Consider the following 115,343-nt stretch of genomic DNA (forward strand, 5'->3'; position numbering starts at 1 on the left):
AGCACGCTCAGCGACAACGCCAACAGTGAGCCGGTAAAAGGCACGGCAAAAAGGGTCACGGCCATCAGCAGCATCAGCGCATAATTGAGAAGCGCCAGCAGCAGATAGGGCAGCTGTTTGCCCAATAAAAACTCCAGCCGGCTGACCGGTGTCACATACAAATTAATAATGGAGCCCAGCTCTTTTTCCCGCACTACCGACAGCGCTGTTAACAGCGCAGGGATCATCAGCAGCAACATCGGGATCAGCGCCGGCACCATGGCCACTAAACTGCGGATATCCGGGTTATATCGAAACCTGGTTTGCACCACAGCCTGCTGGCTCAGGGTGCTGCTCCCGCCATGCAGCCTGGCTTGCTGCGCCAGCCAATGCAGATGCATGCCCAGCACATAACCTTTGGTGGTTTCGGCCCGGGTAGGCATGGCACCATCTATCCAGGCACCAATTTCAACCGGCTCGCCCCGGCTTAAACGCCGGCCAAAACCAGGCGGAATTTCCAGTGCCAGCGCCAGTTCACCACTGCGCATTCGGGCATCCAGTTGCGCCTGGCTGGTTAAATCCGGTTTTTGAATAAAATAACGGGAGCCAGCCAGGTTCTGCACATAATTTTGACTTAATAACGACTGATCCTGATCCAGCACGGCAAAAGTTAAATCATCCACATCCATGGTGATGCCGTAGCCAAAAAACAGCAGCAATACCAGACTGCCAAAGAGCGCCAGCGCACCACGGATAGGATCACCTTTAAGCTCCAGCGCTTCGCGGCGGGAATAACTGAATAACCGCCGCCAGCTAAAAAGCCGGTTGCGACTGGCGGGCTTTTTAGCTGGCACGGCTGTTTGATGCAGGGTTGCAGGCTCCGACACAGCAGCAGTAGGCGCACCAGCTCCGGCCTGCTGCAAATGCCAGATAAAAGCCTGCTCCAGCGAATCCTGATGATCAGCCGCTAAATTGGCCGGTGTGTCGCTGACCAACACCTTGCCGGCGTGCATCAAGGAGATGCGGTCACAGCGCTCTGCTTCATTCATAAAATGGGTGGAGATAAAAATAGTGACTTTGTCATTGCGGGCTAAATCCAGCATCAGCTGCCAGAACTGGTCGCGTGCTATCGGATCCACACCAGAGGTGGGCTCATCCAGGATCAGCAGCTCCGGCTGATGCACCATGGCAACCGCCAGCGACAAACGCTGGCGCATCCCCAGCGGCAACTGATCAGGCAGGCTGTGTTGCTGCGCTTTAAGCGAAAAACGACTGAGCATCAGCTCAATACGTCCGGCAATTTGCTCTTCCGGCAGGTGAAACAACCTGGCATGCAGCTGCAGGTTTTGCCTGACCGTCAGCTGGTTATACAAAGAAAAGGATTGCGACATATAACCCACCCTGTTGCGGATGGATAAATCATGGCTGGTCAGCTCCTGACCAAAAAGCCAGGCCTTGCCGCTACTGGCCGGCAATAAACCGGTCAGCATTTTCATGGTGGTGGTTTTGCCACAACCGTTTGAGCCTAAAAAACCAAAAATTTCGCCCTGCCGGATTTGAAAACTCACGGCGTCAACAGCGACAAAATCATCAAACTTCATCGTAAGCTGCTCGGCCGCTATGGCTATCACAGGCTCGGCTTGTGCCGCCAGCGGGCTCACCAGCACCGGCTGATGTAAAGCGCGAAGCTCAGGCGGCAACAACTGAATAAAAGCCGCTTCCAATGTGCTACATCCGGTTTGCTGATACAACTGAGCCGGGCTGCCTTGCGCCAGCAAGGTGCCGGCATTCATCACCAGCAAATGGTCAAAATGGCTGGCTTCGTCCATATAAGCTGTGGCCACCAGCACACTGAGATCAGGTTTTTGTGCTCTGATATGGCCAATCAGCTGCCAGAACTGGCTGCGGGATAAAGGGTCGACCCCTGTGGTGGGTTCATCCAGGATCAATAACTCAGGGTCGTGGATCAGGGCACAACACAAACCTAGCTTCTGTTTCATCCCGCCCGACAGTTGACCGGCCGGCCGGTTTAAAAAGCCGGCAAGACCTGTGGCCGCTGTTAGTTCATCAATACGGCGGCGGCGCTCGGCGGCATTATGGCCAAACAATCTGGCAAAAAACTGCAGATTTTCTTCCACCGACAAACTCAGATACAGATTTTTGCCAAGGCCCTGCGGCATATAGGCTATTGCCGGGCAAACCCGCTGACGGTGACCGCCTTTACTGATATCGCCGCCCAACACTTCAATCCGGCCTTGCTGGATTTGCCGCGCGCCGGCAAGGAGCGCCAATAAACTGGATTTGCCCACCCCATCAGGCCCGAGCAATCCAACCATCTGACCGGCCGGGATTTGCAAAGTCAGATCCACAAGCGCCACAGTGTTGCCGTAACTTAAGGACACCGACTGCACTTTTACGACAGGCGCAACCACGGGCGCAGCAACTTTGCTGAAATCAGCCAGACTCGACCCGGCCTCAGACTCTGCGCTGGTCACTGCGCCAGCTCCGGCAGCGTGTCAGGCCAGGGCTGGCTGTCATCGAGGCGAAGATAAGCCACTCCGGGCAAACCGGTTTTTACTTTCTGAATATGCTTTTGCAGCAGTGCCGGGCTGATTTTGGCTTTTACCCTGAACATCAGTTTTTCCCGTTCACTGGCGGTTTCTACAGTTTTGGGGGTGAACTGCGCCACATCAGCCACATAAGACACTTTGGCCGGGATAGACCTTTGTGGCACTGCATCCAGCACCAGCCGCACTTCACTGCCAAGGGCAATCTGGCCGGCACTGGCGGACGGCAGAAAAAACGTCATATACACGTCCGTTAAATCAATCAGACTCAGCACCTTGCCACCAGCCGCCACCACTTCGCCACTTTGGGCAATACGGTATTGAATCCGACCGGCGCGGGGCGCCGTTAACTGAGTGTCCCTAAGCTCCACTTCCACTCTGTGTACTGTGGCCACAGCGGCCTCCACTGCCGACTGCGCCGATAAAATCTGCGCTTTGGCTGAGGTCATGGCCGCTTCTGCTGCAGTAATTTGCGCCAAGCCAGCACTGAGCGCAGCTTTGGCACTGGCCACCTGAGTGTCATTGTCATCGGCCTGCTGTCTGGACACTGAACCACTTTGTGCCAGCGCCTCAGTGCGGCTGGCTCTGGCAAGGGCCGCTTGCAACTCAGCTTCACGTTGTTTCAGCACGGCCTTTAACGCATTTTTTTCACTTTCTCTTTGTTGTACCTGGCTTTGTGCCGTTAACAACATACTTTCGCTTTGTTTTAACTGCGCCTGCGCCTGAGCCAACTGCGCCTGCAAAGCGTCGGACTCCACCTCTGCCAGCAACTGGCCTGCACTGACAAAATCCCCTTCGTCCACCAAAATGGTTTTAATACGGCCCGGGCTTTTGCTGGCGATGGCAATTTCGGTCGCTTCAATACGGCCATTGGCGCGCAGCACGTTGTTGTTGCCATTTTGCTTAGCATAATGCTGAACCCAAAAACCGGCCGCTACGATAAGCAGCAGGCCCAATAGCCCCAATAACAGCAGATTGCTGCGCCCTTGTGGTACATACCCCGATTTCTGTTGTTGCATCTCTAAGTCCCTGAAAACGGCCAATTTTGACGGTGCTTCTGACGGCTTATTGCGTGCGTTTTTCACGGCGCTTTTTACGGCGCACCGCCTGGGCCTGGGCCTGGGCCTGGGCCTGGGCCTGGGCCTGGCAAAATTGTGGCGGCTTGGCTTTGTTATTTCACTTTATGGCATATCAAAGGCAATTTGTGCAAAAACTCAACTGTGCTTGCGCTAAAACAATAAAATTGTGGCCAGACCAGGTAAAGCATGCAGCAATATTGCGGTTCTAGTCAGGTAAAATTCATTTTTGTCCTTTACACTCACCTGCACTTTTCCCGTGAAGCCCACAGCACCCGCTGTTGGTGGTCGAATCCGGCAGTTGTTTAAACACAGCAATTGCCTCTGGTATCAAGGAAGCTGATATGAAAAAAAATATCCTGATGATGATGGCAGCAGCGCTGCTGAGCACGCCCATCCTGGCCGGTGAATTTATCCCTGCTGCAGGTTTTGGCCCGCAATATGGTGACTTAGGCGCCAAAATCAGCTATCGCGAGAACAATCTGGCGTTTTATGCCGGTGTGGGTATTCATGGTGCGGCGCTGGGTGTACAAATGGCGCCTGCGGCAAGCAGCCCTCATGCTTTTGGTGTGATGTACGGCACCGAATCCGACATCTTCAACGCTGAAGAGCTGGTGTTAGTTACTTATGACTATCACTTAACCAGTTTTAGTGGCCGCGGTTGGGTGCTGGGCGCAGGTTTAGGCCAGGGCGATCGCACCGACAAAGGTCGGTACGGCGACAGCAAAACTATTGCTGTGCTGAATATTGGTTATAAATTCTGATCCTCAAAGCAGCAGGGCCAATGACTGGCCCTGCTGCTTTTTTGCTCCCGCCCTGTTAGCGCTCTCTTTTCTGAGCTGCTTCAAACAACAACCTGAGCATAAGCTCTGCAGCAAAATCTTTACTCTTCGTGAATTAATACCAACAACATCAATAGCTTCTTGCATCATTGTTTCGCCTGAAAAGCTGTACCAGCAGTTTAGAAAACTCTTATACTCAGCCTATCGTCCATCGGAGATCGCTGATGAAACTTCTGTTTGCCGTCTTATCGTTGTTCAGCATGCCGCTTTGGGCCGCTCCGCTGCAGATTTGTTATGAAGACAACGAACATTCACCGGCTTTACCCAAACAAATGGTGCAGGGTGTTGCAGCTTATGGCGCCCATAGCCAAACCGCCACTTTGGCTTTTAGTCTGGCTGGTGTACCTATTGAGCTACATCGTATTCCGTGGAAACGCTGTTTGCATGAAGCCGCTATTGGCAAAATGGATGGCGTCATTGGGATTGGCTGGACAGCGCAGCGCCAGCAACAACTGGCTTTTCCGCTGGATGCACAGCAACAGCCTGATGCCAGCCTGAGCCTGATGCAGGTCGATTATCATATTTATACTCATCAGCACCAGCCTTTGTCCTGGGATGGCAGCAGACTGTCAGGGGTTAAATTTGGTTTATCAGCACCGCAGGGTTTTGTGGTGGAACAAAAACTAAAACAGCTGAATGCCCTGAGCACCCTGCCCTCCGGCCTGAATGCCGGGCTGGAGCTGGTGCTCAATCGCCGGTTGGACGGTTATGTGCTGGCCGAATTTGTCGCAGACGCCCAGCTCAAACAGCATCCCAAAGCGGCACTGATTAAAAAGCTGCAACCGCCTTTTTATCAGCAGCCGCTGTTTCTGGCATTTAGTCTACAACTGGCCCAACTGCAGCCTGATGTTATCAAGCAAGTCTGGTTACAAATTCCCAAAGCGCGCGACACTATCGCCAAAGAAGTCGAGCCACTGAGCAAGCCGCCGGCACAGCTGCCAGAACACCAGCCGAGTGTCAACTGCTGTCGCTAGTCCGGAGCCGGAGGCCAGAAGCGGCTGCGAAGTTATTCCGCCTGTGGCAACAACTGTTGTAATAACTGACAATCCTGCACTTGCTGCAACGCATAACGGCGGCAGACAACGGCAAGCTCCGCCTGATGCTGCTGTAGCGCGGCCGCCATTCGTACCTCAAATCGGCAACTTCGCCTGTCACTGCGGCTATGCGCCAGCGCCAGTGCCACAGCACAAGCCTGGGCATACTGACGCATCGACAGCGCCGGGTTTGTGCCATGCAGGCAGATATCTTCCGGATCCAGATCCACATTAGCGTGGTGTAACGAACGCATCAGATAATGTGCACCGTCAAACTGATGTTCATCCAGCACTAAATCCGGCCGGCGTTGCATCAGGCGCTGACAATCGACGGTCAGGTGAGCATCATTAAGCTGATTCACCGGACTTAACTCGGCAAAAAATGCCAGCGGCGCCGAGCGGCGTTGTTGTTTAGCTTCCACCACATGATAAAGCGCCAGATCTTCGTTGCTGTGCCACTGTTTGGGCCCCACCAGCAAATAATAACGCTGCAGATTCAGCGAACCGGTGCCTGCGCCCTGACGCGCCACCAAATCCACAATGTCATCGTCCACATAAGGGCGGAAACTGGTCAGCACCCGCTGATAGTCCTGCTCGCTTAACCTGGTAAATTTGCCAGCATCGGCTTTAAACCTCAGTGGTTTTTGCGTGAAGTCGACAGTTTTAGCCAGGGTACTTTTGGTTAAAAATTGCTCACCTGCAGCCGATCTTTTAATGGCTTTTTTCAGATAAGGTTTTAATAAATGTTCTTTGGGAAAATCGTCCTGCGCGTAAAACCTGCGCTCCGGGTCGTCGCTGATGCGCAGCAGCTCCTGCTGATACTCACGGAAAAACACCAGCATGGCTTTGTCGGCATCTTGCTCGGTCGCCGCTTTTAACTGACTAAAATCAACACTGTCGTCGGCCTGATAACGGCCATCGGCCAAACCACGGCAATAGTCAGCCGCCAATAATAAACTGACGGCAAAACGGCTTAAATCCCAAACAGCTTGACCAACACAGGCATCGTCAAAATCGTTGGGGCCAAAAATCACCCTGTCGCCACTGCTGCCTTCTTCAGTAAAAAAACCAAAGTTTGCCAGATGACAATCGCCCATCACCCTTACCAACGGCACTTCACACAGTGCTTTGGGCAATGCCAGTAACTGGCGATGGATATCGGCGTAAAACAAACCTGAGCTGCCGCGCAAAAACCGGAACGGGCTTTGGGTCATTTTTCGGTGTTTCACTAAAGGCGCTGTGGCGGGATCTGTGCCGTCAGTGCGGATAAATTCTTGTTGTAACTGGGAGATGCGAAGACTTGCTTCAACATAAGTACTCATCTGGGTAGTCCTTCACTGAATCTGGAACCGGGGCAGTTCCTGCGGTGGCCTTGTCTGTCGCCGTCATAAGAAGGCTGCCACCTTACAACTGCAAATGTGATAAGCCGGATGCTAGCGCAACAGCAGAAAAAACTCAGCAGCTGGCGTTTAATTTAAGTCAAAATAATGTAAGTAATTGTGCTTTATCGCAAAAGTGCCGGCAGCTTACAGACACAATCTGTAACCCACCCCGGCTTCGGTAGTTAAATAACGCGGTGCTGCCGGATTGTCTTCCAGCTTCTGCCGCAGCTGTGCCATATGCACCCGCACATATTCAGGCCGGCCCTGATATGCCTCGCCCCACACCTGTTGCAAAATCTGATTATGGGTTTGCACCACTCCGGCATGGCGCAGCAGGCATAACAACAGTTCATATTCGGTTTTGGTCAGATGTACCCGCTCGCCGGCTTTAGTCACAGTATGTTGCACCGGATCCAGCTCTACAGTGCCAAATTGCCATTGCCGCACTGTGCCCTGACGCGGCCTGAGCGCACTGCGCATCCGCGCCAGCAGCTCACCGGCACTAAAAGGTTTGGTGACATAATCATTGGCCCCCAAATCCAGTGCCTGCACCTTATCCTGCTCTTTACCACGGGCCGAAATAATAATGACCGGAATAGCCGACCATAACCGCAACTGCGTTAACAACTGCAGGCCGTCCAGATCCGGTAATCCCAGATCCAGCAGCAACAGGGCATAATCCTGCTGTGCCAACAATTGCAGTCCTTGTTGGCCTGAGGCACAGATGTCTGGCAAATACCCCTGACTGGCCAATAAAGTCGCTAAAAAACTCTGCATGCCGGCGTCATCTTCCAGCAGCAACACCCGGATTTTCTGGCTCATAACGGCCACTCCAGCACAGCAACGGCCTTAGTCGGTTCAAGCGAAAAACTAAAACGGCCCTGATGCAAAGCGGCCACAGTTTCACAAATCCGAATGCCAAGGCCATGACCGGCGTCAGCAGCATTCACGCTGGCTGTGCCAGGTGGCGGCAGCTGGTTGTGAAGCTCCAGCCTTTGCCACTGCGCCTGCTCCAGCAAAGTGGTGTCACAACAAAGTTCAATAATGCCAGCGCCATATCTCAGGGCATTTTCCAATAAATTGGCCAGGGCAATTTCCAGTAAATCTGCATCGCCACAAAGTTCAAGCGCCGGTGGGCACTGTAATCTGGCGGCTATCTCTGCGGCAAATTCACTGCGTCTGGCCAAAGCGCCGGCAATTAAATCGTCGGAACTAAAATGACTGTATTGCAATTGCACATCGGCCAGCTGTGCTTTGGACAGCTCCAGCACTTTTTCAAAATGTTGTTGCAGCAGTTTGCTATGGCGGTAAATATTCAGTGCTTGTTGCTGGCGCTGCACGTCCGATAAGGTCAGGCTGGTGTCGGCTAGCATGCTCGAAGCGCCCATAATAATGGCCAGCGGCGTGCGTAAATCGTGGGATAACGACCTTAATAACATGGCGCGTTGTTGCTCCGACTCAACCCTGAGCAGATTTTTATTGGCTTCATACTGCAGCTCCAGTGCAGCATGGCTCTGGCTTAACAATGACTGCGCCGCATGCAGCAGATTATGGTTCGGCAACAACAGCGCTTGTGGCAACACCAGCCAGCCGGCAGGCTGCGGTTTGCCCAGTGGCAGCTGGCAAAAACCGGCTTGTGCTGCAGGAGCCACAGCGCTGGCATAGAGCCTGACCGGCGCGCGCAGGCGACGTGACAATAATTTTTGCGCAAACGCACATTGGCCTGGCCAGTCACTGCGACCGGTTAAACCTTTCGCCAGCATATACATGCCCCGTAGCTGCGACATCAGATTGCGGGTCTTTTGCAGTTGCCGGTTAATACGATCAGACAAATAACTGATAAAAATACCCAGACTTGCCATCACCACAAAACTAATCAGATTGCGGGTGTCGTGGACATGCAAAGTGTAATAAGGCGGCACAAAACACCAGTTCAGCGCCAGCACCGACACTAAAGTGCTGGTGATAGCCAGAGTTTTGCCATAACGCTGCGCCATCCAGCTGATCCAGACCAGTTGCAGCATGGCCACATCGGTTGGGCTGATATGCTGGCGTAGTGGGATCAACAACACAGTAAAGAGCACAGGCCAGACAATGGCATGAAACCAGCCCCAGAGTTTTTTGTCAGGCCGCATCCGGTACAGCCGCATCTTAATAACGCCAGTAAGAAGGGGTAAATAATATCAGCAAAGTTAAAATCTCCAGCCGTCCCATCAGCATGCCTAAACTTAACCACCATTTGGCCCCGTCCGGCAAGCTGGAAAAATTACCGGCAGGCCCAATAATATTGCCAAGGCCTGGGCCAACATTGGCAACTGCAGTGGCGGCACCTGTCACGGCTGTCACTAAATCCAGCTGATAAAACGACAAGGCCATGGCAATAAAAGCAATAGTGGCAAAATAAATAAAACAAAAAGCCAGCACAGTACCCAACAGCTGGTCGTCAACTTTTTTGCCGCCATAACGCTGATCCCAGACTGCTCTTGGATGAATGAGCAACTTCATTTGTTTCACCAGCAACATAGCCGCCAGCTGTATCCGGAATATTTTTAAGCCACCCGAAGTAGAACCAGAGCAGGCACCGGCAAAGGTCAGATAAAAAAACAGCATCACCGCCAGATTGCCCCACAGCGTATAGTCTTCTGAGGCATAACCACAAGTAGTGATAATAGACACAACATTAAACAAACTATGGGTAAGCGCATCAAACCAGGGCCGGTTTTGTTGTTGTACCTGATAAAAAGTCAGCGTCAGTGCCGCCACCAGCACTATGGCCATAAAAGCCCGCACCTGAGGGTCACGCCACAACGCCAGCCGGTTGCCTTTGACCACACTGACAAAAAGTACAAAAGGCATAGCCGCCGCCATCATAAAAAAGCTGCTGAGCCAGAAAATCAGCGGTGTGTCTTTAAATTGGCCAAAAGAAGCGTCGTAATTGGCAAAACCACCTGTTGCTACTGTGGTCATGCCATGGCTAATGGCATCAAAACCTGTCATACCGGCCAGATAATAACTGAGCATGGTCAGTGCACTCAGCACCAGATACACCATGCCAATAGCGGCCGACATCGACGAGCTGCGCGGCAGAATTTTTTCTGAAGTGTCTGAGCTTTCAGTTTTAAATAACCGCATACCACCGATTTTTAATGCAGGTAAAATGGCAATGGCCATCACAATAATACCAATGCCGCCTATCCAGTTCAGCAAAGCGCGCCAGAACAACAAGCCTTTGGGCATCTGATCCAGACCGGATAACACAGTAGAGCCTGTGGTCGTTACCGCAGAAACGGCTTCAAACCAGGCGTCGGTAAAACTGCAATCCGGTACTATCCACCAGATGGGCAGAGCAGCAAAAAAACACATCATCAGCCAGCTTAAGGTGGTCAGTAAAAACAGCTGCCGGCTTTTTAAATCACTGGCCCCCCGGCCAAGATAAATCAGCGTATAACCCACCACTGCGCCCAGCACTGCACAGGTTAAAAACACCCAGAAGATACTCTCGTGGTAATAAATCGCCACCAGCATGCCAAGCAGCTGCACCAGCGACAGCAGCAACAATAAATAACCCAGCACCCGGTACATTAAATACCGGCCAGGCACCAACAACACACGGGACATCACAGCAGTCGTCATCACAACACACCAGAACAGCAGATAACTGCGATTTTATAAGTTGTGGCAAAGCCGCATTATAAAGATTGTATAAAGATTAAAGTTCAGGCTGATTGCTCCTCATTCGCCCGCTACAGCTCAGTCTGTTAGAATGCCGGCTTTTTTTCTCCCGGTTTGGCTTTAGACCCACTGCAGTTTTAGGCTGCGACAACTTTAAAAACGGCAAACTTATGTTTAAAAAGGAAAATTCATGTTTCAACAACTGAAGCAACAGTGGTTCAGCAATACCCGTGCTGATATTTTATGCGGCATTCTGGTGGCGCTGGCGCTGATCCCGGAAGCCATCGCGTTTTCAATTATTGCCGGTGTTGACCCCAAAGTGGGTTTATACGCTTCTTTTGCCATTGCGGTGATTTGTGCTTTTGCCGGTGGCCGGCCGGCGATGATTTCCGCTGCAACCGGTGCTATGGCGCTGTTGATGGTGACCTTAGTCAAGGAACATGGCCTGCAATATTTATTGGCTGCTACCCTGCTGTGCGGCGTTATTCAGATCATTTTTGGTTTATGTAAACTCGGTGAGCTGATGCGTTTTGTGTCGCGCTCAGTGGTGACAGGTTTTGTGAATGCGCTGGCGATCCTGATTTTTATGGCACAGTTGCCAGAGTTGATAGGCCATGGTTGGCAGGTCTATGCCATGACCGCAGCTGGCCTTGGCATTATTTATTTGTTTCCTTATCTGAATAAGAGTATTCCATCTCCTCTGGTCGCCATTCTGCTGTTAACGGCCATCACTTTGTATTTCCAGATTGATGTGCGAAACGTTGCCGATATGGGTGCCTTGCCTGACAGCCTGCCGGTATTCTTATGGCCCGAGGTGCCACTGAACTGGCAGACTTTGGACATAATCTTTCCTTATTCATTAGGCCTGGCCGTGGTGGGTTTATTAGAGTCGCTGATGACGGCCACTATTGTGGATGACATGACCGAAACCGACAGCAATAAAAACCGCGAATGTGTGGGTCAGGGTATTGCCAATATTGGCTCTGGCCTGATTGGTGGTATGGCAGGTTGCGCCATGATTGGCCAGTCGGTGATCAACGTGCGATCCGGTGGCCGTACCCGTTTATCAACTTTGGTTGCCGGTATTCTTATTCTGATTTTTGCCGTCTATTTGGGCCCCTGGGTTGGCCTTATTCCAATGGCCGCTTTGGTGGCAGTAATGATTATGGTGTCTATCGGTACCTTTAACTGGCAGTCGCTGCGCGACTTAAACCATAACCCAACCAGCTCCAGCGTGGTGATGCTGGCCACTGTGGCTGTAGTGGTATATAGCCATAATCTGGCTTATGGTGTTCTGGTGGGGGTGCTGCTGAGTACCTTATTTTTTGCCAATAAAATTGGCCAGTTACTGGCGGTGCAATCCTCACGCTCAGCAGATGGTAACTGCAGGATTTATCAGGTCACAGGCCAGCTGTTTTTTACCTCGGCAGAGCAATTTGTTGCCAGTTTTGATTACAAAGAACGGCTCAGCAAAGTACAGATTGATCTGACACATGCTCACTTCTGGGATATCACGGCAGTCAGCTCACTGGATAAAGTGGTGCTGAAGTTTCGCAGAAACAATATCGAAGCTGAGGTGATAGGCTTAAATCAGGCCAGCGCTACTTTGGTGGATAAATTTGCCATACATAATAAACCTGAAGCGATAGAGCCTTTGTTGCACTAGCAGGTATTTTTAACGGCAGTCTGATGCCCGGCTCAACATCATTTTTCAGGCGCTGCCAACAAGCAAAAAGGCCAGTTGTGTTTTAACAACCGGCCTTTGTTGTTTTTCGTAAATTGTTGCCTGCTACCCTTATTGCACTAAACGCCAGGTCAGCGGAAAACGATACACCTGGCCTTCACTGGCAGTTTTGGCGGCAATAATATAAAGCACCACAGTTGCCAGCCATAATACCGGCATCAGCGCCACCCCTATCACCGAAATACCCAACAGGATATAAACCAGCAGCACTGTGATGGCAAAATTCAGCCCTTCTTTGGCGGTAGCTTTCACAAATTCATCATCGGATTTAATCAGATACACCAACAAAGGTGCCAAAAAAGCAAAAAAGATCGAGGCCACATGGGTTATCGCCGCCAGGTTTTTACTGTCTTGTCCCGGTTCCTGCACATAAGTTGACATAAAGGTTCCTTGTTTTCTGCCAAGCCTGAACGCTTGATATGAATGCCATCAGCTGGTGTTTGCAGTCATAAGCAAAAGCACCCGCTCAAGGCTACCAACTAAAACATAAGCCAAATCAAACAGCTTTCGCAAGTTGCTTTTAAACAGCAACACCAATGCAACATCAGGCCCTTGCTGCGGTGCCACGCACCAATGAAACAAAGACTACCGTCCCGGCACAGACTCTGGCATATTGCGCACAAATCATCCGGAGTTTGTCAGATGCGGTTGCCTTTGCCTGTATTTTGTTTATTGTTCTGTTGTTTATTCAGTGTGCAAAATCTGCTGGCGTCCCCTCAACAACTGAGTCTGACCTTATATACCGAAGAGTTTCCGCCATACAGTTTTTTACACCAGGGCAAAATTCGCGGCATTAACGCTGACATACTGCAGGAAGCCTGCACTCTGGCACAGTTAAAATGTGACATGGTCAGCCTGCCCTGGCTGCGTGCATTTGAACGCGCCCAACAAGACAGCCAAAGTGGTTTGTTTCCAACAGTCAGAACGCCCAAACGCAGTGCGCTGTTTCAGTGGGTTGGCCCTATCGCCTCCGCCAAAGCTTATTTATACCGGCTAAAAAGCCGGCCACAGATTTCCCCCCAAAATCTTAATGAGGCAAAAAACTTTGGCATCGCAGTGGCCAGGGGGGATGTTTATGAAGAGTATCTGACGGAACAAGGTTTTAAACGTGGTGTGAACCTTTTGGACTTTGCCACCAAATCAGAACCTATTCCGCTGTTTTTACAGGGAAAAGTAGACCTGATTATCGGCTCGGAGCTGGTATTGCCAGACTGGCTGGCCAAATATGGCAAAGATCTGCGTCTGGTGGAGCCGGTACTGGACATTTCAGCTATAGGCAATAACTTCCTGGCGCTGAATAAAGCGGTATCACCGGGGCTTGCCCACCGTCTGCAGCAAGCCATTAATGAGCTCAAACACAATGGCCGTTTTGATGCAATTATCCGCCAGTACAATCAACACCCGGGCCAGTTTCAGCACTAAATCCATCACAGGAAAATACCCGCATCAGGCTGTGGCTGTTATTTTTTCTGCATCAGATACACAGAAACCGCAATAAAAATGCCGCTGGGCAACACAGCGCCAAGCACAGGCGGTAACTGATACACCAGCGCTATAGGGCCAAACACTTCATTGGCCATATGAAAAGCAAAACCGGTCAGAATACCCATCAGCACCCTTGCTGCCATAGTCACGCTGCGCAGCGGGCCAAAAATAAACGACAACGCCATCAGCATCATTGCCACTATGGTTAAAGGCTGGGTGGCTTTACGCCAGTACGCCAGCTGATAACGGCTGCTGTCCTGCTGATTCGCATCCAGATAATCCAGGTAACTGCTTAAGCCCTGCAAACTCAGAAGTTCAGGTTTAACACTGACCACACCAAGTTTGTCCGGTGTTAAACCCGAGCGCCAGCGCTGCTGCGCCCATTGATGCTGCTCTACTTTGTCATCCCGAAAATTCAACCGGCTGACTTGTTCTAATTGCCAGACACCGGCGACAAACACCGCCGACTTGGCATTAATAATGCCCTGCAGCACTAACTCCGGCGAAAACTGATAAATGGTGACATTTTTCAGACTGCCATCATCAGACACCTGGCGGATATTGACAAAATCGTCACCATCTTTGGCCCAGACCCCTTGCTGCGCTGCAAATAAATTACCGCCGGAAATGGCTTTGGTTTTCAGCTCTCTGGCAAACTTTTCCGAAGCAGGCGCCAGCCACTCCCCTACCGCCATCACCAGCACCATCATCAATAACGCGGTTTTCATCACAGAGCCGATAATATTCAGCCTGGACATGCCGGAGGCCTGCATCACCACCAGCTCGCTGTTGCTGGCCAGCATACCCAGGCCAATCAAAGCGCCAATTAATGCCGCCATCGGGAAAAACAACACCATATCCCCTGGCACACTAAATAAACTAAATATCGCAGCAGTCAGCGCTGTGTAATCACCGCGATCCACTTTAAGCTGATCGATAAAACGGAACATGCCGGATAAAATCAGCAACACAGACAAAGACAAAGCCGAAGTGGTCAGAATACTGCGACCAATGTAAATATCGACAATCTTAAGCATGTTCACCCCGGCCAAAAATTCTGGCTTTGAGCCGCTGCGCCCCGGCCCGGTTTTGCAGCAACAACAGCACCACCAACGTCAGCATCAGGCCATGGATCCACCAAAGGCCCGCCAGCTGAGGTAACTTTTCTTTTTGCAGCAAATTGGTACTGACAATCAGCAGCATGTAATACAGCAAAAACAACGACAAAGCCGGCAACAAACGGCCAAACTTGCCCTGACGTGGGTTCACTTTACTGAGCGGCACCGCCAGCAACATTAAAATGGGAATAGACAGCGGAATGGCCAGCCGCCAGTGCAGCTCAGCCACAGCCTCGGGGTTATCGCGCTGCTGATATAAATCCATGGTGGGTAAACTTTTTAATTTACGCCGGCGCTGCTCGACCTGCTGCTCGCGGATTTGCAAATCATAACGGCCAAACTCCAGCACATCATATTGTGGTGCATCCACGGCGCCGGCATACCTGCGGCCATTGCTCAGCACCAGTCGCTGCGCCCCGGTATTATCCTCCAGCACTGTGCCGGTCTGGGCATAGACCACCGAATGCTGACCACCGTCTTCAGTGGCTTGTTGCGCCAGAAACACTTTGGACAGGCTGTGGCCGTCACGGCTGATATCCTGGACAAACACCACGGCTTTTTCATTGGACGTTTGCTGAAAACGCCCGGGGATCAGCGTGGATAAACCGGGATCGGACGACACTTTCTCCAGCAGCTGATATTCACGCTCCGCCGCCCAGGGACTTAAATACAAAGTTAAACCTCCGGCCAGCAAGGCAATGAATAAAGACAACACCAGTGTCATACGCCCCACCAGCCATTCGCTGACCCCGGTGGCATGTAACACTGTCATTTCACTTTCTGCGTAAATCCGGCCGTAAGCGATTAAAACTCCCAAAAATGCCGCCAAAGGTAAAATAAGAATGGCCATCTGCGGCAGTTTTAATGCCACCAAAGTGAGCACCAGTGAAGCAGGCAGCTCGCCCTCTGAGGCGTCTGCTAAGGTTTTGACAAAGCGCTGGCTTAAGATAATAGTGATTAAAATCAGAAACACAGCCAGCTGAGATTTAAATACTTCGCCAATCAAATAACGAAAAACAATCAAAATGCCCCCCAAAAACCAGTCTTTTTGCTGGCACCCTGGCAATTTTTAAGTAAACTGGATATTTATAGCAATTATTATCGACTAAAGTCCGGTGAAATCCGAGCTTTTTTATCAGCGCCAGCACCTCTTTTACTGGCCTAAAGCGCGGTGTTACCCCAGCATAGTCCATCAGAATCAGGAGTTGACATGGAGTTCAGCGTTAAAAGCGGAAGTCCGGAGAAACAACGCAGTGCTTGTATTGTTGTCGGCGTGTATGAACCACGCCGGTTGTCTGCGGTGGCCGAACAATTAGATAAAATCAGCGAAGGTTATATCAGTAACCTGCTGCGCCGGGGTGATCTGGAAGGCAAACCAGGCCAGATGTTGCTGTTGCATCATGTGCCTAACGTACTGAGCGAAAGGGTGTTATTGGTCGGTTGTGGCAAAGAACGCGAGCTGGATGAACGCCAGTACCGCCAGATCATTGCCAAAACCATCAGTACTCTGAATGAAACCGGCTCGATGGAAGCTGTGTGCTTTTTATCCGAGTTGCATGTCAAAGGCCGCGATACCTACTGGAAAGTACGCCACGCTGTGGAAACCACCCAGGATTGCCTGTACACCTTTGATAAACTCAAAAGCAAAAAAGACGAAACCCGTCGTCCGCTGCGCAAAATTGTGTTTAACGTGCCAACCCGCCGTGACCTCACCATAGGTGAAAAAGCCGTTGAACATGGCCTGGCCATTGCGGCCGGCATTAAACAATGTAAAGACGTTGGCAATATGCCACCGAATATCTGTACTCCGGCCTGGCTGGCTGAACAGGCGCAGGGTCTGGCCACTATCAGCGACAAACTCAGCATTGAAGTGCTGGGCGTGCCGGAAATGACAGCGCTGGGGATGCATTCTTATTTAGCTGTAGCCCGCGGTTCTGACAACGAAGCGAAAATGGCGGTGATTAAATATCAGGGTGCCATGGACAACAGCGCCCCTGTGGTGCTGGTGGGCAAAGGTTTAACTTTTGATACCGGTGGTATCAGCATTAAACCCAGTGACGCCATGGACGAAATGAAATACGACATGTGTGGCGCCGCTTCTGTGCTGGGTACCATGAACGCCGTGGCATCTTTGGGTTTACCGCTGAATGTGATTGGTGTATTGGCCGCAGCTGAGAACATGCCTGATGGCAAAGCTTATCGCCCCGGTGATGTATTAACCACTATGTCAGGCCAAACGGTGGAAGTGTTAAACACAGATGCCGAAGGCCGTTTAGTGCTTTGTGATGCGCTCACTTATGTGGAGCGTTTTGACCCGGATGTGGTGATAGACGTGGCCACTTTAACCGGTGCCTGTGTGATTGCGCTGGGTAAACATGCCACTGGCCTTTTGAGTAACCACAATCCGCTGGCGCATGAAATTCTCAATGCATCAGAGCAAAGTGGCGACCGCGCCTGGCGTTTACCATTGTGGGATGATTACCACGACCAGTTAGAAAGTCCTTTTGCCGACTTTAGTAACTTAGGTGGCCGCGCCGCCGGTACTATTACCGCCGCTTGTTTTTTGTCAAAATTCACCCGCAAATATAACTGGGCGCATTTAGACATTGCCGGCACTGCCTGGCGCAGCGGCGGCAAAGACAAAGGTGCCACAGGTCGCCCTGTGGCCATGTTGATGCAGTTTTTAATTAACCGTGCCGGCCATCATCCGGAAAGTTAAGCGAACTTCTCTGCAGTTATTTTGCGCAGCAACTGGCCCGGGAACCCTGGCCAGTTTTGTTTTTAGCCCCTGCAGCCTTTGGGCTGCCACAGCACAACAGAAGGCCACTGATGCAAGTTCAGTTTTATTTGCCCAAAGCAGCTGACCCCAGCGAAGCGTCGGCTGATCGCAGCGAAGCGCAGGGTGATAGCAGCGAAGCAAAGGGGAATAATCAGCTGCTGCTGGCCTGCCAGCTCTGTGCTGCTATGTACCGGCAAAATCTGAAAGTCTTTGTGTACTGCGCAAATCAGCAAGACGCTGAACAGGTCGATGAGGTATTATGGCAGTTTGATGCGCACAGTTTTGTACCGCATAACCTGGTGGGCGAAGGCCCTGCCCGCGGCGCGCCGGTTGAAATCAGCTGGCTGCCCCCCAAAAATAACCGTCAGGTATTAATTAATTTAACCGCTGCTGTACCGGCATTTGCCAACAGGTTCAGTCAGATCATCGAATTTGTGCCAACGGCTGAGTCTGACAAAGACATAGCCCGGCAAAAGTATAAACATTATCGCCAGCTTGGTGTGACACCCCAAACCGTGCAGGCCAGCTGAAACAGGTAGAAACATGGAAACGAAATTTAACCCAAGTCAAATCGAACAGGCGATGTATCAAGCCTGGGAAACCAAAGGCTACTTTAAACCTTCAGGTGACAATTCCAACGGCGCTTATTGCATTATGATCCCGCCGCCAAATGTCACGGGTAGCCTGCACATGGGTCACGCTTTCCAGCAAACCATTATGGATGCGCTTACCCGTTATCAGCGTATGCAAGGTAAAAACACTTTATGGCAAGTGGGCACAGACCACGCCGGTATCGCCACTCAGATGGTGGTGGAGCGTAAACTGGCCGCCGAAGGCAAACCAGACCGCCATGCGATGGGCCGTGACGCTTTTATCGAAAAAGTCTGGGAATGGAAAGCCGAATCCGGTGGCACCATTACTGAACAAATGCGTCGCCTCGGCAACTCGGTAGACTGGGACAAAGAACGTTTTACCATGGACGATGGCCTGTCTAACGCAGTGCAGGAAGTTTTTGTACGTTTGTATCAGGACGACCTAATTTACCGTGGCAAACGCCTGGTGAACTGGGATCCAAAACTGCACACTGCTATTTCTGATTTAGAAGTAGAAAACAAAGAACAAAAAGGCCATTTCTGGCATTTACGTTACCCGCTGGCCGATGGTGTAGTCACTGCCGATGGCAAAAACTATCTGGTCGTTGCCACCACCCGTCCTGAAACCATGCTGGGTGATACCGCAGTAGCGGTGAATCCGGACGACGAGCGCTACCAGTCGCTCATTGGCAAAGAAATTCTGCTGCCTCTTGTCAATCGCCGTATTCCTATTATTGCCGACGAGCATGCTGACAAAGAAAAAGGCTCAGGCTGTGTCAAAATCACCCCTGCGCATGACTTTAACGACTACGAAGTGGGTAAACGCCATCAGTTGCCGATGCTCAACGTGATGACCAAAGACGCCACTATCCGTTCTGCGGGCGAATGTTTTAGCAGCAATGGCGAAGAAAACCCGAATATGGCAGCGCCAATTCCGGCAGAGCTGGCCGGTTTAGACCGTTATGCCGCCCGTAAAGCTATAGTGGCCGCTTTTGATGCCGCTGGTTTACTGGATAAAATTGAAGATTTAACCAACACTCTGCCGTACGGCGACCGCTCTGGTGTGGTGATTGAGCCTATGCTGACCGACCAGTGGTATGTGCGTGTTGCGCCACTTGCCAAAACGGCGATTGAAGCTGTGGAAAACGGCGATATTCAGTTTGTGCCAAAACAATACGAAAACATGTACTACAGCTGGATGCGCGATATTCAGGACTGGTGTATTTCACGCCAATTGTGGTGGGGTCACCGTATTCCGGCCTGGTACGACATTGACGGCAAAGTGTATGTTGGCCGTGATGAAGCCGAAGTGCGTGCCAAACACGGTTTAACACCTGATGTGGCACTGCGTCAGGACAACGACGTGTTGGACACCTGGTTTAGCTCAGCGCTCTGGACTTTCTCAACCCTGGGCTGGCCGGAACAAACTGAAGAGTTAAAAACCTTCCACCCAACAGATGTGCTGGTGACAGGTTTTGACATTATTTTCTTCTGGGTTGCCCGGATGATTATGATGACGATGCATTTTGTTAAAGATGAAAACGGCAAACCTCAGGTGCCCTTTAAGACGGTTTACGTGACAGGCCTTATCCGTGATGAAAACGGCGACAAAATGTCAAAATCCAAAGGCAACGTGATTGACCCGCTGGATATGATTGACGGTATCAGCCTGGAAGACTTACTGGCAAAACGCACCAGCAATATGATGCAGCCGCAGCTGGCGGAAAAAATTGCCAACCAGACGAAAAAACAATTCCCTGAAGGGATTGATGCCTGTGGTACCGACGCTTTACGTTTTACCTTAGCGGCACTGGCCTCTACCGGTCGTGATATCAACTGGGATATGAAACGCCTTGACGGGTACCGCAACTTCTGTAACAAGCTGTGGAACGCCAGCCGTTATGTCACCATGATGACGGAAGGCAAAGATGTAGGTCTGCAAGGCGGCGAGCTAAAACTGTCGTTAGCCGACCAGTGGATCTTAAGCCAGTACCAACAAACCGTCGCGCAGTTCCGTCAGTATCTGGACAGCTATCGTTTTGATATGGCCGCCAATACGCTGTATGAATTTACCTGGAACCAGTTCTGTGACTGGTATTTAGAGCTGACCAAACCTGTCCTCTTTAAAGGTGACGAAGCGCAGCAACGTGGCACCCGCCATACCCTGCTGACAGTGCTGGAGTCGTTATTGCGTTTAATGCACCCTATTATGCCTTTTATCACTGAAGAGATTTGGCAGCGGGTTGCTCCGATGATCCGCACCGATCTGAAGGCAGGCGACAGCATTATGCTGCAGGCTTATCCAGAAGTGGACCAGACGCTTGTTAATGACAACGCAGCAGCCGATATTGAATGGGTGAAAAACTTTATTGTGGCCATCCGTAATATCCGCGGTGAAATGGACATTCCGCCAACCAAACCATTGCCGGTGCTGCTGCGCAACTTATCCGTTGACGACAGCCGTCGTCTTGAGCACAACCAGGCACTGCTGTTAAATCTGGCCAAGCTCGACAGCATCACAGTGCTGACTGCCAATGACACTGCCCCTGCTTCTGCCGCGCAGCTTCTGGGCGCCATGGATATTCTGATCCCTATGGCCGGTCTGATTGACAAAGCAGCAGAACTGGCCCGTATTGCTAAACAGCTGGAAAAAATGCAGCAGGAAGCAGCCCGGGTTGCCGGCAAACTGGCCAACGAAGGTTTTGTCGCCAAAGCGCCGGAAGCAGTGCTGGCCAAAGAACGCGAAAAACTGGCGGAAGCGCAAGCGGCTATTACGAAATTACAGGCACAACAAGCGGAAATTGCTGCGCTGTAATTTAGCAGAAAAGGCCAGACATACAAAAGGCGACCTTCCGGTCGCCTTTGTTTTTTTAAGCTACATGCCGCATCAGCCTTGGCCGGCAGCTCAGGTGTCAGGCTCTGACTCAGCAGCGCCTGACACAGCACTTTGTTCACCCTGAAATGATGCAGCGGCTTTTAACCGGCCTGATTGTAATAACGCCTGATGCAGCAAATATTCAATCTGGCCGTTCACACTGCGAAATTCGGCATCAGCCCAGCTTTGCAGCTGCGCCAGCACCTGCTCGTCAATGCGAAGCGCAAAGGCTTTTTTTGCCATCAGACAACCTCATTACACAAAACGCGTGCCGGATAGCGGCAACGCGTTTTATCTTGTTGTATTTAATATAAAGTTCCGGTGTTTACCACAGGGGTTACACTGTGATCACCACAAAGCACCACCAGCAAATTGCTGACCATGGCCGCTTTGCGCTCTTCATCCAGTGTCACCACATCTTTTTCCGCCAGCCGGTTCAGCGCCATTTCCACCATACCCACTGCCCCTTCAACAATTTGCTGGCGCGCCATCACCACAGCACGGGCTTGCTGGCGCTGCAACATGGCACTGGCAATTTCCTGGGCATAGGCCAGATGGCTGATGCGGGCTTCAATCACTGTGACACCAGCTTTTTGCAGCCTGTTCTGAATTTCAGTGCGTAATAAGTCGGTAATTTCATCACCACTGCTGCGCAGGCTGATATCGCTGGCCTGCTCAGCTTCATAAGGATAACTGGACGCCAGATACCGGATAGCCGCTTCACTCTGAATAGTGACAAAGTTTTCGTAATCTTCCACTTCAAACACAGCCTCTGCGCTGTCGACCACTTTCCATACCACAACTGCAGCAATATCCACCGGATTACCGGCATGGTCGTTCACTTTTAATTTGCTGCTTTCAAAGTTACGCACCCGTAAGCTGACTTTTTGTTTGCTGAAAAACGGGTTGGCCCAGCGCAAACCATTGGTAAAGTCAGTGCCAACATAACGACCAAACAGCTGCAGTACAGCCGACTGATTCGGCTGCACCATATAAAAACCAAACCAACAAATGGCAGTAGCCAGCACCCAAAGCAAGGCGATGATTTTCATCGCGCCGGGCAACACCACTAAAGCAGCCACAGACGCAATTTGTGACAACAACAACAGCGCTAACATGGTAAAACCCGACGAACTACGGGCAGGCATTTCTTTATGCATAATTCACCTCAATGTGATATTAAATTGATATCACATTAGATCGAACCTGGTTAAAATGCAAGCAAGCTGTTTATTTTTCCCACATCTTAAAAACAAAAAACCGCCAACAGGCGGTTTTTTACAGCAGCAGCGGATGATACCGGCGTGACTTTAAACAAGTCTCACTTTAGGCCATTGTCATTTTAAACCAGCGTCACTTTGGCAAACTTACGTTTACCCACCTGGAAAATGGTGCTGGAGCCTTTGGCAAATTCCAGTTTGGCATCTTCCACTTTAGTGTCGCCGTTCAGTTTGACTGCTCCCTGTTTAATCATCCGCATTGCTTCTGAGGTGCTTTCGACTAAACCGGCTTCTTTTAATAACTGCGGAATCGCAATCACAGCAGTTTCAAGAGTTAAGGTCAGCTCAGGAATATCATCCGGCAAAGCGTTTTTGGAAAAACGCTGGGTAAAGTCGGCGTGCGCCGCTTCGGCTGCTGCTTCGTCGTGGAAACGGGCGATAATTTCTTTCGCCAGCTCAATTTTAATATCCCGTGGGTTGCGGCCTTCGGCTGCTTGTTGTTTCAGCGCGGCAATATCTTCCAGTGGGCGGAAACTCAGCAGATCGTAATAACGCCACATCAGATCGTCGGTGATGGACATCATTTTGCCAAACATTTCAGTAGGGCTGTCGGTAATGCCGATATAATTGCCCAGTGATTTTGACATTTTCTGCACACCGTCCAGACCTTCCAGCAAAGGCACCATAATGACGGTTTGTGGACGTTGACCTTCATCTTTTTGCAGTTCACGACCCATCAGCAGGTTAAAACGCTGATCGGTGCCGCCCATTTCAATATCAGCTTCAAGCGCGACTGAATCCCAGCCCTGTACCAGTGGGTATAAAAATTCGTGAATGGCAATAGACTGGTTATTGGCATAACGTTTTTTAAAGTCGTCACGTTCCAGCATCCGGGCTACTGTCTGGCGGGCTGCCAGTTTGATCATGCCAGCGGCACCCAGTTTTTCCATCCATTCGGAGTTAAAAGCAATTCGGGTTTTTGCCGGATCCAGGATCTTAAATACCTGATCCTGGTACGTTTTGGCGTTGGCCAACACGTCTTCGCGCGTCAGCGGTTTACGGGTGACGTTTTTGCCGGTTGGGTCACCAATCATGCCGGTAAAATCACCAATCAGGAAAATAACTTCATGACCCAGCTGCTGGAAAGTGCGTAATTTGTTGATTAAAACTGTGTGCCCAAGGTGTAAATCCGGTGCCGTTGGATCAAAACCAGCCTTTACTTTTAACGGTTTACCTTCCTTTAATTTAGCAATCAGTTCTTCTTCTAATAACACCTCTTCACAACCACGCGTGATCTCGGCGAGGGCTTGTTGCCACTGCGTCATGCGGTACTCCTTCGGATAATTTTTCGCCTGAATTTATAGAACCGCATTCTACTGCAACATTCCCTGCGATTAAACGCACAAAAGTCTTGGATCTTGCAAAAAATCGTTATATGCTCATTTTTTACGTGGTTCTTGTCATAATAATAAGAGATGCGCCTTTCATGTTTTCATCTTTGCCCACAAAACATCGGTTTATTATCGCTGGCTTAGCGACCTTTTTGTCTGTACTGCTGCTGATCCCTTCAGATCCTGCAGAAGCGTCAAAAGACTCAGATAAGAGCAGTCTGGAAATTGGCAAACGTTATAGTTTAGCCGTACCTGTTGTGACAGATTCATTACCTCAGACACAAGCCAACACCCTGCCGCAGGAAGACAACTCGTTGGAGTGGGTTTCTGTGGAAGTGAAAAAGGGCGATGTGTTAGGCGCTGTGTTCCGTAAAGCCAATATTGACGCTGCCACTATGCAGGCCATTCTGGATACCGGCAAAGACGCCAAAACCCTGACCCGTTTATTCCCTGGTGAACAATTAGAATTTGGTTTGGCAAGCGACGGCAGCCTGCAGGAATTACGTTACACCATCAGCAATTTAAAAACTTTGGTGGTGCAACGTACTGCTGAAGGCACTTTTACCGCTAAACAACTGCAAAAAGAAATTGAAGTGCGCACCGAAGTGGTGGCTGGTGTGATCAGCGGCAGCTTCTGGGGCTCGGCGATGAAAGCTGGTTTAACCGAAGCGCAAATTCTTGATTTAGCAAACGTTTTTGGTTACGACATCGACTTCGCCTTAGATATTCATTCAGGTGACACTTTCAGCGTGATGTTTGAACGCAACTATGCTGAAGGCCAATATATTGGTAATGGCGCTATTCTGGCGGCTCAATTCACGAACCAGGGCCAGGTGTATCAGGCAGTGCGCCACACCGACGGTAACTACTACAAAGCAGACGGCGGCGGCATGCGACAGGCGTTTTTACGCGCCCCAGTCAACTTCCGTTATGTCAGCTCTAACTTTAATCCCCGCCGTTTACATCCAGTGTTAGGTAAAATCAAAGCGCACAATGGTGTTGATTATGTCGCGCCAATGGGCACGCCCATTATGGCGGCCGGTGATGGCAAAGTCATTGAATCTGCAATGAAAGGCGCAAACGGTAATTATGTAGTGATCCAGCACGCCAACAATATTCAGACCAAATACCTGCATTTGTCTAAACGTGATGTAAAACGTGGCGAAAAAGTAAAACAAGGCGACATTATCGGTCGTTTAGGTGCTACTGGCCGTGTCACTGGCGCACACTTACATTATGAATTTGTGGTCGGTGGTGTTCACCGTAACCCTCGCACCGTCAAACTGCCGCAGGCCGAACCGCTGCAGGGTGTGGCGCGCGTGAACTTTGCCAACAACGCCAAACAATTGATCGCCCAGTTAAAATCACATGAAAGTGTGGTACTGGCCGCCAATAACTAAGTTTCTTCAACACTTCGCATGAACGGCGACCAGCTTTATATCGGCATCATGTCAGGCACCAGCCTGGATGGTGTTGATGTGGTGCTGGTTGATTTTGCCGGCGACCAGCCAAAACTACGCGCCACTGCACTGCTGCCCTACCCTGCCGCGCTTCGCGCCGAACTTGCCGCCATCAGCCAGCCCGGTGACAATGAAATAGAACGCCTTGGTTTATTAGAAGCCGATCTTGCTGATGTTTATGCCACGGCAGTGGAAACTTTATTAAAAAACAGCGGCCATCAACCAGAGCAGATCCAGGCTATTGGTTGTCATGGACAGACCATCAGACACAGGCCCAATGGCCGCCAGCCTTTTAGTTATCAGATTGGTGATATGCACCGGCTGGCAATGCTGACCGGCATCCGGGTTATTGGCGATTTTCGCCGTAAAGACATTGCCTTTGGTGGTCAGGGCGCCCCTCTGGTGCCGGCTTTTCATCAAGCCATTTTTGCCACAAGTGACAAAGGCCGCTGCATTCTCAATATTGGCGGTATTGCCAATATTACGCTGCTGCTGCCGCATCAACAGCTGCTGGGCTTTGACACAGGCCCTGGTAACTGTTTGATGGATAACTGGGTTGAGCTGCAGCAGGGCAAAACTTATGACGCTGACGGCGCATTTGCGGCCAGTGGTAACTTACAACCTGAGCTTTTGGCGCAGTTGTTTTCTGATCCTTATTTTGGCCAGACCGGACCCAAAAGCACAGGACGGGAATATTTTCAGCTGAACTGGCTGCAAACACATTTGTCAGGCCGCAACTATCAACCCGCTGATGTGCAGCGCACCCTGTGTCAGTTTAGTGCCGGCACTATGGCCCTTGCCATCAGCAAATACGCAGTTTCGGAAGTGTTTGTGTGTGGGGGCGGCGCCAAAAACCGGCAGTTGCTGGCCGATCTACGGCAGTTGTTACCACAATGCCGGATCAGCACCACGGATGAGCTGGGGGTCGACGCCGATTATGTCGAAGCTATGGCTTTTGCCTGGCTGGCGATGGCTTATGATTTGCGTATTCCTGGTAATGTGCCTGCAGTGACAGGCGCACGTCAGGCCTTGGTTTTAGGGCAGGAATTTTTGCCTTATTAGCTTTTTAACATCATCCTAATTCACAATAAAAAAGCCAGTGTGGTACACACTGGCTTTTTGGTAACTATCCATCCTGTATTAACGCTTATTCAGCCGCTTTAATTTTAGCGGTATCAGCTTTAAGCAACTGCGCTATATCTTTGCCCTGACGCTGCCATAATTCGCCAAGTGCCGCCACTAACGCCGGATAACCGTCATCGGCTTGTGGTATCTGCAACTGGAATTGTTGCTGGATAATGCCACTCTGGCCGCCCACCAGTGTTGTGCCCTGTGCCGGCATCAGGCTAAAACGACCACTAAGCAGCACAGTGCCTTCCAAAGTGCCGTGAAACTGCTCCACCTGCACCAATAACCTTTGTGCGCCGGCCACAGGGCGCTCTGTCACCCGGTAAGCTGGCAATTCTGCCGCTAAAGTGCGCTGCAAAATACGACTCAGCTGCTGATCTAAAGCTTCAGCCCATTGTTGCTGCTGTGTTTTCACCAGCTGTACTTCTGAGGTTTGTAAAATCAGCGCATTGCTATTAAGGTAACTGGCCACCATCACAGGCTCTACCACCAGCACGGGCGCATCGACAGCAGGGCTACTGGTGCTGATGGCAGGTTGTGGCAACTGAAAATAGTTGATAGTGACAGCTGAGCTGCATCCTGCTAATAAAGCGGGCAGCATCAGCAATGCGACCTGTTTAGGCTGAAGTTTAATCATGGCTGAACTCCCCGCTCCGGCTCAGGATCCGACACCGGATCTGCGCTAATTACCAGTGCATTACTTTGTTGATTCATCGTTTGTACCACGGGCTGTAAATCACGCAGCACTTTATCCATGGCCTGCAAATTGCTGTTCAGCCGCTCATACACAGGTGAACCAGGGCTTACCCCTTGCAAAGTTTGTTGCAATTGCTCGAGCGTACTTTTTAGCTCAGCCGGCAGTTGTTGTGTGCTGTCTTTGCCAATCAGAGCGTCCAGGCTTTGCACCAGCTGTTGACTTTGCTGCATCAGTGCCCGGGTTTCATTGAGGGTGGCGGAGCTGTCAGCAAGCACCTGCTCCACAGGTAAGTTGTTGATTTTATCCAGTGCCTGCAGCACTTTTTGTTCAATATGGCCAAGACCACTGCGGGCCGTTGGCATTAAACGGTAACCGGCAAATTCATCCAGTACAGGCGCAGGCATGGCTGCTGCTACAACGCCGCTGTGGGTGTTGCTGCCAGCGTCGGCATCAGTGCCTGCCAGTTCATGTACTTTGCCAGTTGCAGGCTGAGCAGTGTTCTGAGTGGCGGCCGTATTGTCGGCGGCACCTTCGACAATATTTAAATCCACATACAAACCGCCGGTTAACAGGTTGCCGGTTTTTAATACGGCTCTCAGTCCCTTTTGCACAGCACTGTCGAGTTCCTGCTGTAATTCCGGCAAGGTTAAATTGTCATATAAACGTCCCGACTCCACCCGGATCAGCACCGGGATGCCGCGGTTAAATGCGATTTGCAGCGGTTTTTTCATATTAAAAAAGTACGGCACTGTCATCACAGTACCAATACGTACACCACGGTACTCGACCGGTGCGCCTGAGGTTAAGCCCCGCACTGATTCGTCAAAAAACAGCAGGTATTCCAGATATTCGTTATATAAACCGTCCTGAATGCTCTTTTTATTCTGAAACAGCTGAAACTCACTGTTATTGGCCGCCTGCTGCCCTTTGGGCCAGCCGTCCAGCACATCAAAAGTCACACCACCACTTAACAAAGTCGCGACTGAGCCCATTTCTATCCGAACCCCTTCGGCCGACATATCCAGTGCCATACCGCTGGCCTGCCAGAAACGCACGTTTTCAGTGACCAGCGCATCATAAGGGGCACGGATAAACAGCTGATACCGCATAGAACGTGCTTTGGCGTCAAATTCACCCAGCTCCACTGTGCCCACGTCATAACCTCGGTACAACACAGGATCGCCGACCGACAACGAAGTGGCATCTCCACTGGTGAGAAACACCCGCACCCCTGGTGCATCAGGCGGCGCTATCGGCGGGCTTTCCAGCAACTCAAAGTTAAACTTATTGCTGGCACCTTTGCCTGGCTGTAGCTCAATATAAGCGCCTGATAACAAAGTGTTTAAACCGGTAATACCACCGCGGCCAACACTGGGTTTCACCACCCAGAGCTGGGATTCGTCGTTGAGCAGCACGTCTGTGCCCGGATTCATCCGCGCTTTAATCACCACTTGTTTTAAATCCTGCGACAGCTCTACCGACACCACCTTGCCTACATCCACACTGCGGCTTTTAATGGCGGTTTTACCTGGCACCAAACCTTCGGCATTGCTGGCAAGCAAAGTTAAAGTGGCCCCCTGATTTTTGTAGGTGTGATACAGCATCCAACCCCCAATCAGCACCGCCACTACCGGTACTATCCAGATCGGCGACCACTGGGTGATTTTACGCACCCTGGCCTGCACTGAAGCATGAGCCGGGCCGCTTTTACCGGCAGCTTGTGGGTGATCTTTTGCTCCATGGCCTCTGTCTTTCGAAGAATGCCCTTGCTGTTCAGTCACGCTCTGTCTCCATTTGTTCGGACGGACTCGGGTCCCATAATAATCTTGGATCAAAACTCATCGCCGCCAGCATGGTAATAATCACCACACAGGCAAATACAAAGGTGCCCATGCCAGGGTAAACCCCAACCAGGGCATCAAACCGCACCAGCGCCGCCAGAATGGCCACCACCAGCACATCAACCATTGACCAGCGGCCAATCCAGTCGACTACCGGATAAATCCAGGTGCCGTGCTGGCTACGTTCACTCAGCGGCAAAGTTGTCAGATAACACAACCAGAACATCACGGCGATTTTTAAAATCGGGATCACCACACTGGCCAGCAATACCACAATAGCCACAGGATAAGCTTCGTCCTGCCACATCAGAATAATGCCGCTGATAATGGTGGAATGAATACTCTCACCAAGCGACACAGTTTCCATCATCGGCAACAAGTTGGCCGGTATATACAAAATACTGGCGGTGATCAAAAGCGCCATAGTGCGCTGAATACTATCGGGAATACGCTGACGCACCTTGGTGCCGCAACGCGAGCAGTGTACTTCGTTCAACGGTACTAATGCAGTGCAGCAACCACAGACTTTCAGTTGCTGGCTTAAACCGGTTTGCCCGGCCACTTTGCCGGCCACAGGCTGAGGTGCAGGTGCAATCCGCGACCAGAGCTCGTGACGGTCCACCACCTGAAAAGTGCGTAAATGTAATAAACAAAATAAACAAAAAGCCCAGAAACTCATGCCCAGCGAAATATCAAAGTGACTCAACAACTTCACAAAGCTGACAATAAGCCCCATCAGGAAAATATCCACCATACTCCAGGGTTTGAGCATGTATAAAAGCCGCGCCATTTGCACCAATGCCGGCAAGCGGATATACATGCCCAGTTTCAGGTAAATAATGGCCAGCATACAAAAACAGGGAATAGCCTGAATAAATAACCACACCAGCACCGCCAGCCAGGGATGGTCTTCGTCCAGCAACACGGCTGAAGTATCAAGAAAGTTCATATCTCTGTGGCTGCCGGCCGCGTCCATACCGACAAAAGGAAACAGATTGGTCAGCAGCAACATAAAAAGTGCGCTGAGGGCATACAGAATAGGGCGTAGCGCCGACTCGCGTTGTCTGGCATCCAGTTCGTGGCCGCAGCGCTGGCAGTTGGCTGCTTCGCCATCCTGTAACGCCGGAAGTTGTTGTAATAAATCACAATAACGACAAAGCACCAGCTCAGAGTCCGGTGCTTTGTGGGGTTCAGGCACAAAAGCCTGAGAGGCCGAGATGGTCTCTGACACCAGATTAAATCGCTTCTTCGTCTTCTTCGCCGGTGCGGATCCGAATGACCCGCTCTACGTCAAACACAAAAATTTTACCATCACCAATACGACCGGTCTGGGCTGTTTTCATAATGGCTTCAACACAACGGTCAACCTGATCGTCGGCCACCACAATGTCCAGTTTCACTTTTGGCAGAAAATCGACCATATATTCAGCGCCACGATACAGCTCTGTATGACCTTTTTGCCGGCCAAAACCTTTGACTTCGGTCACTGTCATACCGGTGACATTAATGTCGGCCAGCGCTTCACGTACATCATCGAGCTTAAAAGGTTTGATAATAGCTTCAATCTTTTTCATATACTGATTCTACCGCTGTTTGCGCATGGCCGAAGTGATCGGATAGCGTCTGTCTTTACCAAAGTTCCGGCTGGTGATTTTAGGGCCCACCGCCGACTGACGTCTTTTATATTCATTTAAATCAATCAGGTTCATCACACGTTTCACTGTTGCTTCAGCATAGCCCATCGCCGTTATCTCCAACAGCGATTTATCCTGCTCCAGATAAGCATCAATAATGGCGTCCAGCTCATCATAAGGTGGCAGATTGTCCTGATCGGTCTGACCCGGTGCCAGCTCAGCTGAAGGGGGTCTGTCGATAACCCGTTGTGGGATCACAGCTGAAATGCTGTTGCGATATTGTGCCAAACGAAACACCAGGGTTTTTGGCACGTCTTTAATCACGGCAAAACCACCACACATATCCCCATACAAGGTACAATATCCCACAGCCACTTCACTTTTATTGCCTGTGGTTAACAGCATTTTGCCGGTTTTATTCGACATGGCCATCAAGAGCACACCGCGCAAACGGGCTTGCAGGTTTTCTTCGGTGGTATCCACAGCTTTGCCGGCAAAAAGCGGCGTCAGCTGCTGCATATAACTGTCGTACATAGGCTCAATCGACACTATGTCAAACTTTACGCCCATGGTGTTGGCCTGGGCTGTAGCATCTTCCACACTCATCGACGAGGTATAACGGAACGGCAACATCAGCGCCTGAACTTTGTCGGCACCAATAGCATCCACGGCAATAGCCAGGGTTAAAGCCGAATCGATGCCGCCGGACAGGCCAAGCACTGCACCCGGAAAACCGTTTTGCTGAATATAATCGCGGGTGGCCATCACTAAGGCCTGATACACCTCGGCCTCAAAAGATAAAGGCTCAGACAGCACCAACTGATGACTGGCAACAGCATGGGCAGAATTTTTATGAAGCTCTGCCCGGTAAATATCCCGTGCAAAGGCAGGTGCCTGTAGCACCAGCTTGCCATCCGGATTGACCAGCATAGAGCTGCCGTCAAACACCAGTTCATCCTGGCCCTGCGCCTGATTCACATACACAAAACCCAGATTTAAACGTTCTGCCAGCGTGGTGAGCAGATGCTGGCGCTGGGCGATTTTACCGGTTTCATAAGGGGACGCATTTAACACCAAAGCCCAATCCGCGCCTGCGGCTTTGGCTGCAGCTGCCGGATGACCATGCCAGACGTCTTCACAAATCAGCACCGCAAATGTTTGATTTTTAATGGTAAAAGTGCAGACATCTTCGGCATTGCCAGGTGTAAAATAACGTTTTTCGTCAAACACACCGTAGTTAGGCAGTTCCTGCTTAAAATAACGGCCAATCAGCTTGCCGTTTTGGATAACGGAAGCGGCATTGTATAACAGGCCATCCTGACGCCATGGATGCCCCACCACCAGTACACCAGGGTAGGCTGCTGCCTGAATGTCCTGTAACCCGGTTTCCACCAGACTTAATAAATCATCACGGAATAACAAATCTTCCGGCGGATAACCGGTGAGTGTCAGTTCAGGAAAGATCACCAGATCTGTGCCTGCGGTGTTGGCCAGTTCAATCACCTGCAACACGTTTTGCCTTACTGCACCTATGGGAAACTGCTGTTGCACCAGACTGATGGAAAGAGACTGCGACATAAGGCCTAACCTGTTCAGAAAAATTCCGCGCTATGGTAGCGATTTTTCAGTGGATTCTCAAACCCGATATCAGCCCGGCAGCACTACAAATCCTCGTCAAGTAAGGCATCTGGCAAATTTGCCGCAACTAAAAACTGCGCTATGGTTATCTGTAACAGCTCCACAAAAAGGATTTTGTGATGCCCGCTTTCACTCCCCCAAATAACGCCACCTCAGGTCAGCGGCAACAGCAAGGTTTTAGCCTGCTGGAACTGATGATAGTGCTGAATCTGATGCTGCTGTTACTGATGCTGGGTTTACCGTCGCTACAGGAAATGGTGGCCAGGCAACAGGCAGAAAGTTATGTCAGGCAATTAAAACAACAGCTGCAATATGCCAGGGTGGAGGCTATTAGTTCCGGCAGCACTGTCACTTTTTGTCCGCTTAAGGGCAATCAATGTGTGAATCAATGGTGGCAGGTGCCTATTCAGATCCTGCGTCAGACACCCGGTTCAGGCGCACTGGCAATGCTGCAGCAACTGGACAAACCCATCAATTCACATTGGTTGTATTACAACAGAGAGCAACTGCAGTTTCGCCGCGACGGCAGTTTAAATGTGCTGCAAAACGGCACCTTTATATACTGTGCTAAACAATATCACTGGCATTACAAACTGAGTATCAGTCAGGCCGGCCGCAGCCAGCTGCATTATGTCGATACCCCCTGCCCGCAATAAAGTCTGTATTGTTGCCGGTTCAAACAACAAAAATCCTCCGCCCTGAGTATCAAAGCGGAGGATTTTTTGATTCTGCCCTGGCCTACACCAAGACAGCGGTTGTTATGGTAACCAACAGTCGGCGGCCGGTTGACTGCTTTTCACGCCATACTGATCCAACTGGAATAACTGGCAATCGCTGTCTTGTTGCTGAGCCCCTGTGGCCACGGCCTTGAGCTGATAACCCTGGCTGGTTAATACCGCAGAGATCCAAAAACGCCCTGATTCGGTCAGATAACTGCTCTGGGCGAAACCAAACTCAGTCAGATCTGCACTGTATCTGTACTGCTCAGCCAATAATAACTGCTGCATATTGGCCACTTTTAACAGCTCAGCACAGGCTTCGCGCCGATAACTGCCCAATACATGCTGCTGATAACCGGGCAAAGCCACTGATAAAATAATGCCAATCAGCGCCACCACCACCATAATTTCAATCAGCACAAAACCAGGGGCTGTGGTTTTCACGGCGGCCATCAGTACACCTCTTCCTGACGGTAGATGGCAAGCTGCCGCCATTGTGATAACTGCGCCACATTGAGTTTTTCAGTGCAGCCGGCACAGCTCTCGCTTACGCCTTGCAGCCGCTCCAGTACCACCACATTGTTACCACTTTGCTGTAACTGCAAACTGCCATCCGCTGCCAGCGACAGCCGAAGCGGCAGCTGCATCTTTTTATCAAGCACTGCTTCGCTGTAAACCGCGCTGGCCTGATACAAATGAAGCGCCAGCAGCGCGTCAGCCTCACGTGCATCGGCACACACTAAGCTGCCTGATACCGCACTTTGCAGTGGCAGGTACAACACGCCGGCTATCAGTTGTGGCAGCCATACCGGCTGACCAGATAACGGCAAAAACCAACCAAAAGCGCCCTGCTTTAGTTGCATCAACTGAGTTGGCTGAGCTGCTGGCGCTGTTTGTGGCTGTGTTTGTGCTGCCGCCCCTGCTTGCTGTAAATCACTGAATAACACAGGGGAACTGATGTTATCGGCTAAAAATAACACCAGCAGCTGATACTGACTCTGACTTTTTGCCAGCAGTACCAACACATCCACCGCCTGACGGCTGGACACTGCAGGCAAGTTGCCTGGCAGCATAGCCCGTACCGCCAGCAAAGGCGTTGCAAATACAGCATTGTTCCCGGACAAATCAGCGACCAGTGCACTTCGGTAACTCAAATCAGTGCTGACATCAAGCCGCAGCAATTGTCCTTGTTCATCAATCTGATAAACACGGTCAAAAGCGCCGTCCCCGTCCAGATCCAGCGCTGCCGGTGCTGCTTTTAATGCAGCAAGCCCGGCTGCAGGCTGGAACCCCTTCTGGTACTGCTGTTGCAGATCAAATTCCGCCAGCAGTTTTCCGCTCTCTGCCTGCAGTAGCCACAGCGCCGGTGTGCTTGCTGTGCCCGAATTAATCAACAGCACTTGTTGCTTATCCAGCCGCTGCAGCACCGGCGTTTGTAACCAGGGGCTTTGCTGAGCCAAAGGCGCTGACCAGCGCCACTTTAAACGTGGTGCCTGCAAATCGGTTAAATCTGCCCTTTGGTACTGATTGGCCGCCAGATCATGCCAAATCACATCAGGTGAATGCACAAGGCCGCTGTTGAGACCACTTGTTACGGCATCTGTCAGCAATAACGGCGAAGTGATGGCTTCAGCCGGTTCGGGCAAAACCGAAGTGGCTGCGGTAGGCACACTGGACACTAATACACCCTGCTCTGTGTCGCCAAACCAGCGTAGCTGGCCGTTCTCATTGCTCAGCTGCAACCACAGCGGTTTACCGCTACTGTCGTGATAACGCACTGGCGCAGTGTCGGGACGTGGCATGGGACAAAGATTGGTTGCCAAAGCCTGGGGCAGCTGCTGATAAGTTAAATCGGCTTGCAACTGATACCAGCGCTGTGTTGTTGCAACAGAAGCTCCTGCTCCCGATGCGCTAGCGCCAGCTGCCCTTGTCTCAGCGGCCATCATCTGCAGCAATAAACCCAGCATCACTGCGGGGATGTGAATGCTGCGCAACAAAAACCTGCTTTTCATCATACACCTCCTGCCACAACAGCGGTGAGATCCGGCCGCCATAACAAAGTGCCCCAGGGCTCAGCGTCATCAGGCGCAGTGGCGCTACTTTGCAGCTGCAGCAACTGGCACTGCAACTGCGGTTCACTCCAGACCGCCAGTTGCGCCGGACAGCGGATCTGGTCGGTACCGCTTTGAGGTGTTGCAGCCAGTTGTTGTAACTGCTGCAAGTGTTTGAACTTCATGCTCAGGTAGCGCTGCGTTTGCAGCTGACCTGCCATACCTATCCGTTGGCTGAGTTGACTGATGGTCAGGGCGCTGAATGCCATGGCACTAACCATCACGATAAAACACAAACAGACAACAAGCACAAATCCTTTGGCCTGCATCTTGATTGCTCCTTCAGTTAGTAGTTGTGAAAGGTGACTGCGCTGGACACCAATAAACGGCGGTAATGGTCGCCTGGTGCCTGGAACAGCCGTTTTCCCAAGGTGTACTGCTGCACATTGGTATAGGTGTTGTCTGGCATCACACTGCGTACCAGCACATAAAAACGCAGTTGTAATACCTGACCACTGCGTTGTTGCCAGACATCGGCTGAGACTTGTGCAACATCACTGAGATAATCCACCTGGCCGTCAAAATTACTGTCGATGCCGGCTTCAAAATGCATCATCTCTACGCCATCCAGCACTGAATCTGTGTCCATTGTCAGCTGACCGCTGGCCTGACGCACCAGACGTTTACGCATCAGTACCGGCACCTGTTGCCGACCCTGACTTTGCAGTGCCACATAAAACAGCTGATGCAAATAAGGCCAGTATGTGGCAGCAGCTGAAGAAGCTTGACTGACAAAACGATAAGAGCGTCCCTGTTGCTGCAGATAGACTCTGTTATTTTTGGCCGCTGCCGCCGTCAGCGGGGCTCCGGCCAGACGTTTGAGCTGTAAAAATGCCGAGCCTTTGTGGGCTGACGTCAGACAATCCGGGGTATGGGCAGCACCAACAATACCCGATAGCACAGGCACAAATACCATAGCGTTTTTTGGAAAACTGCCGCTGTCGAGCGCACTGCGGCAATCTCCCTGCACGTGAAGACCCGCAGGGTGCAATAACCTGGGATCTGCACCGGCCCAGAAATTCTGGTTTAACAGCTCCTGCTGAAAAAAACCAAGCACAAACTGACCCGACTGCTGCATTTCCGCCAGCTGACTGGTTTGTTTAAAAGCCTGATAATTCACTTGCCAGCTATTCACCAGCAGAAGGGTCAGCAATAAACTGAGTGCCATGGCTATCAGCATCTCAATGAAAGTCCAGCCGCGCTCGTGACAGAAATTCATCTCAAAGCCCCCTGCCTGACATCAGTTCCAATTGAAAATGACCATTTTTGATTGGGCACAGGCTGGACTTGCTTTGAAAAGGTGCATTTTGAACCGGCTGCCAGCTCAAACTGATTGCCGGACCAGCCGCGCCGCTGCGGATACAAAGTTGGGCCTGAGGTAAGATGGCCGAAGGCTGAAACACCTGGCCAAGACTGGCGGCCAGTTGCGCCCGCAGCAGCTGCTGACCATCACAAAGACCGGGCTGATCACAAGGAGCTATGGCAGTTTTTTGTTGTATATCGGCCTGAAAACCACGTGAACTGGCCGACACCGACTGCAAAGAAGACATAACGTCGGTCGCCACAGCCGATGCAGCTAACCGTTGCTGCGCCAGCAACACCTGCTGCCTGGCATAAATCTGACAACTCAGAGCGCCAAGCATGCCGAGGCTGAATAACAAACAGCAGATCAACAACTCAAATAAGGTGAATCCTTTCATAAACGGTGCATCCTTACACCGATTTGATTACCTTAAACTTACAACTTAAAAACAAAAAATCAAATTTATGCAAATTTTTATCCCCAGCATTTTCGTACTATGGCTGCGGTGTTGGCACCTGCAGCGGTACGAATACCAGCCTGATTTAAAGTTAAAGTGGCACAACTGGTATCTTTCTGCTGGGGGCCTTTTGGCGCTGCCGTCAGCAGAAAAGTCTGGGCGGCAGCATTGAGGCTAAAAGTATAAAAGTCAGCCAAATCAACACGACAACTGGTTTCTGGTAGCACTGTAGGCACCCCGTTGGACTGGCTGTAGTTCATTGAGCCGGTATAAACCCGCTCCATAAACTGCGCCAGTTCATTCATACAGGCGGTGGCTGATGTTCTGCGGGTTTCCAGCACATATTTGCTGTAAGCCGGCATCGCCACAGCAGCAACGATACCAACAATAGCCACCACCACCATCATTTCCATCAAACTGAATCCACGCGACTTATGCATTGTTACCCCTTGATCTAATTACTGATTTCATGCCAGGACAACATCTGCCTCGCCACGGAAGCATTGACCGCTGTGCCACACATATTGACGCCGTCACAGTTCGCCAGTGCCAGCACATTGCTGCCATTTTTGGCAAATGTCACCACACTGTTCAAACTGCCAACCCGGATCCCGCTGACATCAGTCGCTGTGCCTGAAATCTGTACCTTGTCGCTTGAATCAAAGTTTTTGTCGCCTGAACTGTCAAAGAAGATCTTCTTCAACCGGCTACCGCTATAGGCAGACACCGCCATAATGTAACCAGAACCACTCGGGTTACAGACATTGGTATCAGGAATTGTGGTATTTAGCACCAAATCACCGCCCAGCATGGAAGGCATATCCACAATCCGCTCATGTTTGTCGACTAAATCCATATACCAGCCTTTTTTACCTGCGCTCAGCTGAGCTGCATAACTGACAACCCGCTTGTCGCCAACTGTGGTAATGGTGCGTGCATCCAGCTCGGCTCTGGAGCTGACAGTGGCACCATCAATAATGCCGTACATGGTTTGTTGTTCGGTATTGGACGGGTCGTCCTGATTTAAATAACGGCCAGTGCCAAAAAACACCCAGGCTTTGCCGGTTTTAGGGTCTATATTGGCCAGCACACCACCGGTAATAGCTTGTCTTTTGCTCTGGGCATTCACAGCTGAAAACAACGGCTGACCATTGTTGGCAATGGCCCAACCTGATTCACTGGCTGCCGACAAATCAAATTTCCAGACATGACCGTGCAAGTCACCGCCGTACACCCAGTCGATGTTGCCATCGTTATTAATATCCAGGGTACTGATTTCTGACATGCCGTTGGAGTCGCTGGCACTGCCTTTGCCGGTGGGCAATTTCTTAATAATATTGCCGGTCAACACATCAATTAACAAAATGCCAGACTGATCAGTGCTGTTGTTATAACCATAACCGGCCACTAAGGCCCAGTGCCCACTGTTCAGGCGGAACACCTGAGGCTCACCAAGATACAACCCAAGCTCGGCAAAAGTTTTATCCCACAGCACGTTATTGCCACCAAATCGTTCAGGATTGGTGACATCCAGCGCAAACAATGCATTACCGCCACGGCCCTGTCCCCCCAGCAAAATACTTCTCCAGTTGTTGCCGTCAAACACGTCCACTACTGTCGGCGAGCCGTCTACAGAAAACAGATGCTGATAATTCTGCTCTGAATATTTTTTCAGCACATTGACCGTTTGACCGCCAATAGGAGCAACCACTGCTGCAGGAATAAAGGCTAATAACTCGCGGCCGGTATCTGCATGAAAGCCATGCAACATACCGTCATTGCCACCAACATAAATCACCGGTGGCCGGGTTTTGGCACTACCTTCCAGAAAACTGCGATAAGATGCAGCACCAGACCAGTTATACCTGTGATAACTCATATCCACAGGCGCAGAAACCAGCTCAGGTGACGAGTTCACCAGATCGCCGAGCAGGCTGGTTCTATCACGATACAGGCCGCCGTTTTTCTTTTCTTTACTGCGATCGCCGCGGATGTAATCCACCACGGCCGCATCGTTGTTAAAGGCTTTTTGTTCAGCGGCACTCATTTCACTCCAGACAAAAGCCTTGGCATTGCCCATACTGCCGCTACTGCCAAACCAGATATTCCGTGCAGCAGGTGCCGGCAGTTGTTCACTGGCTTTCCATACCGGGGTACTGACATCATCTACTTTGTAGGACCATAAATCACCGGCCCATTCACCGGCAATAAAACGCGCCTGATATACATTGGATTCCGTCTGTAACGAGTTAATGGCTGTTGCCGCAATATTCGAAGCTGAACCGGCACGGGCTGAAATATTGGCTAAGGTATTGGCTAAACCCGAGGCAAAGGTACTGGGTTTGTTGGCACTAAAAAAGCCTCCACGACCATTGACACTGGCGTGCAATAAATCATTGATTTTGTTTTGCTTCTCAGTTCCGCCCCACCAATTTACTGCACTTTTGCTGCTGATTGCATCAAAACCCTGTTGTGCTGTGACCGAACCTGTCACGCCCAGGCCTACGCCAAAAGTCACCATATGTTGCCAGAATGCCGGGTTCAGATTCGGCAGCGATACCGGTACTGTATTGGCTAAATCAGTGCGCAAATCAGTTTTCCAGTATTTCATCGCCACATCGGCCAGAGTGTTACTCTCACCATCACGAAACGGATCGCTGGCTTTGTAGGTATAATCCGGGTTATTCGGTCCAGTAATGGTTGTGCCGTCACTGCCATCCTGATTGCCACCAACGTCGACAGTGCCATCGTAATAACCGTCTGTCATCAGAATGGTAAAACTCTGCCGGCACTCCAGTTTGGCTGAGCTCGGATCTGAAGGCACTGTCAGCCAGGGTTTGTCACTTTGGTAATATTGACCTGCAGTGTCCAAAGCCTTCAGCAATGGCGTCCCCCCCGTCGCTTTTTTACCGTGTAACCAGGTGAAAAAGCCGGAACGGTTGCCGCCACCAAAGGGCGCAACGTCTGCGGTGATCACCCCACTGTTAATTGCACCATAACCTACCCGCATCGACTGCAGCTGACTCTGGAAAGCACCGGACACACCAGCTTTGGCCAGCATCAACCTGGTGCGGTAAAACGAAAACCAGTTGGCAAATTTTTGTTTTTCCGCTGCGCCCAGATTTGCAACATTAACATAGTCATAACAGCTATCACTGCGTTCGTGCTGAGTACAACCTGTTTTATATTTAAAATAAAAAGCCGGACTCGGATTGCGATCAGAAGTACTGTCACTGACGGCAAAACCATAAGAACCATTAGCATTGGGATAAAAATAATCAGCAATCAGCGCATAATACTGGCTGCTCAAATCGACTGTTGAAGCGCCTGAGTCGTAACCATTGTGGGGCGCACTGGTAAAAGAAGGTGTGGGATAAGGAGTGACACCATCCGGTTTCAAGGGTACCGGATAGTTTTCTGCCGGGTCAAAATACACTGTGTTCAAATGACTGGACGCAAGATATTTGCGGCCACTGGCACTGCAAGCCAGCGCTTTGGCACCGGCATAATCCATGGTTGAACTACTACAGTCATGCCCGAGGTTAAAACTGGTGTCCAATTCATCCGGCATAAAACCCCAGCGCATTGAGCCTGAATCGTCCAGCACAAATAAAATATTTGGATCAACCGCCGTACCCGTTTCCAGCGGTGCCTGCGCAATATTGATAGCAGCTTGTGCTGTGCTGGCCGCAAACAAAGCACTGAACAACAGCCAGCTGCTGCGAACAGCAATAGGTGTTTTTGCAAATGACATCATGGTTCTCCCGCCATCATACTGCTTAAATCCGCCAGATAGCCTGAATGGTTACACTGGCCCGCCCTGCCTGAGGCGCCGTTCTTGCCGTCACCCTGTAGGTTTGTTTTTCACACAAAGGATCTGTCACTTTACAGGTTGGATTTTGTGGATCCGGCCACATGCCGAGGTTCTCCACCATAAATTCGCCGGTATAATTAATGCCATTCACCGCCACTGCAATCTGGCCACGGTTAGCCCAGGCCACAGGGTCTTGCCATAAATCCGGCGCACCAGCGACTGGCGCTGGCAATGTGGCTCTGTACCAACCAGCGCCGGGAGCCGGTGGTAATAAATTGGTCCCAACCTGCCGCACTGTGGCCTCCGCCACCTGCTTGGCAATTTCCCTGTCGTTAAAATTGGCCGCCATTTTTTCCTGCAAAGTGGTGCTTCGCATGGCACTCACCGCCAATAAGGTCATGGCCACCAGCAACAACAAACTCACTACCAGCGCCATACCCCGACTCTGAGATAACGCATGTTTCATCTTACTGATCCCTTCTGTTGCGTAAGTTCACTACCTGACTGATTTCCCGCAATGCCAGGGCAACAGGAGCATTTGGATTATCCGCAAGCGTTAATACTGCACGCACCGACACCACAGTTTCCCAGTCCACCACCGCAGATGCATCGACATAGTTGGGTGTGCCCCGTTGCAAGTACTGCAACTGCAGATTGCTGACATTGGGGATAATTTCTTCCACCCGAAGCTGCCCTGCCACCACCACCACCCGGTATAACGAAGTAAGATTATTGCGGGTACCGACAAACCAGGCCGCTGACTCTATCGGCATGACAAAACCTGCATCACTACTGATATTGCGCTGATAAGTCATCCCATTGGGCGCAACACCAAACTGCAGGGTGCGGTTCCCCGGCGCACCGGCGCCTACCCCATGGCTCAGGCTATTGCCGGCTACCGCCGTCACCTGAAAAATCAATCCCCATTTGGAATCGCAGGACATCACAATATCGTTGGCCACTATGCCGGCAAGGTTCTGATTAATGACCATGGCAGGGTTACCGGTAGCATTGTGGGAAACCACAGAAGCACTGACACCTCGGCCATACATCACCTGCAGCGCGTCAGTATTAGGCAGGGGCACCACAGCACCACTACTGAAATCCGGAAAAGCACCAAACTCAAAACCCTGTAAACCACCGATCCAGCTATTCCACCAGGCCAGCGGTGGGTTCAGCGCATTAAACACATGCGCCGCCATCACATTGCCACAACCGGCGTAACCTGCATGCTGCACATCCTGGCTCAATAGCTGAAAACTGACCTGACTTGCTTGTTGTAACTGGCTGATCTGCTGATTCACCCTGTTGGTGCTGACGTTCGACAAATAAACACCAATGACACCAGCCACTAAAAAAGAGCCCAGTAGCAAGGCCACCATCAGTTCGGTCAGTGAAAAACCCCGCGCTGTTTTTTTACTGCACAACCTCATCATTAAATCCTTGCCACATGGGTAATAGTCATAGTGGTACTGCCACCCAAAGCTCTGGAGTCGTCCCACTGCACAGTCACAATGTAAGTGCGGGTGGCGGCGTTATAAGTCACGCCGCCACAGCTGGTGCCTGAGTTGCCAAAAGCCGTCATAATTTCCGTCAGCCAGCTGGCGTGCTCCACACTCTGAATAGAAGCGCCAGCCGACATAGCGCTGCAACGCAGGGGTAAGGCAAAACTACCATTGACCGCTGCTGTGGCGTTGGCGCGAATGCGTTCAGCCATACTGCTTGCCAATAACACCGCCATAGTGCGCTGATGGGCACTTTGGGTATTACGGATATTGGCGGTTTGCAAACCGGCGACACCCAATAAACCGAGCGACAATACCAATACCGCAATCAGCACTTCCAGCAAGGACACACCACGTTGCAGTTTCAGCCTGGGGTGATGCCCCCTTTTTGGCTGGCGGCAAGCGAATTTCATCAACTATTCCTCCATCATCAATGTTGCGCTTAAGCGCATACACCCGAAGCATCGGATGAACGAAGCACAATGCGGCCACCGGAATCAAACTGCAGATCTCGGATATTTGGTTTGGTTTGAGCCTGTGCGACACAAAAGCGGATTTGTGCCGATAATGGCGTATTACTGGCCGGCATTCTGGCCAGCCCCTGCGGGGTAAAACGAATAATGTGGCCGGCTGCCGTCAGGTTGATATCTGAAGTCACTTTCATCGGAGCTGGCGGGAAAAAACCGGCACGTAATGCAGGTACTGCCGGAGCAGCCAGCGCCACTGTTGCAGTTTGTACTATCCAACCTTCCCAGCCATTGGCGCCAGGCACAGTGCAGGTCATATTGTTATTGGAGTGGCAAAACACCACAGCCTGATTCAGCCGGATAGCTTCACTACGGGCATACACCAGCGCAGTGCGGATCTCGTCAGATTGGCCAACAAGTTTATTGTTGCCGATTAAAGCGCCAAATGAAGGCAGCATGATGCTGAGACTAATAGCCAGAATGGTCATAGCGACCAGTAATTCAATCAGGGTCACACCAAACTGAGATTGATATTTTTGCACCGGCATTGTTGCCTCCCACCCGCCACAAGATAACGACAAGCAACAAATTTGTTGCGAAATCGTAATCTAATGGAAGTAACTGGCAAAATTACAGCCTTTTCGGACCAAAGGTCAGAACAGCCGATAAACGGTCAATTGGTGTAATTGGCAATGCGGTGGCGACTGAGCAAAACAAAACTGAGGTGATAATAACTGCAGCGCAACCTGGGTTAACCGGCACAAAGCAACTGGCGGATTTTTGGCAGCTCCCGCCGGCTCACTTCAAGTCGCTGAGCGCACTGCCAAAGCTCCAGCAGATGTTTACCTTCTTGCTGATGCAGCGCTTTGATGCGGCGTTTGAGCACCAATGTATTTCGGTGAATACGGATTAAATCCTGTGGAAACTGTTCTTCCAGCTGTTTCAGGCTCAGATCGCTCAAGGCCTCACCACCGGCAAACACAAAACGCACATATTTGTCTTCGGCCTGCAGATAAAACATCTGCTGCAGTTCAACCCGCTGCAAAGTGTTGCCACTTTTATAACTCAGCCACTGCTGCGCCTGTTGTTTTTGCAGATGAGCTTTGGTCGTCAGGCCAATACGCTGCAAAGTGGCGGCCAGTTGTTCAGCACTAACGGGTTTGAGCAGATAACCGGCCGGCGCTACCTGATAAGCTTCCAGTGCATGTTGTGGGTGGGCGGTTAAAAATACCACTGCTGGTGGCAACGGCAGATGTAATAACTCGGCTGCGACACTTAAACCATCACGACCCGGCATTTGAATGTCCAGAAATACTAAGTCAGGCTGCAAATTGCTGGCCAGCGCCAGTGCAGTGTCACCGTCACTGGCCTCCCCTACCACCTGATGTTCAGCAAATGCCTGTAATAATCGTTTTAACCTGGCACGAGCCAAAGGCTCGTCATCAATCAGCAAAATGTTCATCGGAAACTCCCGCTAAGACCTGCCAGTGGGATCACCAGCTTCACCCGAAACTCAGCCGGCTCATCACCACTTGGCGCACGGCTATGGGTACTGAGTCTGGCGGCATCACCAAACTGCAGCTCCAGCCGGCGCCTGATATTCTCAAGCGCCATACCGTTTCCGCCTTGCGCCGGTGTTGCCGGCATCGGATTGCTAATCACCAGGGTGATAGAAGTGGCAGAAACCTGCAGTTCAACGCGGATCAGCCCCCCTTGCGGGCAGGGCTCCACCCCGTGATGCACGGCATTTTCCAGCAGAGGTTGTAATGTCAGACAAGGCAGCTGCGCCTTAGGTAGATCGGCCGGCAATTGCCATTGCAACCTGAGCCTGTCACCCAGGCGCCACTGCTCCAGCGCCAGATATCTTTTGGCAAGGTCCAGCTCTTGCGCAAGTTCAGCCACAGCACCAGCATTCAGTGCTGCCCGGAATAAACTGGCTAAATCCAGCAAAGCGGTTTCAGCAGCTGCCGCATCCTGCTGAGTCAGCTCGGCGACAGTGTTCAGGCTGTTAAATAAAAAATGGGGTCTGATCCTGGCTTGCAGTGCATCCAGTTCAGAACGTGACTGCGCCTGCAAACGCCAACTGTGTTCAATATAAAGGGCGAATAACTGAATGCCCATGCCACCGACCAACAGCGCGATCAGCATGGTTTGTAATAAAAAGGCAAAATAATCGGCGCGGCTTTGCCAGCCATGATGGCTCAGCAAAGCAAAAGCCGCAGTACTGACCAGCCAGGTGATCAACAGCAGCAGGAGCAGCGCCACACTGCTGAGCTGGCGCGGTTTCAGATGCAACAAAGGTTTTTTTAACTGGCATAACAGCGCCACTGTTAACAACGCAACCCAGTGCACAAACAGCGACATCAGACCCAGCCGTGCCCAGAAGTCCTGATCCAGCGTCGGTGCCAGCGCCAGCAAAATTGCCAGCGCCTGGGCCAGCACCAACACCCGGATCACAATACGGCCCTGACAAAAAGCCGGCAATAATTGCTCAAACTGCAAACTGGATGCCGGTTGAGCTGCCATCAGGGAGCCTTAACGCAGTTCTGCCGGCACGGCAAACACCACGTTTTCTTCACGGCCTGGATGTTCAATCACCTGTTTGCCGCCCCAGGCTGTTAACTGTTGCACAACTTGTTGCACCAGAACCTCAGGTGCTGAAGCACCAGCGGTAACACCCACAGCGGTCACGTCTGCCAACCAGCTTTGCTGAATATCTGCAGCGGTATCAATTAAATAAGCGATGCAGCCCATTTTTTCAGCCAGTTCACGCAAGCGGTTGGAGTTACTGCTGTTTTTGGCACCAACCACCAATAACAACTGCACCTTGGCCGCCAGCTCGCGCACTGCATCCTGTCGGTTTTGCGTGGCATAACAAATATCGTCTTTACGCGGCCCTTCAATATCAGGGAATTTTTTGCGTAGTGCATCTATCACATCAGCGGTATCATCCACCGACAAAGTGGTTTGACTGGAGAAACACAGCTCATCCGGATTTTTCACCACCAACCGCTCAACATCTTCCACCGACTCCACCAGATAAATGCCGCCCGCCGGATTGTCGTACTGCCCCATGGTGCCTTCCACTTCAGGATGGCCGGCGTGACCAATCAAAATACACTCCACCCCTTTGCGACTGGCGCGGGTGACTTCCATATGCACTTTGGTCACCAGCGGGCAGGTGGCGTCAAATACTTTTAAACCACGTTGCTTAGCATTTTCCCGCACCGCCTGAGAGACACCATGCGCTGAGAAAATCACGATATTGCCATCCGGCACTTCGTCCAGCTCATCTACAAATACAGCACCACTGCGGCGCAGGCCGTCCACCACAAATTTGTTATGCACCACTTCGTGGCGCACATAAATCGGCGGCTCGTACAGTTCTAAAGCACGGGACACAATGCTGATGGCGCGGTCAACACCGGCACAAAAACCACGGGGGTTGGCGAGAAAAATATCCATCTTTAGTTGGTTACCTGCACAATTTCTACATTAAAGGTCAGCGTCTGACCGGCCAGTGGGTGATTAAAATCGACAGTCACTGAATCGCCAACCACTTCGCGGATAAGGCCTGGCAATTCAGAACCATCCGGCATGGCAAAACCAACAATCATGCCCACCTGCGCTGGTGCTTCCAGCGAAAACTTACTGCGGTCAACATAATAGATATTGTCGGGGTTTGGCATACCATAAGCATCTTCAGGTGCCAGCGTAAAAGTTTTTTTATCACCGGCCTGCATGCCGGTTAATTGGGCTTCAAAAGCCGGTGACAAAGAACCATCACCCATTTGCAGCCGCGCCGGTTTGTTATGCACCCTTGTACTTTCTGCGGCACTGCCATCCGCCAGTTTAATATCAAAGTGAAAAATGACAGTACTGCCAGCTCCAATCAACATAACTCAACCACTCTTATTTTGTTTTATCCACCACATCGGGTGAAAAGCTGTCCCAAATTAACAAGGCTGCACCAATGGTAATGGCACAGTCGGCAATATTAAACACAGGGTAATGCCATTCCTGATAATAAACGTGCAAAAAATCAACAACATAACCATAAAGGCTGCGGTCAATCAAATTGCCAATGGCACCTGCAACAATCAGCACCAGCGCCAGCGACAATTTCCATTCGGCACGTTGTAATCTCGATAACCAGACACTGAGTACGACAGACACCACTACGGCGATCAGCGTAAACAACCAGCGCTGCCAGCCCCCGGCATCCCCTAAAAACGAAAAGGCAGCGCCATAGTTCCGGGCATAGGTAAAGTTAAACACCGGCAACAACTGAATAGATTCACCCAGTTCAAAACGCTGCAACACCCAGATTTTGGTCAGCTGGTCTACCACTAACACTAACAGGGCCAGCCACCAGAAGCGCCAGCCCGACTCTTTAAACAACGTCATTATGCAAAAATCCTTGTTTCACCGGCGCCTTCGACGTTGTCAACACAACGCAGACAAATCAGCGGATGAGCCGCGTTGGCACCAACATCGTGGCGATGATGCCAGCAACGATCACACTTGGCCGCAGTGGAGGTCTGTACCTGCACCTGTAAACCGGCAATAGCAGTGGCAATAGCATCCGCTGGTGCTGCACCTTCAGCCACTGTGGCTGTTGAAGTGATCAGCACAAAACGCAGCTCATCACCCAGCTGACGCAATGCCTGCGCCAGAGGTGCATCAGCATATAAGGTTACTTCGGCCTGTAATGAAGCGCCGATACGGCCTTCTTTACGCACAGTTTCAATAACGCGATTCACTTCGTCCCGCACCTGAAGCAGCTGCTGCCAGAATGCATGGTCAACCTTGCCCTCTGGCACCTTGGCAAAACCTTGATACCAGACACCGGTAAACACAAATGGCTCGCTGCGCTCCGGCAGACTTTCCCAGATTTCCTGCGCAGTAAAGCTCATTACAGGCGCCATCCAGCGCACCATGGCTTCAATAATATGATAAAGCGCAGTCTGACAAGAACGACGGGCATGCCCTTCGGTTTTTGCTGTGTACTGGCGGTCTTTAATCACATCCAGATAAAAACTGCCAAGCTCAACAGTACAGAAATTCATCAGTTTCTGACTCACCTGATGGAACTGGTAATCGTCATAATCGGCAATAATTTCCTGCTGCAATGCAGCTGCACGTTGCACCATCCATAAATCCAGCTCCACCAGTTCGTTCAGCGGCACTAAGTCGGTTGCCGGGTTAAAACCGTTGAGGTTAGCCAGAATAAAACGGGCGGTGTTGCGGATACGGCGGTATTTATCAGCGGCGCGGTTCAGAATTTCATCCGACACTGTCATTTCCGAGGTGTAGTCTGTGGTGGCCACCCATAACCGCAGAATATCGGCACCCAGTTTGTTCATCACATCCTGCGGCGACACTACGTTGCCCAAAGACTTCGACATCTTGCGGCCTTCACCGTCAACAGTAAAACCGTGGGTTAACACTTGTTTATAAGGTGCGTGGTTTTTAATAGACACGCCGGTCATTAACGAGGACATAAACCAGCCACGGTGCTGATCCGAACCTTCCAAATACAAGTCGGCCTGAGTAGCGCCGCCAAATTCAGGACGCGGGTCAATGACACAAGCGTGAGTCACCCCAGAGTCAAACCACACATCCAGCGTATCTGTAACTTTGACGTACTGCGCAGCTTCGGCGCCTAACAAAGTGGCGGCATCTAAATCAAACCAGGCCTGAATGCCCTGTTGTTCAACCAGTTTTGCCACCTGCTCCATCAGATCTTTGCTGTTTGGATGCAAAGCACCTGTGTCTTTGTCGACAAAAAGCGCAATAGGCACACCCCAGGTACGCTGACGAGAAATACACCAGTCCGGACGACCTGCCACCATTTTTTCAATACGCTGCTGACCCCAATCCGGGATCCAGCGGGTATTTTCAATTTCGCTCAAGGACTTAGCCCGTAAACCAGCCTGTTCCATGCTGACAAACCACTGAGGGGTGGCACGGAAAATAATCGGCGTTTTATGGCGCCAGCAATGCGGGTAACTGTGGTTATAAGCTTTATGCACCAACAGCGCACCGGCCGCTTTTAACGCTTCCACGACAGAGTCATTGGCTTTAAATACATGCTGACCGGCAAAAAGCGGCGTGTCCGGCAGATACACACCATTGGCACCCACAGGGTTCGCCACTTCCAGACCATATTGCTGACCCACCACAAAGTCTTCCTGACCATGACCAGGTGCAGTGTGCACAGCGCCGGTACCAGAATCCGTAGTGACATGGCTGCCCAGCACCACAGGGACGTGAAAGTCATACAGCGGGTGTTTTAACTGTGAAAGCTCCAGCGCTGCGCCTTTGCAAAAACCAAGCGCATGGTATTTTTCAATGCCGGCACGGGCCATCACGTCTTTGACTAAATCTGTGGCCAGCACCAGACGCTCGGCGCCATTCGGGCCTTCTTCGACCTGCACCAGGCTGTAATTTAACTCGGCATTCAGTGCAACAGCGCGGTTGGCCGGAATAGTCCAGGGGGTGGTCGTCCAGATCACCACTGACACCGGGCCCTGACCACTATGACCTTGTGGATGATCAAACTTATCAACCACAGCTTCATCCACAAAACGGAAGCGTACATCAATGGCCGGAGAGACTTTGTCCTGATATTCCACTTCAGCTTCAGCTAAAGCAGAACCACAGTCGGTACACCAATGCACCGGCTTAAAGCCTTGTTGTAAATGGCCATTTTCAATAATACGTGACAAAGAGCGGATGATATTGGCTTCAAAAGCAAAATCCATAGTGCGGTATGGATTGTTCCAGTCACCCAGTACACCTAAGCGGATAAAATCAGTTTTTTGCGCTTCAATTTGCGTTAACGCGTATTCACGGCATTTTTCACGAAATTCTGCCGCCGATAACTTCACACCGGGCTTGCCGTATTTTTTCTCAACCACCAGCTCAATCGGTAAACCGTGACAGTCCCAGCCCGGCACATAAGGCGCGTCAAAATCGTCCAGTGTTTTGGCTTTAACAATAATGTCTTTCAGAATTTTGTTCACGGCATGGCCAATGTGAATATTGCCGTTTGCATACGGAGGACCATCATGCAGAATAAAGGTTTTTTTGCCTTTTTTAGCAGCACGGATCTGGCCGTATAAGTCAGCCTTGGTCCAGTTTGCCAGCATTTGCGGTTCACGTTGCGCCAGGTTGGCGCGCATGGCAAAAGCCGTATCCGGCAAATTCAGCGTTGCTTTATAGTCTGTCATCCGATTATTTCCGTGTTAGTTCTGTGTTGACCCGCTTTGGCGTGCCTGCAAATTTTAATTGTTATGGCTGAAAAACTGCCGCGCCGCAGCAGCATCCAGCTGAATTTGTTGTTGTAACTCAGCAAGCGAGGCAAATTTACGCTCGGCTCTGAGCTTGTGGCGCAGCAGCACTTCAATCTGCTGGCCGTATAAATCACCCTGGAAATCAAAAAAATGCGCTTCCAGCTGTTCCTGTTTGCCTTTGAGCGTTGGCCTGGCGCCAATATTGGCCACACCATGAAAGTGGCCGTGGGCGGTAAAAGCCTCAATAGCGTACACACCCCGTACCGGCAATTTATTGCGGTATAACCAGACATTGGCTGTAGGGAACCCCAGCTGACGCCCGACTTTTTCGCCATGGCGCACCCGCCCCATCAGCGAAAAGGGCCGCCCTAACATTTGCTCTGCCTGTGTCAGGTCATTCTGCTCCAGCGCTTGCCTGATCAAAGTGCTGGATACCCGCTGGTCATCCTGTTTTAAACTGGCGGTGCTGGTCAGGCCAAAACCATACCTGGCGGCGGCTTGTTGCAACAATGCAAAGTTACCGGCGCGGTTTTTACCAAAACAAAAATCATCACCGACAATCAGGTGACGCACACCGAGTTTGCCAAGCAATAACTGCTCAATAAATGCCTGTGGCTCCTGGCCGGCAAAATCAGCGTTAAAATTCACACAAAGTAGCCGGTCTAAACCTAATCTGGCCAGCCAGTGGTATTTTTCCCGAAAACGGGTTAACCGCGCCGGCGCGGCATCGGGTTTAAATAATTCCAGCGGCTGCGGCTCAAACACCATCACCACCGCAGGCAAACCCAACGCAGCTGCAATCTGTTTCACCTGAGCAAGCACTGCCTGATGCCCCAGATGCACACCGTCAAAATTACCTATGGTCAGCACACAATCACGGTGACCAGGTTTGATATTATGCAGGCCGCGAATAAGCTCCATGCCGGATTAACTACTCTGTGTTGCTGTCTAAACGGCCGATTATAACTGCATCAGCTTTTAGTTTCAGCAATTGTCTGTCTTTTCAGCTGACTGATACGCACGCCAAAGAGCCAAAGCAGGCCAAAATAGACCGGCACGGCCATAGCTACCAGCCACAACAAGGTCCAGGCTTTAGCCGCAAAAGCCATGTCAAGCCAGCCTGCAAGGTCGGGCGAACACCAGTACATCAGAGCAGCCATCAAAGCCGCCGCCAGCACGGCTTTGCCAAGCAACCACAAAGTGGTGCTGTTTAGCCGGTAAATATCCCGTTTCACCAGGCCATGGTATAACAACCAGGCATTGAGCGAGCCCGACAAGGCTGTTGCCAGCGCCAGCCCAACATAACTGATAAAAGGCGCCAGCATCAGGTTAAACGCCATATTGGCCACCATCGCAATAATACCAATACGCACCGGGGTCTTAATGTCCTGTCTGGCATAAAAAGCCGGTGCCAGTACCTTAATCAGCATTAATGGCACCAGACCTGAGGCATAAGCAATCAAGCTTAAACTGGCCTGGCTGGCATCAAAAGCGGTAAATTTACCGTGCGCAAACACCGTCAGCAAAATAGGCTCGGCCAGCACTATTAAACCGGCCATCGAAGGCAGGCCAAGCAAACAAATCAAGCTAAAAGACCAGTCCAGCGTGCGTTTAAATTCATGTTGATCATCGGTGGCAAATTGCCGCGACAAATTCGGCAAAATAACAGTGGCAATAGCAATACCAAAGATACCAAGCGGAAACTCCAGTAAACGGTCAGAGTAATACAACCAGGCAACAGAGCCCGTCATTAAAAAAGACGCGATAACAGCATCCAGCAATAAATTAATCTGACTGACAGACACACCAAACAAAGCCGGGATCATCAGAGTGCGGATCCGGGTGACATGCTCGTCTTTCCAGGCCCAGCGAGGTCTGACTAACAAACCGGCTTTTGCCAGAAACGGCAGCTGAAACACAAACTGCAACAAACCGCCTAAAAAAACGCCCCAGGCCAGTGCAGTGGAAGCATCATCCAGATAAGGCGTTAATAACAAAGCCGCTGCTATCATGGCGATATTCAGAAACACCGGGCTAAAAGCGGCAACAGCAAACTTGTTATAAGTGTTCAGAATGGCGCCGGATAAGGCGACAAAAGTAATAAACCATAAATAGGGAAATGTGATTTTTAATAAAAAACTGGCATGGCTATATTTTTCGCCCCCGGCATTGCCCTGCAGATAGTCCTGGAACCAGCCCATACCAAATAACGCCATCAGCACAGGCGAACCAATCATGCCCAATAAAGTCACGACTGTCACAATCAAACCCAAGGTACCGGCGGCCTTGGCCATCAGCTCCCGCACAGCGTCATCACCATGTTTGGCTTTTACTTCGGACAACACAGGCACAAATGCCTGAGAAAACGCACCTTCGGCAAATAAACGTCGTAAAAAGTTAGGAATACGATTGACCATCAGGAACACGTCAGCCATAGCGCCGGCGCCCAACACATTGGCAGTCACCACATCACGCACCAGACCAAGCACCCGCGAAATGAGCGTCATTACACTGACAATCATGCCTGATTTTAATAACTTAGCTGACACAAAACTCTCCTTTTTCCTGTTGCGCGCTATTGTCGCCTGAGCCTTGTGTGAATACCAGTACAACAAGGATTTAATTCTGCTTTAGGCTGGTAAAATCATTTGACAAGGGCCTACAAAATAGGCATATTATGCGGCCTTTAAAGAGTCCCGGTTTAGTTTTTAGGAGTGTTACCTTGGCTAACATTAAGTCTGCTAAGAAACGCGCTATTCAATCAGAAAAGCGTCGTCAGCAAAACGCAAGTCAGCGCTCAATGATGCGTACTTTCATCAAGAAAACCTACGCAGCAGTGTTAACTTCTGATGCAGTAGCTGCGCAAGAAGCGTTCAAGAAAATGGTTCCAGTGATTGACCGTATGGCAGACAAAGGTCTGATCCATAAGAACAAAGCTGCACGTCATAAGTCACGTTTAAATGCCCACGTTAAGGCATTGGTAACAGCTGCTTAATTGACACCAACAAAAAAACGCCGAAAGGCGTTTTTTTGTATCTGCAGTTTATGGCAGCCACTCAGACTGATAAGTCCTGCTATTGATGTGCGTTTGGTCGCCGATAAATAAATACTAAAAAGCCAGCAATAGCTGGCTTTTTTTATGGGTTGTACTCAGGGTTACAGTGCCGGCTACACAACTACACCGGCATTTTGGCACAATAAAGATGGTGCATTAAACCGATCACAGCTTCTGCTTCTTTGCTATTCATACTGTAGAACACCGTTTGTGCTTCTTTACGGGTTTTTACCAGCTTATTACGACGTAACAACGCTAAATGCTGTGATAAAGCCGACTGACTGAGCCCGAGCTTATCATTCATTTCCCCAACAGATAACTCACCTGCCAACAAATGACAAAGGATCAGCAGTCGACGTTCGTTAGAAACAGCTTTCAGCAGCTTTACTGCCTTGGCTGAATTATTCAACATATCTTGTAAGTTCATTTCAGTTACACCGTGCATGTCTAGACGTCTCATTATCTACTAGCAGCAATTAAAAAAACAACACATTAACTCAAACAAAATAATAAATTAACAATAAAAACTGAGATACTGATACTGTTATTTGAGTCTGATAAAAATGCGTTTTTGCTGGCCTTCCATAGCCTTCAGCCTGATATTGCCTGAGGACGGGCTGAAGATTTTCGCATTATACTCCGCTAATACAGCAAAAACACACCTACGTTTTGTTAACTTTTGTTTCTGTTCTTTTTAAATGCCAGCCGCCCTTGTCAAAAACACTGCCATAAATGAGTTCAGAACCATAAATACACCGACAGGTTTACTGTCGGCAAATCCGTTCCTCATGGTAAAGTCGACGATGACTTAACATAAGAAAAACAGGTTCTTGGAATGAAGCAGCACACCTTATTATTCACTGCGGCCGCCCTCTGGCTCACTTCGTTACCCTCCATCGCAGCAACAGACAATCAGCTGGCGTATCAACTGGTTGAAGAGCTTACTGTGGAAATTGGTCCCCGGCTGGCAGGCAGCCCGGCAGATGCCAAAGCTGTGGCATGGGCCAGCAACAAGTTTAAATTACTGGGCTACGACAAAGTTTGGACAGAGGAGTTCAAAACCCCGTTCTGGCAAAGGGGCCAGGCCAGGCTGGAAGTCACCTCACCTTTTCCGCAGTCACTGGTGTTAACGGCACTTGGCGGCTCAGTTGGCACTGATGCCAATGGTATTGATGCCAGTGTTGTGATGTTTAACAGTCTTGATGAACTGATGCTGGCCAAACCTGAGCAGGTGCGCGGAAAAATTGTCTTTATTAATAAAGCAATGCAAAAAGACAAATTGGGTTCACAATATGGCACTGTGGTCGGCGCCCGCTCTAAAGGTGCCGTTGAAGCGGCGCGGCTTGGCGCTAAAGCTCTGCTGATCCGCTCTATCGGCACCAGCAGCAACAGATTTGCTCACACCGGCAAAATGAGTTACGAGGACGGAGTCGCCAAAATCCCTGCAGCAGCTATTTCAGTACCGGACGCGATACAGCTCAGTAAAATTCTTGCGCGGGCACCAGAAGCTAAACTCAGGCTGACGATGCAAACAGAAAGTCAGGATGCCATCAGTCATAATGTGATTGCAGAAATTACCGGTTCAGAGCGACCTGACGAAATTGTGTTGATTAGCGCCCATTTAGACTCCTGGGATCAGGGCACTGGCGCTCTGGATGACGGTGCTGGTGTAGGTTTAGTGATGGCTACCGGCGCTTTACTAAAACAACAAGGCCGGCCAAAACGTACGGTTCGGGTTGTGCTTTTTGGCAATGAAGAAGGCGGTTTGGTTGGTGCCCGTGCTTATGCTGCTAAACATGCAGCAGAGCTGAAAAACCACGTGCTGGCAAGTGAATCTGATTTTGGCGCCGGCAAAATCTGGCAGTTTGAAACCAAGTTTGGCCCTGAATCTTTAGCAACTGCGGCCAAAATCCAGCAACAGCTGGCACCTTTGGGTATAGCTTTGGGCGGTAATAAAGCTTATGGCGGTCCTGATGTGTCGGTATTAGCAGCTTTAGGCGTGCCAGTCGTTTCGCTGGAACAGGACGGTACCGATTATTTTGATTACCACCATACACCCAACGACACCCTGGATAAAATTAATCCGGCAGATCTGGAACAGAATTTACAAGCCTGGTTACTGATGACCAGAGCAGTAGCAGATTCAGCCACTGATTATCGCAAGTAGCTACAATACAAAAGGCCCGAACAAATCGGGCCTTTTGTTAATTTGAACTGTGGAACTACAAATGCGACATACGCTGGGCCTGAGGAAGCTGATGTTTACGCTGGCTCGAGCGCATCACAAAAACCTGAGCGCCCACCACAATAAAAATAAGGGCAAATGGATACACAAACTGGTTGTTACTAAGTTGCCAGCATAACAAGCCGGCAATCACATATGCAAAGGGTTGTATTTCGTAGACCCAGAACGGCAGTACACCAGATTTGAGCTGTAGTTTATGTCGGTCACCCCGACGATGTTCAGAACGAAGGATCCAGACTAAAGCGCCGGCCAGGATCAACAAGGCCCCTGACAAAGCTGCAACATAACCCGGAGTGAAGACTACAGCGGCTGCGCCTGCTGTCATATAGCCATAAGGCAGGGTTTCATACAAATAATTTGGTAACATCGGAAACTCCTGATTCAGCAGTCGTACAAATTTCAGTGTAGAGCAAGAAATAACCAATGCCAGTACCCCATTCATTTAAGTTCAAAGTGAACTTAGGTGTTTTTGGCGGCAAAGCCGCAAAACCAACTGGCTATGTTTGTCGAGCAGCTGACGTTATAATTTAAACCTGACAAAGATTTGGAATAACAATGTATGGCCAATGATGATCTTGAGTTGTTTTTACAGGAAATGGCCGACGTAAAACCTCTCAAAGCTGATGTCTTGAGTGATATCAATGGTGAACATGCGCCCACTATGGCCCAGCTTGCCAGGCGCAAAGCGGCTGAACTTGAACCTGAATATGACGCCAACTATCTCAGCATGGAATATGTCGACTTAGTGGCACCGGATGAGGTGCTGGCGTATAAAAAAGATGGGGTACAGGAAGGCGTTTACAAAAATTTACGGCTGGGTAAATATCAGGTTGATGCTACCCTGATGCTGCTTGGTAAAAATCTGACAGATGCCCGCCGCTCTTTATTTGAGTTTGTCGCCGACTGCCATCAGCGCGGCATCCGCACCCTGCTGATCCATCATGGGATGGGCAGAGACAGCAAACCACATCCGGCCATCCTGAAAAGTTATTGTTTTAAATGGCTGCAGCAAATTCCGGAAGTCTTGGCCTGTCACAGCGCACAAAAAATTCATGGCAGCAGCGCTGCAACTTATGTGCTATTGCAAAAAAATGCCGAACAAAAACGGGAAAACCGCGAACGTCATCAAAAACGCTGACCTGTACTTATTACCCGCACCATAAAAAATACCCTCAGCTGAGGGTATTTTTTATCCGCGAAGTACAAAAGTACCGCATCAAAACAGGCTGCAAGCCTCGGCAGTGGTCAATACTGCCGATAACGCCATCAAAATCACCAGGATAGCGATTGCGGTAAAGCCAAAACCCCGACTGGACGCTTTACTCATAAAATAAACCTCTGCATTTTTATTTTTTATGTTCTTTTTGGTTAGCAGCTAAACCAAGTCAGCACTAACGTCAAGCAGTGTAGACAGTTTTTTCGATGTATACAACTAAGAAACACGACTAAGTGCTTCATCTGCTGAGTTTTTTAGACATTGCTTATTGAGGCTGAAAATAATTCAGCCGCGACCAGACAAAAGGCCGGGCCAATGCAGCTTCGGCGTAATCATCGGGCATCTGCTCCTGCTGCACCTCGGTATTCACCACAGTAAAACCAGCTTGTTGATAGGTTTTCAGGGCCGAGGGGTGATCTTCAGAGCAGGTATGCACCCAAACCCGACTGGCCTGCCACTGCTGCGCCAGCGCTATAGCAGCCTGTGCCAGCATTTTACCCAGCCCCTGGCCGATAAAAGCGGGCAACAAACCAAAAAACTTCAGCTCCACAGAGAAATCGTCATGCTGACGCAATTCGACAAAACCAGCCGGAGTGCCTTTTTTATACAACACAAAGGTACGCACTTTGCCGGAAGATAAATAATCCAGCCACTGCTGATAGTCCCAGCTCAGACGGCTGAACCAGCGCCAGTGATGACCAACAGCACAAAATAAAAACTGACTGAACTCAGGGCTTGGCAGGCAAGCCTCAATCAGCTCCACCTGTTGTGGCCACTGCGGTAATTGCAGCTGCGGCCCCAGATAATCCAGATACCAGGTCGTCACTTCAACACTTGCCATAAAACTCAGAACTTCCTTTTGATTTTTTCAATCAGAGCAGCAATATGCTGCTGTGCTTCCGGTTGCTGCAAACTATGAAATTGTTGCCGGAACTCAAAGGCAACAGCGTCATCCTGCCGGCTACAGTGGCGCATCGCCAGCATGGTATTTTTAGTTTGACGTACTAATTCGGTGGGCAGAGATTTTAACCCGGTGGTCAGTTGTTTCGCACGGGTTAATAGTTGTTCTTCCGGCCATAACTCTTTTACAAAACCTGTTTGCAGCGCTTGTTGCGCCGATAAACGTTCACCACAAAACACCATAGCAGCCGCCTGCTGCCAACCAACCAATTGCGGCAATAACCAGGTGTGACCGCCGCCCGGATGAATGGCAAGCTGGAAAAACCGGCTTTCAAACCAGGCTTGTTCGCTGGCAAGGCGAATATCACAAGCCATCGCCAGATTCATTCCGGCGCCAAGGGCCGGGCCATTTAATAAAGCAATGGTGAGTAAAGGACTATGTGCCACAGAGGTAAAAGCAGCATAAATTTGTTGTAGCTCTTCACCATCCCCAAAGGCTGCCTGCTGTAAAGCGGCTAAATCTGCACCTGAACAAAAAGAGTCATTGCGGCCTGTAACAGCCAGCGCTTTAATGGCTGGATCATCCGGTAATGCATTCACCGCCTCTGCAATCGCCAGCGCACTTTGGGGTGTCAGCAAATTGCGTTTTTCCGCGCTGTTTAACGTTAACACCGCCAGATGATCGTATTTTTCCAGTTGAAACGCCGCCATTAATAACCTCGTTGTTTATCGACCAGATTGAACATGGGCAAAGCAGCCTGCACTCTGCGGTAATTTTCTGCAATTTGTAACACTGCAGTATCGGCATTGGTGACCGCTGAAATGTGGGGGGTCAGCAGCACTGCACTGTGCTGCCAGAACGGATGTTCTGCCGGTAAAGGTTCAGTACGGAACACGTCCAGACAAGCGGCAGCCAGCTGACCACTGTCAAGATTTTGTAATAATGCCAGGTCATCTACTATAGCGCCTCTGGCCACATTCACCAGAATAGCGCCGGGTTTAAACTGCGATAACCTTTGATCATTCAGCAAATTTTCGGTTTGAGCCGTCAGGGGTAATAAACAAATCACCACATCAGCTTCTGCAACGGCTTTAGCAAATTCGTTTAAACCGGCATAACAGGCAACACCGGCAATTTGTTTAGGGCTGGCCGACCAGCCACTAAGCTGATAACCCAAAGCCTGAAAATACAAGGCAGCTGCTTTGCCAAGCTCACCTAACCCAAGCACACACAGCTGCTGAATTTTTCTCGGGCTGCGCGCTTTCCACTGCTGCTTTTGCTGCTGCATGGCAAACTGATCAAAACGCAGCTGATAATGCAGCAGTACGCCGTGCAGATAATTCAGCATAGCGCGGGTTAAATCGGGGTCGACAATGCGGGCCAGCGGCACATCGGGTAATCCGGGATCTGACAGAATACTGTCCACCCCGGCACCAAAAGACTGCAGCGCTTTTAACTTTGGAAAAGCCGTCAGGCTATTGGCTGGCTGGCGCCATACCACCGCAAAATCAACAGCCTCTGGTTTGCTGATCTCCGGCCAGATTTCAATCGTCACTCCGGGCAATTGTTGTTGTAATTTTTGTTGTAACTGATCGAGCTTGCGATCGGGGATCAGCAGGGCAATAGACATAAATACTCCTTCGGCCAATACCGCATTCTAACAAAGCAACTTTGTGCGTCCAGCCTGTTATCACCCAGCCATCCCGCACAAGTCCAAAGCGAACGCAGGGCTTAATCGAGTGCAAGGCAAAATATTCAGCAAATTGCCATAAATTTGTGACCTGAATGTCATACCCGATGCTTAGCCTGAAGCAAATACAAGCCAAGCGGAGTGGGTATGATTAACGTTGATCAGGTGGTGGCACAACATCTGCCACAGTTACAGCAAAAACCCTGGCTGGAAAAACCGGTGAAAGGGGCACTCAAACATCTGTTACATGAGCAGGAGTTCAGCGCTTTTGCCGAGCGTTATCCACACCTGCAGGGCATCGAATTTATTGAGCAGGTGCTGCAGTATTTCCACTTTAGTTATGCCGTACGCGACAACGAACTGGAACGTATTCCCCCCCAGGGCCGGCTGGTAATTATTGCCAATCACCCTATTGGCTCGCTCGATGGCCTGGCGCTGGTGAAATTAGTCCACGAAGTACGCCCTGATGTAAAAGTGGTTGCCAACCAGTTGCTGAGTGCGGTCACCCCCCTGCATCAGCTGCTGTTGCCAGTGAATAATATGCAAGGTGGCACCGAAAGACGTTGCCTGGATCGGATCAGTCAACATCTGGCCGGCGAAGGGGCTGTTATTGTCTTTCCAGCCGGTGAAGTGTCCCGCCTGAAACCTAACGGCATCCGCGACGGCAAATGGCATGCCGGTTTTTTACGTTTTGCCAAAGCAGCCAAAGCGCCGGTGCTGCCGGTGTATATCGATGCCCGCAACTCGGCGCTGTTTTACGGCGCTTCGATGTTGTACAAACCATTGGCAACTATGTTGCTGGTGCAGGAGATGTTTAAACAAAAACATAAAAGCATAGGCATCCGGATTGGTGAGCTGATCCCTTATGACAGTTTTGCCCAGCTGCCGCTGGAAACCCAGGCCTGTGTCAAACTGTTTAAAAAACACTTATACCGGCTTGGCAAAAACAAAGCGCCGCTGTTTAAAACCCAAACCGCCATTGCCCACCCCGAAGACCGGCAAGAACTGAAAAAAGCCATTGCAGCCTGCGAGTTATTGGGTGAAACCGCAGATGGCAAACAAATTTATCTGTATCAGTCGGCTTTAAGCTCGCCGATATTGCGTGAAATTGGCCGGCTTAGGGAAATATCTTTTCGTGCCGTAGGCGAAGGCAGTGGCCTGCGCCGCGACATCGACCGTTTTGACAGTTATTACGAGCAGCTTATTTTATGGGACAACGATGAGCTGGAAATTGTGGGTGCTTATCGTTTTGCCAATACCCAACAGGTGATGGCAGCACATGGCATTGAAGGTTTGTATACCGCTTCTTTGTTTCGTTTTAGTGAGCAGATGACGCCTTATCTGGCGCAGGGGCTGGAACTTGGCCGCAGTTTTGTGCAGCCCAAATACTGGGGCAAACGCAGCCTCGACTATTTGTGGTATGGCATTGGTGCTTATTTAAAACGTCAGCCCCAGCTGCGGTATTTGTTTGGTGGGGTCAGTTTGTCCAATGCCTACCCCAAAGCCGCACGCGACTTGCTGGTGTATTTTTACACTTTGTATTTTTCGGAAGAAAATGACAGTGCTGTACCTAATCTGCCTTATCAGCTGCCTTTTGCCACTCTGGAGCAGCTGCAACAACATTTTAGCGGCAATAACTATCAGGCCGACTTTACCCAGCTCAAACACCTGCTGGCACATATGGGCCTCAGTGTGCCTACCTTGTATAAACAGTACAGCGAAATTGCCGAACCTGGAGGTGTGAAGTTTCTGGCTTTTGGTGTGGATCCGGACTTTGCCGATTGTGTGGATGGTTTGGTGCTGGTGGATTTAACTATGCTGAAAAGTGCGAAAAAACAACGTTATCTTGGCGAATCCCAACACGAGCAGGAAGCTGCAACTGCCGATATCTGATGGCAAAACACAGTAGCACAAGCGACGGCAACCCATAAAAAAACCGCCAGCCGGCGGTTTTTTATTGTCAGGTCACAACCTTATTGTTTTGGCACAGACCCTTTTAAACCGTAAAAACAGATATAAGCGTAACAAAGCACCGGCAGAATAAAGGACAGCTGCAAACCAATGGTATCAGCCAGCACGCCCTGCAGCAGCGGTACTATAGCGCCGCCGACAATAGCCAGGCAGAGTACTCCACTACCCTGACTGGTGTATTTACCTAAACCTGTCACCGCCAGACTGAATATGGTTGGGAACATAATAGAGTTAAATAAACCCACCGCCAGAATGGCCCACATAGCGAGGGCACCAGAGCCGGTGATAGCAAGCAATACCAAGACCGCAGCGGCCACCGCATTAAAGGCCAGTACTTTACCTGCCGCAATTTTTTGCATCACTAAAGCGCCAATCACACGGCCAACCAGAGCTCCGCCCCAATAATAACTGATGTACTTGGCGGCATCGGCTTCGGCTAAACCGGCAATGTCCGGCTCACCAAGGAAGTTCACCAAAAAGCTGCCGATGGCGACTTCACCTCCCACATACACAAAAATACCCAGAGCACCCAACATCAGATGGCTATATTGCCAGGCCGACCCCGGGTTGGCATCAGCGACTTCAGTTTGGTGATGTTCTGTCACTTTTGGCAGTTTCAGCAACGCAAAAATAACCGCCAGCACCAATAAGGCTGTGGCCAGCATCAGATAAGGCACCTGCACAGCGGCAGCTTCCTGCGCTTTAAATTCAGCAGTGCCCGCTTCGGCAGTTGCAGCAGCCAGGATCAACAAACCGCCAAACCAGGGAGCAATAGTAGTGCCCAATGAATTAAACGCCTGGGTCATGGTTAAGCGGCTGGACGCCGTTTCTGCTTTGCCAAGGGCTGTCACATAGGGGTTGGCTGCCACCTGTAAAATCGTGATACCGGATGCCAGCACAAAAAGTGCACCCAGAAATAACGGATATTGCTGCAACGAAGCGGCCGGATAAAACAATAAACAACCGATGGCGGCAATAATCAGCCCTATCACAATACCGCGCTGGTAACCGGCTTTTTTCACCAGGAAACCGGCCGGAATGGATACCAGAAAATAAGCACCAAAAAAACAGAACTGGATCAACATGGCCTGGGTGTAGTTCAGGTCAAACACGTTTTTCAGATGCGGGATTAAAATATCGTTTAAACAGGTAATAAAACCCCAGATAAAAAACAAAAAAGTCAGGCTGGTCAGAGCAAAATGATAATTTTGCCCGGCTTCGCCCTGCGCTGCGCTTGCGCTGGTCGGTGTGGTTACTGACATACAATTTCTCTTGTTATGGTCTGTCTATCCTGTGATGTACCCGATGTGCGCTTTTGCAGTTCTCTCCCCCGCCAGGCTTGACTGCCAAGGCCTGCACGCATATCAGACTGTTTGTACTATACGCGCAGGCAGCCCGAATGCAAAGCACCACCCCTTGCATACGTATGTAATTTTTCAACAAAGTGAGTCTGGTCGGCACCATAGCAAACTTTGTTTTACATCAAATTCTGCACGGAAAATCAGGGTTACCTCCATTGTTCTTTGATCCAGCCCAAAGTTTTTCATCCGGCAAAGCGCACAATGCCTGCAGTTGCAAAAACGCACAAATCCTAAGGAAAACAAAGATGAAAACAGCTATCAGCGCTCTGGTTCTGGCTATTGGAACTCTGTCTGCCCCGGCTTTTGCCGGTTTATCGGTGAATGTGGGCGCTATTACCGTAGCGCCAAACGACAGCAGCAGCTCGCTGAATGTGGTGGAACAAGTGGCTGGGTTACCGGCAGGCTCTACCGCGGTCTCCGTGAATAACAATACGCAGCTGGGTTTAACGCTGGATTATGCCATCAACAAAAACTGGACTGTCGAGCTGATTGCTGCCACGCCGTTCAGCCATGATGTGGAAGTGAAAGGTTCAGCCATTGACGGTCTGGATATCGGCAATACCAAACATTTACCACCAACCTTAGTGGCGCAATATCATTTTGACTTGGGCGACAGCAAGTTTGACCCTTTTGTTGGTGTTGGCCTGAACTACACCAAATTTTTTGATTCATCCGCATCTGGTACGTTAAAAAGCACACTTCAGGCACTGAAAGTCACCACCAGCGCGGATGACGTGGATTTAAAACTGGATGACAGCTTTGGTTTAGCCTTGCAGGCTGGTGTTAATTATCAGATCAATAGCAACTGGGGTGCCCACCTGATGGTCAGCAAAATGGACATCGACACTACAGGTGAAGTCAAAGTAAACGGCAACACTATTCAAAAAGTTGAGGTACAGATTGACCCGCTGGTGGTGATGGTTGGCGTACGCTGGACAATGTAAAGCGCATTAAACAACCACACAAAAAAACAGCGGCTAATGCCGCTGTTTTTTTATCTGCTACCACACCTGAAACCTACCGCAATAAAAAACCAGCCGCAGCTGGTTTTTTACAAACACAGATTGGCGCTATTGCCGCAGCAAATCACGCCAGGCTGACATTACCCCAGCCAAACCCGCGCGTTACGGAACATCCGCATCCACGGGCTGTCTTCCTGCCATTCATCCGGATGCCAGCTGTTGCTGACGGCGCGGAATACCCGCTCAGGGTGTGGCATCATAATAGTGGCACGGCCATCTGTGGTAGTCAGAGCGGTAATACCATTTGGCGAACCGTTCGGGTTGTTCGGGTACTGCTGCGTCACCTGACCATAGTTGTCAACAAAACGCAGCGCCACTATACCTTGTTGCTCCGCGGCGGCCAAAGCAGCAGCGCTTGCAAACTCGGCATGACCTTCACCATGCGACACCGCAATTGGCATCTGTGAACCGGCCATACCCGCCATTAATACAGATTGGCTTTGCTGCACTTGCACCAGGCTAAAACGCGCTTCAAAACGGTCTGACTTATTGCGCACAAAACGTGGCCATAACTCAGCACCAGGGATCAGCGTTTTCAGGTTAGAGACCATCTGACAACCGTTACACACGCCCAGCGTAAAGGTGCTGTCACGTTCAAAGAAACGGGCAAATTCGCTGCGGGCTTTGTCGTTAAACAGAATAGACTTGGCCCAGCCTTCACCGGCGCCTAAAACGTCACCGTATGAGAAACCACCACAAGCCACTAAACCGTTAAATTCTGCTAAACCACGACGACCAGACAAAATATCCGACATATGCACGTCAACCGCAGTAAAACCAGCGCGGTTAAAGGCTGCGGCCATTTCCACATGAGAGTTCACACCCTGCTCACGCAGCACAGCAATGCGTGGTTTTGCCCCTTTGAGGATATAAGGCGCTGCCACATCTTCATTTAAATCAAAGCTTAACTTCACGTTCAGGCCAGGATCGTTTTTATCTGACTTCGCCACAAACTCTTGTTTGGCACAATCTGGGTTATCACGCAGTGCCTGCATCTGATAGGTGGTTTCTGCCCAGATAGAACGTAAACGGGTGCGTAAATCGCTGAAAATAACCTTGCCATCACGTTGTACCACCAGCTCATCGCTGTTGTTGACAGCGCCTAACAGATGGCTGTTGGCCTGCAGGTTAAAGCTCGCCAGCACTTGTTGTACATAAGCAAGATCACTGTCAGCCACCTGAATAACAGCACCTAACTCTTCGCTAAACAACAGCGCTAAGTCGCTTTGGCTGTTTTGGCCTAAAGCCGCAACATCAACTGTCCAGCCCGCTTTACCGGCAAAAGCCATTTCTGCCAGCGTTAACAGCACACCACCGTCTGAACGGTCATGGTACGCCAGCAGTTTCTGCTCTGTGGTCAGCTTCTGAATGGCATTAAAGAAATTGATTAACAAATCTGGTGTGGCTAAATCCGGTGTCGTCTCGCCCAGCTGTTTGTATACCTGAGCTAAACAAGAAGCACCTAACCGGTTTTCGCCCAAACCTAAATCAATCAGCAATAACGACGACGCGCCTTTGTCAGTGCGCAGTTGTGGCGTCACTGTTTTACGCACATCTTCAACCCGGGCAAAAGCGGTAATCACCAGGGATAATGGTGACGTGACAGCTTTGTCTTCGCCGTTTTGTTGCCATTTGGTTTTCATCGACATCGAGTCTTTACCGACCGGAATCGTCACTTCCAGCGCTGGACATAATTCTTCGCCAATAGCTTTAACTGCGGCATATAAACCAGCGTCCTCACCCGGGTGACCGGCAGCAGACATCCAGTTGGCAGAGAGTTTAATGCGTTTGAGCTCGCCAATATCAGTGGCTGCAATATTGGTAATAGCTTCTGCCACTGCCAGACGTGCAGAAGCGGCAAAGTCTAACAGCGCCACAGGTGTACGTTCACCCATCGACATGGCTTCACCATGATAGGTGTCCAGTGCCGCTGTGGTGACAGCGCAGTTAGCCACAGGCACCTGCCATGGGCCGACCATCTGGTCGCGCGCCACCATACCAGTCACTGAACGGTCGCCAATGCTGATTAAGAAAGTTTTTTCAGCGATGGTTGGTAAACGCAATAAACGCTCAGTGGCATCTTTGATACTGACACCGGCAAAATCCAGCTTTTTACCCGCACCTTTGGCACTTGTCACGTCACGGTGCATTTTTGGAGCTTTGCCCAGTAATACTGACAACGGTAAATCAATAGGCATATTGCCAAAGTGTTTATCTGACAGTGTTAAATGCTGCTCAGCTGTGGCTTCACCCACCACCGCATAAGGCGCACGTTCACGTTTACAGATTTGCTCAAACACCGGCATTTTGTCGGCCGGAATGGCCATCACATAACGCTCTTGTGATTCGTTACACCAGATCTCCAGCGGCGACATGCCTGGTTCATCATTGGGTACGTTGCGCAGCTCAAATTTACCGCCAACACCACCGTCGTTGACCAGTTCAGGGAAAGCGTTGGATAAACCACCGGCACCCACGTCGTGGATAAATACAATAGGGTTGTCTGCGCCCAGCTGCCAGCAGCGGTCAATCACTTCCTGACACCGGCGTTCAATTTCCGGGTTTTCCCGTTGTACTGACGCAAAATCTAAATCTTCCGCCGACTGACCTGAAGCCATCGACGAAGCGGCGCCACCACCCAAACCGATATTCATCGCCGGGCCACCTAACACCACCAGCTTGGCACCAACAGGTAACTCACCTTTTTGCACATGTTCAGCACGGATATTGCCTAAACCACCGGCCAGCATAATTGGCTTGTGGTAACCACGCACTTCTTCACCATTGTGGCTTGGCACTTTTTCTTCGTAAGTACGGAAATAACCTAAAATATTCGGCCGGCCAAATTCGTTGTTAAAAGCAGCGCCACCCAGTGGGCCTTCAATCATGATATCAAGCGCGTTGACAATACGGTCTGGTTTGCCAAAGTCGCTTTCCCACGGCTGTTCAAAACCCGGGATACGTAAGTTAGACACCGAAAAACCAACCAGACCGGCTTTTGGCTTAGAGCCAACCCCTGTTGCACCTTCGTCACGGATTTCACCACCAGAACCAGTGGCCGCACCAGGGAATGGTGAAATAGCGGTTGGGTGGTTGTGGGTTTCAACTTTCATCAGCACATGAATGTCTTCATGGTGATATTGGTATTCCTGTGCATCAGGCGTGGGGAAAAAACGGCCTGCTTTGGAACCAACCATCACAGCGGCGTTATCTTTATAGGCCGACAACACATAATCCGGCGTTTTTTCGAAAGTGTTTTTAATCATTTTAAACAGCGACTTGGGCTGTTTTTCACCGTCTATAGTCCAGTCGGCGTTAAAAATTTTGTGACGGCAGTGCTCAGAGTTGGCCTGCGCGAACATATAAAGTTCGATGTCATTTGGATTGCGGCCCAGCGCGTTAAAGTTGCTGACCAGATAATCAATTTCATCTTCAGCCAGTGCTAAACCCATGCGGATATTGGCTTCAACCAGTGCTTCACGGCCACCGGCTAAAATATCAACTGAAGCTAAAGGTGCAGGTTCAGCTTTGCGGAACAGCGCCTGTGCCTGATCAAGTTCGGTAAACACCGACTCCATCATGCGGTCATGTAATAAAGCGGCCAGTTGTTTGTGCTCTTCGGCCGTTAAAGTACGGCTGGTGGCGACATAATAAGCCAGACCACGTTCTAAGCGTTTGATTTGATTTAAACCACAGTTGTGTGCAATGTCAGTGGCTTTGGACGACCAGGGCGAAATAGTGCCGGGTCTTGGTGTCACCAACAATAAAAATCCTGTTGGTTGATGGCTGGTGATGGTTGGTCCGTAGGTCAATAATTTGTCTAGTACATGCTGCTGTTCGGCAGTTAATTCGCCGGTGACATCGGCAAAATGGACAAACTCGGCATAAATTTCGGTGACAGGTAACGCCGCTTTGGCGCATTGATCGATGAACTTTTGAATTCTGAACTCGGACAGTGCTGGTGCACCACGCAGGATCAACATAGGCTTTTTTCCCGTGGGTTGAACGTCGATGGAACCTCAAATCAGGCGCTGCATTATATAGAAGAACCAGCATAAAGGGTATGAGTAAAAACTGACGACAAGGCGGAATTTTGATATAACTGGCGGCTCAATTTTGTAAAAGGCCTGAAAGAATGCGTTGGAAAGTGCTGTTGCTAGTACTGATGATCATGCTGATGCTGAGCCTGGCTGCTTGTACGCCAGCGCCTGAGCCTATGCATTTACATCAGATTTATCAACGCGATAGCATCAGAGTCGGCATTTTAAACGGCCCTACCAGTTATTATGTAACCGCCGATGGCGCCACAGGTTATGAATATGAACTGGCGGTGGCACTCGCGGAAAAACTGGGTGTGAAATTAGAGCTGGTCCCCAGCTTTCATTTAGAAGAACTACTGGAAAAACTGCGCACCGGCCAGGTGGATGTGATTGCGTCGGGTTCCACAGTTTCTGAAAGTTTGCGCGCCCAATACCGGCTGGCGCCGGCCTACCAGTGGAGCGACGAAGTACTGGTATTTCGTCAAACTGAAAAAAAGCCCAAGTCGCTGGCCGAACTCAGCGCTCCGGTGGTGGTATTAAAAGGCTCCAGTCAGGCAGAAACCATGCTGAAAAAGCAGGCAGAATTGCCTGAGCTGGCGCTTAGCCTGAACGAAACAGACGATGCCACTGAATTATTGCAACAAGTGGCCGATGGCAAAATTCAGTACACTGTGGCCGACTCCCACTTGTTGGCGATCAATCAGCGTTTTTATCCCAATCTTGGTGTCGCCATGGTGCTGAAAAGCCAGCAGCCGGTGGCCTGGTTATTGGCAAAAAATAATGACGACTCACTGATGAGCGTGCTGGTGGAATTTTTTGGCCGCAGTTACGAAGGTGCTGAATTATTAAGTCTGGAAGATAAATATTTTGGCCATGTCCGGCGTTTTAACTATGCCGACACCCTGGATTATATTGAAGCCATAGATAAAGTGTTACCGCGTTACCGCGCGCTGTTCGAGCAACATTCCGGCAATTTAGACTGGCGTTTGCTGGCCGCTATTGCCTACCAGGAATCGCGCTGGGACCCTAAAGCCCGCAGCCCACAAGGGGTGGTGGGTATGATGATGCTCACCGTGAACACCGCAAACTCGATGAAAGTCACCAGCCGGGTAGATGCAGCACAAAGCATCAGAGGTGGCAGTAAATATCTGCAAAAACTCATTGATCGGATGCCGGAGCGGGTAAAAATGCCGGACCGGCTCTGGTTTGCGCTGGCCGGCTACAACATTGGTTATAACCATGTGGAAAGTGCCCGGATGCTGACGGAAAAAGACGGTGCTGATCCGGATAAATGGGCTGAAGTTAAACAACGTTTATCATTATTGCGCCAGCGGAAATATTACAGCCAGACCCGCACCGGTTACGCCCGGGGCGACCATGCGGTTTATTACGTGGAAAATATCCGCCGTTATTTTGATACCCTGCTTTGGGTTGATGAGAAAAAACAAGCCGAATTAAAAATTCAGCAACAAAAACAAAAACTGGCGGAAGAATACGGCGAACAACTCGAAGCCGCTGCAAATAAACCGGCCAGCAAAAACACTAAAAAACAACCTGACAACAAAGGTAAAACTGGCTCAGAACGCAAAAACTAACCACAGCAACACCAGATCCGGGCTGTTAGCCGTCAAGCCAGCTTGAGATCAACACTGGTGCTGTTTATAGTTGCGCTTCGTTTTACCCTCAGCTGGAGTGCTGCATGCTTAAACGCAAAAGACCTAAAATGTTAAAAAAGCGCCGCATTATGGATGTTGGTGCTGTTCGTCGTCGTATTAAACGTAATGTGGCCGTGCTCAAACTGCATCGCCGGCAACGTAACTTCCAGACCATACTGCAATCTGAACAACAAAACGAAGCCGTTAGCTAACTTTCACTGTTCCCCTGATTTTCCGGATCCTGTGCCTGTCGTAAAGCTTTGGCCGCTTTATGTTCCTGCCGGCGACGCCGGAAAAAACTGGACAGTTTGTCGGCGCATTGCTCAGCCAGCACCCCGGAAGTCACTTCCAGCTGATGATTCAGCACCGGATGGCGCACTAAGTCTGTGACTGAACCAGCGGCTCCGGTTTTAGTGTCAAAAGCGCCAAACACCAGTCTTTTCACCCTGCTGTGCACCAGCAAGCCGGCGCACATAGCACAGGGCTCCAGTGTCACATATAAAGTGGTGTCCAATAACCGGTAGTTCTGCACCCGCACAGCCGCCTCACGGATAGCCAGCATTTCGGCATGGGCCGATGGGTCATGCCGGCAGATCGACATATTCCAGCCTTCGCCAATCACCTGATTGTCTTTGACCAGCACAGCCCCGACCGGAATTTCGCCGGCTTGTTCGGCTTTGTCGGCAAGCGCCAACGCATAGTGCATCCAGCGTTCATCAGTTTGCTGCTCAGTGACAACTTGTGGTATTTCGGACATCACACTACTTATCAAAATCCCGGGGATGAAAAATTTTACCACCAGCCACTGACAAATTTGACTATTTTCTGGTGAAGTTGCTAAATCCGTGAAAAGATGTTTTTACAACTTATTGTTTTTATTAAGTTATAACTTTGGTATAACAATTGCCTTTCCTCCTATCATTTCAACAATAAGGGAAACATCATGGGTATATTTGATATTGGTTTTGTTGCTGTGGTTTTGGCTTTTGCTTACGCTTTTTATGAGCAGCGCAATAAAACAAAAGTGAAGTTACAAAATGCCGGCGCCGGCAGCGAAGCCTTACAACAAGAAATTGCAGATTTAAAACAAAGAGTGGCGACACTGGAAGCCATAGTGACCGACAAATCTTATCACCTGAAACAACAAATTAATCAGCTGTAATACAAAGCTGAACAACAAAAGAAAGTGCAAGCACTGCGGATAAAAAAAGGAGCCATTTGGCTCCTTTTGTATTTGCTCAGGCCGTCAAAACGCGCCTGCGCTCGACTTATTCCCACTCAATAGTGGCTGGTGGTTTACCAGACACGTCATACACCACGCGGGAAATGCCGTTTACTTCATTAATAATACGGTTCGACACATGACCCAGCAGCTCGTACGGCAGATGCGCCCAGTGCGCTGTCATAAAATCAACGGTTTGTACCGCGCGCAGCGACACTACCCAGTCGTATTTACGGCCATCGCCCATCACACCTACTGATTTTACCGGCAGGAATACAGTGAAGGCCTGGCTGACTTGCTCGTACCAACCGGACTTATGCAACTCTTCAATAAAAATTGCATCGGCTTTGCGCAGTAAATCACAATATTCTTTTTTCACTTCACCCAATACCCGCACCCCTAAACCTGGGCCTGGGAACGGATGACGGTACAGCATGTCGTAAGGCAGACCAAGCGCCAGACCTACTTTGCGCACTTCGTCTTTAAAAAGTTCACGCAAAGGCTCAACCAGGCCCATCTTCATTTCGGCCGGCAAACCACCCACGTTATGGTGCGACTTAATCACATGGGCTTTACCGGTTTTTGAGGCGGCAGACTCAATCACGTCAGGATAAATAGTGCCCTGTGCTAACCATTTGGCGTTGGTTAATTTTTTTGCTTCTTCGTCAAAAACTTCCACAAAAACACGGCCGATAATTTTGCGTTTGGCTTCTGGTTCATCCACACCTTTCAGTGCGTCGAGGAAACGATCTTCGGCTTTCACATGGATAATGTTCAGACCAAAGTGGTCACCAAACATATCCATCACCTGCTGGCCTTCGTTCAAACGTAACAGGCCGTTATCGACAAAAACACAGGTCAGGTTTTTGCCAATGGCACGGTGCAGCAACATGGCAACCACGGATGAATCCACGCCGCCGGACAAACCTAAAATCACCTGATCGTCGCCCACTTGTTGTTTGATGTTCACAATGGCGTCATCAATGATAGTGGCCGGCGTCCAGAGTTTTTCACAACCGCAGATATCAACAATAAACTGTTCCAGCATCCGCAGGCCCTGACGGGTATGTGTGACTTCAGGGTGGAACTGTACACCGTAAAACTGTTTGGCTTCGTTGGCCATGGCGGCATGCGGGCAAGTTGGCGTTTGGGCTGTGGTGACAAAACCTGCTGGAATTTCAACAACTTTGTCGCCATGACTCATCCACACATCTAATAAACCGTGGCCTTTGTCATTAACGTGATCTTCAATACCGGCAAACATCGGGTTCGAAGCAATCACTTCCACCTGGGCATAACCAAATTCACGTTTATCTGAACTGGCCACTTTACCACCCAGCTGCTCTGCCATGGTTTGCATGCCATAACAAACACCAAGCACTGGCACATTGGCTTCAAACACATACTGCGGTGCCCGCGGTGAACCTGCTTCGGTCACACTTTCAGGGCCGCCGGATAAAATAATACCGGTTGGGTTAAATTCAGCGATTTGCTCTGCAGTGACATCCCAGGCCCACAGCTCACAATACACGCCAATTTCGCGGACACGACGCGCGATCAACTGGGTATATTGCGAACCAAAATCGAGGATCAGGATACGATGGAAATGGATATTTTTGCTCATATCAACCTTGTGTTGGTAGCTGGCCGGAGTGCTCCGGCTGGAAAACTACGCCGGCATGCACCAGCGATAAAAACAACGCCGGCATGGCTGCCGGCGTTTTTAACTTAGCCAATACGGTAGTTTGGCGCTTCTTTGGTAATTTGCACATCATGCACGTGTGACTCGCCCATACCAGCAGAGGTCACTTTGACAAACACTGGTTTGGTACGCAGCACAGCAATGGTTTCACAACCGGTCAGACCCATAGATGAACGTAACCCGCCCATCTGCTGGTGAATGATGTTTTCGATTGGACCTTTGTAAGCAACACGGCCTTCAATACCTTCAGGTACCAGTTTTTCCGCATTGTTGCTGCCCTGGAAATAACGGTCTGAAGAACCATTACGCTGTGCCATGGCGCCCAACGAGCCCATACCACGGTAAGATTTGTAATAACGGCCCTGATACAACTCTACTTCGCCCGGCGCTTCTTCAGTACCGGCAAACATAGAACCGACCATCACACAATGAGCGCCGGCTACTAAAGCTTTGGAAATATCACCGGAGAAGCGGATACCACCATCGGCAATAATACAAACATCAGTGCCTTTTACCCCTTCCACTGCATCGGCAATAGCAGTGATTTGTGGTACACCACAACCAGTGACAATGCGGGTGGTACAGATAGAACCCGGGCCGATACCAACTTTGACTGCGTTAGCACCGGCGTCGGCCAGTGCTTTGGCGCCTTCAGCTGTGGCCACGTTACCGGCCACAATTTGTAAGTCAGGGTACAAAGCGCGGGTTTGTTTTACCCTGTCAATCACCCCTTGCGAGTGACCGTGGGACGTATCAATCAGCAGAATATCGACACCGGCTTCCACCAGCGCAGCAATACGCTCGTCAGTACCTGGGCCCACCCCCACAGCTGCACCAACCCGTAAACGGCCAAACTCGTCTTTACAGGCATTTGGTTTACTGGCGGCTTTGTAATAATCACGAACGGTAATTAAACCTTTAAGTTTGAAGGCATTATCAACCACCAACACTTTTTCGATGCGGTGTTTGTGCATTAAGGTCAGGGCGTTTTCGCGTGGTGAATCTTCATGCACTGTCACCAGACGCTCGCGTGGTGTCATCACAGAAGCAATAGGCGCCTGCGGGTTTGATTCCACATTTAAATCACGGCCAGTGACAATACCCACCAGATTATGATCAGCATCCACCACTGGGAAACCGGAAAAACCGTGTTGTTGTGACAGCTGCTGTACGTCACGCACTGTTTGTTCAGGACGTACTGTCACAGGGTCAGATACCACACCACTTTCGTATTTTTTCACTTTACGAACGTTGGCCGCCTGCTCTTCAATCGTCATGTTTTTATGGATAAAACCAAGACCACCTTCCTGTGCTAACGCAATAGCAAGGCGTGCTTCGGTCACTGTATCCATCGAGGCAGACACCATCGGGATATTCAGAGTGATTTTGCTGGTCAGTTGAGTTCGCAGATCTGCGGTATGGGGTAACACTGTGGAGTGCGCCGGCACAAGTAACACGTCGTCAAATGTGAGGGCTTCTTTCACGATCCTGAGCATTGCAACAATCTCGCTGTGTGAGTTAAATATCGGGGAATGTTGCGGCGCTATTTTAGTCGCTTTCGCGCACAGTCACAACGCATTTTTTACTTTTGTGGTAGATTAGCCAAAGTTTTCGCTACAGCGCTTTGTCAGAACCCAAGCTATGCAACAAGCCGATATCTACACAGTTTCCCGGTTAAACTCCGAAGTTCGCCTCACCTTAGAGCTGCAATTCCGTCAGTTATGGCTGGTGGGTGAGGTGTCAAATTTTGTCGCGGCAAGTTCAGGGCATTGGTATTTTTCGCTGAAAGATCAAGCGGCTCAGGTGAAAGTGGCGATGTTTAAAACCAGCAACCGCAACGCCGTTTTTACTCCACGCAATGGTCAGCAGGTGATGGTGCGGGCCCGTATCAGTGTCTATGAACCCAGGGGTGAATATCAGCTGCTGGCCGATTTTATCGAACCGGCCGGTGATGGTTTATTAAGACAACAATACGAGCAGCTTAAAGCCAAACTGGCCGCTGAAGGCTTATTTGCGCCGGAACGGAAAAAAGCCCTGCCGCTGCAGGTGAAAAAAGTAGGTGTGATCACCTCCCCTACGGGCGCTGCTATTCGCGACATTTTAACTGTGCTACAACGCCGTGCCCCGGCGCTTGAAGTGATTATTTACCCTTCTTTGGTGCAAGGCGCCCAGGCCGCTGGCGATTTAACAGCGGCACTGCAGCATGCCATTCGCCGCAACGAATGTGATGTTCTGATCATCGGCCGGGGCGGTGGTTCAATAGAAGACATGTGGTGTTTTAACGACGAAACCCTGGCCCGCACTATAGCAAACTGCCCTATTCCTATTGTCAGTGCTGTTGGCCATGAAATTGATTTTTCCATCAGTGATTTTGTTGCTGATGTTCGTGCCGCCACGCCTTCAGCAGCCGCTGAACTGGTGTCACCGGATCAGCAGCATCAGTTGCAGGTCTTGCTGCAATTAAAACAACGTCTGACGCAGAGCATACGCCAGCGCTTGGGGCAAAAAGCCCAGCTGTTTTTACATCAGCACAGTAAACTGCAGCTGTTACACCCGGCCAGAAGATTACAACAGCAGCAACAGCGGCTCGATGAATTGCAGATCCGTCTGCAACAGGCGATGCAACACAAACTGCAACAGCACCACCAGCAGTTACAACTGCAGCACAAAGCGCTGTGGTTGTTATCACCAGAGCAACAGCTCAAACGTCAGCAACTGAAACTGCAACAGCTGCAACAAAGGCTGACACTCAACCTGAACCAGCAGCTGCAGAAAAAGCAGCAACAATGGCAGGCCCTCAGCCGTGAATTGCACACCGTCAGCCCGCTGGCAACGTTACAGCGCGGTTACAGCATAGTGTTTGATGCCAAGAGCACTGTGGTGAAGTCGGCATCACAACTGCAGTCTGGTGATAAAGTCCGGCTCAAACTGGCTGACGGTGATATTGCCGCCGAAGTCACAGAGGTCAGCATACCGCCATCTCAGTGATAACCCGGTACCACTAAGGGTAGAATCAACGGCTGTGGTGGTGGCCAGGCTTTAACACTGCGCTAAAAAACGCTGTAACAACTGCACCCGCTCAGGGCGCTGAAACAGCTGATAAAGTTCAAGCCAGTCGTCCGCCAACATCCAGGGCAACTGATGCCTCCACTCAAGGCGTTCTGGCTTAAATTGCCAGCAGTGCAGTTGCTGAGCCTGCTGCACCCTGATCCCGGCCATTACATCCACTTCAACCCCTTCGGTACTCACAAAACGGGCAAAAGCTTCACTCTGATACTGCGGATGTGGGGGGACCTCGACCGGAGTCAGGCTTGCAGCAAGCGCGGCCTTCAGCCGCGGAAAGTCAGCCAGACTGCAGACCAGATCAAGATCACGTGCTGTGTTGAGTAAGCCTAACTCCAGCAATAATAAACTGCCGCCAATACCAAAAGTGATGCCTTCAAGACTGGGTTGTAATTGCTGTGCCAACTGAAAAGGGGCACTTTGCTGCAAGAGCTGCAAAGTTGCTGGCACTAGGTCAGTTTGAACCGTCGCGGTATCAGGGGTTCTGCTCATTAAGATTGCTCCGGCAAAAGCCGTTTTATCATGTTTGGGCTGCAGTTGCAGACTTGTCATCATAAATACCGGGCATCAATTCACAACAAAAAACCGCCAACAGGCGGTTTTTTATCAGAACAGCGGCCATTATCAGCCTGACTGGCCTGGTTTCTTTTTATTCGCCAGATTCGCCCGCGCTTTTAAAATACGCTCACGTTTATATTGCTGATTTGGTGTTAAGGTGTTGCGACGCTCCGCAAATGGGTTGTCACCACCACGGAACTCCACCCGCACCGGTGTACCCATCATTTGCAGCGATTTTCGGAAATAATTCATCAGATAACGTTTGTACGAATCCGGTAAATCTTCCACCTGGTTACCGTGAATAACAATCAGTGGTGGGTTGTAACCACCGGCGTGAGCGTATTTCAGCTTGACCCGGCGGCCTTTCACCAATGGCGGCTGGTGATCTTCCTGCGCCATCATCATAATTTTGGTCAGGAGCGCTGTGCTGACCCGGCGGGTGGCAGAATCAAAAGCTTCTTCCACAGATTCAAATAAGTTACCAACACCTGAGCCGTGCAGTGCTGAGATAAAATGCAAACGGGCAAAATCGATAAAACCTAAACGACGATCCAGTTCACGTTTCACTTCATCTTTAATGCCATCGTCCAGGCCATCCCATTTATTGACGGCGATCACCAGAGAACGGCCGGCATTGAGTACAAAACCTAAAATACTTAAGTCCTGATCTGAAATACCCTGGCGGGCGTCCAGCACTAAAATCACCACGTTGGCATCTTCAATAGCCTGAAGTGTTTTGACCACCGAAAACTTTTCCACCATGTCGTCAATTTTGCCACGACGACGCACACCAGCGGTGTCAATCAGGGTGTACTTGCGATCGCCTCTTTCCATAGGAATATAAATGGCGTCCCGGGTGGTGCCTGGCATATCAAACACAATCACCCGCTCTTCACCCAGAATACGATTGGTTAAGGTGGACTTACCCACATTAGGCCGGCCGACAATAGCCAGTTTAATATGCTGATCCCTCTCGGCTTTTTCAGCATCTTCGTCAACAACAGGTTCTTCCCCTGCTTCATAAGCCGCTAAACGGGCCGCCTGTTGTTCAGTTAATAACGGCACCAGCGCCTGTTGCAGCAGGTTGGTGACACCCCGACCATGGGCAGCAGCAATAGGATACACTTCACCAATACCTAAGCTGTAGAAGTCGGCAATAGCGCTGTCGGCATCCAGACCATCGGTTTTGTTGGCCACTAAAAACACAGTTTTATTAATACGGCGAATATGGTTGGCAATGGCGATGTCAGCCACTGTGGCACCGGCACGGGCGTCCACCATAAAAAGAACCACGTCGGCTTCGTCAATGGCGCGCAGCGACTGCTCGGCCATTTCCAGTTCAATACCTTCTTCACTGCCGTCGATACCACCGGTATCCACCACAATAAACTCCAGGCCTTCGTAATCGACTGAGCCGTATTTACGATCCCGCGTCAACCCCGGAAAATCCGCCACTAAAGCATCGCGGGTGCGGGTGAGACGGTTAAATAATGTAGATTTGCCGACATTAGGACGGCCAACCAGGGCGACTACCGGTAACATGTAAATTCCTCAATACTAAGGGCTACCTGTTTCAGGTAGCTGGATTTTTACCCTCAGGGGTAAAGTGCAGCAGCATGCTGCCTGATACAGCTTCAACGCTGCTATCAGTAAAAAATGACGGTCTTTTACAACAAAAAAACAGGCCTGCAAGCAGGCCTGTTTCTGCAAATGTACTTTTTGCGTTTATTCAGGCACGTTCAGTAAGGTGATTTCACCGTTACGGCTTTGCAATAATAAATGCTCGCTGGTGGTAACAGCTTCAGCATAAAAGCCTGAACTGTCAAACTCATGCCGCGCCAGATATTCACCGCTGGTTTTGTCAAACCAATGCAGATTGCCTTCGTTATCACCCACTACTACATACTTTTTGTACACTGCAGGCGCTGTGACAAAATGTTTATGCAATGTCAGCTGAGCCCAGGTTTCCAGACCGGTACGGGCATCAACGGCGTACAACTTACCAACAGAATCAACCAGATAAAGAACGTTATTCTCTAACACCATATCGCGGAAACTGGCATATTCACGTTTCCACATTACACGGCCACTGCGTAATTCCATCGCGACCAGCTGGCCGTTGTAGGCAATGGCGTAAATTGTACCATTGTCCACTATAGGTGTCGCGTCTACGTCGATGATCCGGGCTAAATCAGTAGCACCTTTGGCGACAGTAATGGCTTCTTCCCAGGCAGGAACCCCTTTATCAGCGATTAAAGCGCCCACTTTGCCATTGCCGGTACCATAAATCACACCGCCACTTTGCGCCGACACCTGACTGATGCCACGCAAAGTTAAAATAGCGTTTTCGGTTTCGTGCATCCAGCGCTGCTCGCCTGTGTCTGGTTGCAGCGCAAAAATACGGCCACCACCGGTATTGACCAGCACTAAACCTTCAGCGGCAACAGGGGCTGCCAACACTTCACCTTTAACATTGACCGACCAGAGTTTTTCGCCGTTTTGTGGGTTCAGAGCAATCACCTGGCCGTCTTCGGTGCCCACAAAAACTTTGTCGAACCCTACTGAAACGCCGCCGCCAATTTTGGCAGAACGGTTATTCCACCAGTGGCTGATGCCACCAAACAAAGGCGCATCATCACCATCGCGTAAATCAACAGACCAAAGGTTGTCGCCGGATGCTAGGTCAAAAGCAGATACCTTGCCATCACGGCTTGCAGCAAAGACTTTGTTATCAAAAATGGCGGGTTTAAGTCTGGAGTCGTAATGCGCAATGCCATTGCCGACCGAACTGCTCCACACTTCGTTTGGCTCGACCTTGTTGCTGATCTCCGGCAGTACCAGCTCTTCTTCATCATTCGACGAACAAGCTGTTAACGCCAGCACCAGCATCAGCGGGGCCCAGGTTTTTACCGATAACTTCACAGCAACCTCTTAACCGGCGACGTGGGCCAGCTCGTTTAATTTAACTTGTAACAGCGGATTTTTACCCGCTTCAGACGCCGTTAACGCCGCCTGATATGCGGCTTTGGCTTTGCTTTCGTCTCCGGCTCTTAATAACACATCGCCTTTAAGCTCTTGCTGCTGAGCAACAAAACTTGCAGGTACTGTGGTCTCCAGTGTTTTTAACGCCGCTTCATAATTAGCTTGCTCCAGCTGCAAACGGGCCTGACGCAAAGTTGCCAGTGCAATCACTTCAGGCGCTTTACTGGTGGCAATCACAAAAGCCAGTTGTTTTTCAGCTGCGGCATAATCCTTCAAAAAGGCCGCTTCTTTTGCTGCAAGCAAGGCTGCAAGCACGCTGTAGCTGCTGCCTTTGTTGGCATCAATAAACTTTTGCGTTTCAACCAGCCAGGTAGCTTTATCAGCACCTTCAGCACTGGCCTGCTCAATTAACGCAGCATACTGACCAGATTGAGCCTCCAGAGCGCCCAGTTGTTGCGCCTGGTAATAGCGAAAACCATAAAGGCCGGCCAAACCAATAGCGATACCCGCCAGAATTGAAGTACCGTTGTTTTTCCAGAAACGTTTAATCGCTTCAACCTGTTGTTCTTCGGTGTTGTAAATTTCCATCCATCACTCCGTTACGACTGCATTGAGCACTGTGGCCAGCTCAGTTATTGCGACTGTTTGTTGTGGTTTGTCAGCTCTGAGCCATTTTAAGGTCACCTGACCGCTGGCCAGTTCGTCGTCACCCAATAATAAACCTACAGCTGCGCCAGACTTATCAGCCCGTTTTAATTGTTTTTTCAGGTTACCGCCACCGCAGTGCATCACAATGCGCTTACCCGGTAAGGCGTTGCGAAGCTGTTCGGCAACCGAAACTGCGGCAAGTTCCGCCGCTTCACCCAGTGGCATTAAATAAAGGTCTGCATTGTTACTGACCGCCGGCACTAAGTCCAGACTTTGCAGCAATAACACCAGCCGTTCCATGCCCATGGCAAAACCAACGGCCGGTGTGGCTTTTCCGCCAAGTTGTTCCACCAGACCATCATAACGACCGCCGGCGCAGACTGTGCCTTGTGAACCCAGGTTGGTGGTGACCCACTCAAATACGGTTCTGTTGTAATAATCCAGCCCGCGCACCAGACGCGGGTTGATCTCAAAGCTAATGCCAGCCGCGGTCAAACGCTGTTTTAAACCTTCGAGGTGAGAAGCAGATTCTTCATCCAGATGATCCAGCAACTGCGGCGCTTTTGACAACATCTCGGCCATAGCCGGATTTTTGCTGTCCAGTACCCGCAGTGGATTGCTGTGCAAGCGGCGCTGGCTGTCTTCATCCAGCAGTTCCTGATGCTGTTCCAGATAAGCCACCAGCTTGTCGCGGTAAGCGGCACGGGCAGCATTAGAGCCCAGTGAGTTCAGCTCCAGCTTGACATAAGGCGCCAGCCCCAACTGCTGCCATAACCGGGCCGTTAAAATAATCACTTCAGCGTCAATATCCGGGCCCTGCATACCAAAAGCTTCCAGACCAAACTGATGGAACTGACGATAACGGCCTTTTTGTGGCCTTTCATGGCGGAACATCGGCCCCATGTACCACAAACGCTGTTCCTGATTGTACAGCAGACCATGCTGATTACCGGCGCGCACACAACAGGCGGTACCTTCAGGGCGCAGGGTCAGGCTGTCGCCATTGCGGTCTTCGAAGGTGTACATTTCTTTTTCAACGATATCAGTCACTTCACCGATAGAACGTTTAAAAAGTTCGGTCATTTCCACAATAGGAAAACGGATTTCGTCATAACCGTAGCTGCTGACGGTACTTCTAATCATTTGTTCCAGATACTGCCACACCGGCGTATCCTGCGGCAGACAATCATTCATGCCACGAATTGCTTGGATATCTTTAGACACTTTTAATCCTGACTATAAATGGCCGGCCCGCAGATGCAGGCTGCCTTCAATTCAAATTCGGAAACTTGTTAATCCACAGCTTTGATATCAATCAGCTGTTTTTGCTGCGCCAGATAAGCACGGATCTGTTGTTCCAGCTGCTCGGCCACGCTGTCATTGTCGATGCGTAATTTTTGCCTTTCACCTTTAAGGTAAAAACCACTTTTGCGGTTGGCACCGGCCACGCCTAAATCGGAAATCAGCGCTTCACCCGGGCCGTTGACCACGCACCCTATCACAGAGACAGTTAAAGGGTCGACCACATCTTCGAGCCGTTGCTCCAGCTCATTCATGGTTTTAATCACGTCAAATTCCTGCCGTGAACAACTGGGGCAAGCAATAAAATTAATGCCGCGGGAGCGGATGCGCAGTGACTTTAAAATATCAAAAGCCACTTTTACTTCTTCAACCGGATCTGCTGCCAGAGAAATCCGTAAAGTATCGCCAATACCTTCGGCCAATAACATACCTAAGCCGATGGCCGATTTAACAGCACCGGCACGGGCGCCACCGGCTTCGGTAATCCCCAGATGCAACGGCTGTTCAATCTGTTTGGCCAGCAGTCGATACGCCCCCACAGCTAAAAACACATCGGACGCTTTGACACTGACTTTAAAATTATCAAAATTCAGCCGGTCTAAAATCTCGACATGGCGCATGGCCGATTCCACCAGCGCTTCAGGTGTTGGCTCGCCATATTTTTCCTGAATATCCGCTTCCAGTGAACCACCATTGACGCCAATACGGATTGGAATATTGTGGTCGCGCGCCGACTCCACCACAGCCCGGATGCGGTCTTCCCGGCCGATATTGCCAGGGTTAATTCGCAGGCAGTCCACCCCATACTCCGCCACCTTGAGCGCAATACGGTAGTCAAAGTGAATATCAGCCACCAGCGGAATAGGCGACTGCTGTTTAATCAGTTTAAAAGCTTCAGCCGCTTCCATAGTGGGCACAGACACCCGTACTAAATCAGCACCCGCTTTGGCAATGGCCTGAATTTGTGCCACAGTAGCGTCTACATCTGTGGTTCTGGTGTTGGTCATCGACTGCACTGCAATAGGTGCGTCACCGCCGATCAGCACATTGCCAACACGGATTTGTTTTGATTTGCGGCGGATAATAGGACTTTCTGCAAACATATTAAGGCTGTCCACCTAAGGTTAAACGTGCGACCCGTCCGGCGGCATAACCAGACAAATCAACAGCGACATCATTGAATTGCACTTTGGCTGCTGCCGCATTGCCAAGCAGTACTTTAAAAGGCGCAGTACCGGTTAAAACGTCATTTTGACCGGCCTGACGGGTGCCATAAGCCAGTCTTTTGCCGGTGGCATCTGTCACTTCCAGCCAACATTCGGCGCTAAACTGCAGGTTTAAGCGGGCAGAGCCTGCACCTGCTGCACTGTGGTTCTGTGCTGCATTGGCTGCTGGGGTTTCAGTTGCAACAACCTCGTTTTGTGCAGGCTGAGCTGGCGAACTTGCGACAAGCTCCGGCTGATTTTGCGTTGGCGTCGCACCGATCTGCGGTGATGTATTGGCAGCTGTTGCTGCAGTGCCGGTGTCAGTGCCAGCATCAGTGACTTGCTGTGTCTCAGTATCGCTGACAGCATCTGCAGGAGTAGCGGTATTTTGCGCTGCAGTTGCAGGCACAGAAGTATTTTGTGTTGAGTTCAAATCGGCCTGTGCAACATTGGCATCAGGTTCAGCTGGCGTTGCAGCTATAGTGCTTGCCAATTCAGCAGGTGTCAGTTCAGGCAAAACGGTCACAGGTTTGGAATCGAGCAGATGGGTTTGCCAGAACCAGACCAGAAACAACCCTATCAATAGTACCACCAGCAAATAACTGGCAAGCATAAATCTGTTATCCACAGCATCCAGACTGGCTTTATTGGAAAAGCTGTGCATTGGTTTGGCCTGGTTGCGTAAATAAGCCGCCTGTAATTCAAAGTTGGCCAGAATTTCTTTTTCCGGCAATTTCATTAATCTGGCATAAGCCCGCAGATAACCCCGGATGAAAGTGGCTGAGACTGCAGGATCCCACTGTTCTGCTTCGATCTGTTCAATCTGGCTGACTTTCAGCCGCAATTGACTGGCAACTTCAGCTGTGGTCAGGCCGCGCTGTTCGCGGCTTTGTTTTAGTAGGGCGCCAACTCCGCCCTGTTGTGATTGCGCTTGAGTACTCATAATGACGAAGTGGCAGGATCCCGAAGATAAATCGTTTGACCAATCGACAGTGGCTGGTCCACCGTCATGTTGTTCCATTTTAATAAGGTATCAAGTTTGATGTTGTATTTATAAGAGATGCTGAACATCGACTCACCGTCTTTCACCTGATAGGTGGCAGGGATATCCTCACTCGCTTTTTCCATCGCAGGCCTTGTTGCTGCAGAAGTTTCCCCTGTAGTTGCGGTTAACTTCAACACCTGCCCTGTTTTAATCAGCGCTGCATTATTCAGATTATTCATCGCCTGCAACTCAGACACCGATAAACGATATCTGCTGGCGATACTGTACAGGGTTTCACCGGCAGCAACTTTGTGGGTCCGTGGCGCAGTTTCTGCCGTGGCTGCTGAAGATATGTTCTGATCTGGTACAGCTTGTACAAGCTGCGCGGCTTGCTGCTGTTGCGGAACAATTAACACCGTACTTTCTGTGTTTACTGCAGCATTTGGTTCTGCCGATACAACCGCAGGAACCTGAGCTGTCATCGTTTCTGCAGGCATAGGCTCGGGAGCAGCCAGTGCCGCCAACTCTTCAGCATCTGAGTTGCCGCTCTTTGATGGAATAATGCTGCTATCCGCAGCGAGCTGATCTGCCCCTGTGACTGGTTCAGATGCGGCAGGTTCAGGATTTCCTGCTACAGCGGCAGTGTCCGTGCTGGCCAATACTTCGGTGGGCGGTGTTTCAGCAGGCAACTGAGTGTCAGGTAACGCTTCAGCTACTGCGGGTACAGCAACAGTTTGGGCGGCAGCTGCAGACTTCCGTTTGACAATTTTCATTTTAGGTTTGTCGCTGCTGGACACTTTTGCAGAAGCTTCAGCATCCTGCATCAATGAACTTTTATAAGCCTTACGCATTTGCTCCGGTTTGCTCTGGCTAAAATCACTGGCCAGCAACATAGCGGCTTCGCTGCTACTGGGGTAGACAGACAACAGGAATTTTTCCGCCGTTTGTTGTTCAGTCACATCACCGCTGTAATAAGCCACTATATAACGTAATAAAGTGGCTTCCGGTGATACCTGTCCCAGCTGATGTAAACGACCTTGCCATCTTTTTGCTTCCGCCAGATTACCCATGGCATATTCCATCACCGCCATATTGTACAAAGCAGAGCTGCGGTTACTGTTGTGTTGCAACGACTGCTTCAGATACTGGTGATACTGAATATAGTTTTTTTGCTCCAGCGCACACAAAGCCAGGTTTTCATAACTGTCGGCTACCCGGATATAACCCGGTCTTTTAATGGCGGCTAATAATAATTCTTCAGCTTGCTGGTATTTTTGGTGCTGACATAAAAAAGCACCAAAGTTGTTATAGGTGTCGGCGTTATTACTGTCTTTGCGTAAGGCACTGCGGTAGGAATCTTCGGCTTGTTTCAGCTCGCCTACCTGCTCGTAATAGTAGGCCAGCGCGTTGTCAATTTCGGCCAGATCCGGTGCCAGCTGTTTGGCTTTTTCCAGATTATATTTCGCCTGAGTATTATCACCACGCTGCAAATAGTTTAAACCAAGCGACATCCGGGTGCGGGCGGCTTCCTTCATGTCCGTACGAGGTTGTCCCGGCCTGTCATTGCCCACAATGGTAGATTCAGACACACAGCCGCTTAACAGCAGCAGGAAAACACAACCAGCAACCGAAATTTTTCGCATCTTGGTGCACTAATCCTTGTAGTTATCACACTATTTTTACGGAAATCGCCTCACCTTTCATCTGTTTTTTCGCCAGACGTTTAGTGCGGTCAATCACATCACCCACCAGCTGACCACAAGCAGCATCTATGTCGTCGCCTCTTGTTTTGCGGACCATCACAGTAAAACCGTGTTCCTGCAGCACTTTATTAAAACGGTCAATGCGTGAATTGCTTGATCTTTTATAAGGCGATCCCGGATAAGGGTTAAATGGAATCAGGTTAATTTTTGACGGCGTGTCTTTTAACGCTTTTGCCAGCTCGTGCGCCTGTTCCATACTGTCATTGATGCCCTCAAGCATCACATATTCGACAGTCACTTTATCATTGGCTCTCGAATCTTGCACATATCGTTTTGCCGATGCCAGAAATTCTTCCATCGGATATTTTTTGTTGACTGGCACCAGCTGGTCACGCAACTCGTTATTGGGTGCATGCAGTGAAATGGCCAAAGCCACATCAATTTTATCTTTTAATAAGTCTAAAGCCGGCACCACACCAGAGGTGCTTAAGGTGACACGGCGTTTAGACAAGCCAAAACCGTAATCTTCCAGCATCAACTCCATCGCCGGCACCACGTTGTTCAGGTTCAGCAATGGCTCGCCCATCCCCATCATCACCACATTGGTGACAGGTTTAACGTCGGTATCACCGTAAGAACCAATGATTTGGCTGACACGCCACACCTGACCAATAATTTCCGACACACTCAGGTTACGGTTAAAACCTTGTTGTGCTGTAGAGCAAAACGAACAGTCCAGCGCACAACCGACCTGAGATGACACACACAAAGTACGGCGATCTTTTTCCGGGATCCAGACAGTTTCCACTTCCTGACCGCCTTTGAGTCCCATCACAAACTTGATAGTGCCGTCGGCACTGTCCTGACGTGTTACCACCACAGGAGCCTCAATCACACAACTGCGTTTCAGTTTCTCACGCAAGTCTTTGTTGATGTTGGTCATTTTGTCAAAATCATCAATGCAGAAATGGTAAATCCATTTCATCAGCTGATCGGCGCGGAATGGTTTTTCGCCCAGAGACACCAGAAACTCTTTCATCTGCTCGCGGGTTAAATCTAACAGATTGACTTTGTTTTCAACTGCGCTCATGTGGGGTTACTCCTGGTCTGACTTAGGGGTCTGGCGGTTGGATTTTGTCTGTGTCATCAACAGGTTGAGACAGATAAAATACAACCGGGTTCACTTCTTTAAAAACAGTACAACAGATAGACAGAAAGGGGGCCATGCCCCCTTTCTGTTATTCAACCCAATCCTGGGCTGAATTCACCTTAACTTAGCGAGTGCGGGCACACAGCTCAGCGTCAGTGAAGAAAAACGCGATTTCACGGGCAGCTGAAGCAGCAGCATCAGAACCGTGAACTGCGTTTTCGTCGATGCTGGCAGCATAGTCAGCACGCAGAGTGCCGGCAGCAGCGTCTTTCGGGTTAGTAGCACCCATGATTTCGCGGTTTTTACGCACAGCGTCTTCACCTTCTAACACCTGAACCATTACCGGGCCAGAAGTCATGAAAGATACTAAAGCGTTGAAAAATGGACGCTCTTTGTGCTCAGCGTAGAAACCTTCAGCCTGTTCGCGGCTCAGGTGTAACATTTTAGCGGCAACAATACGTAAACCGGCAGTTTCAAAACGGTGGTAGATAGCACCGATGTGGTTTTTAGCTACTGCATCTGGTTTTACGATTGAAAAAGTACGTTCTAAGGCCATCGAAGACTCCCTGAATATCTGATTAAATAACTGGTTAAAAATTAGCGGCCGCGAATTATACGCTATTGCTTATCAAATGCCTATTTGTGCATTAAAAAAATGCCGCTCCCGGCAAAACCCAATAAAAAAACCCGGCACTGGCCGGGTTTTTGGTTGAGTAGCAGGAAAAGGTTAAAACTTCGCCACAACTTTGACCGTTGCATCCACTGTTGCAGCGTCAATATAACCAATGGCATTGGCATCAGCGGCCACTGCCGCTTTCATCTCAGCGTCAGAATTTAACTCTTTTGGTGGCGTGCCTTTCCCGGTGAACACCAGTTTTGACCAATAAGCCTTCATCTGGCTGGACGATTTACCCAATACCTTGCTGTCAAAATCAGCACGGGCTGGGGCAGATTCAGACAAATTCAGTGGTGTGGCTTTATTGCCGTTATTAAAAGTGGCGCCGCGGCCGGTAAACAAACGGGTAATTTCAGCCTGATCAAGAGCAGCAGCATTTGACGGATGTACAATTACTGCTACTTCGGCAAATGCAGTGTTGGCAGCCAGCGCCGCAGTCAGCGTTATCACTTTGAACCAGTTCATGGTTTTCTCCAATACTAAAAAACTAAATCAACGCCCATGGTGATAGCTTTGCTGTCACCTGCCACTTGATTATTTCCAATGCCTTTATCATTCACGTCATCAAACTGAAATTTAAAGGCTGCTGAATTATGAAAATCCCAGCGCACGCCCACACTGGTGGTGTTGTGTTTTTCGCCTTCAGAATCAAAATCAGCATAAGAAACATAAGGGGTAAATTGTTGGATACGATAACCGGCTGACAACAAATAAGTGTCAAAGTCACTGCCATCCAGCGCCAGTCGGTTCACTTCGGACAATAACAACCAGTTGTTGTAGTCGATATTCATGGACAGGCCAGCAAAATTGCCTCTGCGGGTGTCTTCGCCATCCCAAAACACTCTTTGTCCGCCACTGTACCTTTCGTTCTGATAGGTCATATAGGTCAGGCGCAAATCAAACCAATCCCGGTTCAAACTGAGCACACCACCGACAATATCTTTCCAGATCTCGCGCACTGGTTCAGAGCCAAAAAACTCCGACAATAGTTTATTTTCGGTGTCGTCCTCACGACCTGTGTAGATATTGCCGGACACAGACCAATCACTGAGCTGATAGTTAAACTGGGCATTGACGCCGGTATAGTTAAAAATCTGCCAGGTGTAGTTGTCTGCCGGTGGCCGGATCCAAAGGTAGGCGTAACTGACATCAAAAAAGTCGGAATAATAATACAAAGGCAAACGTTTTTTGCCGGCCTGCAATGTCCAGTGCTCGTTCAACGTATAAGACAAATAAGCCCATTCAAAACCGGCATCAAAATCATCTGCGCCCCGCCCGACTAGCTGTGCCGTTGCTGTTAAACCTTCGGTTAATTCGGCGGTCATCTGCAAACCAAATTTAGAATCAGGTTTAAAGGTCCAGTCTTCCTCATAAACCCCAACGGTTGGATAATTGGCCAAAAACGTAGGTTCAAGACCAAACAGCGCCACGCCAGTGCCACTGGTTAGCTTACCTCCCATCACAGAAGCAAAACCAGAAATATCAACTTCAGCCTGAACCGGATAACTGCAGATAGCCGCCACCGCTGTCGTAAGTAAGAGCTTTTTCATGCTTACTCCTCATTGATTAATGTGATGCAGGTGCGAGCCCGCTTCATCAAAATACCAGGTCCACACCCACAGCCATCAAGCTGTTTTTATCATCGGTCAATTTGTCTTTGGCTGAACTGAACTGCAGTTTTAATGCAGCCGACGGGTGAAAGTCATAACGAAGCCCCAGGTTCCAGGTGGTATTGTCAAACCACTGGCTGTTGACAATAGTGGCGATGGTTGGCCGTAACGGGAAATTAGCCGGTAAGTTGGCATAAATCTCAGGCTTGGCATCATCTTCGTCTTTTTCATAAGAAACATAAGGGGTAAAAGCGCCAAATCTGTGTCCTAAAGACAGATAATAAGAGTCCTGATTGGCGTAAAAACTGTCTTCAACTTTCACATGGGTATATTCAGCCACCATCAGCCAGTCATTACGGTCATAGTTCAGGCCAACACCAAAAAAACTACCGTCATCTTCATTAAAATCAATCTGTTGTGCCACTGTTCTCAAACCAACATTGGTCAGCGCCTGCAATAAGGGATTCAGAGAACTGGCGTTAATGCTGACGTCACCCATCAGATAAGCCATGCGCAGGGATAACCATTCCTGACTCAACTCCCAGGTAGCGCCCACGATATTGTTGATTTGCGCCGGAGCTTTAGTGCCGACCACAGTAACTTCGCCATCATAAGCGCCAAACACCAACTGCAGATTAGACTGCATGTCACTTAAACTGGTGCTGTGGTACAAGGACACGCCTTCAATAGTATCAAAACCCAGGTCGTAAACACTTTGTGGTGTGCGAAGCCAATCATAGGCGTAACCTACATCACGGAAATCTGAATATTTATAAAAAGGTGTACGCAGGCGACCGGCATTTAACCGCCACTCCTCCGTCAGCTGATAAGTTAAAAAAGCCCATTCAAATTCAGCATCAAAGTCATTGGCACCACGCGCCATAATTTGGGCTGTCACCGACAATTTTTCGCCCAGATCAGACTGCACCTGCAGCGCAAACAAACTTTCATTTTTAAAGTCAATCTCGTCGGTATAGCCGTATAAAGTGTCGCCACTGCTGGCTTTACCCGCTTTAATTGAAGCAAAACCATTCATCTTCACTTCCGCTGTGGCTGTTGTGGCACAACAAGCCATTGCGACACATGCCGCAACCCAAGTTTTCTTCATATACAGATCTCCAAGCAGAATGCTTACAACTATGTCTAGCGTAGACAACGAAGCTAAAAAAACCAGAAAATTCAGAACTATAAATTTTAGTTCCCGACGGATAAAAATAAAATCGGCGGGAATTTATACGAATTTTCAATTATTTACAAGAAAATGCCAAATTTCGGCCAGAAAAAAGCCAGCATCAACGCTGGCTTAAAAATATGAATAAAAACAGGAGGATATTATTTAGTGCCACAATGGTATTAATGGCCTTCACTGACCATATTAATGGTGTATTTTGGAATTTCCACCACTAAGTCATCATCAGCAATACGGGCCTGGCACCCCAGACGCGACTCAGGCTCTAAACCCCAGGCTTTATCCAGCATATCTTCTTCCAGCTCGTCACTTTCGTTCAGGCTGTAAAAACCTTCCCGAACTATTACATGACAAGTGGTACAGGCACAGGATTTTTCGCAGGCATGTTCAATGGCAATACCGTTACGCAGAGCCACATCCAGCACCGTCTCGCCTTTCTCCGCTGTTAATGCGGCACCTTCAGGACAGAGTTCGGCATGGGGTAAAAAGATAATCTGTGGCACGTTACACCTCGTCTACTTTGTGACCCTGCAGGGCCTGCCGGATTGAATTGTCCATCCGACGGGCGGCAAAATCATCGGTGATATGATTGGTTTTATCGATAGCGGCTTTAATAGCAGCAGTATCGTCGCTTTGACTGAGTTGTTTTAACTCAGACAAGGCCTGTTCAATTTCTAATAGTTCAGCCGCGCCAAGCAAATGCGCGTCAGCCGCCAGAGCAGCACTGACCGCTTCCCAGACTCTGCTGGCTTCTACCTGCTGTTCACGGAGCAAGCGTAACTGCATATCATGTTTGGCGTATTGCATCGAACTTTGGATCATGGTGGCCACCTGATCGTCGGTTAAGCCGTACGAAGGTTTCACCTGAATACTGGCGCTGACGCCACTGGATTTTTCCTGGGCTGTGACACTCAATAAACCATCGGCGTCCACCTGGAAAGTGACGCGGATATGCGCACCACCGGCTGCCATCGGCGGTATATTGGTCAGGTTAAACTTAGCCAAAGAGCGACAATCAGCCACCAGTTCACGCTCGCCCTGCAGTACATGCAACGACATTGCGGTCTGACCATCTTTAAAAGTGGTAAATTCCTGGGCACGGGCCACCGGAATGATAGTGTTACGAGGAATGATTTTTTCCACTAAACCGCCCATGGTTTCTAAACCAAGCGAAAGTGGGATCACGTCCAATAATAAAGTGTCGGCATCTGATTTATTGCCAACCAGCACATTGGCTTGAATTGCAGCGCCAATAGCCACCACTTTATCCGGGTCAATTGAAGTTAAAGGTTCGGCCTGAAAAAACTCGGCAACCAGGCTTCGCACCAGCGGCACCCGGGTCGAACCACCAACCATCACCACTTGTGCCACTTCATCGGTGTCAACACCGGCATCACGCAGAGTTTGTTTACAGGCGCGGATAGTGCGGCGTACCAGAGGTAAAATCTGGCTGTCGAGTTCTTCACGACTTAAGCTCAAACTCAGCTCGCCTTTGGCTGTTGGCAGCACAAAACTATAACTTGCCAGTGAACTTAACTGCTCTTTAACCTCACGGGCCAGTTGCAGATATTGACGCAGTGCCTGATGCGACAATGCAGTTTCGCCACTTTGTTGTTGCAGCCAGTCAACAATCACATGGTCAAAATCGTCACCACCCAGGGCAGAATCACCGCCTGTTGCCAGCACTTCAAATACACCCCGCTTTAAGCGCAGAATGGAAATGTCGAAGGTGCCACCGCCTAAATCATAAACAGCGATCACCCCTTCCTGACCTGAATCCAGGCCATAAGCCAGTGCCGCTGCGGTAGGCTCGTTTAATAAACGCAGCACTGTTAAGCCCGCCAGCTTAGCGGCATCTTTGGTGGCCTGACGCTGAGCGTCATCAAAATAAGCCGGCACTGTGATCACCACGCCCGTCAGCTCACCGCCTAAGGTTTGACTGGCGGTATCGGCCAGCGTCGCCAGAATTTCAGCCGACACTTCGACCGGGTTTTTAATGCCCTGAGCTGTTTCTATCGCAACTAAACCTTGCTGATCCACCAGCTGATAAGGCAGCTTATGATCCTGCGCCATGATTTCGGCAAAACCACGCCCCATCAGACGTTTCACTGAGCTGATGGTATTGTGCGGGTCGCTGACTGCTGCCTGCTGCGCTGCTTTGCCCACCTGCACTGCGTCAGCGGTATAACGCACCACCGAAGGCACCATATCGTCGCCGGCACTGTTTTTCAGTGTTTTGGCTTCACCGCTGCGCACTGTGGCCACCAGTGAATTGGTGGTGCCAAGGTCAATACCTGCCGCCAGCTTATGTTGATGAGGTGCGGCGCTCTGGCCGGGTTCAGCGATTTGTAATAAAGCCATAATAGGATTTAGTCTTGTAGTTGCTGTTCGATTAACTCCAGCTCATGCTGCAGTTTAAAGAAAAATTTGAGTTTGCGGATTATATCAGCCGCCAGCAGATCCTGCTCGGGCTGATTGGCATCAAGTGCATTGGCTAACTGCTTGAGTAATAACTTTTTCTGCTGCTGGATTTGTTGTTCAGCTTCGTCTATCAGTGCATAGGGGTCTGTTGAATGCAGAATATCAGCCAGCAGCTCCCGCAACTCCATCTGCTGCATTAAAAACGCGGTGTCGGTAAAACTGCGTTGTTCATGACTGATTTTTACCCCACGCAGCGCCAGCAAATGTTCGGCTCTGAGCAGTGGTTGTTTCAGACTGTGATAAGCATCATTGATATTGGCGGCTTGTTGCACTGCTAACAACCTGTCACGTTCAGAGGCAGCGGCAAAATTATCCGGATGAAAATTCCGTTGCAGTTCTAAATAGCGGGTACCGAGCTCAGTTAAATCAAGATCAAACTGAGCAGGCACGTGAAACAGCTGGAAATAATTCATCAGACCGCCAGCTTATACTGTGAAACTTTCGCCACAACCACATTCGCCGTTGACGTTCGGGTTATTAAACTGAAACCCTTCGTTCAGGCCTTCTTTGACAAAATCAAGCTGAGTGCCGTCGATATAGACCAGGCTTTTGCCATCAACAATCAACTTCAGATCGTCCTGCTCAAACACCTGATCGTCGTCATTCAGCTCGTCAACAAATTCCAGCACATAAGCAAGACCAGAGCAGCCGGTAGTTTTTACACCAACCCGCAAACCCAGACCTTTGCCGCGGTTCGCTAAAAAACTGCGAACCCTCTCTGCTGCTGCTGCCGTCATTGAAATTGCCATAACAACTTAGCTCCCGTGCCGGGTTTTATAATCAGCAATGGCTGCTTTAATGGCATCTTCGGCCAGAATAGAGCAGTGAATTTTTACCGGCGGTAACGCCAGCTCCTGCGCTATGTCAGTGTTTTTGATTTGTGCCGCTTCGTCCAGGCTTTTGCCTTTGACCCACTCGGTCACCAGCGAACTGGATGCGATGGCGCTGCCACAACCATAGGTTTTGAACTTGGCATCTTCAATAATGCCCTGCTCGTTAACTTTGATTTGCAGTTTCATCACGTCACCACAAGCAGGCGCGCCAACCATACCAGTGGCCACTGTCGGGTCGTCTTTGGCAAAGGCGCCAACGTTACGTGGATTTTCGTAGTGATCTATGACTTTTTCGCTGTATGCCATGGTACTTTACCTCATTAATCCGGATAACCCGCAATTGCTTGCGGGTGGACGCAGCTGTTGTCGCTGCGGATCAGTGTGCCACCCAGGCCACTGTGTTTAAATCAATGCCGTCTTTGTACATATCCCACAGCGGCGACATGGCACGGAGTTTTTCAATGGCTTCGTGCACAATTTTAATGGTGTGATCAATCTGTTCTTCAGTGGTAAAACGACCAATGCTAAAACGGATTGAACTGTGTGCCAGTTCATCGCTTAAACCTAAAGCGCGCAGCACATAAGAAGGTTCTAAACTGGCTGAAGTACAGGCTGAACCAGAAGACACCGCAATGTCTTTCAGCGCCATAATCAGCGACTCACCTTCGACATAGTTAAAGCTGATATTGGTAATGCCGGGTACTCTGTGTGTGGCATCGCCATTTAAAAACACTTGTTCAATGTCCTGAATACCGTCCCACAAGCGCTGACGCAGCTTGGCAAAACGCTCGTTTTCAGCGGCCATTTCAACTTTGGCAATACGGAAAGCTTCACCCATACCAACGATCTGGTGGGTTGGTAAAGTGCCTGAACGCATACCACGTTCATGGCCGCCACCATGCGTCTGGGCTTCTAACCGAATACGCGGTTTACGGCGCACATATAAAGCACCAATGCCTTTAGGACCATAAATTTTGTGAGCAGAAAACGACATTAAATCAATTTTTAATGTTTGCAGGTCAATAGCAACTTTACCTGCTGCCTGGGCCGCATCCACATGGAAAATAATGCCTTTGGCACGGCATAACTCACCGATAGCGGCCACGTCCTGCACCACGCCGGTTTCGTTGTTCACCATCATAATGCTGACCACAGTGGTGTCTGGGCGCATCGCGGCTTCTAACTGGCCAAGGTCAACCAGACCATTGTGTTGTACATCTAAATAGGTCACTTCATAACCTTCACGCTCTAAAGCACGCATGGTATCCAGTACGGCTTTATGCTCGGTCTTGCAGGTGATCAGATGTTTACCTTTTTTATGGTAAAACTGCGCTGCACCTTTAATGGCCAGGTTGTTGGACTCTGTTGCGCCTGAAGTAAACACAATTTCACGTGGATCGGCGTTTACCAGATCAGCAATATGGCTACGGGCGATCTCTACCGCTTCTTCCGCCTGCCAGCCAAATCGGTGTGAACGTGAGGCCGGATTACCAAAGTCGCCGTCCATCGTCAGGTACTGCATCATTTTTTCTGCAACACGAGGATCAACCGGGGTTGTTGCGGCGTAATCTAAATAAATAGGTAACTTCATCTTGGGCTCCGTCTGCTGTTACAACTGGCAGCTGACTTCAATTTCAGTTTCAGGGTTCTTTAACAGGCGGCTGTCCTGCCGCTTGGCCACGCTCTGAATTTCATTCTGGCTGACCAATTCACCCAAAGTTATTTGGGTCAGAAAATCTTCAATCCGGTGACTTAAGTCACTCCACAAGGTATGGGTCAGGCATTTGGCGCCGCCCTGACAGTCAGATTTGCCCTGACAACGGGTTGCGTCTACCGACTCATCTACGGCGCTGATCACTTCAGACACTGAAATTTCAGCGGCCGGTTTGCCCAGCTGATAACCACCACCCGGGCCACGCACACTGCTGACTAAACCCTGTTTACGCAACCGGGCGAACAATTGTTCAAGATAAGACAACGAAATTTCCTGCCGGGCAGAAATATCTGCCAGCGGCACCGGACCTGAACTGGTGTGTAGCGCCACATCCAGCATTGCAGTCACGGCATAACGCCCTTTCGATGTTAACCTCATCCTGACCCCATTAGCTTCGACCTGAGAATGGCGCAAATTGTACATTCCTGACTGATTTAGTCAAGTATAAAACCTACTAAAACAGTCAACTATTATGGTCATGGCACCGGATATAAATCTCAGCTCATGCTAAATCGTCGGATCAAACTCTTCATGCGCCTTTTTGCGTTGCTCGGCCGCTTCACGTTCAGCCGCTAAAAAAGCTTCATCACCAATATCCATGCTGGGCACAGCGTCACAAACGTTGCCACCTAAGTCATTGACACTCTTACAAAGTTCGGCCACTTTGTTGTCGAGGCAATGAATATGATCCAGCATGCGGCCTATGGCATTGGCAACAGGATCCGGATTGTCACTGGCCACAGCATAAGCGTCAAAACCAAATTTTTTCGCCAGATTCTGCCGCTGCTCAGATACTGCTGAATCCTGTTTGGCGACAATACGGCCCGGGATCCCCACCACAGTGGCACCGGCTGGCACGTCTTTGACCACCACAGCATTGGAACCAATACGGGCGTTCTCGCCGACATACAAGGGACCTAACACCTTTGCGCCAGCGCCTATCACCACGTTGTTACCTAAAGTGGGGTGGCGTTTACCCGGATTCCAGCTGGTGCCACCTAAAGTCACACCATGGTACAAAGTCACGTCATCACCAATTTCGGCAGTTTCACCTATCACCACACCCATGCCATGGTCGATAAAAAAACGCCGGCCAATTTTCGCGCCTGGGTGAATTTCCACCCCTGTGAACCAGCGGGCTATAGTGCTTAAAAACCGCGCCAGCCATTTCCAGCCGGCCAACCAGAGTTTGTGGTTCATCCGGTGCCACCAGATGGCGTGCAAACCGGGGTAATTGGTCAGCACTTCAAAAAAACTGCGCGCCGCCGGATCCCGGTCAAACACACTTTTAATATCTTCTTTGATACCTGCAAACATGGAATTGTCCTTTGCCGCTGTGGCTTATTCGCTTTGGCTCTGTTGTTTTTGCTTACGCTGCACTGAAGTTAAAATGCCACGCAGAATATTCAGCTCTGCTTCTTCCGGCCTGGCTCTGGTAAATAAACGTTTCAGTTTGGTCATTACCACACCCGGGTGTTGTTTGATAATAAAACCGGTGTCGTTCAGCGTTTCTTCCAGATGGACAAAAAACCTTTCCATCTGCAAAGACGTCGGATACTGGGTTTCATCAGCTTCAACAGCTACAGGTTTGGCGGCAAGCGCCGCTACCCGCACTTCATAAGTCACGATTTGCACGGCCATCGCGAGGTTCAGCGAACTGTATTCAGGGTTAGCCGGAATACAGACGTGGAAATTGCACAGCTGCAACTCTTCGTTGGTCAGGCCGTTATTCTCGCGGCCAAACACCAGTGCCACCGGCTTTTGTGTTGCCTCCTGCACTGCTTTTTCACCACATTCACGCGGCTCCAGCATAGGCCAGGACAAAGTACGGGAACGGGCGCTGGCGCCAACAATCAGACCACAATCGCCGATGGCCTCTTCCAGCGTATCGACTACTTTGGCATTGGCCAGCACTTCGCTGGCACCGGCCGACAAGGCATAGGCCTGACCATCGGGCAATTCTTTGGGGGATACCAGCCATAACTGACTTAAGCCCATGGTTTTCATCGCCCGGGCGACAGAGCCGATATTGCCGGTGTGTGAGGTTCCAACCAGAACAATGCGGATTTGATCGAGCATAAAATGAAAATTCCCGGAAAAAGCATAGCGCCTGAAAAAAGAGCGGCATTTTAGCATAAGGATTTTACGACTGCGCGCAAAATTCGGATGTGTAGACATCCAAAATCAAACAAATTTCACTGGTCGGGGCAAATGGCGAATTTGTCCATTTGCCACTGCAAAGCTGAATCAGCTTTGCTAAACTAGCGCCTCCTCAACACAACAAGGATCGATCGCATGAAAGCTTTGACCAAGTTCGTTGTACTCGCAGGCTTATTCGCTTGCACTATCAATACCTTACCAAGTTACGCCGCCACTAACGCTTTAAGAGAAGCCATTAATCATCCAAACCGCAGTGCGGTGAATAAAGCGCGCGACGTCCACCGCCACCCATACGAAACCCTGAGCTTTTTTGATGTCAAAGCCGACAGCACTGTGGTGGAAATTTCCCCTGGCGGCGGCTGGTACACCGAAATTCTGGCGCCATTATTAAAAGAAAAAGGCAAATATTACGCCGCGCATCAGCCTGCCGATGCCACCTCTGATTACGCCAAAAGAACCCGTGCTGCTTATCTGGAAAAACTGGCATCCGACCCTGTATACAGTGCAGTGACAGTGACAGGTTTTGCGCCGGATAAATTTTATGAAGTGGCACCTGCCGGCACAGCTGATGTGGTACTGACCTTCCGTAACCTGCACAACTGGTACGAAAAAGACAAAGGTGAAGCCAGCCTGCTGACCGCTTTTAAAACTTTCCACACTGCACTAAAACCAGGTGGTGTTTTGGGTGTGGTTGAACACCGTTTACCGGAAAGCAAACTTAATACTGACTGGACTGAGTCGGGTTATATGCCACAAAGCATGGTGATCCGTGTGGCTGAGCAGGCTGGTTTTGTGCTCGATGGCACCAGTGAAGTGAACGCCAATCCAAAAGATACTGCGGATCATCCAAAAGGTGTCTGGACTTTACCGCCAGTGCTGGCGCTAAAAGAGCAGGATAAAGCCAAATATATTGCCATCGGTGAAAGCGACCGTATGACACTGAAATTCCGTAAAAAAGCTGAATAATTTATCAACCCCAAGCCAATTAAGTGGATGTATCGATGAAAGTTCTAGTCATAGGCGGCGGTGGCCGCGAACACGCCCTGGCGTGGAAAGCAGCCCAATCGCCAAAAGTCAGCCAGGTGTTTGTCGCTCCGGGTAACGCCGGTACTGCACTGGAAAACAATCTGCAGAATGTGGCCATTGCCGCGGACGATGTGCCGGCTTTATTGGCGTTTGCCAAGGCCGAGCAGATTGAGCTGACCATTGTGGGCCCTGAAGCCCCACTGGCCCGCGGTGTGGTGGACAGCTTCCGCGCTGCCGGTCTGGCAATTTTTGGCCCGACCCAAGCTGCTGCTCAGCTGGAAAGCTCCAAAGCCTTTGCCAAAGACTTTTTAGCCCGCCATCATATCCCGACCGCAGCTTATGGCACTTTCAGCGATATCTCCGACGCCAAAGCTTATGTGGCTGAACAAGGCACTCCTATTGTGATCAAGGCTGATGGTTTAGCGGCCGGCAAAGGGGTGATTATTGCCCAGACTGAAGCTGAAGCTTTTGCCGCTATTGAAGATATGCTGTCCGGCAACAAATTTGGTGATGCCGGCAGCCGGGTGGTGATTGAAGAGTTTCTGGTCGGTGAAGAAGCCTCTTTTATCGTGATGGTTGATGGTAAAAAAGCCCTGGCTTTTGCGTCCAGTCAGGATCACAAAGCCCGCGACGATGGCGACAAAGGCCCGAATACCGGTGGTATGGGCGCTTATTCACCAGCGCCAGTGGTGACTCCGGCCGTGCACGACTGGGTGATGCAAAACGTGATTTATCCAACAGTGAATGGTATGGCAGCAGAAGGCACTGTGTACACAGGCTTTTTATATGCCGGCCTGATGGTAGCCCCAAATGGCACCTGTAAAGTGCTGGAGTTTAACTGCCGTTTTGGTGACCCTGAAACGCAACCCATTATGATGCGTCTGCAGTCGGATTTAGTTGAGCTGTGCCAGAACGCCGTTGAGGGCAAGCTCGACCAAACGGAAATTGCCTTTGACAGTCGCGCTGCAGTGGGTGTGGTGCTGGCAGCCGGTGGTTACCCTGATGATTACCGTAAAGGTGATGTGATTAGCGGTTTGCCGCAAGCCGACAGCCGTGAAGCCAAAGTATTCCACGCCGGTACCAAACTGGAAGATGGCAAGGTACTGACAGCAGGTGGCCGGGTGTTATGTGCCACTGCTTTAGGTGCCAATGTCACAGCAGCACAACAAGCGGCTTATCAGCTGGTTGATCAAATTCAGTGGCAAGGTGTATTCAGCCGCCGTGATATTGGTTACAGAGCCATTGCCCGCGAACAGCAAAAATAACGGCTGGTGATCACTTTAATAAGCAAAAGGCAGCCGACGGCTGCCTTTTTTATCGTTAAAATCCGGCACTTTATACCAAGCCCCTTTGTTTGTCTGGCCACTTTGATTAAGCTAAGCCGCTATCGCGCTCTGCTGCGCTTTTTCTGTCAGGACATTCCAATGAATTTTTCCACTGCTGCTTGGGTGCTGTTGCCCCTGAGTTGTTCTTTATTGTCGCTGCCGCTGGCTGCTAAATGCAGTAAAGAATTTACCGCCATTGCCGACATTCAGGGCCCTGGCACACAAAGCCCTTTAGTTGGCAAAACCCTGACCACTCAGGGGGTGGTGCTTGGCATTTTATATCAGCACAGCAAACAGCCGATGTTGTTGCTGCAAAGTGTGCAGCCGGATGACAATCCCCAGACAGCAGAAGCGATTTTAATCGCCGACAAAGAACTGGCCGGCCTTTATCAGCAAGGGCAAGTGCTTGAGCTGACAGGCACAGTACGTGAACTGCAACAAATGACGGCCTTAACCAATATCAGCAACAGCAGTGTTTGTGCTGACCAACAGCCGGTGCGCAAAACCAGCCTAACCTTGCCGGTTAAGCAGTTATCCGACTGGGAAAGTCTGGAAGGTCATTGGCTGAGCCTGCCACAACAGCTGGTGGTGAACGACAGTTATGGCCTGGCGCGTTACGGTGAGCTGTTATTGGCCGACAAAAGATTGTTTGTCGCAACAGAAGTGACACAACCGGGCAAAACCGCCAGCGCTTTTGAGCAGCAACAGCAGCTGCATGAAATTGTCATTGATGATCACAACAACAAACAAAATGCCGAACCTATTGCCTTCCCTACCGGCGGCTTAACTGCAGTGAACACAGTGCGGGTGGGTGATAAAGTGCAGGGGGTTGAAGGTTATCTGGTGCAGACCAAAGCCGGTTACCGTTTGCTGGTCAGCCAGGCACCACAGTTTCACAGTGCCAACCCAAGACAAACAGCCCCCAACACCAAAGCAGCCGACACTGTGCGGGTGGCCAGTTTTAATGTGCTGAACTTCTTTACCGGCGCCGGCAATAATCCTCAGTTTCCAACCAAAAGAGGCGCCAGCAACGCAGAAGAGTTAAAGCGGCAACAAGCCAAAATGCTGGCCACTCTAACGGCATTAAACGCTGATGTCATAGGTTTACTTGAAGTAGAGAACAATGGTGAAGCTGCTGACAGCGCCATTGCCACTATCGTAAGTAGCCTGAACCAGCAACTGGGCAGTGCACAATACGCTTTTGTCAGCACCAAGGTAAAACCTGGTGGTGACGATATTAAAGTGGCAATGATTTACCGAAAGGCGGTGGTCAGCCCAATTGGTGAAGCCGCAGTGAATCTGGATGCGCCTTTTGATCGCGGCAGCCGGCCGCCTCTGGCGCAAAGTTTCCGTCATCCGGCCTCAGGCACTGAATTTACCGTCAGCATTAACCACTTTAAATCCAAAGGCAGCTGCCCGAAACAACAGATGCCGGATAGCGATCAAAATGATGGCCAGTCCTGCTGGAACCCAAGCCGGGTCAAAGCCGCCAAAGCGCTGGCCAGCTGGCTGGCTAGTCACCCAACAGGCATTCAAACACCACATCAGCTGGTGATTGGTGATTTAAATGCATATCGGATGGAAGATCCGGTAAAAACGTTGGAGCAAGCCGGTTTTGTGCATCTGGCAGGTGAAGGTCAGCACTGGTCTTTTGTCTATCGTGGCCGCTCCGGCAGTCTGGACCATGCGCTGGCCAGCCCAAGCCTTGCCAAACAACTGACACAGTTCCAGCACTGGAACATTAATGCCGACGAGCCGGCCGTGCTTGATTACAACACTGAATTTAAGTCAAAACATCAGCAGCAGAGCCTGTACGCGCCGACGCCGTTCCGCTCTTCAGATCACGACCCTTTGCTGATGGATTTTAAATTCTGATAACAAGCAGGAAACAACAAAGGGGCCAATGGCCCCTTTGTGTTAAGTTGAGGTTTGGATCAGGCCACAGCTAAAGCAGAGCGCACCAGCATGGTTAAAATAGCGGCACAGCCAAGGACCCACACAGCTGAACGTAAATAAGCTTTATCCAGCCAGTACAACAACACAAACAGCACCCGGCAAATCAGATAAAACACCGCCAGTTGCTGCATTAAAACATCAGTGTTGCCACTGGCGACACAAGCAATAAAAGCCGCCAGATACAGCTGTAAAGCTTCAAAACTATTGTGATGCGCCGCATTGGCACGCTGTCCCAAACCTTCCAGTTTGGCCTGTTGCGCGCGTGGATTATGGTAGTCATAACCGCCCAGTTTTTTTTGTGCCTGAATGACCGGAATACGCGCCAGGTAAATCACCAGCACCAAGGCAAAAGCCACCCAAATTAATACACTCATGTTGCGCTCTCCGCTTTTGGCTGGCAGACAAAGGCCAGTTTCTGCTGATTGGGGCTGATGCTAAAACGGCTGACACTGCCGTTGCAGCTTTTGCTTAAATCCAGCCAGAGCTGCCAGCTGTTTGCTCCTGGTTGCCAGCTATAAATGCTGCTGCCGGCAGATACTAATAATGTATTTGTGTTCAACCAGCGCAGATCCTGCCCTGTTTGTGGCAACAATATCTGTTTGGATTTAAGTGTGTTCCTGCCAGTATCAAACCAACTTAACGACAATCTATCCCCTTGTTTTTCGGTAAAATATCCTTGCTGGCTGCCAGGGCGCCACGCCAGCGCACGGCCGATATTTTTTGCCAGCGTTTTTAATTCACCTGTGCTACTGCGATAAGCAATCTGATGGTCGGCTTCGTCTTTGCCCAGAATAAATAATAATAAATCACCCTCTGGGCCCCAGGCGTGATAACCCACGTCTTTTGGTTCGGCAAACAAGGCTTTGGCCTCGCCCTGAGCCGGAATACGCCATAACCGCTGTGTGCCATCGGCTTCGACCACTACAGCCGACAAGGCAGCGTCTGGCAAAACAGTAGGTGAAAATTCACTCAGTGCTGTGGCACGGTACAGACCGGTTTTGCCGGTGCTAAGCTCCAGGCTGGCGATATCCATCTGACTGGCATCGCCGTTTTTTTGCTCTGAGGTCCAGTATAAAAAGCGACCATCACTGCTAAAAGCCGGCTGATTCTGGTAACCGCTGTTGTTATTCACCTTTTTGACATGACTGATTTTTTGCTGATGCAAATCAGCCAGATAAATATCAAACTGTGGCGCTGCCGTTTGTGCCTGAACCAGACTGGCAGCAGAAAACGTACTGATAAACAAAAGCTTTTTAAGAACAGCCATCAAGGTCCTTCCTTTATAAGTGGTACGGCAGCTTTGCCTTGGCACGACAAAAGCGGTTGCGAAGTTTTCACTTTATCCTTTATGGTAAGGCCAAGGCAAATGAGGCAGAGAAGTTATGTCAGAACGCAATCCTATTATTGCCGTCACAGGTTCCAGTGGCGCCGGCACCAGCACCACCACTAACTCTTTTTCGCATATATTCAGAAGCTTAGGCATTGATGCTGCCATGGTGGAAGGTGACTGTTTTCATAAATTCAGTCGCCCGGAAATGGACGTTGCCATTCGGAAAGCCAAAGAGCAAGGCAAATACATCAGCTATTTTGGCGCCGAAGCCAACGATTTTGGCGCGCTGGAAAACTGTTTTGCCAGTTATGCCGAACAGGGCATGGCCAAAGTAAGGCGTTATCTGCACACCTTTGACGAAGCCGTGCCTTATAACCAGTTGCCGGGCACTTTTACGCCCTGGCAGGATTTGCGCCCCGACACCGACTTATTGTTTTACGAAGGCCTGCATGGAGGTGTGGTTACTGAACAGCACAATGTGGCGCAGCATGTGGATTTACTGATAGGCATGGTGCCTATCGTCAATCTGGAATGGATCCAGAAAATTATCCGCGACACTTCAGAGCGTGGCCATTCGCGTGAAGCCGTGATGGCCAGCATAGTGCGTAGCATGGACGATTACATCAATCACATCACACCGCAGTTTTCACGCACTCATATTAACTTTCAGCGGGTGCCAACAGTGGACACCTCCAACCCCTTCAGTGCCAAAGATATTCCGTCTTTGGATGAAAGTTTTGTGGTGATCCGCTTTCGCGGCATTAAACATGTGGATTTCCCGTATTACCTGCAGATGATCAACGGCTCTTTTATGTCGAGGGTCAATACGCTGGTGGTGCCGGGTGGCAAAATGGGTTTGGCTATGGAGCTGATTTTAACGCCGCTGATAGAAGAGCTGATGCTTAAACGCCGTCAGGCCAGAGGCCAGGTGAACTGGCTGGAATAATGTTCTGGCCGAACAAGCATAAAAAAACCGCATGCAGCGGTTTTTTTATTGGCTAAGTATTTATCTGCACATCAGTTCATATCGGGCAGATTACGGCCGTAAAAAATTTCCCGCATTTCGCGTTTTACTTTTTTACTGATGTCTTTTTGCTCGTCACTGCTTAGCGAATCTATGCCTGCACCAAATAAATAATTATTTAAATCAAACTCTTTGAGCATCATTTTGGTGTGGAACAGGTTTTCCTGATACACATTCACATCCACCATCTGGAAGGCATTTTTGGTATTGGCATCCATAAAGTTCTGGATTGAATGAATAGGATGGTCGATATAGTGTTTAACGCCATTCACATCTCGGGTAAAACCCCGCACTCTGTAGTCGATGGTGACAATGTCAGATTCAAAACTGTGAATAAGATAATTCAAGGCTTTCAGTGGTGAAATCACACCACAGGTCGACACCTCAATATCAGCGCGGAAAGTACAGATGCCGCCGTGCGGGTGATGTTCCGGATAGGTGTGCACACAAATATGGCTTTTATCCAGATGCGCCACCACAGCTTCGGGCAACGGTCCTGGCTGCTCTGAGTTATCGCTTTTGGCGTTTTCCGGTTTATCAATCGGCTCTTCACACACCAGAATGGTGACACTGGCGCCCTGCGGATCATAATCCTGACGGGCTACATTCAGAATATTGGCACCAATAATGTCTACCACTTCACTGAGGATATCGGTCAGACGGTCGGCGTTATATTGCTCGTCAATATAAGAAATATATTCCTGCCTGTCCTGTTCGGTCGGGGCATAACAAATATCGTAAATGCTGAAACTTAAGCTTTTGGTTAAATTGTTAAAGCCATGCAGCTTCAATTTTTCAAAAGGTTTTACCACGGTATTCAATCTCCACTGCCGGTGTCGGGCATCAGCAGTATAGTGTATTCAAACTTATCTCAGCTTTGCGGCTGAACTTCAGAAGGGTGGACGCTGAACGAGTGAGTTACTTCCATCGCTTGTTGCAACATAATAGACACTGAGCAGTATTTTTCTGCTGACAGGTTTACGGCGCGCTCCACGTGTTTTTCGCTGACATCAAAACCTGTTACTTCAAAATGAAGGTGAATTTTACTAAATACCCGCGGAATAGTGTCAACCCGTTCGCCGGTCAGTACCACACGGCAGTTCGTCACTTGTTGTTTGGCTTTTTGCAAAATGCTAACCACATCCACCGATGAACAGGCGCCGGCCGACATTAACAACATTTCCATTGGGGTTGGCGCTACGCCAGAATCTTTATTGGAATCAAACACCACCGCATGGCCAGTACCGGAGCGGCCAATAAAATTACTGTCGCCAGCCCAGCTTACCGTTGCATGTAATTGATTATCGCCTGCCATTTTGTTGCTCCATTAAAAATCAGGCGGTTATTCTACAAAATGTGGGCAGCGCAAGCCAGCCAATGCGGCTCTATTTGCCGGATTAATCCATCAGGTGGGCAATAGCGTTGTCAAACAGGTTTTTAATCAACAAAGCAACTTCGTTAATTAATTCAATTTGCTCTTCGGTGGCGGGACGGTTTAACACAGACGCAAGCACTTCCTGGAAGTCATACATAATTCCGTCTACTTCACGGATAATCTGGCTGCGGTGAATGGTTTCAAGCTCGGTATGCTGAGTGCAAAGCTGGATGATCTGCTCGGCAATACGCTCTTCAATAATAACACCCAAAGTTTTGCCATCAGAGGTGGCTGTGCCAGCTTTTTCAAACAAGGCTAAGTGTTCAGTTAAAAACTGGATCAGATGTTCATAACCGGGTTTATCTGTGACCATGCGATTAACCAAAAAAGCGAAGTAGTGAAAGAGTAGTCAAATCTGCCACAGAACGCGAAGCAGCGTAAAGCACTGAGCAAAAATATTTTTATTAAAAGCGTCGTTGCACGACGCTGGCAAAAAACTGAAACTTCAATTAAAAAAACAGGGGCATCAAAGTGCCCCTGATTTGGATGGCTCAAGCGCCCTGGTTAAAACTGCAAACCAGGTGATAACTGCGCCGGCATTTCCAGACGGTTCAGCTCCACTGACGCCACAGGGTAAGCACAATAATCAGCGGCATAATAAGCGCTGGCTCTGTGATTACCACTGCCACCTATACCACCAAAAGGAGCGGCCGAGCTGGCGCCGGTGATAGGCCGGTTCCAGTTGACAATACCAGCTCGGATCCGGCGGAAAAATCGCTGGTACAGCGCTTCATCATCCGACAACAACCCTGCTGATAAACCAAAACTGGTGTGATTGGCCTGACGAATGGCGTCGTCAAAATCACTGAATCTGAATACCTTCAGCAGTGGCCCAAAATGCTCTTCATCCGGCAAAGCCGCTGTATTGCTACATTCGACAATACCTGGCGTTAATAAGCCTGTGCCTTGCGCCAATAACCGCATCGGCAATAACACCTGAGCCCCCAGTTCCACCAGCTGTTTTTCCACTGCCAGCATACCAAGCGCCACTTTATTGGAAATCATAGAGCCAATAAAAGGTTGATCCTCAGCATCATACAAGCCCACTTTCAGCTTGCTGGTCACGTCCAGCAAACGCGCCAGAATGGCGTCGCCTTGTGCGCCTTGTGGCAAGTACAAACGGCGGGCACAGGTACAACGCTGACCGGCAGAAATAAAAGCCGATTGAATAATATCGTGCACTGCAGCATCAATATCGGCCACTTTAGTGACAATAAGCGGGTTATTACCGCCCATTTCCAGCGCCAGAATTTTATCCGGCCGCCCTGAGAACTGCTGATGTAAATAGTGACCGGTGCGGGAGCTGCCGGTAAAAAACAAACCATCCAGCTCAGAGTGCGCCGCCACGGCTTTACCAGTGGCTACTTCACCTTGCACTAAATTCAGCACACCGGCAGGTAAACCCGCTTCCTGCCATAACTTCACCGTGGCTTCTGCTACTTTTGGGGTCATTTCACTGGGCTTAAACACCACAGTGTTACCGGCCAGCAAAGCCGGCACTATATGACCATTGGGTAAATGGCCAGGGAAGTTATAAGGACCAAACACCGCCACCACACCATGAGGTTTATGCCGGATAAAAGCCCGGCCCTGTGGCATTGGGTTTTCTTTTTCGCCGGTGCGCTCCTGATAAGCACGAATCGAAATATCAATTTTGCCAATCATGGCGGCCACTTCAGTGCGGGTTTCCCACAAAGGTTTACCTGTTTCTTCAGCAATGGTCAGCGCCAACGCTTCTTTGTGTTCATTGAGCTTCTGCGCAAAATTTTTCACCACGTCAGAGCGCGCGCTAAAAGATAAATCGGCCCAGGCTTCAAAAGCAGCACGCGCCGCCTGAAAAGCAGCGTCTACCTGAACTTCGCTTGCAGCCTGGCCTTGCCAAATCTGCTGATTTTTCGCAGGGTCTGTTGATACAAAAAGCTGGCCCTGACCCTGCTGCCACTGACCATTAATAAAATGAGTTGTCATGCTGAAAATTCCAATTGTTGCTTGCGCTTATAACCGTGCTAACCGCACCCAGTCGCCATCCTGCACCTGTAAACCCGCGGCAATATCCAGCGGCAGATTCACTTCGTCACTGCTTTCACTGACATGTAAATGCGCCCAACCGGCACGGAAATTCATCCGGTCGGTATTACAAATCAGATAAGGCTGACCACCGCTGACATCTTTGACCCGCACCTGTAACCGGCGGCTGTTGCGCGCTGTGCGGATATGCTCAAGCTTGGCTTCCACTGTCGGGCCGGCATCAAAAATATCGACATAACCTGTGGTGGAAAAACCTTCAGAGTGCAGCAAGGCTAACGCCGGTTTGGTTTTTTCATGCACCTGACCAATCACCGCCTGGGCTTCTTTACTGAGTAAACTGACGTAAATCGGGTATTTGGGCATCAATTCAGCAATAAATACTTTTTGCCCTATGCCGGTCAGGTAGTCTGCAGTTGGAAAATCCACCGAAAAAAAGTGCTCTTCCAGCCATTGCCAGAACGGTGAATTGCCTTTTTCATCAGAAACGCCGCGCATTTCGGCGATCACCCGGTCGGCAAAACGCTCACGAAATTCCGCCATAAACAAAAAGCGGAACCTGGATAATAACTTACCATTATGTTTTAACCTGCGGTTTTCCCGAAGGAATAGGGTGCAAAGTTCAGTGGCACCTGTGTAGTCGTTACACAAAGTCAGAATATCAACTGTGTTGTACACCCCCAGCGCCCTTGAGGTATGCACCACTTTGCCCAGGTGATAATGATAAAACGCATCATCCAGACCAACAGCGGCTTCTATGGCACTGGTACCACAAATATGGCCGGTGTCTGTGTCTTCCAGCACAAACAAATAACCTTCGTCACCGGGTTTTTGGATCTCTTTGGCAAAAGAGGCTTCAGAGCGGTTAATTTTGCGCTGCAACAATTCGTCGTTGACCGGCAAAGAGGTAAAACCGTGGCCGGACTCGACTGCCATCTCGTAGAGAGCAGGATAATCAGCAGCGCGGATTGGGCGAATAATCATCATCGTCGCTTACTCCAATTGGGTGGCAGGTGCTTCAGTCCTGCCATTTTTTTGCTTTATTTATGCTGTGCCGCCTGTATTGGCTTATTGTCACAGCTACTCATTTGACCCGCCTCAGCCGGCCGGGTTCGCTCAGACTGCCGGCGCAGTGCTGCACAGGCAATCCGGGCGGCGCTGCCATAGCAGCGCTTTGATGCTTAACCCTGTACGACCTTGGCTACAGCACGCTCAAACCGCGCCATACCTTCGATAATGTCAGCATCCGGGATCACCAGGCTGGGGGCAAAACGCACCACGTCGTAACCTGCCATCAGCACAAACAAACCCTGATCGGCACTGGCCAGCAAAAAGTCGCGCGAGCGGCCTTTAAATTTTTCATTCAGCGCTGCCCCCAACAACATGCCCTGACCCCGCACTTCAGTAAACACATCATATTTGGCATTAATACGCGAAAGTTCAGAGCGGAACAACGCTTCTTTAGCCAGCACATCCGCCAGCACCTTGGGGGTATTGATGGTATCCAGCGCAGCTTCGGCCACAGCACAGGCCAAAGGGTTACCGCCGTAAGTAGAACCATGGGTACCTACTTTTAAATGTGCGGCAATAGCAGTGGTGGTCAGCATAGCGCCAATCGGAAAACCACCGCCCAGGGATTTGGCGCTGGTCAGAATGTCCGGAGTGACACCATATTGCATATAAGCGTATAAATGACCGGTACGGCCCACGCCGGTTTGTACTTCATCAAAAATCAGCAGCGCTTTGTGTTTATCACAAAGCTCACGCACACCTTTAATAAACTCCGCCGTTGCCGGAATAATACCGCCTTCACCCTGAATAGGTTCCAGGATAACAGCGCAGGTATTGTCAGAAATCAGCGCTTTTAAACTGTCCAGATTGTTATATTCGGCATGATAAACCGCACCTGGTTTAGGGCCAAAACCGTCAGAATAAGCCGCCTGACCGCCCACTGTCACCGTGAAAAAAGTACGGCCGTGGAAACTTTTGCCAAATGAAATAATGTCTTGTTTTTGCTCGCCGAAGTTATCCAAAGCCCAGCGGCGCGCCAGTTTTAATGCACCTTCGTTGGCTTCAGCACCTGAGTTGGCAAAATACACTTTTTCGGCAAAAGTGCTGTCAACCAGTTTTTTTGCCAGACGCAGCGCTGGCTCGTTGGTCATCACGTTACTTAAATGCCAGAGTTTATTGGCCTGAGTGGTCAGTGCATTCACCAAAGCCGGGTGACAATGGCCTAAACAGTTCACTGCGATACCACCGGCAAAATCAACATACTCTTTGTCCTGTTGATCCCAGACCCTTGAACCCTGACCACGCACCGGAATTAAATTGGCTGGTGCATAATTGGGTACCATAACTTCGTCGAATAAAGCACGGGTCACTGCAAATGTTTCAGACATCATCTTCTCCTGGGATAAGGTTGAACCGGGCCTGCAAGCCGCGGCACAGTCACAGCACAGGCTGGATCAGCCGCTGTTTTTTTGTTCAGATTGACAATTATTATTACAGAATAACATTTGAAAGTCTTGAATGAAAAAGCGCAAAACCCAAGAAAATCAAGGGCTGCAGATAGATTTGCAGTTCGGGTGAATAACTAAGCAGAGTGATAATGCAACTGGCTGCGGCAGCCTTGTTAGCATGCAACAGCCAAGCTGGGGTGCTCCCAAAGCTCTTGCTGTTGCATGAATATGGCAAAAAAAATTCGTTTTTTATTCGAGGCTGACTTTATCCAACCTGGTATTTTGCAAAATTTCCAGGTATTCGGGCCTTAGTTGCACCTGCTGGCGCCACAATAAATCTTCGGCTTCTGATAACTGGCGGTGACGTTTCAGCCACTGGGCCTGCGCAAAATAATCGGCCTGCTGCACCAGTTTGGCTAAAGGTCCGGCGCCCTGAAAACCAACACCTTCAGCCAGCTGGTCTAAAGTCTGCCCCAGCGGCATCCGTTTTAACTGCCACTTCGACACTAAATCGGCGCTGATAAACGCAGAAAACTCAGCAAAACAACTGGTCAAGAAACTGGCATCGGCATTCAGGCTGTCCAGTGCGTTGGTCAGCTCAGTGTCGCGGGCATCCCTGGCTTTGAGTAGTGCATCCTGTTTCACCTGCGCATAAGTGCGCAGATAAGTACGGGTGACCACCAGATACCCCAGGCTCTGGAATAAACCGGTGCAAAAGGCGACAAAAGCGTTGTCGCCACTTTCTTCGGCTAAACGTTTTGCCGCCATCGCCACCGCCATGCTGTATTCCCAGATATTGGTTTTAAAGCGGGTAAAAGGGTCGGTGGAATGTGGTAAACAACGTTTAAACGCAAACAGCGGAATAATTTGTTTCAGGCTTTCAATGCCAAACATACCTAACGCCACTTTCAGCTCTTTGACAAAAGAAGTGGCAACTTTTTTGCGGTATTGCGGCTGATTGGCCAGTTTCAGTAAATCTTCTTTGAGCCAATCCACAGGATTGATCAAAGCTTCAAGCTGGCTCAGTGTCACAGCTTTAGCGCTCAGCGCATCCAGCACCGCAGGAAAACCATCGGCCAGGTTAAACACTGTATTAGACACAGTTTCAAATTTACTGAGTTTTAAGAACAGCTCTTCAGCCACCTGATCATGCAAATGGGCCTGGGTAAATTCCAGAAACTGTTGTTTAGCCACAACACCGGCCTGGCGGTTTTGCATGGCTTGTTGTTCAACAGCCAATAAAGTTCTTTTATCTGAGGCGGCAGCAGCTTGCTGCGAAGAACGTTTAACGCCGATCCGGGCTTGATCCGGACTGACTTCAAGGATGCAATCAAAAAAACGCTGTTGTAACACTACTGCAATCGACATGCTGTTTTAGCTTTCCCTCATTTAATAGCAGGTCAGTGTGCAATTACGCCTAAACACTGTCAACCAAGAGTCGTTTAACGGCGTGTTATTGCCAGAAAATTCGCCAAAAGTTGATGCCCCTGCTCGGTTAAAATCGCTTCTGGGTGAAACTGCACCGAATGCAGCGGCAAAGTACGGTGCATCATACCCATCACTTCATCAATACTGCCATCGGCCTGTTCAGTCCAGGCCGTCAGCACAAACTCATCCGATAAAGTGTCGGCGGCAACCACCAAAGAGTGATAACGGGTGACACTCAAGGGGTTGTTTAATCCCTGAAACATCGACAAGTTGTTGTGTTTAATCAAAGAGTTTTTACCGTGCATCACCTGACGGGCCCGAACTACCTGAGCGCCAAAAGCCTGAGCTATCGCCTGATGGCCCAAACAAACCCCTAAAATGGGTATCTCCCCGGCAAAACGCCGGATGGTCTCCAGTGAAATTCCGGCTTCATTCGGGGTGCAGGGACCAGGAGAAATCACCAGATAATCAGGAGCCAATGCAGCTATATCTGCCAGCGAAATTTCGTCATTACGCCGCACCACAACATCCTGCCCAAGCTCAGCAAAATACTGCACCAGGTTGTAGGTAAAAGAGTCGTAATTGTCGATCATCAATAACATCAGATAACCCTTCTGTGCCCTGCAGTATTAAAGCGGTGGCAGCTGCGTCATAGGCCAGCGCGGTGTGACGCCTATGGTTAAATCCTGATGCTGTCCAGCCATCAGACGCTGATAACCGGCGTAAGCAATCATGGCACCATTGTCGGTGCAGAATTCTTTTCGCGGATAATACACTTCACCTTTAAGACTTTTTAACAGCTGCTCCAGCTGTTCACGCAGTGACTGATTGGCACTGACGCCACCTGCCACCACCAGTCGTTTCAGCCCCGTTTCCTGCAGTGCCCGCCGGCATTTAAACACCAGGGTATCTACCACAGCCTGCTGAAAAGAAGCGGCAATATCAGCCTGCACCTGCGGGCTATTGCCCTCACTGGCAATCACATGAGCGGCTGCTGTTTTTAAACCACTAAAGCTAAAATCAAGGCCAGGTCTGTCGGTCATAGGGCGCGGAAATTTGTATTTTTTGTTGTTTCCCTGCAGCGCCAGTTTTGCCAGTAAGGGTCCACCCGGATAATCCAGCCCCATTAATTTGGCTGTTTTATCAAAAGCTTCGCCAGCGGCATCATCAACCGACTCGCCCAGTAACTCGTATAAACCAATGCCATCCACTTTCACCAACTGGGTATGGCCACCGGACACTAACAGCGCAATAAAAGGAAAGGCCGGCGCATTGGCTTCCAGCATAGGGGCCAATAAGTGCCCTTCCATATGATGCACCGCCAGCGCAGGTTTGCCCCAGGCAAAAGCCAGACTGCGGCCAATAGCGGCGCCAACCAATAAAGCGCCGGCAAGGCCAGGGCCGGCTGTATAAGCAACCGCATCTATGCTATCTGCTGTGCAGTTTGCTTCAGCCAGCGCCTGCTGGATCAGCGGCAAAGTTTTGCGGATATGATCACGTGACGCCAGCTCAGGCACCACACCACCATATTGGGCATGTAATGCAATCTGACTATACAACACATGGCTTAATAAGCCCTGTTTGCCGTCATAAACCGCAATAGCCGTCTCGTCACAGGAAGTTTCAATCCCAAGAACCCGCATTTTTTTGCCCCATTACTGACCTCGAAGCCGCGGATTGTAACGGGATCTGGGCAACAGAGCCAGCAAAGCATATATTTGCTTTACTTTGGGTCAGGCTTTTGAGTAAAATGCCGCACCAAATTTAAACGTATTGGTTAGCCGCTGACCAGAACGCGGTATCCAGATTAACCGAGGTGAGATTTTAATGCCTGTAGTGAAAGTAAAAGAAAACGAACCATTTGACGTTGCTTTACGTCGTTTCAAACGTTCTTGCGAAAAAGCTGGTGTATTAGCTGACGTACGCGCCAAAGAATTTTTCGAGAAGCCAACGTGGGTTCGTAAACGTAAGAAAGCTGCTGCTGTTAAGCGCCACATGAAAAAGCTTTCTCGCGAAAACGCACGTCGCATCAAGCTTTACTAAGATCGGATTCCTCAGATGGCTCTGTTAGAGCAACTTCAGGAAGCACAAAAAGACGCAATGCGTGCCAAAGACAAATTGCGTCTGAATACCATCCGTATGGCACTGGCTGAAGTTAAACAACGCCAGATCGACCTGCAAATGGTACCTGATGATGCCAACGTTCTTGCAGTTCTGACTAAAATGTCAAAACAACGCAAAGAGTCAGCAAGTCAATATGCCGCCGGTGGCAGAGCAGACCTCGCTGAAACAGAGCTGGCTGAAATTGCGATTATTGAGCAGTTTTTACCGCAAGCCTTAACTCAGGCTGAGCTGAATAATTTACTGACGCAGGCAGTGGCCGCGACAGGAGCCAGCTCAATGCAAGACATGGCCAAAGTGATGGCATGGCTAAAACCACAGGTTCAGGGTCGCACCGATATGGGCGCTTTGAGCAGTCTGGTGAAAAGCAAGCTAAGCTAACCGCCTGAAACAACGGTAACCGCTGTTAAACTGCACACCGTGCCTCGCGCACGGTTTGTCTTTTTCTGAAATGAGCATTTTGTAGCAAAAGGAAAAAGGTGGCAGGACAAATCCCAAGGCCCTTTATCGACGATTTGCTGGCAAGAACCGACATCGTTGAATTAATAGATTTACGGGTGCCGTTAAAAAAAGCCGGTAAAAACCATACCGCTTGTTGCCCTTTCCATAACGAAAAATCACCTTCTTTTACTGTGAGTGCCGAAAAACAGTTTTATCACTGTTTTGGTTGTGGTGCGCACGGCAATGCCATCAGCTTTATGATGGCCTTTGAACAGCTCGAATTTGTAGAAGCTATTGAAGAGCTTGCCAAAATACATCATCTGGAAGTGCCGCGTGAAGCTGGCTCTAAAGGCAAAACCTATGTTCAGGGCAGCGCTGACGATTACAGCCAGATGCAAAAAGCTGCACATATTTATCAACAACAGCTGAATTTGCACCCTCAGGCTGCAGCTTATGTTGCCAAAAGGGGGTTGTCGGCAGCCACCATTCATAAATATGGGATTGGTTATGCGCCGGACAGCTGGGATTTATTATTAAAACAACTGGGGCAAGGTAAAAATAACCGCGACCAGCTGTTTGAATTAAAACTGACCAACCGTAATGAAAATGGCCGCGAATACGACTTTTTCCGCGACCGTATTATGTTCCCTATCCGCGATAAACGCGGCCGGGTGATTGGTTTTGGCGGCCGGGTGCTGGGTGACGGCACCCCTAAATATCTGAACTCACCGGAAACCCGGCTTTTTCACAAAGGCCGTGAACTTTACGGTTTGTATGAAGCCAGACAGCAGCAAGACCGTCTTGAGCAGTTGCTGGTGGTGGAAGGTTATATGGATGTGGTGGCGCTTTCTGAACACGGCATCCAGTTTGCGGTGGCTTGCCTTGGCACGGCCACTACTTCTGAACATATGCAAACCATGTTCAGATTCTGCAGCAAAGTGATTTGTTGTTATGACGGCGACAGAGCTGGCCGTGATGCCGCCTGGCGTGCATTACAAAGTGCACTGCCCAATTTAAAAGACGGCGTTGAACTGAATTTTGTATTTTTACCCGACGGCGAAGACCCGGACACTTTAGTACAAAAAGAAGGCAAAGATGCCTTTTTAGCCCGACTTGGTGATGCCATGTCATTGGGGAACTACCTGTTTGAGCATTTATTACAGGAGCTCGATGTGAACAGTGATGCCGGTAAATCGGCACTCTGGGCCAAAGCCAATGACATGATTGCGCTGATTCCAAGTGAGTTTTACCGTGACAGCCTGCTGGAACGCTTAGCCAATCTGGTGGGGCGAAAACGCACAGAACAACAAATCACTGCCGGCAAAAACCGTAAAGCAGCAGTAGTGGTGCAAAAAACCAAAATTACACCAATGCGCCGTGCTATTGCGTTGTTATTACAGTATCCGGCTTTAGCCCAAGTAATGCCGGTGGCGCCTGAACTGGCGCAGGCAAATTTGCCAGGTATGCCGCTGCTGATGGCGATCCAGCAACTGTTATTGGAAAAACCCCAGTTAACCACAGCCCAGCTGCTGGAATACTGGCGTGAGTTACCTGAGTACAACATTCTGAGCAAACTGGCACTTTGGGACCATCAGGTTGCCGAGGAACAGCTAACCCAGGAGTTTTTAGATACGTTTCGTTCAATCGAAGATCAATATTTGCAACAGCGCCTTGAATCCTTACAACGCAAGGACCAATTAAGCAAATTAACGGTGGCCGAGAAGCACGAATACGTGATGCTGTTAAAAGCATTTAAGAGCAAATAACTGCGGATAAGCGCGCTTCGCTGGCTAGAAAAGCCGCGCTTTGTTATAATCGTTTATTCGCATTTTTGAAATTTAACTATATTTGGGTGGAAGAACAGCCTCTATGGAGCATAATCCTCAGTCGCAATTAAAACTCCTTATCTTAAAAGGTAAAGAGCAAGGTTATTTAACTTTTGCCGAAGTAAACGATCACCTTCCACAAGATATCATCGACTCAGATCAGATCGAAGATATCATCCGCATGATTAACGACATGGGCATTCAGGTGTTTGAAACTGCACCAGATGCCGACGATTTAATTATGTCTGATGCTGCGCCGGATGAAGACGCCGCGGAAGAAGCTGCACAAGCACTGGTTAGCGTCGACAAAGAACTGGGCCGCACTACAGATCCGGTCCGGATGTATATGCGCGAAATGGGCACAGTTGAACTGCTGACCCGTGAAGGCGAAATTGACATCGCTAAGCGTATCGAAGAAGGCATTAACCAGGTTCAGACTTCTGTGGCTGAATACCCGGAAGCCATTACTTACCTGCTGGAACAGTGGGATAAATTTGAAGCTGAAGAAATTCGTTTAAGTGACATCGTTTCTGCTTTTGTTGATCCAAACGAAGTAGACGACATGGCACCAACGGCCACTCATATCGGTTCTGACGTGCCGGAAGAAGAGCTGGCTGACGAAGACGCCGATTTATCCGGTGACGACGAAGAAGAAGACGGCGACGACGAAGCCGACACTGGTCCGGATCCGGAACTGGCTAAAATTAAGTTTGCTGAACTGCGCACTCAGTACGAAGTCACACGCAATTCAATCACACAAAATGGTCGTGAACACGCAA

The 115,343-nt window shown here is 50.0% G+C and carries 105 protein-coding genes and 1 pseudogene (2 of these 106 cut by a window edge); 27 read left to right on the top strand and 79 right to left on the bottom strand.

Annotated features, from left to right (window positions below):
- On the bottom strand, nt 1-2,474 hold the 5' portion of the coding sequence (gene rbbA / locus V7P87_RS00225; RefSeq protein WP_442967907.1) for a ribosome-associated ATPase/putative transporter RbbA. It extends 328 nt beyond the left edge of the window; the window shows 2,474 of its 2,802 coding nt (coding positions 1-2,474); the start codon lies at nt 2,472-2,474; its stop codon lies off the left edge, out of view.
- Complete coding sequence (locus V7P87_RS00230; protein ID WP_333795635.1) at nt 2,471-3,565, bottom strand: HlyD family secretion protein; 1,095 nt, start codon at nt 3,563-3,565, stop codon at nt 2,471-2,473. The genes rbbA and V7P87_RS00230 overlap by 4 nt, the downstream gene beginning before the upstream one ends.
- A gap of 401 nt (nt 3,566-3,966) precedes the next feature.
- Here V7P87_RS00230 and V7P87_RS00235 point away from each other — a divergent pair, with 401 nt between their 5' ends.
- Together V7P87_RS00235 and V7P87_RS00240 are read left to right on the top strand one after the other, a co-directional pair.
- Nucleotides 3,967-4,386, top strand: coding sequence for a hypothetical protein (locus V7P87_RS00235; RefSeq protein WP_333795636.1), 420 nt, complete (start codon nt 3,967-3,969; stop codon nt 4,384-4,386).
- A 242-nt stretch (nt 4,387-4,628) separates the two neighbouring features.
- Nucleotides 4,629-5,438, top strand: a complete 810-nt coding sequence (locus V7P87_RS00240; protein ID WP_333795637.1) for a substrate-binding periplasmic protein — start codon at nt 4,629-4,631, stop codon at nt 5,436-5,438.
- A 32-nt stretch (nt 5,439-5,470) separates the two neighbouring features.
- Here V7P87_RS00240 and V7P87_RS00245 read toward each other — a convergent pair whose 3' ends face one another.
- The 4 genes from V7P87_RS00245 to V7P87_RS00260 form a co-directional block, all read right to left on the bottom strand.
- A complete protein-coding gene (locus V7P87_RS00245; protein WP_333795638.1) occupies nt 5,471-6,820 on the bottom strand; it encodes a DUF2252 family protein in 1,350 nt (449 codons plus the stop codon).
- 204 nt (nt 6,821-7,024) lie between these two features.
- The gene (locus V7P87_RS00250) at nt 7,025-7,702 is read right to left on the bottom strand and encodes a response regulator transcription factor (RefSeq protein WP_333795639.1); all 678 of its coding nucleotides are present in this window, start codon (nt 7,700-7,702) and stop codon (nt 7,025-7,027) included.
- Entirely contained in the window at nt 7,699-9,015 is a 1,317-nt protein-coding gene (locus V7P87_RS00255; RefSeq protein WP_333795640.1) for a sensor histidine kinase, read from the bottom strand. The genes V7P87_RS00250 and V7P87_RS00255 overlap by 4 nt, the downstream gene beginning before the upstream one ends.
- 16 nt (nt 9,016-9,031) lie before the next feature.
- Nucleotides 9,032-10,513 (bottom strand): TrkH family potassium uptake protein, encoded by a 1,482-nt coding sequence (locus tag V7P87_RS00260; protein ID WP_333795641.1) that lies wholly within the window; start codon nt 10,511-10,513, stop codon nt 9,032-9,034.
- 229 nt (nt 10,514-10,742) lie between these two features.
- Here V7P87_RS00260 and V7P87_RS00265 point away from each other — a divergent pair, with 229 nt between their 5' ends.
- The gene (locus tag V7P87_RS00265) at nt 10,743-12,218 is read left to right on the top strand and encodes a SulP family inorganic anion transporter (RefSeq protein WP_333795642.1); all 1,476 of its coding nucleotides are present in this window, start codon (nt 10,743-10,745) and stop codon (nt 12,216-12,218) included.
- A 129-nt stretch (nt 12,219-12,347) separates the two neighbouring features.
- Here V7P87_RS00265 and V7P87_RS00270 read toward each other — a convergent pair whose 3' ends face one another.
- A complete protein-coding gene (locus V7P87_RS00270) occupies nt 12,348-12,677 on the bottom strand; it encodes a DUF4870 domain-containing protein (RefSeq protein WP_333795643.1) in 330 nt (109 codons plus the stop codon).
- 261 nt (nt 12,678-12,938) lie between these two features.
- Between V7P87_RS00270 and V7P87_RS00275 the strand changes: the two genes are divergently transcribed.
- Complete coding sequence (locus V7P87_RS00275; protein ID WP_333795644.1) at nt 12,939-13,718, top strand: substrate-binding periplasmic protein; 780 nt, start codon at nt 12,939-12,941, stop codon at nt 13,716-13,718.
- Nucleotides 13,719-13,756: 38 nt separating this feature from the next.
- Here the strand turns inward: V7P87_RS00275 and lptG are convergent, their stop codons facing one another.
- On the bottom strand, nt 13,757-14,818 hold the full coding sequence (gene lptG / locus V7P87_RS00280) for an LPS export ABC transporter permease LptG (protein ID WP_333795645.1): 1,062 nt from the start codon (nt 14,816-14,818) through the stop codon (nt 13,757-13,759).
- Nucleotides 14,811-15,923, bottom strand: coding sequence for an LPS export ABC transporter permease LptF (lptF, locus tag V7P87_RS00285; RefSeq protein WP_333795646.1), 1,113 nt, complete (start codon nt 15,921-15,923; stop codon nt 14,811-14,813). The genes lptG and lptF overlap by 8 nt, the downstream gene beginning before the upstream one ends.
- Before the next feature lie 186 nt (nt 15,924-16,109).
- On the opposite strand from lptF, the gene pepA reads away from it, so the two are divergent.
- From pepA to V7P87_RS00300, 3 genes are all read left to right on the top strand, one after another.
- Nucleotides 16,110-17,618 carry a leucyl aminopeptidase gene (pepA, locus tag V7P87_RS00290; RefSeq protein WP_333795647.1) on the top strand — a complete coding sequence of 503 codons (1,509 nt, stop codon included), beginning with the start codon at nt 16,110-16,112 and terminating at the stop codon, nt 17,616-17,618.
- 110 nt (nt 17,619-17,728) lie between these two features.
- Nucleotides 17,729-18,208, top strand: a complete 480-nt coding sequence (locus tag V7P87_RS00295) for a DNA polymerase III subunit chi (protein WP_333795648.1) — start codon at nt 17,729-17,731, stop codon at nt 18,206-18,208.
- A gap of 13 nt (nt 18,209-18,221) precedes the next feature.
- Nucleotides 18,222-21,086 carry a valine--tRNA ligase gene (locus V7P87_RS00300; protein WP_333795649.1) on the top strand — a complete coding sequence of 955 codons (2,865 nt, stop codon included), beginning with the start codon at nt 18,222-18,224 and terminating at the stop codon, nt 21,084-21,086.
- Between the two features lie 90 nt (nt 21,087-21,176).
- Here V7P87_RS00300 and V7P87_RS00305 read toward each other — a convergent pair whose 3' ends face one another.
- The 3 genes from V7P87_RS00305 to tyrS form a co-directional block, all read right to left on the bottom strand.
- The gene (locus V7P87_RS00305; protein ID WP_333795650.1) at nt 21,177-21,389 is read right to left on the bottom strand and encodes an Arc family DNA-binding protein; all 213 of its coding nucleotides are present in this window, start codon (nt 21,387-21,389) and stop codon (nt 21,177-21,179) included.
- A gap of 62 nt (nt 21,390-21,451) precedes the next feature.
- Nucleotides 21,452-22,306 carry an SPFH domain-containing protein gene (locus V7P87_RS00310; protein ID WP_333795651.1) on the bottom strand — a complete coding sequence of 285 codons (855 nt, stop codon included), beginning with the start codon at nt 22,304-22,306 and terminating at the stop codon, nt 21,452-21,454.
- A gap of 182 nt (nt 22,307-22,488) precedes the next feature.
- Nucleotides 22,489-23,691 (bottom strand): tyrosine--tRNA ligase, encoded by a 1,203-nt coding sequence (gene tyrS, locus V7P87_RS00315; protein ID WP_296300335.1) that lies wholly within the window; start codon nt 23,689-23,691, stop codon nt 22,489-22,491.
- A gap of 218 nt (nt 23,692-23,909) precedes the next feature.
- On the opposite strand from tyrS, the gene V7P87_RS00320 reads away from it, so the two are divergent.
- On the top strand, nt 23,910-25,157 hold the full coding sequence (locus tag V7P87_RS00320; protein ID WP_333795652.1) for a peptidoglycan DD-metalloendopeptidase family protein: 1,248 nt from the start codon (nt 23,910-23,912) through the stop codon (nt 25,155-25,157).
- 18 nt (nt 25,158-25,175) lie between these two features.
- Nucleotides 25,176-26,279 (top strand): anhydro-N-acetylmuramic acid kinase, encoded by a 1,104-nt coding sequence (locus V7P87_RS00325; protein WP_333795653.1) that lies wholly within the window; start codon nt 25,176-25,178, stop codon nt 26,277-26,279.
- An 85-nt stretch (nt 26,280-26,364) separates the two neighbouring features.
- Here the strand turns inward: V7P87_RS00325 and V7P87_RS00330 are convergent, their stop codons facing one another.
- The 5 genes from V7P87_RS00330 to V7P87_RS00350 are packed head-to-tail and all read right to left on the bottom strand — an operon-like array spanning nt 26,365 to nt 32,095.
- The gene (locus V7P87_RS00330; protein WP_333795654.1) at nt 26,365-26,982 is read right to left on the bottom strand and encodes a PqiC family protein; all 618 of its coding nucleotides are present in this window, start codon (nt 26,980-26,982) and stop codon (nt 26,365-26,367) included.
- On the bottom strand, nt 26,979-28,823 hold the full coding sequence (gene pqiB / locus V7P87_RS00335) for an intermembrane transport protein PqiB (protein WP_333795655.1): 1,845 nt from the start codon (nt 28,821-28,823) through the stop codon (nt 26,979-26,981). The genes V7P87_RS00330 and pqiB overlap by 4 nt, the downstream gene beginning before the upstream one ends.
- Entirely contained in the window at nt 28,816-30,114 is a 1,299-nt protein-coding gene (locus tag V7P87_RS00340; RefSeq protein ID WP_333795656.1) for a PqiA/YebS family transporter subunit, read from the bottom strand. The genes pqiB and V7P87_RS00340 overlap by 8 nt, the downstream gene beginning before the upstream one ends.
- A gap of 4 nt (nt 30,115-30,118) precedes the next feature.
- Nucleotides 30,119-30,457: a nitrogen regulatory protein P-II gene (gene glnB, locus V7P87_RS00345; RefSeq protein WP_031567605.1), complete on the bottom strand. Its 339-nt coding sequence runs from the start codon at nt 30,455-30,457 to the stop codon at nt 30,119-30,121.
- A 9-nt stretch (nt 30,458-30,466) separates the two neighbouring features.
- Nucleotides 30,467-32,095 (bottom strand): NAD+ synthase, encoded by a 1,629-nt coding sequence (locus V7P87_RS00350; protein WP_333795657.1) that lies wholly within the window; start codon nt 32,093-32,095, stop codon nt 30,467-30,469.
- Nucleotides 32,096-32,274: 179 nt separating this feature from the next.
- On the opposite strand from V7P87_RS00350, the gene V7P87_RS00355 reads away from it, so the two are divergent.
- Complete coding sequence (locus tag V7P87_RS00355; RefSeq protein WP_333795658.1) at nt 32,275-32,811, top strand: GspH/FimT family pseudopilin; 537 nt, start codon at nt 32,275-32,277, stop codon at nt 32,809-32,811.
- 102 nt (nt 32,812-32,913) lie between these two features.
- On the opposite strand, the gene V7P87_RS00360 is transcribed toward V7P87_RS00355, so the two are convergent.
- The 19 genes from V7P87_RS00360 to murJ all read right to left on the bottom strand — a co-directional run bounded on the left by V7P87_RS00360 (nt 32,914) and on the right by murJ (nt 52,378).
- Nucleotides 32,914-33,327, bottom strand: a complete 414-nt coding sequence (locus V7P87_RS00360; RefSeq protein ID WP_333795659.1) for a type IV pilin protein — start codon at nt 33,325-33,327, stop codon at nt 32,914-32,916.
- Nucleotides 33,327-34,886 (bottom strand): hypothetical protein, encoded by a 1,560-nt coding sequence (locus V7P87_RS00365; RefSeq protein WP_333795660.1) that lies wholly within the window; start codon nt 34,884-34,886, stop codon nt 33,327-33,329. Before V7P87_RS00365 ends, V7P87_RS00360 begins: the two co-directional genes overlap by 1 nt.
- Nucleotides 34,886-35,254: a hypothetical protein gene (locus tag V7P87_RS00370; RefSeq protein WP_333795661.1), complete on the bottom strand. Its 369-nt coding sequence runs from the start codon at nt 35,252-35,254 to the stop codon at nt 34,886-34,888. Before V7P87_RS00370 ends, V7P87_RS00365 begins: the two co-directional genes overlap by 1 nt.
- Before the next feature lie 17 nt (nt 35,255-35,271).
- Complete coding sequence (locus tag V7P87_RS00375) at nt 35,272-36,204, bottom strand: PilW family protein (protein ID WP_333795662.1); 933 nt, start codon at nt 36,202-36,204, stop codon at nt 35,272-35,274.
- Between the two features lies 1 nt (nt 36,205).
- Nucleotides 36,206-36,685 carry a type IV pilus modification PilV family protein gene (locus V7P87_RS00380; RefSeq protein WP_333795663.1) on the bottom strand — a complete coding sequence of 160 codons (480 nt, stop codon included), beginning with the start codon at nt 36,683-36,685 and terminating at the stop codon, nt 36,206-36,208.
- A gap of 77 nt (nt 36,686-36,762) precedes the next feature.
- The gene (locus V7P87_RS00385) at nt 36,763-37,185 is read right to left on the bottom strand and encodes a type IV pilin protein (protein ID WP_333795664.1); all 423 of its coding nucleotides are present in this window, start codon (nt 37,183-37,185) and stop codon (nt 36,763-36,765) included.
- Between the two features lie 14 nt (nt 37,186-37,199).
- Entirely contained in the window at nt 37,200-40,499 is a 3,300-nt protein-coding gene (locus tag V7P87_RS00390; RefSeq protein WP_333795665.1) for a pilus assembly protein, read from the bottom strand.
- A gap of 25 nt (nt 40,500-40,524) precedes the next feature.
- On the bottom strand, nt 40,525-41,025 hold the full coding sequence (locus V7P87_RS00395) for a pilus assembly PilX family protein (protein ID WP_333795666.1): 501 nt from the start codon (nt 41,023-41,025) through the stop codon (nt 40,525-40,527).
- A gap of 1 nt (nt 41,026) precedes the next feature.
- Nucleotides 41,027-41,992: a prepilin-type N-terminal cleavage/methylation domain-containing protein gene (locus tag V7P87_RS00400; RefSeq protein ID WP_333795667.1), complete on the bottom strand. Its 966-nt coding sequence runs from the start codon at nt 41,990-41,992 to the stop codon at nt 41,027-41,029.
- 2 nt (nt 41,993-41,994) lie between these two features.
- On the bottom strand, nt 41,995-42,477 hold the full coding sequence (gene pilV, locus V7P87_RS00405; protein ID WP_333795668.1) for a type IV pilus modification protein PilV: 483 nt from the start codon (nt 42,475-42,477) through the stop codon (nt 41,995-41,997).
- Between the two features lie 29 nt (nt 42,478-42,506).
- Complete coding sequence (locus tag V7P87_RS00410) at nt 42,507-43,079, bottom strand: GspH/FimT family pseudopilin (protein ID WP_333795669.1); 573 nt, start codon at nt 43,077-43,079, stop codon at nt 42,507-42,509.
- 203 nt (nt 43,080-43,282) lie between these two features.
- Nucleotides 43,283-43,993, bottom strand: coding sequence for a LytR/AlgR family response regulator transcription factor (locus V7P87_RS00415; protein WP_333795670.1), 711 nt, complete (start codon nt 43,991-43,993; stop codon nt 43,283-43,285).
- Nucleotides 43,990-45,057, bottom strand: a complete 1,068-nt coding sequence (locus V7P87_RS00420) for a sensor histidine kinase (RefSeq protein ID WP_333795671.1) — start codon at nt 45,055-45,057, stop codon at nt 43,990-43,992. Before V7P87_RS00420 ends, V7P87_RS00415 begins: the two co-directional genes overlap by 4 nt.
- Before the next feature lie 9 nt (nt 45,058-45,066).
- Nucleotides 45,067-45,996 carry a 4-hydroxy-3-methylbut-2-enyl diphosphate reductase gene (ispH, locus tag V7P87_RS00425; RefSeq protein ID WP_333795672.1) on the bottom strand — a complete coding sequence of 310 codons (930 nt, stop codon included), beginning with the start codon at nt 45,994-45,996 and terminating at the stop codon, nt 45,067-45,069.
- Between the two features lie 2 nt (nt 45,997-45,998).
- Nucleotides 45,999-46,430, bottom strand: a complete 432-nt coding sequence (gene fkpB / locus V7P87_RS00430) for an FKBP-type peptidyl-prolyl cis-trans isomerase (RefSeq protein ID WP_260655669.1) — start codon at nt 46,428-46,430, stop codon at nt 45,999-46,001.
- A gap of 13 nt (nt 46,431-46,443) precedes the next feature.
- Nucleotides 46,444-46,938, bottom strand: coding sequence for a signal peptidase II (gene lspA / locus V7P87_RS00435; RefSeq protein WP_296300302.1), 495 nt, complete (start codon nt 46,936-46,938; stop codon nt 46,444-46,446).
- Nucleotides 46,938-49,766, bottom strand: a complete 2,829-nt coding sequence (gene ileS / locus V7P87_RS00440) for an isoleucine--tRNA ligase (RefSeq protein ID WP_333795673.1) — start codon at nt 49,764-49,766, stop codon at nt 46,938-46,940. The genes lspA and ileS overlap by 1 nt, the downstream gene beginning before the upstream one ends.
- Nucleotides 49,767-49,820: 54 nt before the next feature.
- Nucleotides 49,821-50,750: a bifunctional riboflavin kinase/FAD synthetase gene (gene ribF / locus V7P87_RS00445; protein ID WP_333795674.1), complete on the bottom strand. Its 930-nt coding sequence runs from the start codon at nt 50,748-50,750 to the stop codon at nt 49,821-49,823.
- Between the two features lie 50 nt (nt 50,751-50,800).
- Nucleotides 50,801-52,378: a murein biosynthesis integral membrane protein MurJ gene (gene murJ, locus V7P87_RS00450; protein WP_333795675.1), complete on the bottom strand. Its 1,578-nt coding sequence runs from the start codon at nt 52,376-52,378 to the stop codon at nt 50,801-50,803.
- Between the two features lie 173 nt (nt 52,379-52,551).
- Between murJ and rpsT the strand changes: the two genes are divergently transcribed.
- On the top strand, nt 52,552-52,824 hold the full coding sequence (gene rpsT, locus V7P87_RS00455) for a 30S ribosomal protein S20 (RefSeq protein ID WP_068067404.1): 273 nt from the start codon (nt 52,552-52,554) through the stop codon (nt 52,822-52,824).
- Between the two features lie 181 nt (nt 52,825-53,005).
- Here the strand turns inward: rpsT and V7P87_RS00460 are convergent, their stop codons facing one another.
- Nucleotides 53,006-53,311, bottom strand: a complete 306-nt coding sequence (locus V7P87_RS00460; RefSeq protein ID WP_260655664.1) for an ArsR/SmtB family transcription factor — start codon at nt 53,309-53,311, stop codon at nt 53,006-53,008.
- 408 nt (nt 53,312-53,719) lie between these two features.
- Here V7P87_RS00460 and V7P87_RS00465 point away from each other — a divergent pair, with 408 nt between their 5' ends.
- Nucleotides 53,720-55,051 (top strand): M20/M25/M40 family metallo-hydrolase, encoded by a 1,332-nt coding sequence (locus V7P87_RS00465; protein ID WP_333795676.1) that lies wholly within the window; start codon nt 53,720-53,722, stop codon nt 55,049-55,051.
- Nucleotides 55,052-55,106: 55 nt separating this feature from the next.
- On the opposite strand, the gene V7P87_RS00470 is transcribed toward V7P87_RS00465, so the two are convergent.
- On the bottom strand, nt 55,107-55,496 hold the full coding sequence (locus V7P87_RS00470) for a hypothetical protein (protein ID WP_333795677.1): 390 nt from the start codon (nt 55,494-55,496) through the stop codon (nt 55,107-55,109).
- Between the two features lie 192 nt (nt 55,497-55,688).
- Here V7P87_RS00470 and smrA point away from each other — a divergent pair, with 192 nt between their 5' ends.
- Entirely contained in the window at nt 55,689-56,267 is a 579-nt protein-coding gene (smrA, locus tag V7P87_RS00475; protein WP_296300292.1) for a DNA endonuclease SmrA, read from the top strand.
- Between the two features lie 343 nt (nt 56,268-56,610).
- Here the strand turns inward: smrA and V7P87_RS00480 are convergent, their stop codons facing one another.
- Genes V7P87_RS00480 through V7P87_RS00490 form a run of 3 tightly spaced genes read right to left on the bottom strand, consistent with a single transcriptional unit; the run spans nt 56,611 to nt 58,876 of the window.
- The gene (locus tag V7P87_RS00480) at nt 56,611-57,186 is read right to left on the bottom strand and encodes a GNAT family N-acetyltransferase (protein WP_333795678.1); all 576 of its coding nucleotides are present in this window, start codon (nt 57,184-57,186) and stop codon (nt 56,611-56,613) included.
- A gap of 5 nt (nt 57,187-57,191) precedes the next feature.
- Nucleotides 57,192-57,956: an enoyl-CoA hydratase-related protein gene (locus V7P87_RS00485; RefSeq protein ID WP_333795679.1), complete on the bottom strand. Its 765-nt coding sequence runs from the start codon at nt 57,954-57,956 to the stop codon at nt 57,192-57,194.
- Nucleotides 57,956-58,876, bottom strand: coding sequence for a 2-hydroxyacid dehydrogenase (locus tag V7P87_RS00490; protein WP_333795680.1), 921 nt, complete (start codon nt 58,874-58,876; stop codon nt 57,956-57,958). Before V7P87_RS00490 ends, V7P87_RS00485 begins: the two co-directional genes overlap by 1 nt.
- A 207-nt stretch (nt 58,877-59,083) precedes the next feature.
- Here V7P87_RS00490 and V7P87_RS00495 point away from each other — a divergent pair, with 207 nt between their 5' ends.
- A complete protein-coding gene (locus tag V7P87_RS00495; RefSeq protein ID WP_333795681.1) occupies nt 59,084-60,829 on the top strand; it encodes a lysophospholipid acyltransferase family protein in 1,746 nt (581 codons plus the stop codon).
- Nucleotides 60,830-60,909: 80 nt separating this feature from the next.
- Here the strand turns inward: V7P87_RS00495 and V7P87_RS00500 are convergent, their stop codons facing one another.
- Nucleotides 60,910-62,169 carry a sugar MFS transporter gene (locus tag V7P87_RS00500; protein WP_333795682.1) on the bottom strand — a complete coding sequence of 420 codons (1,260 nt, stop codon included), beginning with the start codon at nt 62,167-62,169 and terminating at the stop codon, nt 60,910-60,912.
- 344 nt (nt 62,170-62,513) lie between these two features.
- Between V7P87_RS00500 and V7P87_RS00505 the strand changes: the two genes are divergently transcribed.
- Nucleotides 62,514-63,212 (top strand): OmpW/AlkL family protein, encoded by a 699-nt coding sequence (locus V7P87_RS00505; protein ID WP_296300286.1) that lies wholly within the window; start codon nt 62,514-62,516, stop codon nt 63,210-63,212.
- Between the two features lie 158 nt (nt 63,213-63,370).
- Here the strand turns inward: V7P87_RS00505 and purL are convergent, their stop codons facing one another.
- Nucleotides 63,371-67,273 (bottom strand): phosphoribosylformylglycinamidine synthase, encoded by a 3,903-nt coding sequence (purL, locus tag V7P87_RS00510; RefSeq protein WP_333795683.1) that lies wholly within the window; start codon nt 67,271-67,273, stop codon nt 63,371-63,373.
- A 152-nt stretch (nt 67,274-67,425) separates the two neighbouring features.
- Here purL and mltF point away from each other — a divergent pair, with 152 nt between their 5' ends.
- Nucleotides 67,426-68,925 carry a membrane-bound lytic murein transglycosylase MltF gene (mltF, locus tag V7P87_RS00515; RefSeq protein ID WP_333795684.1) on the top strand — a complete coding sequence of 500 codons (1,500 nt, stop codon included), beginning with the start codon at nt 67,426-67,428 and terminating at the stop codon, nt 68,923-68,925.
- 104 nt (nt 68,926-69,029) lie between these two features.
- Complete coding sequence (locus tag V7P87_RS00520) at nt 69,030-69,197, top strand: hypothetical protein (protein ID WP_260655652.1); 168 nt, start codon at nt 69,030-69,032, stop codon at nt 69,195-69,197.
- Here the strand turns inward: V7P87_RS00520 and tadA are convergent.
- The gene (gene tadA, locus V7P87_RS00525) at nt 69,194-69,742 is read right to left on the bottom strand and encodes a tRNA adenosine(34) deaminase TadA (protein ID WP_333795685.1); all 549 of its coding nucleotides are present in this window, start codon (nt 69,740-69,742) and stop codon (nt 69,194-69,196) included. The genes V7P87_RS00520 and tadA overlap by 4 nt on opposite strands.
- 186 nt (nt 69,743-69,928) lie before the next feature.
- On the opposite strand from tadA, the gene V7P87_RS00530 reads away from it, so the two are divergent.
- Complete coding sequence (locus V7P87_RS00530) at nt 69,929-70,147, top strand: hypothetical protein (RefSeq protein ID WP_333795686.1); 219 nt, start codon at nt 69,929-69,931, stop codon at nt 70,145-70,147.
- Between the two features lie 106 nt (nt 70,148-70,253).
- On the opposite strand, the gene guaA is transcribed toward V7P87_RS00530, so the two are convergent.
- Together guaA and guaB are read right to left on the bottom strand one after the other, a co-directional pair.
- Nucleotides 70,254-71,831: a glutamine-hydrolyzing GMP synthase gene (guaA, locus tag V7P87_RS00535; RefSeq protein WP_260655649.1), complete on the bottom strand. Its 1,578-nt coding sequence runs from the start codon at nt 71,829-71,831 to the stop codon at nt 70,254-70,256.
- A 104-nt stretch (nt 71,832-71,935) separates the two neighbouring features.
- Nucleotides 71,936-73,405, bottom strand: coding sequence for an IMP dehydrogenase (gene guaB, locus V7P87_RS00540; RefSeq protein ID WP_333795687.1), 1,470 nt, complete (start codon nt 73,403-73,405; stop codon nt 71,936-71,938).
- Nucleotides 73,406-73,550: 145 nt separating this feature from the next.
- On the opposite strand from guaB, the gene xseA reads away from it, so the two are divergent.
- Nucleotides 73,551-74,897, top strand: coding sequence for an exodeoxyribonuclease VII large subunit (gene xseA, locus V7P87_RS00545; protein ID WP_333795688.1), 1,347 nt, complete (start codon nt 73,551-73,553; stop codon nt 74,895-74,897).
- A 51-nt stretch (nt 74,898-74,948) separates the two neighbouring features.
- On the opposite strand, the gene V7P87_RS00550 is transcribed toward xseA, so the two are convergent.
- The 22 genes and pseudogenes from V7P87_RS00550 to trmJ form a co-directional block, all read right to left on the bottom strand.
- Nucleotides 74,949-75,464 carry a hypothetical protein gene (locus V7P87_RS00550; protein WP_333795689.1) on the bottom strand — a complete coding sequence of 172 codons (516 nt, stop codon included), beginning with the start codon at nt 75,462-75,464 and terminating at the stop codon, nt 74,949-74,951.
- Between the two features lie 132 nt (nt 75,465-75,596).
- Nucleotides 75,597-77,072 carry a ribosome biogenesis GTPase Der gene (gene der, locus V7P87_RS00555; RefSeq protein WP_333795690.1) on the bottom strand — a complete coding sequence of 492 codons (1,476 nt, stop codon included), beginning with the start codon at nt 77,070-77,072 and terminating at the stop codon, nt 75,597-75,599.
- A 183-nt stretch (nt 77,073-77,255) separates the two neighbouring features.
- The gene (gene bamB, locus V7P87_RS00560; RefSeq protein ID WP_333795691.1) at nt 77,256-78,452 is read right to left on the bottom strand and encodes an outer membrane protein assembly factor BamB; all 1,197 of its coding nucleotides are present in this window, start codon (nt 78,450-78,452) and stop codon (nt 77,256-77,258) included.
- A 9-nt stretch (nt 78,453-78,461) separates the two neighbouring features.
- Nucleotides 78,462-79,100 carry a YfgM family protein gene (locus tag V7P87_RS00565; protein WP_333795692.1) on the bottom strand — a complete coding sequence of 213 codons (639 nt, stop codon included), beginning with the start codon at nt 79,098-79,100 and terminating at the stop codon, nt 78,462-78,464.
- A 3-nt stretch (nt 79,101-79,103) separates the two neighbouring features.
- A complete protein-coding gene (gene hisS, locus V7P87_RS00570; RefSeq protein WP_333795693.1) occupies nt 79,104-80,384 on the bottom strand; it encodes a histidine--tRNA ligase in 1,281 nt (426 codons plus the stop codon).
- A gap of 68 nt (nt 80,385-80,452) precedes the next feature.
- On the bottom strand, nt 80,453-81,565 hold the full coding sequence (gene ispG, locus V7P87_RS00575) for a flavodoxin-dependent (E)-4-hydroxy-3-methylbut-2-enyl-diphosphate synthase (protein WP_333795694.1): 1,113 nt from the start codon (nt 81,563-81,565) through the stop codon (nt 80,453-80,455).
- Nucleotide 81,566: 1 nt separating this feature from the next.
- Nucleotides 81,567-82,610 (bottom strand): cytoskeleton protein RodZ, encoded by a 1,044-nt coding sequence (rodZ, locus tag V7P87_RS00580; protein WP_333795695.1) that lies wholly within the window; start codon nt 82,608-82,610, stop codon nt 81,567-81,569.
- Nucleotides 82,607-84,295 (bottom strand): type IV pilus biogenesis/stability protein PilW, encoded by a 1,689-nt coding sequence (gene pilW / locus V7P87_RS00585; RefSeq protein WP_333795696.1) that lies wholly within the window; start codon nt 84,293-84,295, stop codon nt 82,607-82,609. Before pilW ends, rodZ begins: the two co-directional genes overlap by 4 nt.
- A gap of 25 nt (nt 84,296-84,320) precedes the next feature.
- Complete coding sequence (locus V7P87_RS00590; protein WP_260655638.1) at nt 84,321-85,445, bottom strand: bifunctional tRNA (adenosine(37)-C2)-methyltransferase TrmG/ribosomal RNA large subunit methyltransferase RlmN; 1,125 nt, start codon at nt 85,443-85,445, stop codon at nt 84,321-84,323.
- Between the two features lie 184 nt (nt 85,446-85,629).
- A complete protein-coding gene (gene ndk / locus V7P87_RS00595) occupies nt 85,630-86,061 on the bottom strand; it encodes a nucleoside-diphosphate kinase (protein WP_296300264.1) in 432 nt (143 codons plus the stop codon).
- A gap of 171 nt (nt 86,062-86,232) precedes the next feature.
- Complete coding sequence (locus V7P87_RS00600; protein ID WP_333795697.1) at nt 86,233-86,646, bottom strand: phosphate ABC transporter substrate-binding protein; 414 nt, start codon at nt 86,644-86,646, stop codon at nt 86,233-86,235.
- Nucleotides 86,647-86,660: 14 nt separating this feature from the next.
- A complete protein-coding gene (locus V7P87_RS00605; RefSeq protein ID WP_333795698.1) occupies nt 86,661-87,731 on the bottom strand; it encodes a porin in 1,071 nt (356 codons plus the stop codon).
- A 46-nt stretch (nt 87,732-87,777) separates the two neighbouring features.
- On the bottom strand, nt 87,778-88,899 hold the full coding sequence (locus V7P87_RS00610; RefSeq protein ID WP_333795699.1) for a porin: 1,122 nt from the start codon (nt 88,897-88,899) through the stop codon (nt 87,778-87,780).
- Nucleotides 88,900-89,144: 245 nt separating this feature from the next.
- Nucleotides 89,145-89,483 (bottom strand): ISC system 2Fe-2S type ferredoxin, encoded by a 339-nt coding sequence (gene fdx / locus V7P87_RS00615; RefSeq protein WP_306523888.1) that lies wholly within the window; start codon nt 89,481-89,483, stop codon nt 89,145-89,147.
- Between the two features lies 1 nt (nt 89,484).
- Nucleotides 89,485-91,341: a Fe-S protein assembly chaperone HscA gene (gene hscA, locus V7P87_RS00620; RefSeq protein ID WP_333795700.1), complete on the bottom strand. Its 1,857-nt coding sequence runs from the start codon at nt 91,339-91,341 to the stop codon at nt 89,485-89,487.
- An 8-nt stretch (nt 91,342-91,349) separates the two neighbouring features.
- Entirely contained in the window at nt 91,350-91,874 is a 525-nt protein-coding gene (gene hscB, locus V7P87_RS00625; protein WP_333795701.1) for a co-chaperone HscB, read from the bottom strand.
- A gap of 12 nt (nt 91,875-91,886) precedes the next feature.
- Nucleotides 91,887-92,210 carry an iron-sulfur cluster assembly protein IscA gene (iscA, locus tag V7P87_RS00630; RefSeq protein ID WP_260655630.1) on the bottom strand — a complete coding sequence of 108 codons (324 nt, stop codon included), beginning with the start codon at nt 92,208-92,210 and terminating at the stop codon, nt 91,887-91,889.
- A 6-nt stretch (nt 92,211-92,216) separates the two neighbouring features.
- A complete protein-coding gene (gene iscU / locus V7P87_RS00635) occupies nt 92,217-92,600 on the bottom strand; it encodes a Fe-S cluster assembly scaffold IscU (protein WP_260655629.1) in 384 nt (127 codons plus the stop codon).
- A 70-nt stretch (nt 92,601-92,670) separates the two neighbouring features.
- Entirely contained in the window at nt 92,671-93,885 is a 1,215-nt protein-coding gene (locus tag V7P87_RS00640) for an IscS subfamily cysteine desulfurase (protein WP_296300252.1), read from the bottom strand.
- 18 nt (nt 93,886-93,903) lie between these two features.
- The gene (iscR, locus tag V7P87_RS00645; RefSeq protein ID WP_260655627.1) at nt 93,904-94,386 is read right to left on the bottom strand and encodes a Fe-S cluster assembly transcriptional regulator IscR; all 483 of its coding nucleotides are present in this window, start codon (nt 94,384-94,386) and stop codon (nt 93,904-93,906) included.
- A gap of 129 nt (nt 94,387-94,515) precedes the next feature.
- Nucleotides 94,516-95,328 (bottom strand): annotated as a pseudogene (gene cysE / locus V7P87_RS00650) (serine O-acetyltransferase); the annotation flags it as partial.
- Nucleotides 95,329-95,349: 21 nt separating this feature from the next.
- Nucleotides 95,350-96,087: a tRNA (cytosine(32)/uridine(32)-2'-O)-methyltransferase TrmJ gene (gene trmJ / locus V7P87_RS00655; protein WP_333795702.1), complete on the bottom strand. Its 738-nt coding sequence runs from the start codon at nt 96,085-96,087 to the stop codon at nt 95,350-95,352.
- A 216-nt stretch (nt 96,088-96,303) separates the two neighbouring features.
- Between trmJ and V7P87_RS00660 the strand changes: the two genes are divergently transcribed.
- The 3 genes from V7P87_RS00660 (at nt 96,304) to V7P87_RS00670 (ending at nt 100,394) form a co-directional block, all read left to right on the top strand.
- Entirely contained in the window at nt 96,304-97,134 is an 831-nt protein-coding gene (locus tag V7P87_RS00660; RefSeq protein WP_296300250.1) for a class I SAM-dependent methyltransferase, read from the top strand.
- 35 nt (nt 97,135-97,169) lie between these two features.
- Complete coding sequence (gene purD / locus V7P87_RS00665; RefSeq protein WP_333795703.1) at nt 97,170-98,459, top strand: phosphoribosylamine--glycine ligase; 1,290 nt, start codon at nt 97,170-97,172, stop codon at nt 98,457-98,459.
- A gap of 159 nt (nt 98,460-98,618) precedes the next feature.
- Nucleotides 98,619-100,394, top strand: coding sequence for an ExeM/NucH family extracellular endonuclease (locus V7P87_RS00670; RefSeq protein WP_333795704.1), 1,776 nt, complete (start codon nt 98,619-98,621; stop codon nt 100,392-100,394).
- Between the two features lie 59 nt (nt 100,395-100,453).
- Here V7P87_RS00670 and V7P87_RS00675 read toward each other — a convergent pair whose 3' ends face one another.
- Together V7P87_RS00675 and V7P87_RS00680 are read right to left on the bottom strand one after the other, a co-directional pair.
- A complete protein-coding gene (locus V7P87_RS00675) occupies nt 100,454-100,849 on the bottom strand; it encodes an MAPEG family protein (protein WP_333795705.1) in 396 nt (131 codons plus the stop codon).
- Nucleotides 100,846-101,742 (bottom strand): TolB family protein, encoded by an 897-nt coding sequence (locus tag V7P87_RS00680; protein ID WP_333795706.1) that lies wholly within the window; start codon nt 101,740-101,742, stop codon nt 100,846-100,848. The genes V7P87_RS00675 and V7P87_RS00680 overlap by 4 nt, the downstream gene beginning before the upstream one ends.
- 115 nt (nt 101,743-101,857) lie before the next feature.
- Between V7P87_RS00680 and V7P87_RS00685 the strand changes: the two genes are divergently transcribed.
- A complete protein-coding gene (locus V7P87_RS00685; RefSeq protein ID WP_333795707.1) occupies nt 101,858-102,751 on the top strand; it encodes a phosphoribulokinase in 894 nt (297 codons plus the stop codon).
- A 71-nt stretch (nt 102,752-102,822) separates the two neighbouring features.
- Here V7P87_RS00685 and speD read toward each other — a convergent pair whose 3' ends face one another.
- From speD to tsaD, 9 genes are all read right to left on the bottom strand, one after another.
- Nucleotides 102,823-103,641 (bottom strand): adenosylmethionine decarboxylase, encoded by an 819-nt coding sequence (gene speD / locus V7P87_RS00690; RefSeq protein ID WP_296300241.1) that lies wholly within the window; start codon nt 103,639-103,641, stop codon nt 102,823-102,825.
- 59 nt (nt 103,642-103,700) lie between these two features.
- Entirely contained in the window at nt 103,701-104,144 is a 444-nt protein-coding gene (locus V7P87_RS00695; protein WP_260655617.1) for an OsmC family protein, read from the bottom strand.
- Between the two features lie 82 nt (nt 104,145-104,226).
- The gene (locus tag V7P87_RS00700; protein WP_260655616.1) at nt 104,227-104,577 is read right to left on the bottom strand and encodes a DUF3802 family protein; all 351 of its coding nucleotides are present in this window, start codon (nt 104,575-104,577) and stop codon (nt 104,227-104,229) included.
- Between the two features lie 191 nt (nt 104,578-104,768).
- Complete coding sequence (gene astD, locus V7P87_RS00705; RefSeq protein ID WP_333795708.1) at nt 104,769-106,232, bottom strand: succinylglutamate-semialdehyde dehydrogenase; 1,464 nt, start codon at nt 106,230-106,232, stop codon at nt 104,769-104,771.
- Between the two features lie 27 nt (nt 106,233-106,259).
- Entirely contained in the window at nt 106,260-107,276 is a 1,017-nt protein-coding gene (gene astA / locus V7P87_RS00710; protein ID WP_260655614.1) for an arginine N-succinyltransferase, read from the bottom strand.
- 194 nt (nt 107,277-107,470) lie between these two features.
- Nucleotides 107,471-108,688: an aspartate aminotransferase family protein gene (locus tag V7P87_RS00715; protein ID WP_333795709.1), complete on the bottom strand. Its 1,218-nt coding sequence runs from the start codon at nt 108,686-108,688 to the stop codon at nt 107,471-107,473.
- Between the two features lie 309 nt (nt 108,689-108,997).
- The gene (locus V7P87_RS00720) at nt 108,998-110,116 is read right to left on the bottom strand and encodes an HDOD domain-containing protein (RefSeq protein ID WP_333795710.1); all 1,119 of its coding nucleotides are present in this window, start codon (nt 110,114-110,116) and stop codon (nt 108,998-109,000) included.
- A gap of 74 nt (nt 110,117-110,190) precedes the next feature.
- Nucleotides 110,191-110,778: an anthranilate synthase component II gene (locus tag V7P87_RS00725; RefSeq protein ID WP_333795711.1), complete on the bottom strand. Its 588-nt coding sequence runs from the start codon at nt 110,776-110,778 to the stop codon at nt 110,191-110,193.
- A 27-nt stretch (nt 110,779-110,805) separates the two neighbouring features.
- On the bottom strand, nt 110,806-111,819 hold the full coding sequence (gene tsaD, locus V7P87_RS00730) for a tRNA (adenosine(37)-N6)-threonylcarbamoyltransferase complex transferase subunit TsaD (RefSeq protein ID WP_333795712.1): 1,014 nt from the start codon (nt 111,817-111,819) through the stop codon (nt 110,806-110,808).
- A 184-nt stretch (nt 111,820-112,003) separates the two neighbouring features.
- On the opposite strand from tsaD, the gene rpsU reads away from it, so the two are divergent.
- The 4 genes from rpsU to rpoD form a co-directional block, all read left to right on the top strand.
- Nucleotides 112,004-112,219, top strand: a complete 216-nt coding sequence (gene rpsU, locus V7P87_RS00735; protein ID WP_031567241.1) for a 30S ribosomal protein S21 — start codon at nt 112,004-112,006, stop codon at nt 112,217-112,219.
- A 15-nt stretch (nt 112,220-112,234) separates the two neighbouring features.
- Nucleotides 112,235-112,678, top strand: coding sequence for a GatB/YqeY domain-containing protein (locus V7P87_RS00740; protein ID WP_333795713.1), 444 nt, complete (start codon nt 112,235-112,237; stop codon nt 112,676-112,678).
- Between the two features lie 98 nt (nt 112,679-112,776).
- Nucleotides 112,777-114,504: a DNA primase gene (gene dnaG, locus V7P87_RS00745; RefSeq protein ID WP_333795714.1), complete on the top strand. Its 1,728-nt coding sequence runs from the start codon at nt 112,777-112,779 to the stop codon at nt 114,502-114,504.
- 103 nt (nt 114,505-114,607) lie between these two features.
- A protein-coding gene (rpoD, locus tag V7P87_RS00750) for an RNA polymerase sigma factor RpoD (RefSeq protein ID WP_260655607.1) crosses the window boundary here: on the top strand, nt 114,608-115,343 show its start. Its footprint extends 1,112 nt past the window's final position; the window shows 736 of its 1,848 coding nt (coding positions 1-736); the start codon lies at nt 114,608-114,610; its stop codon lies off the right edge, out of view.

This window comes from Rheinheimera sp., from assembly GCF_036782235.1.
Taxonomy (GTDB): domain Bacteria; phylum Pseudomonadota; class Gammaproteobacteria; order Enterobacterales; family Alteromonadaceae; genus Pararheinheimera.

Excerpts from the sequence above, each read along its gene's own strand:
- V7P87_RS00230 (WP_333795635.1), bottom strand. The coding sequence starts at position 3,565 with ATGCAACAACAGAAATCGGGGTATGTACCACAAGGGCGCAGCAATCTG.
- V7P87_RS00235 (WP_333795636.1), top strand. The coding sequence starts at position 3,967 with ATGAAAAAAAATATCCTGATGATGATGGCAGCAGCGCTGCTGAGCACG.
- V7P87_RS00240 (WP_333795637.1), top strand. The coding sequence starts at position 4,629 with ATGAAACTTCTGTTTGCCGTCTTATCGTTGTTCAGCATGCCGCTTTGG.
- V7P87_RS00245 (WP_333795638.1), bottom strand. The coding sequence starts at position 6,820 with ATGAGTACTTATGTTGAAGCAAGTCTTCGCATCTCCCAGTTACAACAA.
- V7P87_RS00250 (WP_333795639.1), bottom strand. The coding sequence starts at position 7,702 with ATGAGCCAGAAAATCCGGGTGTTGCTGCTGGAAGATGACGCCGGCATG.
- V7P87_RS00255 (WP_333795640.1), bottom strand. The coding sequence starts at position 9,015 with ATGCGGCCTGACAAAAAACTCTGGGGCTGGTTTCATGCCATTGTCTGG.
- V7P87_RS00260 (WP_333795641.1), bottom strand. The coding sequence starts at position 10,513 with ATGACGACTGCTGTGATGTCCCGTGTGTTGTTGGTGCCTGGCCGGTAT.
- V7P87_RS00265 (WP_333795642.1), top strand. The coding sequence starts at position 10,743 with ATGTTTCAACAACTGAAGCAACAGTGGTTCAGCAATACCCGTGCTGAT.
- V7P87_RS00270 (WP_333795643.1), bottom strand. The coding sequence starts at position 12,677 with ATGTCAACTTATGTGCAGGAACCGGGACAAGACAGTAAAAACCTGGCG.
- V7P87_RS00275 (WP_333795644.1), top strand. The coding sequence starts at position 12,939 with ATGCGGTTGCCTTTGCCTGTATTTTGTTTATTGTTCTGTTGTTTATTC.
- lptG (WP_333795645.1), bottom strand. The coding sequence starts at position 14,818 with ATGCTTAAGATTGTCGATATTTACATTGGTCGCAGTATTCTGACCACT.
- pepA (WP_333795647.1), top strand. The coding sequence starts at position 16,110 with ATGGAGTTCAGCGTTAAAAGCGGAAGTCCGGAGAAACAACGCAGTGCT.
- V7P87_RS00295 (WP_333795648.1), top strand. The coding sequence starts at position 17,729 with ATGCAAGTTCAGTTTTATTTGCCCAAAGCAGCTGACCCCAGCGAAGCG.
- V7P87_RS00300 (WP_333795649.1), top strand. The coding sequence starts at position 18,222 with ATGGAAACGAAATTTAACCCAAGTCAAATCGAACAGGCGATGTATCAA.
- V7P87_RS00305 (WP_333795650.1), bottom strand. The coding sequence starts at position 21,389 with ATGGCAAAAAAAGCCTTTGCGCTTCGCATTGACGAGCAGGTGCTGGCG.
- V7P87_RS00310 (WP_333795651.1), bottom strand. The coding sequence starts at position 22,306 with ATGCATAAAGAAATGCCTGCCCGTAGTTCGTCGGGTTTTACCATGTTA.
- tyrS (WP_296300335.1), bottom strand. The coding sequence starts at position 23,691 with ATGACGCAGTGGCAACAAGCCCTCGCCGAGATCACGCGTGGTTGTGAA.
- V7P87_RS00325 (WP_333795653.1), top strand. The coding sequence starts at position 25,176 with ATGAACGGCGACCAGCTTTATATCGGCATCATGTCAGGCACCAGCCTG.
- V7P87_RS00330 (WP_333795654.1), bottom strand. The coding sequence starts at position 26,982 with ATGATTAAACTTCAGCCTAAACAGGTCGCATTGCTGATGCTGCCCGCT.
- glnB (WP_031567605.1), bottom strand. The coding sequence starts at position 30,457 with ATGAAAAAGATTGAAGCTATTATCAAACCTTTTAAGCTCGATGATGTA.
- V7P87_RS00350 (WP_333795657.1), bottom strand. The coding sequence starts at position 32,095 with ATGTCGCAGTCTCTTTCCATCAGTCTGGTGCAACAGCAGTTTCCCATA.
- V7P87_RS00355 (WP_333795658.1), top strand. The coding sequence starts at position 32,275 with ATGCCCGCTTTCACTCCCCCAAATAACGCCACCTCAGGTCAGCGGCAA.
- V7P87_RS00360 (WP_333795659.1), bottom strand. The coding sequence starts at position 33,327 with ATGGCCGCCGTGAAAACCACAGCCCCTGGTTTTGTGCTGATTGAAATT.
- V7P87_RS00365 (WP_333795660.1), bottom strand. The coding sequence starts at position 34,886 with ATGAAAAGCAGGTTTTTGTTGCGCAGCATTCACATCCCCGCAGTGATG.
- V7P87_RS00370 (WP_333795661.1), bottom strand. The coding sequence starts at position 35,254 with ATGCAGGCCAAAGGATTTGTGCTTGTTGTCTGTTTGTGTTTTATCGTG.
- V7P87_RS00375 (WP_333795662.1), bottom strand. The coding sequence starts at position 36,204 with ATGAATTTCTGTCACGAGCGCGGCTGGACTTTCATTGAGATGCTGATA.
- V7P87_RS00380 (WP_333795663.1), bottom strand. The coding sequence starts at position 36,685 with ATGAAAGGATTCACCTTATTTGAGTTGTTGATCTGCTGTTTGTTATTC.
- V7P87_RS00385 (WP_333795664.1), bottom strand. The coding sequence starts at position 37,185 with ATGCATAAGTCGCGTGGATTCAGTTTGATGGAAATGATGGTGGTGGTG.
- V7P87_RS00390 (WP_333795665.1), bottom strand. The coding sequence starts at position 40,499 with ATGTCATTTGCAAAAACACCTATTGCTGTTCGCAGCAGCTGGCTGTTG.
- V7P87_RS00395 (WP_333795666.1), bottom strand. The coding sequence starts at position 41,025 with ATGAAACATGCGTTATCTCAGAGTCGGGGTATGGCGCTGGTAGTGAGT.
- V7P87_RS00400 (WP_333795667.1), bottom strand. The coding sequence starts at position 41,992 with ATGAGGTTGTGCAGTAAAAAAACAGCGCGGGGTTTTTCACTGACCGAA.
- pilV (WP_333795668.1), bottom strand. The coding sequence starts at position 42,477 with ATGAAATTCGCTTGCCGCCAGCCAAAAAGGGGGCATCACCCCAGGCTG.
- V7P87_RS00410 (WP_333795669.1), bottom strand. The coding sequence starts at position 43,079 with ATGCCGGTGCAAAAATATCAATCTCAGTTTGGTGTGACCCTGATTGAA.
- V7P87_RS00415 (WP_333795670.1), bottom strand. The coding sequence starts at position 43,993 with ATGAACATTTTGCTGATTGATGACGAGCCTTTGGCTCGTGCCAGGTTA.
- V7P87_RS00420 (WP_333795671.1), bottom strand. The coding sequence starts at position 45,057 with ATGGCAGCTCAACCGGCATCCAGTTTGCAGTTTGAGCAATTATTGCCG.
- ispH (WP_333795672.1), bottom strand. The coding sequence starts at position 45,996 with ATGGATATTTTTCTCGCCAACCCCCGTGGTTTTTGTGCCGGTGTTGAC.
- fkpB (WP_260655669.1), bottom strand. The coding sequence starts at position 46,430 with ATGTTGATTGGAGCTGGCAGTACTGTCATTTTTCACTTTGATATTAAA.
- lspA (WP_296300302.1), bottom strand. The coding sequence starts at position 46,938 with ATGACGTTGTTTAAAGAGTCGGGCTGGCGCTTCTGGTGGCTGGCCCTG.
- ileS (WP_333795673.1), bottom strand. The coding sequence starts at position 49,766 with ATGACAGACTATAAAGCAACGCTGAATTTGCCGGATACGGCTTTTGCC.
- ribF (WP_333795674.1), bottom strand. The coding sequence starts at position 50,750 with ATGGAGCTTATTCGCGGCCTGCATAATATCAAACCTGGTCACCGTGAT.
- V7P87_RS00460 (WP_260655664.1), bottom strand. The coding sequence starts at position 53,311 with ATGAACTTACAAGATATGTTGAATAATTCAGCCAAGGCAGTAAAGCTG.
- V7P87_RS00465 (WP_333795676.1), top strand. The coding sequence starts at position 53,720 with ATGAAGCAGCACACCTTATTATTCACTGCGGCCGCCCTCTGGCTCACT.
- V7P87_RS00470 (WP_333795677.1), bottom strand. The coding sequence starts at position 55,496 with ATGTTACCAAATTATTTGTATGAAACCCTGCCTTATGGCTATATGACA.
- smrA (WP_296300292.1), top strand. The coding sequence starts at position 55,689 with ATGGCCAATGATGATCTTGAGTTGTTTTTACAGGAAATGGCCGACGTA.
- V7P87_RS00480 (WP_333795678.1), bottom strand. The coding sequence starts at position 57,186 with ATGGCAAGTGTTGAAGTGACGACCTGGTATCTGGATTATCTGGGGCCG.
- V7P87_RS00485 (WP_333795679.1), bottom strand. The coding sequence starts at position 57,956 with ATGGCGGCGTTTCAACTGGAAAAATACGATCATCTGGCGGTGTTAACG.
- V7P87_RS00490 (WP_333795680.1), bottom strand. The coding sequence starts at position 58,876 with ATGTCTATTGCCCTGCTGATCCCCGATCGCAAGCTCGATCAGTTACAA.
- V7P87_RS00495 (WP_333795681.1), top strand. The coding sequence starts at position 59,084 with ATGATTAACGTTGATCAGGTGGTGGCACAACATCTGCCACAGTTACAG.
- V7P87_RS00500 (WP_333795682.1), bottom strand. The coding sequence starts at position 62,169 with ATGTCAGTAACCACACCGACCAGCGCAAGCGCAGCGCAGGGCGAAGCC.
- V7P87_RS00505 (WP_296300286.1), top strand. The coding sequence starts at position 62,514 with ATGAAAACAGCTATCAGCGCTCTGGTTCTGGCTATTGGAACTCTGTCT.
- purL (WP_333795683.1), bottom strand. The coding sequence starts at position 67,273 with ATGTTGATCCTGCGTGGTGCACCAGCACTGTCCGAGTTCAGAATTCAA.
- mltF (WP_333795684.1), top strand. The coding sequence starts at position 67,426 with ATGCGTTGGAAAGTGCTGTTGCTAGTACTGATGATCATGCTGATGCTG.
- V7P87_RS00520 (WP_260655652.1), top strand. The coding sequence starts at position 69,030 with ATGCTTAAACGCAAAAGACCTAAAATGTTAAAAAAGCGCCGCATTATG.
- tadA (WP_333795685.1), bottom strand. The coding sequence starts at position 69,742 with ATGTCCGAAATACCACAAGTTGTCACTGAGCAGCAAACTGATGAACGC.
- V7P87_RS00530 (WP_333795686.1), top strand. The coding sequence starts at position 69,929 with ATGGGTATATTTGATATTGGTTTTGTTGCTGTGGTTTTGGCTTTTGCT.
- guaA (WP_260655649.1), bottom strand. The coding sequence starts at position 71,831 with ATGAGCAAAAATATCCATTTCCATCGTATCCTGATCCTCGATTTTGGT.
- guaB (WP_333795687.1), bottom strand. The coding sequence starts at position 73,405 with ATGCTCAGGATCGTGAAAGAAGCCCTCACATTTGACGACGTGTTACTT.
- xseA (WP_333795688.1), top strand. The coding sequence starts at position 73,551 with ATGCAACAAGCCGATATCTACACAGTTTCCCGGTTAAACTCCGAAGTT.
- V7P87_RS00550 (WP_333795689.1), bottom strand. The coding sequence starts at position 75,464 with ATGAGCAGAACCCCTGATACCGCGACGGTTCAAACTGACCTAGTGCCA.
- der (WP_333795690.1), bottom strand. The coding sequence starts at position 77,072 with ATGTTACCGGTAGTCGCCCTGGTTGGCCGTCCTAATGTCGGCAAATCT.
- V7P87_RS00565 (WP_333795692.1), bottom strand. The coding sequence starts at position 79,100 with ATGGAAATTTACAACACCGAAGAACAACAGGTTGAAGCGATTAAACGT.
- ispG (WP_333795694.1), bottom strand. The coding sequence starts at position 81,565 with ATGTTTGCAGAAAGTCCTATTATCCGCCGCAAATCAAAACAAATCCGT.
- rodZ (WP_333795695.1), bottom strand. The coding sequence starts at position 82,610 with ATGAGTACTCAAGCGCAATCACAACAGGGCGGAGTTGGCGCCCTACTA.
- pilW (WP_333795696.1), bottom strand. The coding sequence starts at position 84,295 with ATGCGAAAAATTTCGGTTGCTGGTTGTGTTTTCCTGCTGCTGTTAAGC.
- V7P87_RS00590 (WP_260655638.1), bottom strand. The coding sequence starts at position 85,445 with ATGAGCGCAGTTGAAAACAAAGTCAATCTGTTAGATTTAACCCGCGAG.
- ndk (WP_296300264.1), bottom strand. The coding sequence starts at position 86,061 with ATGGCCTTAGAACGTACTTTTTCAATCGTAAAACCAGATGCAGTAGCT.
- V7P87_RS00600 (WP_333795697.1), bottom strand. The coding sequence starts at position 86,646 with ATGAACTGGTTCAAAGTGATAACGCTGACTGCGGCGCTGGCTGCCAAC.
- V7P87_RS00605 (WP_333795698.1), bottom strand. The coding sequence starts at position 87,731 with ATGAAAAAGCTCTTACTTACGACAGCGGTGGCGGCTATCTGCAGTTAT.
- V7P87_RS00610 (WP_333795699.1), bottom strand. The coding sequence starts at position 88,899 with ATGAAGAAAACTTGGGTTGCGGCATGTGTCGCAATGGCTTGTTGTGCC.
- hscA (WP_333795700.1), bottom strand. The coding sequence starts at position 91,341 with ATGGCTTTATTACAAATCGCTGAACCCGGCCAGAGCGCCGCACCTCAT.
- hscB (WP_333795701.1), bottom strand. The coding sequence starts at position 91,874 with ATGAATTATTTCCAGCTGTTTCACGTGCCTGCTCAGTTTGATCTTGAT.
- iscA (WP_260655630.1), bottom strand. The coding sequence starts at position 92,210 with ATGGCAATTTCAATGACGGCAGCAGCAGCAGAGAGGGTTCGCAGTTTT.
- iscU (WP_260655629.1), bottom strand. The coding sequence starts at position 92,600 with ATGGCATACAGCGAAAAAGTCATAGATCACTACGAAAATCCACGTAAC.
- V7P87_RS00640 (WP_296300252.1), bottom strand. The coding sequence starts at position 93,885 with ATGAAGTTACCTATTTATTTAGATTACGCCGCAACAACCCCGGTTGAT.
- iscR (WP_260655627.1), bottom strand. The coding sequence starts at position 94,386 with ATGAGGTTAACATCGAAAGGGCGTTATGCCGTGACTGCAATGCTGGAT.
- trmJ (WP_333795702.1), bottom strand. The coding sequence starts at position 96,087 with ATGCTCGATCAAATCCGCATTGTTCTGGTTGGAACCTCACACACCGGC.
- V7P87_RS00660 (WP_296300250.1), top strand. The coding sequence starts at position 96,304 with ATGAAAGCTTTGACCAAGTTCGTTGTACTCGCAGGCTTATTCGCTTGC.
- purD (WP_333795703.1), top strand. The coding sequence starts at position 97,170 with ATGAAAGTTCTAGTCATAGGCGGCGGTGGCCGCGAACACGCCCTGGCG.
- V7P87_RS00670 (WP_333795704.1), top strand. The coding sequence starts at position 98,619 with ATGAATTTTTCCACTGCTGCTTGGGTGCTGTTGCCCCTGAGTTGTTCT.
- V7P87_RS00675 (WP_333795705.1), bottom strand. The coding sequence starts at position 100,849 with ATGAGTGTATTAATTTGGGTGGCTTTTGCCTTGGTGCTGGTGATTTAC.
- V7P87_RS00680 (WP_333795706.1), bottom strand. The coding sequence starts at position 101,742 with ATGGCTGTTCTTAAAAAGCTTTTGTTTATCAGTACGTTTTCTGCTGCC.
- V7P87_RS00685 (WP_333795707.1), top strand. The coding sequence starts at position 101,858 with ATGTCAGAACGCAATCCTATTATTGCCGTCACAGGTTCCAGTGGCGCC.
- V7P87_RS00695 (WP_260655617.1), bottom strand. The coding sequence starts at position 104,144 with ATGGCAGGCGATAATCAATTACATGCAACGGTAAGCTGGGCTGGCGAC.
- V7P87_RS00700 (WP_260655616.1), bottom strand. The coding sequence starts at position 104,577 with ATGGTCACAGATAAACCCGGTTATGAACATCTGATCCAGTTTTTAACT.
- astD (WP_333795708.1), bottom strand. The coding sequence starts at position 106,232 with ATGACAACTCATTTTATTAATGGTCAGTGGCAGCAGGGTCAGGGCCAG.
- astA (WP_260655614.1), bottom strand. The coding sequence starts at position 107,276 with ATGATGATTATTCGCCCAATCCGCGCTGCTGATTATCCTGCTCTCTAC.
- V7P87_RS00715 (WP_333795709.1), bottom strand. The coding sequence starts at position 108,688 with ATGTCTGAAACATTTGCAGTGACCCGTGCTTTATTCGACGAAGTTATG.
- V7P87_RS00720 (WP_333795710.1), bottom strand. The coding sequence starts at position 110,116 with ATGTCGATTGCAGTAGTGTTACAACAGCGTTTTTTTGATTGCATCCTT.
- V7P87_RS00725 (WP_333795711.1), bottom strand. The coding sequence starts at position 110,778 with ATGTTATTGATGATCGACAATTACGACTCTTTTACCTACAACCTGGTG.
- tsaD (WP_333795712.1), bottom strand. The coding sequence starts at position 111,819 with ATGCGGGTTCTTGGGATTGAAACTTCCTGTGACGAGACGGCTATTGCG.
- rpsU (WP_031567241.1), top strand. The coding sequence starts at position 112,004 with ATGCCTGTAGTGAAAGTAAAAGAAAACGAACCATTTGACGTTGCTTTA.
- V7P87_RS00740 (WP_333795713.1), top strand. The coding sequence starts at position 112,235 with ATGGCTCTGTTAGAGCAACTTCAGGAAGCACAAAAAGACGCAATGCGT.